The organism is Streptomyces sp. NPDC018019, from assembly GCF_044327805.1.
Lineage (GTDB): Bacteria > Actinomycetota > Actinomycetes > Streptomycetales > Streptomycetaceae > Streptomyces.
In genome coordinates this window covers 1-113471 of sequence record NZ_JBIRGD010000018.1, presented here as the reverse complement: position 1 = coordinate 113471, position 113471 = coordinate 1, and the positions used below count along the sequence as shown (strand labels likewise).

105 protein-coding genes and 1 riboswitch (1 of these 106 running past the window's edge) are annotated in these 113471 nt (G+C 72.5%); of the genes, 84 read left to right on the top strand and 21 right to left on the bottom strand.

Going from position 1 to position 113471, the window contains the following annotated elements:
* The 4 genes from thrS to ACH4FX_RS27495 form a co-directional block, all read left to right on the top strand.
* On the top strand, positions 1–1546 hold the 3' portion of the coding sequence (thrS, locus tag ACH4FX_RS27510; RefSeq protein ID WP_398483323.1) for a threonine--tRNA ligase. It extends 437 nt beyond the left edge of the window; the window shows 1546 of its 1983 coding nt (coding positions 438–1983); its start codon lies off the left edge, out of view; the stop codon is at positions 1544–1546.
* 84 nt (positions 1547–1630) lie between these two features.
* Positions 1631–2188, top strand: a complete 558-nt coding sequence (locus ACH4FX_RS27505) for an HIT family protein (protein ID WP_398483321.1) — start codon at positions 1631–1633, stop codon at positions 2186–2188.
* A gap of 111 nt (positions 2189–2299) precedes the next feature.
* The gene (locus ACH4FX_RS27500) at positions 2300–3079 is read left to right on the top strand and encodes a polysaccharide deacetylase family protein (RefSeq protein WP_398483475.1); all 780 of its coding nucleotides are present in this window, start codon (positions 2300–2302) and stop codon (positions 3077–3079) included.
* Positions 3079–4284, top strand: coding sequence for a YncE family protein (locus ACH4FX_RS27495; protein ID WP_398483319.1), 1206 nt, complete (start codon positions 3079–3081; stop codon positions 4282–4284). Before ACH4FX_RS27500 ends, ACH4FX_RS27495 begins: the two co-directional genes overlap by 1 nt.
* A gap of 58 nt (positions 4285–4342) precedes the next feature.
* Here the strand turns inward: ACH4FX_RS27495 and ACH4FX_RS27490 are convergent, their stop codons facing one another.
* Both ACH4FX_RS27490 and ACH4FX_RS27485 read right to left on the bottom strand, forming a co-directional pair.
* Entirely contained in the window at positions 4343–6013 is a 1671-nt protein-coding gene (locus tag ACH4FX_RS27490) for a hypothetical protein (protein WP_398483317.1), read from the bottom strand.
* A 130-nt stretch (positions 6014–6143) separates the two neighbouring features.
* Positions 6144–8342: an elongation factor G-like protein EF-G2 gene (locus ACH4FX_RS27485; protein ID WP_398483315.1), complete on the bottom strand. Its 2199-nt coding sequence runs from the start codon at positions 8340–8342 to the stop codon at positions 6144–6146.
* Positions 8343–8617: 275 nt separating this feature from the next.
* Between ACH4FX_RS27485 and pgsA the strand changes: the two genes are divergently transcribed.
* The 16 genes from pgsA to ACH4FX_RS27405 all read left to right on the top strand — a co-directional run bounded on the left by pgsA (position 8618) and on the right by ACH4FX_RS27405 (position 25082).
* Positions 8618–9274, top strand: a complete 657-nt coding sequence (pgsA, locus tag ACH4FX_RS27480) for a phosphatidylinositol phosphate synthase (protein WP_398483313.1) — start codon at positions 8618–8620, stop codon at positions 9272–9274.
* A gap of 14 nt (positions 9275–9288) precedes the next feature.
* Complete coding sequence (locus ACH4FX_RS27475; protein WP_398483473.1) at positions 9289–10290, top strand: phosphatidylinositol mannoside acyltransferase; 1002 nt, start codon at positions 9289–9291, stop codon at positions 10288–10290.
* Positions 10287–11447, top strand: coding sequence for a glycosyltransferase family 4 protein (locus ACH4FX_RS27470; RefSeq protein WP_398483311.1), 1161 nt, complete (start codon positions 10287–10289; stop codon positions 11445–11447). The genes ACH4FX_RS27475 and ACH4FX_RS27470 overlap by 4 nt, the downstream gene beginning before the upstream one ends.
* A gap of 809 nt (positions 11448–12256) precedes the next feature.
* Positions 12257–12802 carry a hypothetical protein gene (locus ACH4FX_RS27465; protein WP_398483309.1) on the top strand — a complete coding sequence of 182 codons (546 nt, stop codon included), beginning with the start codon at positions 12257–12259 and terminating at the stop codon, positions 12800–12802.
* A gap of 181 nt (positions 12803–12983) precedes the next feature.
* A complete protein-coding gene (pdxS, locus tag ACH4FX_RS27460; RefSeq protein WP_398483307.1) occupies positions 12984–13913 on the top strand; it encodes a pyridoxal 5'-phosphate synthase lyase subunit PdxS in 930 nt (309 codons plus the stop codon).
* Positions 13914–13959: 46 nt separating this feature from the next.
* Complete coding sequence (gene pdxT / locus ACH4FX_RS27455; protein WP_398483306.1) at positions 13960–14547, top strand: pyridoxal 5'-phosphate synthase glutaminase subunit PdxT; 588 nt, start codon at positions 13960–13962, stop codon at positions 14545–14547.
* A 101-nt stretch (positions 14548–14648) separates the two neighbouring features.
* On the top strand, positions 14649–15401 hold the full coding sequence (locus ACH4FX_RS27450) for a YebC/PmpR family DNA-binding transcriptional regulator (protein ID WP_398483304.1): 753 nt from the start codon (positions 14649–14651) through the stop codon (positions 15399–15401).
* 145 nt (positions 15402–15546) lie between these two features.
* Positions 15547–16170, top strand: a complete 624-nt coding sequence (gene ruvC, locus ACH4FX_RS27445) for a crossover junction endodeoxyribonuclease RuvC (RefSeq protein WP_398483302.1) — start codon at positions 15547–15549, stop codon at positions 16168–16170.
* Complete coding sequence (gene ruvA, locus ACH4FX_RS27440) at positions 16167–16787, top strand: Holliday junction branch migration protein RuvA (RefSeq protein ID WP_398483300.1); 621 nt, start codon at positions 16167–16169, stop codon at positions 16785–16787. Before ruvC ends, ruvA begins: the two co-directional genes overlap by 4 nt.
* The gene (locus ACH4FX_RS27435) at positions 16784–16918 is read left to right on the top strand and encodes a hypothetical protein (protein ID WP_398483298.1); all 135 of its coding nucleotides are present in this window, start codon (positions 16784–16786) and stop codon (positions 16916–16918) included. The genes ruvA and ACH4FX_RS27435 overlap by 4 nt, the downstream gene beginning before the upstream one ends.
* A gap of 11 nt (positions 16919–16929) precedes the next feature.
* A complete protein-coding gene (gene ruvB, locus ACH4FX_RS27430) occupies positions 16930–18030 on the top strand; it encodes a Holliday junction branch migration DNA helicase RuvB (protein WP_398483472.1) in 1101 nt (366 codons plus the stop codon).
* A gap of 162 nt (positions 18031–18192) precedes the next feature.
* On the top strand, positions 18193–18735 hold the full coding sequence (gene yajC, locus ACH4FX_RS27425) for a preprotein translocase subunit YajC (RefSeq protein WP_398483297.1): 543 nt from the start codon (positions 18193–18195) through the stop codon (positions 18733–18735).
* Positions 18736–18885: 150 nt separating this feature from the next.
* Positions 18886–20658, top strand: a complete 1773-nt coding sequence (gene secD / locus ACH4FX_RS27420; RefSeq protein WP_398483295.1) for a protein translocase subunit SecD — start codon at positions 18886–18888, stop codon at positions 20656–20658.
* 1 nt (position 20659) lies between these two features.
* Positions 20660–21808 (top strand): protein translocase subunit SecF, encoded by a 1149-nt coding sequence (gene secF / locus ACH4FX_RS27415; RefSeq protein ID WP_398483293.1) that lies wholly within the window; start codon positions 20660–20662, stop codon positions 21806–21808.
* Positions 21805–22353, top strand: coding sequence for an adenine phosphoribosyltransferase (locus tag ACH4FX_RS27410; protein WP_398483291.1), 549 nt, complete (start codon positions 21805–21807; stop codon positions 22351–22353). The genes secF and ACH4FX_RS27410 overlap by 4 nt, the downstream gene beginning before the upstream one ends.
* 218 nt (positions 22354–22571) lie before the next feature.
* On the top strand, positions 22572–25082 hold the full coding sequence (locus ACH4FX_RS27405; protein WP_398483289.1) for a RelA/SpoT family protein: 2511 nt from the start codon (positions 22572–22574) through the stop codon (positions 25080–25082).
* 58 nt (positions 25083–25140) lie between these two features.
* On the opposite strand, the gene ACH4FX_RS27400 is transcribed toward ACH4FX_RS27405, so the two are convergent.
* Complete coding sequence (locus tag ACH4FX_RS27400) at positions 25141–26370, bottom strand: DUF349 domain-containing protein (RefSeq protein ID WP_398483287.1); 1230 nt, start codon at positions 26368–26370, stop codon at positions 25141–25143.
* A gap of 252 nt (positions 26371–26622) precedes the next feature.
* Positions 26623–27453 (bottom strand): peptidylprolyl isomerase, encoded by an 831-nt coding sequence (locus tag ACH4FX_RS27395; RefSeq protein ID WP_398483285.1) that lies wholly within the window; start codon positions 27451–27453, stop codon positions 26623–26625.
* Positions 27454–27608: 155 nt separating this feature from the next.
* Here ACH4FX_RS27395 and ACH4FX_RS27390 point away from each other — a divergent pair, with 155 nt between their 5' ends.
* From ACH4FX_RS27390 to ACH4FX_RS27375, 4 genes are all read left to right on the top strand, one after another.
* Positions 27609–28328, top strand: a complete 720-nt coding sequence (locus tag ACH4FX_RS27390; protein WP_398483283.1) for an MBL fold metallo-hydrolase — start codon at positions 27609–27611, stop codon at positions 28326–28328.
* 11 nt (positions 28329–28339) lie between these two features.
* A complete protein-coding gene (gene hisS, locus ACH4FX_RS27385) occupies positions 28340–29602 on the top strand; it encodes a histidine--tRNA ligase (RefSeq protein WP_398483281.1) in 1263 nt (420 codons plus the stop codon).
* Positions 29603–29811: 209 nt separating this feature from the next.
* Positions 29812–30456: a vitamin K epoxide reductase family protein gene (locus ACH4FX_RS27380; RefSeq protein ID WP_398483279.1), complete on the top strand. Its 645-nt coding sequence runs from the start codon at positions 29812–29814 to the stop codon at positions 30454–30456.
* 87 nt (positions 30457–30543) lie between these two features.
* A complete protein-coding gene (locus tag ACH4FX_RS27375) occupies positions 30544–31902 on the top strand; it encodes a replication-associated recombination protein A (RefSeq protein ID WP_398483277.1) in 1359 nt (452 codons plus the stop codon).
* A gap of 131 nt (positions 31903–32033) precedes the next feature.
* On the opposite strand, the gene ACH4FX_RS27370 is transcribed toward ACH4FX_RS27375, so the two are convergent.
* Positions 32034–32792 (bottom strand): DUF2470 domain-containing protein, encoded by a 759-nt coding sequence (locus ACH4FX_RS27370; protein ID WP_398483470.1) that lies wholly within the window; start codon positions 32790–32792, stop codon positions 32034–32036.
* 185 nt (positions 32793–32977) lie between these two features.
* On the opposite strand from ACH4FX_RS27370, the gene rpsD reads away from it, so the two are divergent.
* On the top strand, positions 32978–33589 hold the full coding sequence (rpsD, locus tag ACH4FX_RS27365) for a 30S ribosomal protein S4 (RefSeq protein WP_398483275.1): 612 nt from the start codon (positions 32978–32980) through the stop codon (positions 33587–33589).
* Between the two features lie 55 nt (positions 33590–33644).
* Here the strand turns inward: rpsD and ACH4FX_RS27360 are convergent, their stop codons facing one another.
* Positions 33645–35876, bottom strand: a complete 2232-nt coding sequence (locus ACH4FX_RS27360; RefSeq protein ID WP_398483273.1) for an ATP-binding protein — start codon at positions 35874–35876, stop codon at positions 33645–33647.
* Between the two features lie 168 nt (positions 35877–36044).
* Between ACH4FX_RS27360 and ACH4FX_RS27355 the strand changes: the two genes are divergently transcribed.
* The 14 genes from ACH4FX_RS27355 (at position 36045) to nusB (ending at position 49896) form a co-directional block, all read left to right on the top strand.
* Positions 36045–36479, top strand: a complete 435-nt coding sequence (locus tag ACH4FX_RS27355; protein WP_398483271.1) for a DUF948 domain-containing protein — start codon at positions 36045–36047, stop codon at positions 36477–36479.
* An 8-nt stretch (positions 36480–36487) separates the two neighbouring features.
* Positions 36488–36841, top strand: a complete 354-nt coding sequence (locus ACH4FX_RS27350) for a DUF6167 family protein (protein ID WP_398483269.1) — start codon at positions 36488–36490, stop codon at positions 36839–36841.
* Positions 36841–39510, top strand: coding sequence for an alanine--tRNA ligase (alaS, locus tag ACH4FX_RS27345; RefSeq protein WP_398483267.1), 2670 nt, complete (start codon positions 36841–36843; stop codon positions 39508–39510). Before ACH4FX_RS27350 ends, alaS begins: the two co-directional genes overlap by 1 nt.
* An 11-nt stretch (positions 39511–39521) precedes the next feature.
* Positions 39522–39986, top strand: coding sequence for a Holliday junction resolvase RuvX (gene ruvX / locus ACH4FX_RS27340; RefSeq protein WP_398483468.1), 465 nt, complete (start codon positions 39522–39524; stop codon positions 39984–39986).
* Positions 39987–40110: 124 nt separating this feature from the next.
* Complete coding sequence (gene mltG, locus ACH4FX_RS27335; RefSeq protein ID WP_398483266.1) at positions 40111–41916, top strand: endolytic transglycosylase MltG; 1806 nt, start codon at positions 40111–40113, stop codon at positions 41914–41916.
* A 105-nt stretch (positions 41917–42021) separates the two neighbouring features.
* Entirely contained in the window at positions 42022–42861 is an 840-nt protein-coding gene (locus tag ACH4FX_RS27330; protein WP_398483264.1) for a shikimate dehydrogenase, read from the top strand.
* A 106-nt stretch (positions 42862–42967) separates the two neighbouring features.
* Positions 42968–44152 (top strand): chorismate synthase, encoded by a 1185-nt coding sequence (gene aroC, locus ACH4FX_RS27325; RefSeq protein ID WP_398483262.1) that lies wholly within the window; start codon positions 42968–42970, stop codon positions 44150–44152.
* Entirely contained in the window at positions 44149–44730 is a 582-nt protein-coding gene (locus ACH4FX_RS27320; protein WP_398483260.1) for a shikimate kinase, read from the top strand. The genes aroC and ACH4FX_RS27320 overlap by 4 nt, the downstream gene beginning before the upstream one ends.
* Positions 44727–45818: a 3-dehydroquinate synthase gene (gene aroB / locus ACH4FX_RS27315; protein ID WP_398483258.1), complete on the top strand. Its 1092-nt coding sequence runs from the start codon at positions 44727–44729 to the stop codon at positions 45816–45818. Before ACH4FX_RS27320 ends, aroB begins: the two co-directional genes overlap by 4 nt.
* On the top strand, positions 45815–46252 hold the full coding sequence (gene aroQ / locus ACH4FX_RS27310; protein ID WP_398483256.1) for a type II 3-dehydroquinate dehydratase: 438 nt from the start codon (positions 45815–45817) through the stop codon (positions 46250–46252). Before aroB ends, aroQ begins: the two co-directional genes overlap by 4 nt.
* 264 nt (positions 46253–46516) lie before the next feature.
* On the top strand, positions 46517–47341 hold the full coding sequence (locus ACH4FX_RS27305) for a Pro-rich N-terminal domain-containing protein (protein ID WP_398483254.1): 825 nt from the start codon (positions 46517–46519) through the stop codon (positions 47339–47341).
* Positions 47342–47718: 377 nt separating this feature from the next.
* Entirely contained in the window at positions 47719–48825 is a 1107-nt protein-coding gene (locus tag ACH4FX_RS27300; RefSeq protein WP_398483252.1) for an aminopeptidase P family protein, read from the top strand.
* Between the two features lie 67 nt (positions 48826–48892).
* Complete coding sequence (gene efp / locus ACH4FX_RS27295; RefSeq protein WP_398483250.1) at positions 48893–49459, top strand: elongation factor P; 567 nt, start codon at positions 48893–48895, stop codon at positions 49457–49459.
* Positions 49460–49461: 2 nt separating this feature from the next.
* Positions 49462–49896, top strand: a complete 435-nt coding sequence (gene nusB, locus ACH4FX_RS27290) for a transcription antitermination factor NusB (RefSeq protein ID WP_398483248.1) — start codon at positions 49462–49464, stop codon at positions 49894–49896.
* 252 nt (positions 49897–50148) lie between these two features.
* Here the strand turns inward: nusB and bldD are convergent, their stop codons facing one another.
* The gene (gene bldD, locus ACH4FX_RS27285) at positions 50149–50649 is read right to left on the bottom strand and encodes a transcriptional regulator BldD (protein WP_003982726.1); all 501 of its coding nucleotides are present in this window, start codon (positions 50647–50649) and stop codon (positions 50149–50151) included.
* Positions 50650–50869: 220 nt separating this feature from the next.
* Here bldD and pyrR point away from each other — a divergent pair, with 220 nt between their 5' ends.
* From pyrR to metK, 13 genes are all read left to right on the top strand, one after another.
* Complete coding sequence (gene pyrR / locus ACH4FX_RS27280) at positions 50870–51445, top strand: bifunctional pyr operon transcriptional regulator/uracil phosphoribosyltransferase PyrR (protein WP_398483245.1); 576 nt, start codon at positions 50870–50872, stop codon at positions 51443–51445.
* A 94-nt stretch (positions 51446–51539) separates the two neighbouring features.
* Positions 51540–52529: an aspartate carbamoyltransferase catalytic subunit gene (locus tag ACH4FX_RS27275; protein ID WP_398483243.1), complete on the top strand. Its 990-nt coding sequence runs from the start codon at positions 51540–51542 to the stop codon at positions 52527–52529.
* Complete coding sequence (locus tag ACH4FX_RS27270) at positions 52529–53818, top strand: dihydroorotase (protein ID WP_398483241.1); 1290 nt, start codon at positions 52529–52531, stop codon at positions 53816–53818. Before ACH4FX_RS27275 ends, ACH4FX_RS27270 begins: the two co-directional genes overlap by 1 nt.
* Positions 53815–54396: a hypothetical protein gene (locus ACH4FX_RS27265; RefSeq protein ID WP_398483240.1), complete on the top strand. Its 582-nt coding sequence runs from the start codon at positions 53815–53817 to the stop codon at positions 54394–54396. The genes ACH4FX_RS27270 and ACH4FX_RS27265 overlap by 4 nt, the downstream gene beginning before the upstream one ends.
* Positions 54393–55559: a glutamine-hydrolyzing carbamoyl-phosphate synthase small subunit gene (carA, locus tag ACH4FX_RS27260; RefSeq protein ID WP_398483238.1), complete on the top strand. Its 1167-nt coding sequence runs from the start codon at positions 54393–54395 to the stop codon at positions 55557–55559. The genes ACH4FX_RS27265 and carA overlap by 4 nt, the downstream gene beginning before the upstream one ends.
* Complete coding sequence (gene carB, locus ACH4FX_RS27255) at positions 55552–58863, top strand: carbamoyl-phosphate synthase large subunit (RefSeq protein WP_398483236.1); 3312 nt, start codon at positions 55552–55554, stop codon at positions 58861–58863. The genes carA and carB overlap by 8 nt, the downstream gene beginning before the upstream one ends.
* 96 nt (positions 58864–58959) lie before the next feature.
* Positions 58960–60069, top strand: coding sequence for a quinone-dependent dihydroorotate dehydrogenase (locus tag ACH4FX_RS27250; RefSeq protein WP_398483234.1), 1110 nt, complete (start codon positions 58960–58962; stop codon positions 60067–60069).
* Positions 60069–60938 (top strand): orotidine-5'-phosphate decarboxylase, encoded by an 870-nt coding sequence (gene pyrF / locus ACH4FX_RS27245; protein WP_398483232.1) that lies wholly within the window; start codon positions 60069–60071, stop codon positions 60936–60938. The genes ACH4FX_RS27250 and pyrF overlap by 1 nt, the downstream gene beginning before the upstream one ends.
* 192 nt (positions 60939–61130) lie before the next feature.
* The gene (locus tag ACH4FX_RS27240) at positions 61131–61454 is read left to right on the top strand and encodes an integration host factor (RefSeq protein WP_398483230.1); all 324 of its coding nucleotides are present in this window, start codon (positions 61131–61133) and stop codon (positions 61452–61454) included.
* A gap of 38 nt (positions 61455–61492) precedes the next feature.
* On the top strand, positions 61493–62086 hold the full coding sequence (gmk, locus tag ACH4FX_RS27235; protein WP_398483228.1) for a guanylate kinase: 594 nt from the start codon (positions 61493–61495) through the stop codon (positions 62084–62086).
* A gap of 39 nt (positions 62087–62125) precedes the next feature.
* Positions 62126–62398, top strand: a complete 273-nt coding sequence (rpoZ, locus tag ACH4FX_RS27230) for a DNA-directed RNA polymerase subunit omega (protein WP_003982715.1) — start codon at positions 62126–62128, stop codon at positions 62396–62398.
* 156 nt (positions 62399–62554) lie between these two features.
* Entirely contained in the window at positions 62555–63853 is a 1299-nt protein-coding gene (coaBC, locus tag ACH4FX_RS27225) for a bifunctional phosphopantothenoylcysteine decarboxylase/phosphopantothenate--cysteine ligase CoaBC (RefSeq protein ID WP_398483227.1), read from the top strand.
* 203 nt (positions 63854–64056) lie between these two features.
* Complete coding sequence (gene metK, locus ACH4FX_RS27220; RefSeq protein WP_398483225.1) at positions 64057–65265, top strand: methionine adenosyltransferase; 1209 nt, start codon at positions 64057–64059, stop codon at positions 65263–65265.
* A 72-nt stretch (positions 65266–65337) separates the two neighbouring features.
* On the opposite strand, the gene ACH4FX_RS27215 is transcribed toward metK, so the two are convergent.
* The 4 genes from ACH4FX_RS27215 to ACH4FX_RS27200 form a co-directional block, all read right to left on the bottom strand.
* Entirely contained in the window at positions 65338–66510 is a 1173-nt protein-coding gene (locus ACH4FX_RS27215) for a hypothetical protein (protein ID WP_398483223.1), read from the bottom strand.
* A gap of 17 nt (positions 66511–66527) precedes the next feature.
* Positions 66528–68303: a hypothetical protein gene (locus ACH4FX_RS27210; RefSeq protein ID WP_398483221.1), complete on the bottom strand. Its 1776-nt coding sequence runs from the start codon at positions 68301–68303 to the stop codon at positions 66528–66530.
* Between the two features lie 170 nt (positions 68304–68473).
* The gene (locus ACH4FX_RS27205; RefSeq protein WP_398483219.1) at positions 68474–69217 is read right to left on the bottom strand and encodes a toll/interleukin-1 receptor domain-containing protein; all 744 of its coding nucleotides are present in this window, start codon (positions 69215–69217) and stop codon (positions 68474–68476) included.
* A gap of 74 nt (positions 69218–69291) precedes the next feature.
* Positions 69292–70599 carry a multiprotein-bridging factor 1 family protein gene (locus tag ACH4FX_RS27200; RefSeq protein WP_398483217.1) on the bottom strand — a complete coding sequence of 436 codons (1308 nt, stop codon included), beginning with the start codon at positions 70597–70599 and terminating at the stop codon, positions 69292–69294.
* Between the two features lie 220 nt (positions 70600–70819).
* Between ACH4FX_RS27200 and ACH4FX_RS27195 the strand changes: the two genes are divergently transcribed.
* Positions 70820–72943: a primosomal protein N' gene (locus ACH4FX_RS27195; RefSeq protein ID WP_398483215.1), complete on the top strand. Its 2124-nt coding sequence runs from the start codon at positions 70820–70822 to the stop codon at positions 72941–72943.
* A 126-nt stretch (positions 72944–73069) separates the two neighbouring features.
* On the opposite strand, the gene ACH4FX_RS27190 is transcribed toward ACH4FX_RS27195, so the two are convergent.
* On the bottom strand, positions 73070–73612 hold the full coding sequence (locus ACH4FX_RS27190) for a hypothetical protein (RefSeq protein ID WP_398483213.1): 543 nt from the start codon (positions 73610–73612) through the stop codon (positions 73070–73072).
* 247 nt (positions 73613–73859) lie between these two features.
* Here ACH4FX_RS27190 and fmt point away from each other — a divergent pair, with 247 nt between their 5' ends.
* From fmt to ACH4FX_RS27140, 10 genes are all read left to right on the top strand, one after another.
* Positions 73860–74792, top strand: coding sequence for a methionyl-tRNA formyltransferase (gene fmt, locus ACH4FX_RS27185; RefSeq protein ID WP_398483212.1), 933 nt, complete (start codon positions 73860–73862; stop codon positions 74790–74792).
* A 282-nt stretch (positions 74793–75074) separates the two neighbouring features.
* Positions 75075–76505: an RsmB/NOP family class I SAM-dependent RNA methyltransferase gene (locus tag ACH4FX_RS27180; protein ID WP_398483210.1), complete on the top strand. Its 1431-nt coding sequence runs from the start codon at positions 75075–75077 to the stop codon at positions 76503–76505.
* Between the two features lie 293 nt (positions 76506–76798).
* On the top strand, positions 76799–77179 hold the full coding sequence (locus ACH4FX_RS27175) for a hypothetical protein (protein ID WP_398483208.1): 381 nt from the start codon (positions 76799–76801) through the stop codon (positions 77177–77179).
* Positions 77180–77345: 166 nt separating this feature from the next.
* Positions 77346–78029: a ribulose-phosphate 3-epimerase gene (gene rpe / locus ACH4FX_RS27170; protein WP_398483206.1), complete on the top strand. Its 684-nt coding sequence runs from the start codon at positions 77346–77348 to the stop codon at positions 78027–78029.
* A 234-nt stretch (positions 78030–78263) separates the two neighbouring features.
* Positions 78264–79253 carry a sugar-binding transcriptional regulator gene (locus tag ACH4FX_RS27165; RefSeq protein ID WP_398483466.1) on the top strand — a complete coding sequence of 330 codons (990 nt, stop codon included), beginning with the start codon at positions 78264–78266 and terminating at the stop codon, positions 79251–79253.
* A gap of 43 nt (positions 79254–79296) precedes the next feature.
* On the top strand, positions 79297–79740 hold the full coding sequence (locus tag ACH4FX_RS27160; RefSeq protein ID WP_398483204.1) for a ribonuclease domain-containing protein: 444 nt from the start codon (positions 79297–79299) through the stop codon (positions 79738–79740).
* Positions 79737–80186 (top strand): barstar family protein, encoded by a 450-nt coding sequence (locus tag ACH4FX_RS27155; protein ID WP_398483202.1) that lies wholly within the window; start codon positions 79737–79739, stop codon positions 80184–80186. The genes ACH4FX_RS27160 and ACH4FX_RS27155 overlap by 4 nt, the downstream gene beginning before the upstream one ends.
* Positions 80183–80614, top strand: a complete 432-nt coding sequence (locus tag ACH4FX_RS27150) for a DUF2809 domain-containing protein (protein WP_398483200.1) — start codon at positions 80183–80185, stop codon at positions 80612–80614. Before ACH4FX_RS27155 ends, ACH4FX_RS27150 begins: the two co-directional genes overlap by 4 nt.
* Positions 80615–80914: 300 nt before the next feature.
* Positions 80915–82255: a hemolysin family protein gene (locus tag ACH4FX_RS27145; protein WP_398483198.1), complete on the top strand. Its 1341-nt coding sequence runs from the start codon at positions 80915–80917 to the stop codon at positions 82253–82255.
* On the top strand, positions 82252–83316 hold the full coding sequence (locus ACH4FX_RS27140) for a hemolysin family protein (protein ID WP_398483197.1): 1065 nt from the start codon (positions 82252–82254) through the stop codon (positions 83314–83316). Before ACH4FX_RS27145 ends, ACH4FX_RS27140 begins: the two co-directional genes overlap by 4 nt.
* Before the next feature lie 24 nt (positions 83317–83340).
* Here ACH4FX_RS27140 and ACH4FX_RS27135 read toward each other — a convergent pair whose 3' ends face one another.
* Entirely contained in the window at positions 83341–84480 is a 1140-nt protein-coding gene (locus tag ACH4FX_RS27135) for a PP2C family protein-serine/threonine phosphatase (RefSeq protein ID WP_398483195.1), read from the bottom strand.
* Positions 84481–84964: 484 nt separating this feature from the next.
* Here ACH4FX_RS27135 and ACH4FX_RS27130 point away from each other — a divergent pair, with 484 nt between their 5' ends.
* From ACH4FX_RS27130 to ACH4FX_RS27115, 4 genes are all read left to right on the top strand, one after another.
* Positions 84965–86404: a GuaB1 family IMP dehydrogenase-related protein gene (locus ACH4FX_RS27130; RefSeq protein WP_398483193.1), complete on the top strand. Its 1440-nt coding sequence runs from the start codon at positions 84965–84967 to the stop codon at positions 86402–86404.
* Between the two features lie 453 nt (positions 86405–86857).
* Positions 86858–88249 carry an amino acid permease gene (locus tag ACH4FX_RS27125; protein ID WP_398483464.1) on the top strand — a complete coding sequence of 464 codons (1392 nt, stop codon included), beginning with the start codon at positions 86858–86860 and terminating at the stop codon, positions 88247–88249.
* 19 nt (positions 88250–88268) lie between these two features.
* Entirely contained in the window at positions 88269–88718 is a 450-nt protein-coding gene (locus tag ACH4FX_RS27120; protein WP_398483191.1) for an Lrp/AsnC family transcriptional regulator, read from the top strand.
* A gap of 85 nt (positions 88719–88803) precedes the next feature.
* Positions 88804–89259 carry a VOC family protein gene (locus ACH4FX_RS27115; protein ID WP_398483189.1) on the top strand — a complete coding sequence of 152 codons (456 nt, stop codon included), beginning with the start codon at positions 88804–88806 and terminating at the stop codon, positions 89257–89259.
* 19 nt (positions 89260–89278) lie between these two features.
* On the opposite strand, the gene ACH4FX_RS27110 is transcribed toward ACH4FX_RS27115, so the two are convergent.
* On the bottom strand, positions 89279–90283 hold the full coding sequence (locus ACH4FX_RS27110) for a YdcF family protein (protein ID WP_398483187.1): 1005 nt from the start codon (positions 90281–90283) through the stop codon (positions 89279–89281).
* A 78-nt stretch (positions 90284–90361) separates the two neighbouring features.
* Between ACH4FX_RS27110 and ACH4FX_RS27105 the strand changes: the two genes are divergently transcribed.
* On the top strand, positions 90362–91303 hold the full coding sequence (locus ACH4FX_RS27105) for a LysR family transcriptional regulator (protein WP_398483185.1): 942 nt from the start codon (positions 90362–90364) through the stop codon (positions 91301–91303).
* On the opposite strand, the gene ACH4FX_RS27100 is transcribed toward ACH4FX_RS27105, so the two are convergent.
* Positions 91269–91733: a hypothetical protein gene (locus tag ACH4FX_RS27100; RefSeq protein ID WP_398483183.1), complete on the bottom strand. Its 465-nt coding sequence runs from the start codon at positions 91731–91733 to the stop codon at positions 91269–91271. The two genes, ACH4FX_RS27105 and ACH4FX_RS27100, sit on opposite strands and share 35 nt — an antisense overlap.
* A 398-nt stretch (positions 91734–92131) precedes the next feature.
* Between ACH4FX_RS27100 and ACH4FX_RS27095 the strand changes: the two genes are divergently transcribed.
* Both ACH4FX_RS27095 and ACH4FX_RS27090 read left to right on the top strand, forming a co-directional pair.
* Complete coding sequence (locus tag ACH4FX_RS27095; protein WP_398483181.1) at positions 92132–92929, top strand: carbon-nitrogen hydrolase family protein; 798 nt, start codon at positions 92132–92134, stop codon at positions 92927–92929.
* A gap of 128 nt (positions 92930–93057) precedes the next feature.
* Positions 93058–94743 (top strand): flavin monoamine oxidase family protein, encoded by a 1686-nt coding sequence (locus ACH4FX_RS27090; protein ID WP_398483180.1) that lies wholly within the window; start codon positions 93058–93060, stop codon positions 94741–94743.
* Positions 94744–94824: 81 nt separating this feature from the next.
* On the opposite strand, the gene ACH4FX_RS27085 is transcribed toward ACH4FX_RS27090, so the two are convergent.
* The gene (locus tag ACH4FX_RS27085) at positions 94825–95577 is read right to left on the bottom strand and encodes a DUF5995 family protein (RefSeq protein WP_398483178.1); all 753 of its coding nucleotides are present in this window, start codon (positions 95575–95577) and stop codon (positions 94825–94827) included.
* 218 nt (positions 95578–95795) lie between these two features.
* On the opposite strand from ACH4FX_RS27085, the gene ACH4FX_RS27080 reads away from it, so the two are divergent.
* Positions 95796–96248 (top strand): phospholipase, encoded by a 453-nt coding sequence (locus tag ACH4FX_RS27080; RefSeq protein ID WP_398483176.1) that lies wholly within the window; start codon positions 95796–95798, stop codon positions 96246–96248.
* 12 nt (positions 96249–96260) lie between these two features.
* On the opposite strand, the gene ACH4FX_RS27075 is transcribed toward ACH4FX_RS27080, so the two are convergent.
* Complete coding sequence (locus ACH4FX_RS27075) at positions 96261–97682, bottom strand: uracil-xanthine permease family protein (RefSeq protein WP_398483174.1); 1422 nt, start codon at positions 97680–97682, stop codon at positions 96261–96263.
* A gap of 274 nt (positions 97683–97956) precedes the next feature.
* Here ACH4FX_RS27075 and ACH4FX_RS27070 point away from each other — a divergent pair, with 274 nt between their 5' ends.
* The gene (locus ACH4FX_RS27070; protein WP_398483172.1) at positions 97957–98427 is read left to right on the top strand and encodes an acyl-CoA thioesterase; all 471 of its coding nucleotides are present in this window, start codon (positions 97957–97959) and stop codon (positions 98425–98427) included.
* Positions 98428–98470: 43 nt separating this feature from the next.
* Here ACH4FX_RS27070 and ACH4FX_RS27065 read toward each other — a convergent pair whose 3' ends face one another.
* Positions 98471–99739, bottom strand: a complete 1269-nt coding sequence (locus ACH4FX_RS27065; protein WP_398483170.1) for an MFS transporter — start codon at positions 99737–99739, stop codon at positions 98471–98473.
* Positions 99740–99835: 96 nt separating this feature from the next.
* On the opposite strand from ACH4FX_RS27065, the gene ACH4FX_RS27060 reads away from it, so the two are divergent.
* Positions 99836–101113: an ROK family transcriptional regulator gene (locus tag ACH4FX_RS27060; protein ID WP_398483168.1), complete on the top strand. Its 1278-nt coding sequence runs from the start codon at positions 99836–99838 to the stop codon at positions 101111–101113.
* 23 nt (positions 101114–101136) lie between these two features.
* Here the strand turns inward: ACH4FX_RS27060 and ACH4FX_RS27055 are convergent, their stop codons facing one another.
* Positions 101137–101916, bottom strand: coding sequence for an SDR family oxidoreductase (locus tag ACH4FX_RS27055; protein ID WP_398483166.1), 780 nt, complete (start codon positions 101914–101916; stop codon positions 101137–101139).
* Between the two features lie 193 nt (positions 101917–102109).
* Positions 102110–102240, top strand: a riboswitch (FMN riboswitch).
* Positions 102241–102391: 151 nt separating this feature from the next.
* Between ACH4FX_RS27055 and ribD the strand changes: the two genes are divergently transcribed.
* The 10 genes from ribD (at position 102392) to ACH4FX_RS27005 (ending at position 111178) form a co-directional block, all read left to right on the top strand.
* Positions 102392–103546, top strand: coding sequence for a bifunctional diaminohydroxyphosphoribosylaminopyrimidine deaminase/5-amino-6-(5-phosphoribosylamino)uracil reductase RibD (ribD, locus tag ACH4FX_RS27050; protein WP_398483164.1), 1155 nt, complete (start codon positions 102392–102394; stop codon positions 103544–103546).
* Position 103547: 1 nt separating this feature from the next.
* Positions 103548–104180, top strand: a complete 633-nt coding sequence (locus ACH4FX_RS27045) for a riboflavin synthase (protein ID WP_398483162.1) — start codon at positions 103548–103550, stop codon at positions 104178–104180.
* Positions 104177–104830, top strand: a complete 654-nt coding sequence (locus tag ACH4FX_RS27040; protein WP_398483160.1) for a nicotinamide riboside transporter PnuC — start codon at positions 104177–104179, stop codon at positions 104828–104830. The genes ACH4FX_RS27045 and ACH4FX_RS27040 overlap by 4 nt, the downstream gene beginning before the upstream one ends.
* The gene (locus ACH4FX_RS27035) at positions 104827–106167 is read left to right on the top strand and encodes a bifunctional 3,4-dihydroxy-2-butanone-4-phosphate synthase/GTP cyclohydrolase II (protein WP_398483158.1); all 1341 of its coding nucleotides are present in this window, start codon (positions 104827–104829) and stop codon (positions 106165–106167) included. Before ACH4FX_RS27040 ends, ACH4FX_RS27035 begins: the two co-directional genes overlap by 4 nt.
* Positions 106168–106227: 60 nt before the next feature.
* On the top strand, positions 106228–106713 hold the full coding sequence (ribH, locus tag ACH4FX_RS27030) for a 6,7-dimethyl-8-ribityllumazine synthase (RefSeq protein WP_398483156.1): 486 nt from the start codon (positions 106228–106230) through the stop codon (positions 106711–106713).
* 23 nt (positions 106714–106736) lie between these two features.
* Complete coding sequence (locus ACH4FX_RS27025) at positions 106737–107018, top strand: phosphoribosyl-ATP diphosphatase (protein ID WP_208853188.1); 282 nt, start codon at positions 106737–106739, stop codon at positions 107016–107018.
* A 70-nt stretch (positions 107019–107088) separates the two neighbouring features.
* Complete coding sequence (gene hisG, locus ACH4FX_RS27020) at positions 107089–107937, top strand: ATP phosphoribosyltransferase (RefSeq protein ID WP_398483154.1); 849 nt, start codon at positions 107089–107091, stop codon at positions 107935–107937.
* A gap of 85 nt (positions 107938–108022) precedes the next feature.
* Entirely contained in the window at positions 108023–108487 is a 465-nt protein-coding gene (locus ACH4FX_RS27015; RefSeq protein WP_398483152.1) for a PH domain-containing protein, read from the top strand.
* A gap of 193 nt (positions 108488–108680) precedes the next feature.
* Positions 108681–110027 (top strand): hemolysin family protein, encoded by a 1347-nt coding sequence (locus ACH4FX_RS27010; protein WP_398483150.1) that lies wholly within the window; start codon positions 108681–108683, stop codon positions 110025–110027.
* Entirely contained in the window at positions 110024–111178 is a 1155-nt protein-coding gene (locus ACH4FX_RS27005; RefSeq protein ID WP_398483148.1) for a hemolysin family protein, read from the top strand. Before ACH4FX_RS27010 ends, ACH4FX_RS27005 begins: the two co-directional genes overlap by 4 nt.
* 43 nt (positions 111179–111221) lie before the next feature.
* Here the strand turns inward: ACH4FX_RS27005 and ACH4FX_RS27000 are convergent, their stop codons facing one another.
* Positions 111222–111665 (bottom strand): ester cyclase, encoded by a 444-nt coding sequence (locus ACH4FX_RS27000; RefSeq protein ID WP_398483146.1) that lies wholly within the window; start codon positions 111663–111665, stop codon positions 111222–111224.
* Positions 111666–111751: 86 nt separating this feature from the next.
* Between ACH4FX_RS27000 and ACH4FX_RS26995 the strand changes: the two genes are divergently transcribed.
* Entirely contained in the window at positions 111752–112408 is a 657-nt protein-coding gene (locus ACH4FX_RS26995; RefSeq protein ID WP_398483144.1) for a TetR/AcrR family transcriptional regulator C-terminal domain-containing protein, read from the top strand.
* A 106-nt stretch (positions 112409–112514) separates the two neighbouring features.
* On the opposite strand, the gene ACH4FX_RS26990 is transcribed toward ACH4FX_RS26995, so the two are convergent.
* On the bottom strand, positions 112515–113381 hold the full coding sequence (locus tag ACH4FX_RS26990) for an urease accessory protein UreD (protein ID WP_398483142.1): 867 nt from the start codon (positions 113379–113381) through the stop codon (positions 112515–112517).
* Positions 113382–113471 lie beyond the last annotated feature (90 nt).

Sequence of the window (113471 nt, the reverse complement as noted above, 5' to 3'; positions counted from 1 at the left end):
CGAGCTGGCCGGCGAGCCGTACAAGCTGGAGCTGATCGGCCTCAAGGGCTCCGCCGCGGAGGCCGCCGAGGGCGCGTCCGCCGAGGTCGGCGCCGGCGAGCTGACCATCTACGACAACCTCGACGCCAAGAGCGGCGAGCTGTGCTGGAAGGACCTGTGCCGCGGCCCGCACCTGCCGAGCACCCGGGTCATCCCGGCCTTCAAGCTGATGCGCTCGGCCGCCGCCTACTGGCGCGGCAGCGAGAAGAACAAGCAGCTCCAGCGCATCTACGGCACCGCCTGGCCGACCAAGGACGAGCTGAAGGCGTACCTGGAGTTCCTCGCCGAGGCGGAGAAGCGCGACCACCGCAAGCTGGGCGCCGAGCTGGACCTGTTCTCCATCCCGGAGGAGCTGGGCTCCGGCCTGGCCGTCTTCCACCCGAAGGGCGGCATCATCCGCCGGGAGATGGAGACCTACTCCCGCCGCCGCCACGAGGACGCGGACTACGAGTTCGTCAACACCCCGCACATTTCGAAGGAAGGGCTCTTCGAGACCTCGGGGCACCTGCCGAACTACGCCGACGCGATGTTCCCGCCGCTGGAGTTCGACGGGCAGAACTACCGCCTCAAGGCGATGAACTGCCCCATGCACAACCTGATCTTCAAGGCGCGCGGCCGGTCGTACCGTGAGCTGCCGCTGCGCCTGTTCGAGTTCGGCACGGTCTACCGCTACGAGAAGTCCGGCGTGGTGCACGGCCTGACCCGGGCCCGCGGCTTCACCCAGGACGACTCGCACATCTACTGCACCAAGGAGCAGATGGCGGACGAGCTGGACTCGCTGCTGACCTTCGTGCTGGACCTGCTGCGCGACTACGGCCTGGACGACTTCGAGCTGGAGCTGTCCACCCGCGACCCCGAGTCCGACAAGTTCATCGGCGAGGACGCGGAGTGGGAGGAGGCCACCGAGGCGCTGCGCCAGGCGGCCGAGAAGCAGGGGCTGCCGCTGGTCCCGGACCCGGGCGGCGCCGCCTACTACGGACCCAAGATCTCCGTGCAGGCGCGCGACGCGATCGGCCGGTCCTGGCAGATGTCGACCATCCAGGTCGACTTCCAGCAGCCCAAGCGCTTCGGTCTGGAGTACACCGCGGCCGACGGCTCCAAGCAGCAGCCGGTCATGATCCACCGCGCGCTGTTCGGCTCCATCGAGCGGTTCTTCGCGGTGCTGCTGGAGCACTACGCAGGTGCCTTCCCGGTGTGGCTGGCCCCCGTGCAGGCCACCGGCATCCCGATCGGCGACGACCACGTGCCGTACCTCCAGGAGTTCGCGGCCGAGGCCAAGAAGAAGGGCCTGCGCATCGACGTGGACGCCTCCTCGGACCGGATGCAGAAGAAGATCCGCAACGCGCAGCGCAGCAAGGTCCCGTACATGATCATCGCGGGTGACGAGGACGTGGCCAACGGCGCGGTGTCGTTCCGCTACCGGGACGGGTCGCAGAAGAACGGCATCCCGAAGGCCCAGGCCATCGCGGAGATGCTGGACGCGGTGGAGCGCCGTATCCAGGTGTGAGACGGGCCCCGCTCGCGCGGGGCACCCGAGGGGCGGTCCGGGCCCGGGCCGCCCCTCGCCGCATTCGGCTACGGGCCGGGGAATATGCTGGCCCGCATGACGAGTGAGCCGGAGCAGCAGATCGGAGTCGGGACACAGGACGCCTTCCAGCGACTGTGGACGCCCCACCGGATGGCGTACATCCAGGGGGAGAACAAACCGACCGGACCGGGCGCCGAGGACGGCTGCCCCTTCTGCACGATTCCGGCCAAGTCGGACGAGGACGGGCTGGTGATCGCCCGCGGTGAGCACGTCTACGCGGTGCTCAACCTCTATCCGTACAACGGTGGCCACCTCATGTCCGTCCCGTACCGCCACGTGGCCGACTACACCGAGCTGAACCAGGCCGAGACGCTGGAGCTGGCCGAGTTCACCAAGCGGGCGATGACCGCCCTGCGGGCTGCCTCCGGCGCGCACGGCTTCAACATCGGCCTCAACCAGGGCGCCGCCGCCGGTGCCGGGATCGCCGCCCACCTGCACCAGCACGTGGTGCCGCGGTGGGGCGGGGACACCAACTTCATGCCCGTGGTGGGCCGGACCAAGGTGCTGCCGCAGCTGCTCGCCGACACCCGCAAGATGCTGGCGGACGCCTGGCCGCAGTAGCCCGGACGCCGCAGCGCGGCCGAGACACGTACTCCTTTAAATCGGATAAATCGACCACTTTCCGACAGGTTGCCCTCTAATGGTGGGGTGACTTCCCTGCATCGTCGCTCCGTGCTGCGCGCGGCCTCGGCCGTGGCGGCCGGTGCGCTCGCGCCCGGGTGCGCGACGGCCCGTACGGACACCGCTCCCGTGCGGGCCTCCGGCTCCCCGCCGGGCTCCGCGGCGCGCCCGTCGGGGCCGGCCGCCCCGGGCGCCGCCCACGGCGCCCGCCCGCCGACCCGCGCCCCCGGACTGCCCGTACAGATCCGGCACGGCCCCCCGCGCGGCGACGCGGTCGCCCTCACCTTTCACGGACAGGGCGACGCGCGGACGGCCACCGCGCTGCTCGGCGAGGCCGAGCGGGCCGGTGCCCGGCTGACCGTCCTGGCCGTCGGCAGCTGGCTCGACGAGCAGCCGCAGCTCGCCCGCCGGATCCTCGACGGCGGCCATGAGCTGGGCAACCACACCCAGCGCCACCTCGACATCTGTGCCCTGCCGGCGGACGCCGCGTACGCCGAGATCAGCGGCTGCGCGGAGCGGCTGCGGAAGCTGACCGGCACGATCGGCAGCTGGTTCAGGCCCTCCCGCACGCAGTACGCCACCGAACTGGTGACCCGGCTGGCCCGCAGGGCCGGATACCCGCACGTCCTCTCCTACGACGTGGACTCCCGTGACGCGGACGACCCGGGCGCCCCCGCCGTCCGGCGCACCGTGCTGGACCGGGCCCGCCCGGGATCCATCGTGAGCCTCCACCTCGGGCACCCCGGCACGGTTGCCGCGCTGCCCCCGATCCTCGACGGCCTGCACCGGCGCGGACTGCGCGCGGTGACGACAACGGAGCTTGTGACCTGATGGCTGACCGGACCCGTATCCAAGATCCGAAGCGTGCCCGCGGCGGCCTGCGGGCCGCGCTGCTGGCCGCCGCCTGCGCACTGGTGGCGGCGGGCTGCGGCGGCAGCGGGACGACGGCCGCCGACCGCAGCCCCGGGGCCTCGCCCCCGGCCTCGCCCGCGAAGGCCGCCAAGCCGGTGCTGGCGGGCATGCCGCCGCTGCTCGACGAGCACGACGTGTACGCGGCGGACCGCCCCGGCAAGCTGGCGCCGCACGTCAGAAGCTTCCCCTCGCGCGTGTACGTGCCGAACACCGGCTCCAACACGGTGAGCGTCATCGATCCGAAGACGTACAAGGTCATCGAGACCATTCCGGTGGGGGTGCAGCCGCAGCACGTCGTCCCGTCGTGGGACATGAAGACGCTGTGGGTGAACAACAACCGCGGCCACGACCTGACGCCGATCAACCCGGCGAACGGACGGTCCGGCAAGCCGGTGGACGTGCACGACCCGTACAACCTCTACTTCACGCCGAACGGCAAGTACGCGGTCGTGATGGCCTCGATGGACAAGGAACTGGTCTTCCGCGATCCGAAGACCATGGAGGTGCGCAAGACCGTCCCGGTGACCTGCGCGGGCGTCAACCACGCGGACTTCTCGGCGGACGGGAAGTACTTCATCGTCTCCTGCGAGTTCTCCGGCGAGCTGCTGAAGGTCGACACGGAGAAGATGGAGGTCACCGGCCAGCAGAAACTGCCGTTCCGGGGCGCCATGCCGCAGGACGTGAAGGTCTCGCCGGACGGGCGGACCTGGTACGTCGCGGACATGATGGCCGACGGCATGTGGGTGCTGGACGGCGACACGTTCGAGCAGCCCCGGCTGATGCCGACCGGCAAGGGCGCGCACGGGCTCTACGTCAGCCGCGACTCGAAGAAGATGTACATCTCCAACCGGGGCGAGGGCTCGGTGTCCCTGCTCGACTTCAAGAGCGGCAAGCTGACGGACAAGTGGCACATCCCCGGCGGCGGCAGCCCGGACATGGGCGGGGTGTCCGCCGACGGCAAGGTGCTGTGGCTGTCCGGCCGCTACAACTCCGAGGTCTACGCGATGGACACCCGGACGGGGAAGACCCTGGCCAAGATCCCGGTGGGCGAGGGCCCGCACGGCCTCGCGGTCTACCCGCAGCCCGGGCGCTACTCACTGGGGCACACGGGGATCTTCCGGTAGGCGGCCCCGCGTGCGGCGGGCCCGGCCGGGGTTTCCGGCCGGCCGCCGCGCACACCGGCTATGCGTTGTACTCATCCGCCTTCCGCGGCTCCGCGGCCTGCACCTGGCCGCTGAGCACCAGCGAGCGGCTGTCGAAGCGCGCGGTGTCCACGCCGTTCTCCTTGAGCACGCTCAGGGCGGCGGAGTGCACCACGCGCAGCACCGGGGTCGCGGCGCGCAGCGCGTCGTCGGCCATGAAGCGGTGCCGCCAGGGCTTGTCGGCCCAGGCGTGCCGCAGGCCGAACGGCTCCGGCAGGGTCAGCTTCCCGCCCAGGAACTCCAGGAAGCCGGGGAACCAGGTCAGCGGGGCGCGGGCGGCGAGCCGTACCACCTCGCTCGCGTCGACCAGCGGCAGGTTCACGGACTTGGTCTCCCAGAACTTGACCGTCTTGGAGACGCTCTTGGTCTTCGGCGCCGGCTTGGAGGTGAACAGCGGGTTGACCGGGCCCAGGGCGTGGCCGGTCACCTCGACGCGCAGCGTCTCGTGCAGCACGGTGACCGTGATCAGCAGGGTTATCACCAGCTGGCCGTCCCACAGCACGAACTGCACGCCGAGGTAGTGCCGGCTGCCGCTGCCGAACTGCTGCTCGTTGCAGATCCGCTCTATCTCGTGGCCGCGGACCTGGAACGCCTCCACCTCCGTGCCCTCGGGGCGGGCGACCGAGGTGGCCTTCTCGCCGACCGGCACCACGATCCAGTGGCGTACGGAAGGGGGCTGCTTGAAGCCGCCGGTGTGCAGCGGGCTGCGCTCCAGCAGGCGCAGCCGGTCGTGGATGACGCGGATGACGTCGTAGCTGCGGAAGGGGTTGATCTCGCCGCCCTCCACGGCGGGCCGCAGCTCCTCGGCCATCTGCCAGCTGCCCCAGCGGGTGCCCATGCCGAGTATGCCGTTGGGGCCCGCGTAGAAGGCCACGTTGCTCTGCTGTTCGGCGCTGAGCTTGGCCAGGTTCTGACGCATCCGCTCGGCGGCGGTCTCGTTCGGGTCGCGGGGGACCGCCTCGGGGATCTTGGCGCCCACGCCGCCGCCTTCGAGCAGGCCCTTCCACGCCTCCCGCAGGTCCCGGGCGGTGCTCTCGCTGATCCGTTTCGCCCACCACCAGCCGATCACCGGGACCACCACCATGGCCCGCAGGTACACCGACCAGAAGCCGCTGAACGGCAGTTTGACCAGGAACAGCACGGCGAGCCCGGCCATGGCGATCATCAGCGCCACGCCGAGCGCCGAGGTCCCGGTGCCCTGCGCCCTGGCGAGCAGCTTCTTGAGCTGGAAGGCGCCCAGCCACAGCAGGACGCCGGGCAGGAAGAGCAGCCCGAAGACCACCATCAGAACGGTGAGCTTGACGTCGCGGATCTTGCGGATGCGGCTGGCCGCGAGGCAGTGCTCGACGACCGTCTGCGGCTCGGTGCCGAAGGACTGGATGAGCGCGCCGCGCCCGCCGCCGAGCATGCGCAGTTGCAGGGCGCGGGAGAACGCCTCGCCCAGATTCGGTTCGAACAGGGAGAGTTTGGGCGGTTTGATGCCCGACTTCGCGGTGACGGAGTCCGCCTTCGCGATGTCGGAGAGCGGATTGTCCCGGTACGCCGCCGAGGCCAGCGCCTGGGTGGCCGCGGTCTGCCCGGCGCCGCCGGACAGCGGGACCTGCGCCCCGGGACTGAAGTCGAAGCCGTCTGCTGCCACTGCCGCCCCCATCGCCCGCACGCATCCGCTGCTGCGGCCTTCTTCCCAACTACCGCCGGTCGCACACCTTCTGAGCTGCGATCACAGCCTACCGGCCGACGGTCGCCCGGTGCGTGCCGAGGGGCCGCCGGCCGGCCGTGGCTCACGCGCCGCCGTCCTCCTGCTCGCGGAGCCTGGCGGCGAGCTGCGGCGGCATCGGCTCGTGCCGCGCGTAGGACCGGTGGAAGCGTCCGGTGCCGTGCGAGAGGGAGCGCAGGTCCACCGCGTACCGGCTGATCTCGATCTCCGGCACCTCGGCCCGCACCAGGGTGCGGCCGTGGCCGGCCTGCTCGGTGCCCACCACCCGGCCGCGCCGCCCGGACAGATCGCTCATCGCCGCGCCGACGAACTCGTCCGGAACCAGTACGGTCACCTCGGCCACCGGCTCCAGCAGGTGGATACGGGCCTCGGAGGCGGCCTCGCGCAGCGCCAGGGCGCCGGCGGTCTGGAACGCGGCGTCTGAGGAGTCCACCGAGTGGGCCTTGCCGTCCAGCAGCGTCACCCGGACGTCGACCAGCGGGTACCCGGCCGCGACGCCGCGCGCCGCCTGGGCCCGTACGCCCTTCTCCACGGACGGGATGAACTGCCGGGGCACCGCGCCGCCCACGACCTTGTCCACGAACTCGATGCCGCTGCCACCGGGCAGCGGCTCCACCTCGATCTCGCAGATCGCGTACTGGCCGTGCCCGCCGGACTGCTTCACGTGCCGCCCGCGGCCCGCCGCTTTGCCGCCGAAGGTCTCCCGCAGCGAGACCTTGTACGGCACGGTGTCGACCTGCACGCCGTACCGGGACCGCAGCCGCTCCAGCGCCACGTCCACGTGCGCCTCGCCCAGGCACCACAGCACCACCTGGTGGGTGCCCTGGTTGTGCTCCAGGCGCATCGTCGGGTCCTCGGCGACCAGGCGGGACAGGCCCTGCGAGAGCTTGTCCTCGTCCGCCTTGCTGTGCGCCTGGATGGCGACCGGCAGCAGCGGGTCCGGCATGGACCACGGCTCCATCAGCAGCGGTGCGTCCTTGTCGGACAGGGTGTCGCCGGTCTCCGCGCGGGTCAGCTTCGCCACACAGGCCAGGTCGCCGGCGATCGCCTTGGACAGCGAGCGCTGGACCTTGCCGAACGGGGCCGACAGGGCGCCGATCCGTTCGTCCACGTCGTGATCCTCGTGGCCGCGGTCGGCCAGGCCGTGCCCGGAGACGTGCACCGTCTCGTCGGGGCGCAGGGTGCCGGAGAAGACCCGGACCAGCGAGAGCCGGCCGACGTAGGGGTCGGAGGAGGTCTTGACCACCTCGGCGACCAGCGGGCCCGCCGGGTCGCAGGTCAGCGGGGGCCGGGGCTTTCCGTCGGGGGTGGTGACGGCGGGGGCCTCGCGCTCGGCGGGGGTGGGGAAGCCGCGGGCGATCAGATCGAGCAGCTCGATGGTGCCCAGCCCCTGCTTGGCGCCCTCGGCGGCCGGCGCCGCGGCGAGCACCGGGTGGAAGGTGCCGCGCGCGACCGCCGTCTCCAGGTCCCCGATGAGCGTCTTGACGTCGATGTCCTCACCGGCGAGGTAGCGGTCCATGAGGGACTCGTCCTCGCTCTCGGCGATGATGCCCTCGATGAGCCGGTTGCGGGCCTCCTCGATCAGCGGCAGCTCGTCGGCCTCGGGCGCGCGCTCGACGCGCTCGCCGGAGGAGTAGTCGAAGACCCGCTGGGAGAGCAGGCCGATCAGGCCGTGCACGGGAGCGTGGCCGTCGGCGCCCGCCGTGCCGTACAGCGGCAGGTACAGGGGCAGCACGGCGTCGGGGTCGTCGCCGCCGAGCGCGCTGCCGCACAGCCGGGTCATCTGGTCGAAGTCCGCGCGGGCCGCTTCCAGGTGGGTGATGACCAGCGCGCGCGGCATGCCGACCGCGGCGCACTCGTCCCAGACCATGCGGGTCGCACCGTCCACGCCGTCCGCCGCCGAAACGACGAAGAGGGCCGCGTCCGCTGCCCGCAGACCGGCCCTCAGCTCTCCGACGAAGTCGGCGTACCCTGGTGTGTCCAATACGTTGATCTTGATGCCGCCGTAGTCGACGGGAACCAGGGACAGCTGCACCGAGCGCTGCTGCCGGTGCTCGATCTCGTCGTAGTCGGAGAGGCAGCCGCCGTCCTCGACCCGGCCCGCCCGGTTGACCGCGCCGGTCGCCAGCGCGAGCGCCTCCACCAGCGTCGTCTTCCCCGCACCACTGTGGCCGACCAGCACCACATTCCTCAGGGACGTGGGCTGGTCGGCCGATGTGGCCCTGCCGGCGGCTCCCGGATGTGTCCTCGTCTTCTCGCCCATGTGTCTCGCCTCCCGGTCGACACTTCGCGGTGGTTCGAGCTTTCCACCCTGGTCATGGCACGTCCATACATCGCACAAGGGACGATCAGGGATCTTGTGGGACGCGCCGTGCCGGGCGCCGCGGCGGCGTGCCGGCCGCCGCGGGGCCGTCCTGGCCGGTCACGGGTGGTGCCCCGGTCCGTGGTGCGTTCGCGGTACGCGGGGGCCGCCTGGCTACGATGGGCCAGCCGGTGGCCCCTTGACCGCGCGGCCCGTATCGACCTTTCGGGAAGGCCATGCTGAACACGTACGCGCGTGCTTTCTTCACGCGTGTCCTCACGCCATTCGCCGCCCTGCTCATCCGTCTCGGGGTCAGCCCGGACGCGGTCACCCTCGTCGGCACGGGGGGTGTGGTGGCGGGTGCCCTGGTCTTCTTCCCGCTCGGCGAGTTCTTCTGGGGCACGGTCGTCATCACGCTGTTCGTCTTCTCGGACCTGGTGGACGGCAACATGGCACGGCAGCTGGGCCGGTCCAGCCGCTGGGGGGCCTTCCTCGACTCCACCCTCGACCGGGTCGCCGACTCGGCGATCTTCGGCGGGCTGGCGCTCTGGTACGCGGGGGCCGGCGACAGCCTGTGGCTCTGCGCGGTGGCGATCTTCTGCCTGGCCAGCGGGCAGGTGGTCTCGTACACCAAGGCCCGGGGCGAGAGCATCGGACTGCCGGTGAACGTCAACGGGCTGGTGGAGCGGGCCGAGCGGCTCGTCATCACCCTGGTCGCCGCCGGTTTCGCCGGGCTGCACGCCTTCGGGGTGCCCGGTGTGCAGTACCTGCTGCCGGTCGCGCTGTGGGTGGTGGCCGTCGGCAGCGCGGTCACCCTCGCCCAGCGCGTGGTGACCGTACGCCGGGAGTCCGCCGAGGCCGACGCCATCGCACAAGGGGGGAACAGCGCGTGAAGCGCCCGACTCGTATGACCATCGACCGCGAGAAGCTGACCGACGGGGCGTACGCCCTGGGCTGGAGCGCCGTCAAGAGACTGCCCGAACCTGCCGCCAAGGCGCTCGGCCGGCGGATCGCCGACGCGGTGTGGAAGCGGCGCGGCAAGGGGGTCCTGCGCCTGGAATCCAACCTCGCGCGGGTGGTGCCGGACGCCATGCCGCAGCGGCTCGCCCAGCTGTCCCGGGCCGGGATGCGCTCCTACATGCGCTACTGGATGGAATCCTTCCGGCTGCCGGTGTGGAGCAAGGAACGGATCAGGCACGGATTCGCCCCGGCCGACGTGCACCACCTGGAAGAGGGGCTCAAGAGCGGCCGCGGGGTGATCCTCGCCCTGCCGCACATGGGCAACTACGACCTCGCCGGCGCCTGGGTCACCACCAAGCTGGGTGTGCCCTTCGCCACGGTCGCCGAACGCCTCAAGCCCGAGTCGCTCTACGACCGTTTCGTCGCCTACCGCGAGGGGCTGGGCATGGAGGTGCTGCCGCACACCGGCGGCGCCGCGTTCGGCACCCTGGCCCGGCGGCTGCGGGCCGGCGGCCTGGTCTGCCTGGTCGCCGACCGGGATCTGTCCTCCTCCGGCATCGAGGTGAAGTTCTTCGGCGAGGCCGCGAAGATGCCGGCCGGGCCCGCGATGCTCGCGGTGCAGACCGGGGCGATGCTGCTGCCGGTCACGCTGTGGTACGACGAGAGCCCCGTCATGCGCGGGCGGGTGCACCCGGAGATCGAGGTGCCGCAGACCGGTACCCGCGCCGAGAAGGCCGCCACGATGACGCAGGAACTGGCCGACGCCTTCGCCTCCGGCATCGCCGACCATCCGGAGGACTGGCACATGCTGCAACGACTGTGGCTCGGTGACCTGGAGGCGCGCTCGGAGGCGCCGGGGCCCGGTGCGGTGGGCTCGGAGGCGCCGGACAGGGGTGCTTCGGGTGCCGACGGGGCGCCCGCCGGCGCGCGGCGGACGGAGCGGTCTTGAGGATCGGGATCGTCTGTCCGTACTCCTGGGACGTCCCCGGCGGCGTCCAGTTCCACGTGCGGGACCTGGCCGAGCACCTGCTCCGGCTGGGCCACGAGGTGTCCGTACTCGCTCCGGCGGACGACGAGACACCGCTGCCGCCGTACGTGGTCTCCGCCGGACGCGCCGTACCCGTGCCGTACAACGGTTCGGTCGCCCGGCTCAACTTCGGCTTCCTGTCGGCCGCCCGGGTCCGCCGCTGGCTGCACGACGGCGCCTTCGACGTCATCCACATCCACGAACCCGGTACGCCGTCGGTCGGGCTGCTCGCCTGCTGGGCGGCGCAGGGCCCGATCGTGGCGACCTTCCACACCTCCAACCCGCGCTCCCGGGTCATGATCGCGGCGTACCCGATCCTGCAACCCGCGCTGGAGAAGATCAGCGCGCGGATCGCGGTGAGCGAGTACGCCCGGCGCACCCTGGTCGAACACCTCGGCGGGGACGCGGTGGTCATCCCCAACGGCGTCGATGTGGACTTCTTCGCCGAGGCCGCGCCCAAGGAGGAGTGGCAGGGCCGCACGATCGGCTTCATCGGGCGCATCGACGAACCGCGCAAGGGGCTGCCCGTCCTGATGCGCGCGCTGCCGGAGATCCTCGCCGCGGTCCCGGACGCCCGGCTGCTGGTCGCGGGCCGCGGCGACGAGGAGGAGGCGGTCGCCGGACTGCCCGCCGAACTGCGCTCGCGGGTGGAGTTCCTCGGCATGGTCAGCGACGAGGACAAGGCACGGCTGCTGCGCAGCGTGGACCTGTACGTCGCGCCCAACACCGGCGGCGAGTCGTTCGGCATCATCCTCGTCGAGGCGATGTCGGCCGGGGCCCCCGTGCTCGCCAGCGACCTCGACGCGTTCGCACAGGTCCTGGACCAGGGCGAGGCGGGCGAACTGTTCGCCAACGAGGACGCGGACGCGCTGGCCGAGGCGGCGGTGCGCCTCCTCGGTGATCCGGCGCGCCTGGCCGAACTGCGCGAACGCGGCAGCCGCCATGTGCGCCGGTTCGACTGGTCCACGGTCGGGGCGGACATCCTCGCGGTGTACGAGACGGTCACCGCCGGGGCGGCGATGGTCGCGACGGATGAGCGGACGGGGTTTCGGGCTCGGTGGGGGTTGGCTCGGGAGTAGGGGGGCTTGCCGCATGCCGCTGTCGCGGCGGGTGGGGGTGTGGGCCTTGTGCGTGCGCGGTGCGGTGCGGTGTCGCGTGGTTCGCATTCGGTTTCGTTGCGGTGCGGGGGCGTGCAGGGGGCCATCTCTCCCCCAGCCTTCGGCCGGGGGGACCCCCACGGCGCCGTTGAGCCCGCGCGGGGGTATTCGGCAACCTAGTCGCCCGGTCGTCCTGCGGGGATGGCCCCCTGCACGCCCCCTCCGGTCGTTGGGCGTGCTCGGCCCGGTGGGGGTGGAAAAGAACGGTGACCGGGGTGGGCGCCCACCCGGTGGCGAGGCTCGCGTACACGTATGCGCCGGCCGGGGCGTTACTCCGCGCGGCGCGGAGTAGGCGGCCTTGTGGTGTCAGTGCCCAGCCGCGACGGCGGGATAGTCGCCCGACGGCAGGGCTCGGGGACACTCCGGGGTCTCCCCGCAGGACGACCGGGCGACTAGATTGCGATTTCGTCCGCGCGGGCTCAACGGCGCCGTGGGGGTCCCCCGGCCGGAGGCTGGGGGAGAGAGACCCCGGAGGGGCCCCGAGCCCCCCCACCACCGGACCCCTCGCGCACGGCGCGCACCCCACGGGGCGTAAGGCGCCAGCGGCGCCTCCTCGCCGGACAGACCGCGCAGCACATCGCCCCCCACCCGGAGAGCCACCAACCCGCCCCCAGGGCGCCGCCCAGCCGGACGCCGACGTGGTACGTGGACGGCCGGCGCGCTAGGACCCCGTGTCCACCTCCGGCCTCCACCCACGGGTTGACCGCGGACGGCCGGTACTGTGACCCGGCGTGACCACTTTGATCTGGATCGCGGCTGCCCTTGTCGTCATCGGCGTCTATCTGAGCTGGACCGCGGGGCGGCTGGACCGTCTGCATGCCCGTATCGACGCGGCCCGCGCGGCGCTGGACGCGCAGTTGCTGCGCCGCGCCTCGGTGGCGCAGGAGCTGGGGACGTCGGGACTGCTCGATCCGGCCGCGTCCATCGTGCTGTACGAGGCGGCGCACGAGGCGCGGCAGGCGGCCGAGGAACAGCGGGAGGTCGCCGAGAGCGGGCTGAGCCAGGCGCTGCGCGCGGTCTTCGACGCCGAAGGGCAGCTGGAGGCCGTACGGGAAGCACCCGGCGGCGAGCAGACGGTCACCGAGCTGACGGCGGCGGTGCGCCGCGTACCGATGGCGCGGCGGTTCCACAACGACTCCGTACGGGCGGCCCGCGCCGTACGCCGCCACCGGGTGGTGCGCTGGTTCCGCCTCGCGGGTCACGCGCCGTTCCCGATGGCCTTCGAGATGGACGACGAGCCCCCGGCCGTCCTCGGGGACCGCGCGGCCGGCCACTGACCGGACCGGACCGCGGCAGGGCGCCGGGTGGCCCCGGACCCGTACGGCCACCGGGCCCCGAGCGGCCCCCACCCGCGCCCCTGACGAGCCACTGCCTTCCAATTGGCCCTTTTCAGTGGCCCGGCGCGAACGGTTGTGTGGGCGACGGAGTACAACCGCCCGCACTTAGTGAGGTCATACCGTGTCCACCACGCCCAACGCCACGTCTGCCGCCGCTCCCGCCGGCACCCCCGAGACCGGAACCGCCCGCGTCAAGCGCGGCATGGCCGAGCAGCTCAAGGGCGGCGTGATCATGGACGTCGTCACGCCGGAAGAGGCGAAGATCGCCGAGGACGCGGGCGCCGTCGCGGTCATGGCCCTGGAGCGGGTCCCCGCGGACATCCGCAAGGACGGCGGGGTGGCCCGGATGTCCGACCCGGACATGATCGACAGCATCATCGAGGCGGTCTCCATCCCCGTGATGGCCAAGTCCCGGATCGGCCACTTCGTCGAGGCCCAGGTGCTCCAGTCCCTCGGTGTCGACTACATCGACGAGTCCGAGGTCCTCACCCCGGCCGACGAGGTCAACCACTCCGACAAGTGGGCCTTCACCACGCCGTTCGTCTGCGGTGCCACCAACCTGGGCGAGGCCCTGCGCCGCATCGCCGAGGGCGCGGCGATGATCCGCTCCAAGGGCGAGGCCGGCACCGGCAACGTCGTCGAGGCGGTGCGCCACCTGCGCCAGATCAAGGGTGAGATCGCCAAGCTGCGCGGCTGTGACAACAACGAGCTGTACGCTGCCGCCAAGGAGCTGCGCGCCCCGTTCGAGCTGGTCAAGGAGGTCGCCGAGCTGGGCAAGCTGCCGGTGGTGCTGTTCTCCGCGGGCGGTGTGGCCACCCCGGCCGACGCCGCGCTGATGCGCCAGCTCGGTGCCGAGGGTGTCTTCGTCGGCTCCGGCATCTTCAAGTCCGGCGACCCGGCCAAGCGCGCCGCCGCCATCGTGAAGGCCACCACCTTCTACGACGACCCGAAGGTCGTCGCGGACGTCTCCCGCAACCTGGGCGAGGCCATGGTCGGCATCAACTGCGACACGCTCCCCGAGGCGGAGCGCTACGCGAACCGCGGCTGGTGAGCGGGCGGCGGAACGCGGGAACGGCGAGCGGGAGAGCGACGGACGCATGAGCAACCCCACCATCGGCGTGCTGGCCCTCCAGGGCGACGTGCGCGAGCATCTGACGGCGCTCGCCACCGCGGACGCCCTGGCCAGGCCGGTGCGCCGGCCCGAGGAGCTGGACGGTGTCGACGGCCTGGTCATACCGGGCGGCGAGTCCACGACCATGTCGAAGCTCGCGGTCGTCTTCGGCATGCTGGAGCCGCTGCGCGCGTTCGTACGCTCCGGCAAGCCGGTCTACGGCACCTGCGCCGGCATGATCATGCTGGCCGACAAGCTGCTGGACGGGCGCGCGGACCAGGAGACCCTGGGCGGCATCGACATGATCGTGCGCCGTAACGCCTTCGGGCGGCAGAACGAGTCCTTCGAGGCGGCCGTCGAGGTGGCCGGGATCGGGGGCGGGCCGGTGCAGGGCGTCTTCATCCGCGCGCCCTGGGTCGAGTCGACGGGCGCCGCCGTCGAGGTGCTGGCGACGTACGACGGGCACACGGTGGCGGTCCGGCAGGGTAACGTCCTCGCCACGTCCTTCCATCCGGAACTCACCGGCGACCACCGGGTGCACGCGTCCTTCGTGGACATGGTGCGCCGCGCCTGACGGTCCCCGGGCCCGCCGCCGTGTGTGCGGCGGGCCGATCCCGTCCCGGTAGGATCTGTGGCGTTCGTTTCTCAACCTGGTTACGCGAAGGAGACAGGCGGATGTCCGGCCACTCTAAATGGGCTACGACGAAGCACAAGAAGGCCGTGATCGACGCCAAGCGCGGCAAGCTCTTCGCGAAGCTGATCAAGAACATCGAGGTCGCGGCCCGCACCGGCGGCGCCGACCCCGATGGCAACCCGACCCTCTTCGACGCCATCCAGAAGGCGAAGAAGCAGTCGGTGCCGAACAAGAACATCGACAGCGCGGTCAAGCGCGGCGCGGGCCTGGAGGCCGGCGGCGCCGAGTACGAGACGATCATGTACGAGGGCTACGGCCCCAACGGTGTCGCGGTGCTCATCGAGTGCCTCACCGACAACCGCAACCGCGCCGCCTCGGACGTCCGCGTGGCCATGACCCGCAACGGCGGTTCGATGGCCGACCCGGGCTCGGTCTCGTACCTGTTCAACCGCAAGGGCGTGGTGATCGTCCCCAAGGGTGAGCTGACCGAGGACGACGTGCTGGGCGCGGTCCTGGACGCGGGCGCCGAGGAGGTCAACGACCTCGGCGAGTCCTTCGAGGTGCTCAGCGAGGCCACCGACCTGGTCGCGGTCCGCACCGCGCTCCAGAAGGAGGGCATCGACTACGACTCGGCCGACACCAACTTCGTGCCGACCATGCAGGTCGAGCTGGACGAAGAGGGCGCGCGCAAGATCTTCAAGCTGATCGACGCGCTGGAGGACAGCGACGACGTGCAGAACGTCTTCGCCAACTTCGACGTCTCGGACGAGGTCATGGCCAAGGTCGACGCCTGACGGGCGGTCGACTGCGCACGCGGCGGCGGGCCGGCGGGGACACACCCCGCCGGCCCGCCCTGCGTTGTCAGTGGCAGCCGATACTGTGCAGGTCAGGGGTAACGGCGAACAGTTGGTCCATGGGGAGAAGTGGGGGCGCGGCCCGATGAAGGTGCTGGGGGTGGACCCGGGGCTGACCCGCTGCGGTGTCGGCGTGGTCGACGGCGTCGCGGGCCGCCCGCTCACGATGGCGGCGGTCGGCGTCGTACGGACACCGGCCGACGCGGACATCGCGCGGCGCCTGGTCCTCATCGAGCGCGGCATCGAGGAGTGGCTCGACGAGCAGCGGCCCGACTGCGTCGCCGTCGAGCGCGTCTTCAGCCAGCACAACGTCCGTACGGTCATGGGCACCGCCCAGGCCAGCGCGGTCGCCATGCTGTGCGCCGCGCGCCGCGGGCTGCCCGTCGCACTGCACACCCCCAGTGAGGTCAAGGCCGCCGTGACCGGCTCGGGGCGGGCCGACAAGGCGCAGGTCGGCGCGATGGTCACCCGGCTGCTGCGGCTGGACGCCCCGCCCAAGCCGGCCGACGCCGCGGACGCGCTGGCGCTGGCCATCTGCCACATCTGGCGCGCCCCCGCCGTCAACCGCCTCCAGCAGGCCCACGCGGCCAACCGCCTCCAGCAGGCGCAGGCCGCCGCCCGGGCCCGCCCGGCGCCCGCCCCCACCCGACGCACTCCCGCACGCGCACTCGGACCGCGCTCCGAGGCACCCCAGAAGGGCACCCGATGATCGCCTTCGTCTCCGGCCCGGTCGCGGCCCTGGCACCGGACACCGCCGTCGTGGAGGTCGGCGGCGTCGGCATGGCCGTGCAGTGCACCCCGGGCACCCTGTCCGGGCTGCGCGTCGGCCAGCAGGCCAAGCTGGCCACCTCCCTGGTCGTCAGGGAGGACTCGCTCACCCTGTACGGCTTCGCCGACGAGGACGAGCGGCAGACGTTCGAACTCCTCCAGACCGCCAGCGGCGTCGGGCCGCGCCTGGCCCAGGCCATGCTCGCGGTGCACTCCCCGGACACGCTGCGGCGTGCCGTCGCCAACGGCGACGAGAAGACGCTCACGGCCGTGCCCGGCATCGGCAAGAAGGGCGCCCAGAAGCTGCTGCTGGAGCTGAAGGACCGGCTCGGCGCCCCCGTCGGCGCCGGCGCCGCGGGCGTCGGCAGCGCCGTGACGGCCGGGTGGAGCGACCAGCTGCACGCCGCGCTGATCGGCCTCGGGTACGCCACCCGCGAGGCCGACGAGGCGGTGGCCGCCGTCGCGCCGCAGGCCGAGGCGGCGGCTGCCGAGGGCGCGGCGCCGCAGGTGTCGCAGCTGCTCAAGGCCGCCCTCCAGTCGCTGAACCGGGCGCGGTGAGCGCCGTGCACCGTACGGCACCGGCCCCCGGCCCGGTCCGTCCGGGCCGCACGGCCCACGGCCGGGGCAGCGGCCACGACCGCAAGAAGCACGACGCGAAGCCGGCCGCCGCGGCCGGTACGACCACGTGAGGCAGGACGCAGTGAACTGGGACGAGCCCACCGAGACCGCGGCCGCCCCGCTCCAGGACGGTACGGCCGAGCGGCCCGACCGGCTGGTGGGGCCGGACGCGGACGGCGAGGACACCGCGGTCGAGGCCGCCCTGCGCCCCAAGGACCTTCAGGAGTTCGTGGGCCAGGAGCGGGTGCGCGAACAGCTCGACCTGGTCCTGCGCGCGGCCCGCGCCCGCGGCGCCACCGCCGACCACGTGCTGCTCTCCGGCGCCCCCGGCCTCGGCAAGACCACCCTCTCCATGATCATCGCCGCCGAGATGGGCGCCCCGATCCGCATCACCTCGGGCCCCGCCATCCAGCACGCCGGCGACCTGGCCGCGATCCTGTCCTCCCTCCAGGAGGGCGAGGTGCTCTTCCTCGACGAGATCCACCGGATGTCCCGGCCCGCCGAGGAAATGCTCTACATGGCCATGGAGGACTTCCGCGTCGACGTGATCGTCGGCAAGGGCCCGGGAGCCACCGCCATTCCCCTGGAGCTGCCGCCCTTCACCCTGGTCGGCGCCACCACCCGGGCCGGCCTGCTGCCCCCGCCGCTGCGCGACCGCTTCGGCTTCACCGGCCACATGGAGTTCTACGCCCCCGGCGAACTGGAACGTGTCATCCACCGCTCCGCCGGGCTGCTCGACGTCCACATAGAAGCGGACGGCGCCACGGAGATCGCCGGCCGCTCCCGCGGCACCCCGCGCATCGCCAACCGGCTGCTGCGCCGCGTACGCGACTACGCGCAGGTCAAGGCGGACGGCGTGATCACCAGGGAGACCGCGGCACAGGCCCTGGACGTCTACGAGGTCGACGGCCGCGGCCTGGACCGCCTGGACCGGGCGGTGCTCACCGCGCTCCTCAAGCTGTTCGGCGGCGGCCCGGTGGGCCTGTCCACCCTGGCGGTGGCGGTGGGGGAGGAGCGTGAGACGGTCGAGGAGGTCGCCGAACCGTTCCTGGTACGGGAGGGCCTGCTCGCCCGTACGCCCCGCGGCCGGATCGCCACCCCCGCCGCCTGGGCCCACCTGGGCCTGACGCCGCCCCATCAGCAGGCGGGCGGGGCCGGACAGCAAGGGCTCTTCGGGGCGTGACGGCGCGGGGACTCGCCGGGTCAGGAACCGCGGTGCCATGCTGGGCGTTGTTCCACTGGTGCGGACTCGCTTAGACTCCGCCGATGCCGACCGTATGGTCCGGCATTTCCACCCCCGTATATCAGACCGCCGAGTTGCGGTCGTGCGAAGGATTTCCGTCCCGTGAGTATCGTGACTCTCCTCCCCTTCATCGTCCTCATCGGGGCCATGTTCCTGATGACCCGGTCTGCCAAGAAGAAGCAGCAGCAGGCGCAGCAGATGCGCGAGGAAATGCAGCCCGGCACCGGCGTCCGGACGATTGGGGGCATGTACGCCACCGTCAAGGAGATCCACGACGACACCGTCCTCCTTGAGGTGGCCCCCGGCGTGCACGCCCTCTACGCCAAGAACGCGGTCGGCGCGGTCCTCGCGGACGAGGAGTACAACCGCATCCTCGACGGCGCCGAGGGCAAGACCGAGCCGGTCGTCCCGGACGACGCCTCCTCGCTGACCGAGGGCGCCGCGGACGAGCAGGCCGGTGCCGACAAGCCCGCGAACCTGGACAAGTCGCCGAAGACCGACCTCGCCAAGTCCGAGGCCGCCGCCGACGCGAAGGACGCCGGGAAGGCCGAGGGCGCGACCGGCGCCGAGGCCGCCGACGGCGCCAAGAGCGGCGCCCAGGCCGACAAGGCCGACAAGAAGGACGGCGGCGCCGACGCGAAGTAGCCTCGCCCCGACGGAACCGCGGAGCACCCTTCGAGCGGTGCACCGCGGTTCCGGGACGGTCTAGGCTCCGGCGGGGGCACGTCCCCACTACACTTCGTGGCCGCCCGGCACGGTACCGGGCCGGGCGGTTGGACAGGGAGATACGAGAAGGTGGCAGCACCGAAAAAGGGCCGCAGGTCTCCTGGGGGCCAGGGAAGGCCGGGGCGCACCCTGGTCCTCATTCTGATCGCCATGGTGGCGCTGGTCGGCGGCATGTTCGTCTCCGGGACCTCGACGCCCCGGCTGGGCATCGACCTCGCGGGCGGTACGAGCTTCACGCTGCAGGCCCGTAACCAGCCCGGCAAGCCCAACGCGATCAACGAGACCAACATGAACACCGCCGCGGGCATCATGGAGCGGCGGGTCAACGGTCTCGGTGTGTCCGAGGCCGAGGTCCAGACCCAGGGCACCAACCACATCGTCGTGAACATCCCCAAGGGGACGGACGCGAAACAGGCCCGCCAGCAGGTCGGTACCACCGCTCAGCTCGGCTTCCGTCCGGTGCTGACCACCACCGCCGGCACGAAGACACCGCCGGCCAGCCCGAGCCCCAGCCCCTCCGCGAGCAGCGGCAAGAAGGACGACGGCAAGAACGGCGACGACAAGAAGGACGGAAAGTCCTCCGCGTCGCCGTCCGCGAGCGCCACCACCCAGGGCCGCGCCGTGACCAGCGCCCTCAAGAAGGGCCCGTCCGACCCGCCGAGCGCCTCCGGCAGCAGCTCTCCCAAGCCGAGCGGCTCCGCCACGCCGCAGCCCTCCACCGGCGCCGACGAGATCCCGGCCGCACTGCAGAAGCAGCTCGCCGACCTGGACTGCTCCACCAAGCAGTCGCGGGCCGAGGCGGGCGAGAAGGCCGCCGGTACCAAGCCCACCGATCCGGTCGTGGCCTGCAAGGACGACGGTTCGCAGAAGTACGTGCTGGGCCCGGTCGCCGTCGAGGGCACCGACGTCAAGGACGCCTCCGCGGTCTTCGACAGCCAGCAGGGCCAGGGCTGGATCGTCCAGATGGACTTCACCGGCGCCGGCGGCAAGAAGTTCGCCGACATCACCGGCAAGCTGGCCGCCAAGACCCAGCCGCAGAACCAGTTCGCCATCGTGCTGGACGGCGCGGTCGTCTCCGACCCGCGGGTCAGCCAGCAGCTCAACGGCGGCAGCGCCACCATCTCCGGCGGCTTCACCCAGCAGAGCGCCGAGGACCTGGCGAACATGCTGTCCTACGGTGCCCTGCCGCTCTCCTTCAAGATCGCCGACGAGACCACGGTCACCGCGGCGCTGGGCGGCGAGCAGCTCCAGGCCGGCCTGATCGCGGGCGCCATCGGCCTCGCGCTGGTCATCGTCTACCTGGTCGCCTACTACCGGGGCCTGGCGCTGGTCGCGCTGGCGAGCCTCGGGGTCTCCGCGGTCCTGACGTACACGATCATGACGTTGCTGGGCCCGGCCATCGGCTTCGCGCTGAACCTGCCGGCCGTCTGCGGCGCCATCGTCGCCATCGGCATCACGGCCGACTCCTTCATCGTCTACTTCGAACGCATCCGGGACGAGATCCGCGAGGGCCGCACCCTGCGCCCGGCCGTCGAACGCGGCTGGCCGCGCGCGCGGCGCACGATCCTGGTCTCCGACTTCGTGTCGTTCCTGGCCGCGTTCGTGCTGTTCATCGTCACCGTCGGCAAGGTGAAGGGCTTCGCGTTCACGCTGGGCCTGACCACCCTCCTGGACGTCGTCGTGGTCTTCTTCTTCACCAAGCCCCTGATGACCTTGCTGGCCCGGCGGAAGTTCTTCGCCAACGGCCACCCGTGGTCCGGACTGGACCCCAAGCGCCTGGGCGCCAAGCCGCCGCTGCGCCGCCGTCGCACCACCGCCCCCACCGAGACGAAGGAGGCGTGAGATGTCGAAGCTCGGCAACATCGGCGCCCGGCTCTACCGCGGTGAGGTCGGTTACGACTTCATCGGCAAGCGGAAGATCTGGTACGGCATCTCGATCCTGATCACCATCACGGCCATCGTGGGCCTGGCGGTGCGCGGCCTGAACATGGGCATCGAGTTCTCCGGCGGCGCGGTCTTCACCACGCCGAAGACCAGCGTGTCCGCCTCCGAGGCGGAGCACCGGGCCGAGGCCGCGGCCGAGGGCCACCAGGCCGTGGTGCAGAAGCTCGGCAACGGCGGCCTGCGCATCCAGATCAGCGAGCTGGACACCCAGCAGTCGGTACCGGTGCAGGAAGCCCTGGCCAAGGACCTGAACGTCCCGGTCAAGGACATCAACACCCAGCTCGTCGGCCCCAGCTGGGGTGAGGAGATCGCCAACAAGGCGTGGATGGGCCTCGGGATCTTCATGATCCTGGTGGTGATCTACCTGGCCATCGCCTTCGAGTGGCGGATGGCGCTGGCGGCCCTGATCGCGCTGATCCACGACCTGACGATCACCGTCGGTGTGTACGCGCTGGTCGGCTTCGAGGTCACCCCGGGCACCGTCATCGGTCTGCTGACGATCCTCGGTTACTCGCTCTACGACACCGTCGTGGTCTTCGACAGCCTGAAGGAGGCGTCGAAGGACATCGGGAAGCAGTCCCGCTTCACCTACAGCGAACTGGCCAACCGCAGCATCAACTCGACCCTGGTGCGGTCCATCAACACCACGGTCGTGGCGCTGCTGCCGGTCGCCGGACTGCTCTTCGTCGGCGGCGGTGTGCTCGGCGCCGGGATGCTCAACGACATCTCGCTGGCGCTGTTCGTCGGCCTGGCGGCCGGTGCGTACTCCTCGATCTTCATCGCGACCCCGCTGGTCGCCGACCTCAAGGAGCGCGACCCGGCGATGAAGGCGCTGGCCAAGCGGGTGCGCGCGAAGCGTGCCGCGGCCGCCGCCAAGGCCGACGCGCCGGAGCAGGGCGAGGGCGCCGCGGCGGACGCCGCGGACGAGGACGCGCCGCAGGACGAGGACGGCGACGCCGCCGCGGCCGGCAGCGGCATGGTGGGCCAGCGCAACCAGCCCTCGTCCCGCAACCGCGGTCGCGGCCGGCCCTCGGGCAAGCGCCGATGAGCGCCCCCGACGGCCTGCGGGAGCTGCTGCTCAGCCGGATCGCGGACGTGCCGGACTACCCGAAGCCCGGCGTGGTGTTCAAGGACATCACGCCGCTGCTGGCGGACCCGGCCGCCTTCGGCGCGCTGACCGACGCGTTCGCCGGGCTGTGCGAGCGGTACGGGGCCGACAAGGTCGTGGGCCTGGAAGCGCGCGGGTTCATCCTCGCCGCTCCGGTGGCCGTACGGGCCGGCATCGGCTTCGTTCCCGTACGCAAGGCGGGCAAGCTGCCCGGGGCGACGCTCCACCAGGCGTACGATCTGGAGTACGGCACGGCCGAGATCGAGATACACGCCGACGCCCTCGCCCCGGGAGACCGGGTGCTGGTGATCGACGACGTGCTGGCCACCGGCGGGACGGCCGAGGCGTCGCTCCAGCTCATCCGCCGGGCCGGGGCCGAGGTCGCGGGCGTCGCGGTCCTGCTGGAGCTGGGCTTCCTGGCCGGCCGGCAGCGGCTGGAGCCGGGCCTGAAGGGCGCTCCGATGGAGGCGCTGATCACGGTCTGAGCGTCCGCGGCCGGACCGTACGGCAGAAACGGTACGGTCGCCGTCCGACCGGAAATTCCGCAAAAAGCGAGTAAAAGGGCATCCGGAACAAAGCCGGATGCCCTTTTGCTGTCATGTACGGACCCGGTGGCCGCGGAAGAGCCGGGGCGCCGAGGTCGATACCATGGCAGCCCGACCCGTTCGTGGTCTTGTGGTCCGGACCCCCTTGAGGAGTGCTCTTGCCAGACGAGGCCCAGCCGCTTTCTCCCGGACTCCGCCCGGGGGCGTCGCAGTCCGCCCGCCCGGACCGGCCCGGCCCCGCGGACGCGGCTGCCTCGGGAGCGCAGAAGAAGAGCGACGGCACCGGTGTGCCCAAGACCCAGCCGCCCGCCGTCCGGCCGGCCGCGTCGCCCGTACCGGCCGCCAAGCCCACCCCGCCCGTCTACACCGGCCGCACCGGTTCCTCGAACCGCGTACGGGCCCGCCTGGCCCGCCTCGGCGTGCAGCGGCAGAGCCCGTACAACCCGGTTCTGGAACCGCTGCTGCGGATCGTGCGCAGCAACGACCCGAAGATCGAGGCCGCCACCCTGCGGCAGGTCGAGCGCGCCTACCAGGTCGCCGAGCGCTGGCACCGCGGCCAGAAGCGCAAGAGCGGCGACCCGTACATCACCCACCCCCTCGCGGTCACCACGATCCTCGCCGAGCTGGGCATGGACCCGGCGACGCTGATGGCGGGCCTGCTGCACGACACGGTCGAGGACACCGAGTACGGCCTGGACACCCTGCGCCGCGACTTCGGCGACCAGGTCGCGCTGCTCGTGGACGGCGTGACCAAGCTGGACAAGGTCAAGTTCGGCGAGGCGGCACAGGCCGAGACGGTGCGCAAGATGGTCGTGGCGATGGCCAAGGACCCGCGCGTCCTGGTCATCAAGCTCGCCGACCGGCTGCACAACATGCGCACGATGCGCTACCTCAAGCGGGAGAAGCAGGAGAAGAAGGCCCGCGAGACGCTGGAGATCTACGCTCCGCTGGCGCACCGCCTGGGCATGAACACCATCAAGTGGGAGCTGGAGGACCTCGCCTTCGCGATCCTCTACCCCAAGATGTACGACGAGATCGTGCGGCTCGTCGCCGAGCGCGCCCCCAAGCGGGACGAGTACCTGGCCATAGTGACCGACGAGGTCCAGGCCGACCTGCGCGCCGCACGCATCAAGGCCACCGTCACCGGCCGGCCGAAGCACTACTACAGCGTCTACCAGAAGATGATCGTGCGGGGCCGCGATTTCGCCGAGATCTACGACCTGGTGGGCATCCGCGTCCTCGTCGACACCGTCCGCGACTGCTACGCGGCGCTCGGCACCGTCCACGCCCGGTGGAACCCGGTCCCGGGGCGGTTCAAGGACTACATCGCGATGCCCAAGTTCAACATGTACCAGTCGCTGCACACGACCGTGATCGGTCCCAGCGGCAAGCCCGTCGAGCTCCAGATCCGTACGTTCGACATGCACCGGCGCGCGGAGTACGGCATCGCCGCGCACTGGAAGTACAAGCAGGAAGCCGTGGCCGGCGCCTCCAAGGTGCGCACCGACGTGCCGCGGAGCAAGGCCGACGGCCAGGACACCGTCAACGACATGGCCTGGCTGCGCCAGCTGCTGGACTGGCAGAAGGAGACCGAGGACCCGGGCGAGTTCTTGGAGTCGCTGCGCTTCGACCTGTCCCGCAACGAGGTCTTCGTCTTCACGCCGAAGGGTGACGTGATAGCGCTGCCCGCCGGTGCCACTCCCGTGGACTTCGCCTACGCGGTGCACACCGAGGTCGGGCACCGGACCATAGGCGCCCGCGTCAACGGCCGGCTCGTACCGCTCGAATCGACCCTCGACAACGGCGACCTCGTGGAGGTCTTCACCTCCAAGGCGCCCGGCGCCGGCCCCTCCCGGGACTGGCTGGGCTTCGTGAAGTCGCCGCGCGCCCGCAACAAGATCCGCGCCTGGTTCTCCAAGGAGCGCCGCGACGAGGCCATCGAGCAGGGCAAGGACGCCATCGCCCGGGCGATGCGCAAACAGAACCTGCCGATCCAGCGCATCCTCACCGGGGACTCGCTGGTCACCCTCGCCCATGAGATGCGCTACCCGGACATCTCGTCCCTGTACGCCGCCATCGGCGAGGGCCACGTCACGGCGCAGAGCGTCGTGCAGAAGCTGGTCCAGGCGCTCGGCGGGCAGGACGAGGCGACCGAGGACATCGCCGAGTCCACCCCGATCCGGCCGCGCTCCAAGCGGCGCTCCAGCGCCGACCCGGGCGTGGTCGTCAAGGGCGTCGAGGACGTGTGGGTGAAGCTGGCGCGCTGTTGTACGCCGGTGCCCGGCGACCCGATCATCGGGTTCGTCACCCGCGGCAACGGCGTCTCGGTGCACCGCGCCGACTGCGTCAACGTCGACTCGCTGTCCAAGCAGCCGGAGCGCATCCTCGATGTCGAGTGGGCGCCCACCCAGTCCTCGGTCTTCCTGGTCGCCATCCAGGTCGAGGCGCTGGACCGGTCCCGGCTGCTGTCGGACGTCACCCGCATCCTCTCGGACCAGCACGTCAACATCCTGTCCGCGGCCGTCCAGACGTCCCGCGACCGGGTGGCCACCTCCCGCTTCACCTTCGAGATGGGCGACCCCAAGCACCTGGGGCACGTCCTGAAGGCCGTACGGAGCGTGGAGGGCGTGTACGACGTATACCGGGTGACCTCGGCACGCAGGCCGTAGCGACCACGTACGAGGGCCCCGGTACGGCAATCCGTACCGGGGCCCTCGCGTACGACTCTCAGCCGCCGAACTCCTCAAGGCCCTTGAGCGCCTGGTCCAGCAGCGCCTGCCGGCCCTCCAGCTCGCGCCCGAGCTTGTCCGCCTTGGCGTCGTTGCCCGCCGCGCGCGCCGCGTCGATCTGCTTCTGCAGCTTGTCGACCGCGTCCTGGAGCTGCCCGGTCAGGCCCGCCGCCCGCGCCCGCGCCTCCGGGTTCGTCCGCCGCCACTCGGCTTCCTCGGACTCCTGGATGGCGCGCTCGACCGCGTGCATCCGGCCCTCGATCTTCGGGCGGGCGTCCCGCGGCACGTGCCCGATGGCCTCCCACCGCTCGTTGATCGAACGGAACGCGGCCCGCGCCGCCTTCAGGTCCGAGACGGGGAGCAGCTTCTCGGCCTCGGCGACCAGCTCCTCCTTGCGCGTCAGGTTCTCCCGCTGCTCGGCGTCGCGCTCCGCGAACACCTCGCTGCGCGCCTGGAAGAAGATGTCCTGGGCGCCGCGGAAGCGGTTCCACAGGTCGTCCTCGTGCTCGCGCTGGGCGCGGCCGGCCGCCTTCCAGTCCGCCATCAGCTCCCGGTAGCGGGCCGCGGTCGGCCCCCAGTCCGTCGAGCCGGACAGCGCCTCGGCCTCGGCGACCAGCCGCTCCTTGGTCTTGCGGGCCTCCTCGCGCTGGGCGTCCAGCGAGGCGAAGTGCGCCTTGCGCCGCTTGGAGAACGCCGAGCGGGCGTGCGAGAAGCGGTGCCACAGCTCGTCGTCGGTCTTGCGGTCCAGGCGCGGCAGGCCCTTCCAGGTGTCCACCAGGGCCCGCAGCCGCTCACCGGCCGCCCGCCACTGCTCGCTGGCCGCCAGTTCCTCGGCCTCGGCGACCAGCTTCTCCTTGGCCTGCCGGGCCTCGTCGCTCTGCCGCGCCTTCTGGGCCTTGCGCTCCTCGCGGCGCGCCTCGACATCGGTGACGAGCTGGTCCAGCCGCTTGCGCAGCGCGTCCAGGTCGCCCACCGCGTGGTGCTCGTCGACCTGCTGCCGCAGATGGTCGATGGCGGCCATTGCGTCCTTGGCGGACAGGTCGGTGGTCCGGACCCGTCGTTCGAGGAGGCCGATCTCGACGACCAGGCCCTCATACTTGCGCTCGAAGTAGGCGAGGGCCTCTTCGGGGGATCCCGCCTGCCACGATCCGACGACCTTCTCGCCGTCGGCGGTACGCACGTACACGGTCCCCGTCTCGTCGACGCGGCCCCATGGGTCGCTGCTCACAGCGCCTCCTCCACATGATGCCGACGAGAGCGCGTCGCCCCCCGGCATCGTCCACAGTTTCTGTCCGGCGGGGCAGCGCCCCGGCCGGTCCGACGGGTGTCTTGCGGGTGCGGGTGGCAGCCGTCGGAGCAGGCACCCTACACAACGCCAATCTAGGCGACCGGCGGGCCGGCTGTCCGCATCCAGCGCGACCGAAATTTCGCGGTTCGCACACCGCGACGGCGGCTCCGGCGCGCCCGGGGGCGCGCCGGCTCAGGATTTCGTGACCGTCGCCCGGTTGATCACCACCGTCGCGTTCGGCGCGGTGTTGCCCGTCGACGGATCGGGCGTCGAACCCGCCCCGGCGATCTTCTTCAGGACGTCCATGCCCTCGGTGACGGTGCCGAACGGCGTGTAGTTCGGGGGCAGCTTGCTGTCCTGGTAGACGAGGAAGAACTGGCTGCCGCCACTGTTGCGGGTCTTGTCGCTCTTGCCGTCGTAGCGGTTGGCCATCGCGACCGTGCCCGCCGGGTAGACGTCGCCCTTGAGCCGGGGGTCCTTCAGGTTCTCGTCCGGGATCGTGTAGCCGGGCGTGCCCGCGCCGGTGCCGGTCGGGTCGCCGCACTGGAGGACGTAGATGCCCTGGTCGACGAGCCGGTGGCACTTGCTGTGGTCGAAGAACTTCTCGCCCGCCAGGAAGCTGAACGAGTTGACGGTGTGCGGCGCCTTCGCGGCGTCCAGCTTGATCCCGATGTCGCCGCAGGTCGTCTCCAGCTTCATCGCGTACGACGCGGAGGTGTCCACGGTCATCGCCGGCTCCTTCTTCCAGCGCTCCTTGGACGGCGCGCCCGGGGCCGGCTTGCCGCACGGGTCGGCGGGCTTGCTCGGGCTCGGCGCCGCGGCGTCCGTCGTGGTGCCGTCGCCGCCGCTCGCCAGCCCGACCGAGGCGTACGCGGCCGCGCCCGCGGCCAGCGCGACCGCCACGGCCGACGCGACGATCACGTTGCGGCGCTTGGCCTTGCGCCGGGCCGCTTCCCGCCGCTGCTGCTGGCGCTCGTACTTCTCGCGGGCGAGCTGCCGCCGCCGTTGATCGCTGCTGACCACCGGTCGTCTCCTAGGTGTGCGCTGAGGTCTGCCGTGGGCCGTACCGTATACGGGTTCGCCCGGGTGGGAGTCCCGCCGGTAGGCTCTCCAACAGCCGAAATCTTCCGGATCGCCGCCGGTGATCCGTCCGCCGCTGTCGAATGTTGAGGACGAACGTGCTCATTGCCGGGTTCCCCGCCGGGGCCTGGGGGACCAACTGTTATCTGGTCGCCCCGGCCGCGGGTGAGGAGTGCGTGATCATCGACCCGGGCCACCAGGCCGCACCGGGCGTCGAGGAAGCACTGGAGAAGCATCGGCTCAAGCCCGTCGCCGTCGTCCTCACCCACGGCCACATCGACCACGTCGCCTCGGTCGTCCCGGTGTGCGGCGCGCACGACGTGCCCGCGTGGATCCACCCCGAGGACCGCTACATGATGAGCGACCCGGAGAAGGCCCTCGGCCGCTCCATCGGGCAGCAGCTCATGGGCGAGCTGACCGTGGGCGAGCCGGACGACGTCAAGGAGCTCGGCGACGGCACGAAGCTGGAGCTGGCCGGGCTGGAGTTCTCCGTCGCGCACGCCCCGGGCCATACCAAGGGGTCGGTGACCTTCCGGATGCCCGAGCAGGCCGACATCCCGCCGGTCTTCTTCTCGGGCGACCTGCTGTTCGCCGGCTCCATCGGACGTACCGACCTGCCGGGCGGCGACCACGCCGAGATACTGCGGTCGCTGGAGCGCGTGTGCCTGCCGCTCCAGGACGAGACCGTCGTACTGTCCGGCCACGGCCCCCAGACCACCATCGGCCGCGAGCGCGCCACCAACCCGTTCCTGCGGGAGGTGGCCGCCGGCCTCGGAGACGGCGCACCGCACAGCCCGGCTCCGCGACGAGGAATGTGACGAGAACTTCCGTGAGCACCTTCAAGGCCCCCAAGGGCACCTACGACCTGATCCCGCCGCAGTCCGCGGTCTTCCTCGCGGTGCGCGAGGCCATCTCCGGGCCGCTCAAGCGGTCGGGGTACGGGTACATCGAGACGCCCGGCTTCGAGAACGTCGAGCTGTTCGCGCGCGGTGTCGGTGAGTCCACCGACATCGTGACCAAGGAGATGTACGCCTTCGAGACCAAGGGCGGCGACCAACTGGCGCTGCGCCCCGAGGGCACCGCCTCCGTACTGCGCGCCGCCCTGGAGGCCAACCTCCACAAGGCGGGCAACCTCCCCGTCAAGCTCTGGTACTCCGGTTCGTACTACCGCTACGAGCGCCCGCAGAAGGGCCGCTACCGCCACTTCTCCCAGGTGGGCGCCGAGGCCATCGGCGCCGAGGACCCGGCGCTGGACGCCGAGCTGATCATCCTGGCCGACGACGCCTACCGGTCGCTGGGCCTGAAGAACTTCCGTATCCTGCTCAACTCGCTCGGCGACAAGGAGTGCCGTCCCGTCTACCGGGCGGCCCTCCAGGAGTTCCTCTACGGGCTCGACCTGGACGAGGACACCCGCCGCCGCGCCGAGATCAACCCGCTGCGGGTGCTCGACGACAAGCGCGCGGACGTGCAGAAGCAGCTCGTGGGCGCGCCGCTGCTGCGCGACCACCTGTGCGAGGCGTGCAAGGCGTACCACGAGCAGGTGCGCGAGCTGCTGACCGCGGCGGGCGTCGCCTACGAGGACGACCCGAAGCTGGTCCGCGGGCTGGACTACTACACCCGTACGACCTTCGAGTTCGTCCACGACGGTCTCGGCTCGCAGTCCGCGGTCGGCGGCGGCGGGCGCTACGACGGCCTGTCCGAGATGATCGGCGGCCCCGCGCTGCCCTCGGTGGGCTGGGCGCTCGGCGTGGACCGCACGGTCCTCGCGCTGGAGGCCGAGGGTGTCGAGCCGGCGCTGCCCGCGACCACGGCCGTGTTCGCGGTGCCGCTCGGCGAGGAGGCCCGGCGGACGCTGTTCGGCACGGTCACCGAGCTGCGCCGGGCCGGGGTCGCCACCGACTTCGCGTACGGCGGCAAGGGCCTGAAGAACGCCATGAAGTCGGCGAACCGCTCGGGCGCCCGCTTCGCGGTCGTCGCGGGTGAGCGTGATCTGGCCGAAGGCGTCGTCCAGCTCAAGGACCTGGAGAGCGGCGAGCAGACGCCGGTCGCGCTGGACGCGGTCGTCGAAGAGGTCCGCCGCCGGCTCGGCTGATCCCGTCCGCCTCTGTACGGGGCGCCCGCCGTCGGGTAGGAGGCCCCCTTCCGGCCGTCCACCGCGCTCGCCGCGCGGTGGCTCGGAAGGGGGCCTTTATGCGCATCGAACAGTGGTCCCGTGTCCGGTTGGGGCAGAATGAGGGCCCGGCGCGCGCCAGTTGGCACGCGCTCTCCGCTCACTCCCCACGGCACCGACGGAACGGCGATATGACCACGACAGCGCTTGACGACGTGTCCACCGGCGACGACCACCCCGGCCGGGGCGGCGGCACGGCCGGCTCGGGACGCGGCCTGGCCTGGCTGCTGGTGATCACCAGCGCCCTGGGGCTGCTCGCGTCCTGGGTGATCACCATGGACAAGATCGAGCTGCTGAAGGACCCGAACTTCAAGCCGGCCTGCAGCCTCAGCCCGATCGTCTCCTGCGGCAGCGTCATGCAGAGCCCGCAGGCCGAGGTCTTCGGCTTCCCCAACCCGGTCGCCGGCCTGATCGCGTTCGGCGTGGTCATCGGGATCGGCGTCGGCCTGCTCGCCGGGGCCCGCTACCGCGCCTGGTACTGGATCGGCCTGAACATCGGCACGCTCGCGGGCGCCGTGTTCTGCATGTGGCTGATGTCGCAGTCGCTGTACGTCATCAACTCGCTGTGCCTGTGGTGCACGCTCACCTGGTGCGTCACGATCCTGATGTTCTGGTACACCACCGTGCACAACCTCAAGCACGGGATCATCCCGGCGCCGGCGGGCCTGCGCAAGGTGGTGCTGGAGTTCCACTGGGTCGTGCCGGTGCTCTGGTACGGCGTGATCGCGCTGCTCATCCTCACCAAGTGGTGGTCCTACTGGAGCTCCCTGATCTGAGGCGGGCGACCCCGCGGGGGGCCGGCCGGCGCCGACGCCGACCGGCCCCCGACGGCGTTGTCAGTGGGGTGGCCTAGGCTCTGAAGCGTGGAGCCCGACCTGTTCACCGCCGCTGCCGAAGACCGCCAGGAGAAAGACCCCACGGGGTCGCCCCTCGCCGTACGGATGCGTCCGCGCACCCTCGACGAGGTCGTCGGCCAGCAGCACCTGCTCAAGCCGGGCTCGCCGCTGCGCCGCCTGGTCGGCGAGGGCGACGGCGGGCCCGCCGGACCGTCCTCCGTCTTCCTGTGGGGGCCGCCCGGCATCGGCAAGACGACGCTCGCGTACGTGGTCAGCCAGGCGACGAACAAGCGCTTCGTGGAGCTGTCGGCGATCACGGCCGGCGTCAAGGAGGTGCGCTCCGTCATCGACGGCGCCCGCCGCGCCTCCGGCGGCTACGGCAAGGAGACCGTCCTCTTCCTCGACGAGATCCACCGCTTCAGCAAGGCCCAGCAGGACTCCCTGCTGCCCGCCGTCGAGAACCGCTGGGTGACGCTGATCGCCGCGACGACCGAGAACCCGTACTTCTCGGTGATCTCGCCGCTGCTCTCCCGCTCGCTCCTGCTGACGCTGGAACCGCTCACCGACGACGACCTGCGCGGCCTGCTGCGGCGCGCGCTGACCGACGCGCGGGGGCTGGCGGGCGCGGTCACGCTGCCCGAGGACACCGAGGCGCACCTGCTGCGCATCGCCGGCGGCGACGCCCGCCGCGCGCTGACGGCCCTGGAGGCCGGGGCCGGGTCCGCGATCTCCAAGGGGGAGAAGGAGATCACCCTCCAGACGCTGGAGGAGTCCGTCAACCGGGCGGCCGTGAAGTACGACCGGGCCGGTGACCAGCACTACGACGTCGCCAGCGCCCTGATCAAGTCCATCCGCGGCTCGGACGTGGACGCGGCGCTGCACTACCTGGCCCGGATGATCGAGGCGGGGGAGGACCCGCGGTTCATCGCCCGGCGGCTGATGATTTCGGCGAGCGAGGACATCGGGCTGGCCGACCCGTCCGCCCTGCAGACCGCGGTGGCCGCGGCCCAGGCCGTCGCGATGATCGGCTTCCCGGAGGCCCGGATCACCCTCAGCCAGGCCACGATCGCGCTGGCCCTGGCCCCCAAGTCCAACGCGGCCTACCTGGCGATCGACGCGGCGCTCGCGGACGTACGGGCCGGGCTGGCGGGCCCGGTGCCGCCGCACCTGCGCGACAGCCACTACAAGGGCGCCGAGAAGCTGGGCCACGGCAAGGGCTACCAGTACCCGCACGACCTGCCGGGCGGCATCGCGGCCCAGCAGTACGCACCGGACGCGGTGCACGGGAAGCGGTATTACGAGCCGACGCGGTACGGCGCGGAGGCGCGGTACGCGGACGTGACGGAGCGCGTGCGGGACCGCCTGCGCGGCGAGGAGCCGGGATAGCGGCGGTCGGCTTCGTCGCCGGGTGCGCGTTGCTCCCGGCCGAGGGCCGTCCTCCGCTTCCCCCGGCTACCGCCGGGAGGTGCCCCCGGGCGGGCTCGATCCGGCCCGTCCGGGGGCGACGGCCACGCGGTTCATCCCGACGCCGCCGCGTCGAACAGCGTGTGCATGGCCCGGCGGAGTTCGGCGACGTCGCGGACGGGGTCCGGGAAGTCGAAGCGGGCGTCGAAGCAGCGGTGCTCGGCGTCGGTGAAGCGCACCCGCAGGCCGAAGCGGTCCAGGGCCACCGGCACGGCCCGGTCGCGGAAGCCGCAGACGCGCTGCGCGCGGTCCCCGAGCAGGCTGCACAGACCGCGTACCTGATCGCTGTGGGCCGAGTGCAGGTGCTGGAGCAGCTCCGCCTCGTGGGCCGCCAGCGGGTCCGGCTCGGCCGCGGCGAACTCCTCCGGCTGCACGGCCTGCGCGCCCCACAGATCGTCCACGGCCGCCTCGCCGACCTCCAGGCGCAGCATCATCCAGGCGGGCCGTCCGAACATGCCCGGCGGCGGGTCCGGCTGCAGCGCCTCGCCGATGCCGAGCAGCTCGCCGACCGGGTGCCGCTCGGCGAGCAGCATGGCGGCGCGGGCGCGTTCCCCGTTGCGTACGGGGGTGAGCCAGCCCGCGACCCAGGCCCGGCCGCGGATGCGGTGGGGCATCGAGACGGGTGCCACATCGGTGATCTCCATCACCGCGGTGAGGTCGTCGTCCTGGGCGTGTGCGGCGGCTCTGGCGGCCGCGGAGTCCCCGGGAACCAGCAGGAGCACGTCGCCGGCAGCGGTGACCGTACGGCATACTGGTGCGGAGAGTCCGGCGTCGTCGGGGTCCTCGATTCCGGGGATGCTCAGCGAGGCCATACCATTGGACTCGACGAGGGTTCGTACGCGCTCGGCGGCGGCTGGCTGCTGGGCGTCTTCCACGGGACGCGGCTGACCCATCCCGGTGCTCTGACCTGCACCGGGCAGGGGGATCCCAGGTCGAAACATGCGTTCTCCTCGCAGTAAGGTAAGCCTAACCTAACCTACACGGAGGTCCGTTCCACGTGAACCAGTCGCGTCCCAAGGTCAAGAAGTCGCGCGCGCTCGGCATCGCTCTGACGCCGAAGGCCGTCAAGTACTTCGAGGCCCGTCCTTACCCGCCCGGCGAGCACGGCCGTGGCCGCAAGCAGAACAGTGACTACAAGGTCCGTCTGCTGGAGAAGCAGCGTCTGCGCGCTCAGTACGACATCAGCGAGCGCCAGATGGTGCGCGCCTACGACCGCGCTCGGAAGGTCGAAGGCAAGACAGGCGAAGCCCTGATCATCGAGCTTGAGCGCCGTCTGGACGCGCTCGTCCTGCGTTCGGGCATCGCCCGGACGATCTACCAGGCCCGTCAGATGGTCGTCCACGGCCACATCTCGGTGAACGACCGCAAGGTCGACAAGCCGTCCTTCCGCGTCCGTCCCGACGACGTCGTGATGGTCCGCGAGCGCAGCCGCGAGAAGCATCCCTTCCAGGTCGCGCGTGAGGGTGGCTACGCCCCCGAGGGCGAGACCCCCCGCTACCTGCAGGTCAACCTCAAGGCCCTGGCGTTCCGCCTGGACCGTGACCCGCAGCGCAAGGAGATCCCGGTGATCTGCGACGAGCAGCTCGTCGTCGAGTACTACGCCCGTTGATCCTGGCGTAGTCACCGCACGGCTGCGCGCCCCGCGCGCGCGGCCCGCCGCGTGCTCAGCCCGCCGTCTCCCCGCCGTTCCCGGTGGGGGAGGCGGCGGGTTCGTGCGTTTCCGGGGGCGGTTCCGGGGCCGCGGCGCGCGCTCCCGGTACGGCACCGCCTGTACGGGGCGCCGTGCCGTCGCCGAGGATCCGGGCGACCGCCGCGTCCAGGTCCAGCCCGGCACCGGCCCGCAGGCAGTGCTCGTACCGCTCGGTCCCCAGCAGTTCCCGCGCCTGCTCCTCGCACAGCTGGTGCGGCTGGTTGAAGTAGCGCGAGCCGAACAGCGGCAGCCCCACCGAGGGCCAGATCCGCCCGGCGGTGCCCTGCAACCGCGCCGCCTCGGCCGCGTCCCCCTCGCCGAGTGTGACCAGCGCCAGCAGCTCGATGGCCAGGACCGCGCCCAGCAGATCGTGGAAGGCGTGGTCGATGGCCAGGCACTCCGTCAGCAGGGCACGGGCCCGTGGCATCTCTCCCCGGCTCCAGGCCGCGTAGGCCAGCACGAACAGCGCGTACGCCAGGGTCCATCGCTCCCCGTGGTCGTCGCAGACCTGCTGTACGTCCTCGCACAGCCGTACCGCCTGCGCCAGGTCGCCCTGGAAGGCCACCGCCATCGCCAGTTCGACCTGCCCCATCAGGACGTTGCTGTTCAGTTCGCCGATCTCCCGGTAGCGGCCGAGCGCGTCGCGCAGCAGCCGCTCGGCGCGCGGCATGTCGTCGCGGACCAGCGCCAGGCAGCCGGTGCGGTGCAGGGCGTACGCGGCGGCGGTGGCGTTGCCGGTGCGCTCCGCGCCCTCCTGGCACTCCTGGAGAGCGCTCATCGCGCCGACCGTGTCGCCCTGGAGCACCGCCACGTACCCGGCCACCCACAGCGCCTTCAGCCGGGCGTCGTCGTGGTCGCCCTCCAGTTCCAGGGAGCGGTCGAGCCAGTGCCGCCCCTCGGAGAGCCGGCCGCAGCCGGCCCAGTAGAACCAGAGCGTGCCCGCCAGGTACTGGCCCAGGTGAGCGTCTCCTGAACTGTCCAGGCTGTATTCCAGGGCGACTCGCAGATTCGGCAGTTCGCACTCGATGCGGGCGGCCACCTCGGCCTGCCGCGGGCTGAACCAGTCCAGCTCGCACCAGGTGGCCAGGCCCACGTACCAGTCGCGGTGCCGTCGGCGCAGCCGCTCCAGGTCGCCCGTCGCGGCCAGCCAGCCGGCCCCGTACTCCCGGACGGTGTCCAGCATCCGGTGCCGCAGGCCCGCCGGGGTCTCCTCCCGGACGACCACCGACTGGGCCACCAACTCGCCGAGTACGTCGACCAGTTCGTCCGCCGGCAGGTCCGGGCCCGAGCAGACGTACTCGGCGGCGTCCAGGTCGAACTGCCCGGCGAAGACCGACAGCCGGGCCCACAGCAGGCGCTCGGCGGGCGTGCACAGCTCGTGGCTCCAGCCGATGGCCGTCCGCAGCGTCTGGTGGCGGGACGGGAGGCCCCCTTGGGGGAGCGGGGCCGAGGGGCTCGCGGGGCCGCCGCGGTAGCCGCCGGTCAGCAGCCGGAAGCGGTCGTCGAGCCGGTGCAGCAGCTGTTCGACCGACAGGGCCCGCAGCCGCCCCGCCGCCAGCTCCAGCGCGAGCGGAATGCCGTCCAGCCGGCGGCACAGCTCGGTGACGGCGGCCCCGCCCGACGCGTCCGTCGTGAAGCCGGGCACCACGGCCGTCGCGCGGTCGTGGAACAGGGTCGCCGCGTCCGGGCCGTCCATCGGCGGCAGCGGCAGGTTCTGCTCGCCGGGCAGGCCGAGCGGGCGGCGGCCCGCCGCCAGGACGCGCAGGCCGGGCGCGCGCCGCAGCAGGTCGGCGGCGAGGTCGGCGCAGTCGTCGACCAGGTGCTCGTACCCGTCCAGGACGAGCAGCAGCTCGCGGCCGGCTAGGTGGTCGCGCAGCGCGGCGCGGGGCGGCCGTCCCGTGTGGTCGGCGAGGCCCAGTGCTTCGGCGGCTGCGTGGTCCAGCAGGTGGCCGTGGTGCAACGGGGCCAGTTCGACCAGCCACACGCCGTCGCAGAAGCGATCCTGCAACATCGTGGCGGCCTGGAGGGCGAGCCGGGTCTTCCCGACACCGCCGACCCCGGTGAGCGTCACCAGCCGGGCGGCCTCCAGATGACCGGCCAGCGCGGCGAGTTCACCGGCACGGCCGACGAACCGGGTCAGCTCCGCGGGCAGATTGCCGGGCACCCGCAGGCGCGGGGAGGAAAAGCGGGGCAGGGGGCGTCGCATGGGACACGGAGCGTACTCGCAGGTGTGCGGACCGTACAATCGCCCGGCGGTGGGCCCCGCGCCGCACGGGCAGTGCGGTGCGGGCGGGCGCCCACGGCGCGATAGGCTCGGGATCTGCCGTTCGAGCAGGACGGGACCAGACCAAATCAGTCGGAGAGTGGTGCCAACGTGTCCGGTGGAGAGGTGGCCGGGATCCTCGTGGCCGTCTTCTGGGCGATCCTCGTGTCCTTCCTCGCCCTCGTGCTGGTGAGGCTCGCACAGACACTCAAGGCGACGACCAGAATGGTCGCCGAGGTGTCCGAGCAGGCCGTACCGCTGCTGGCCGACGCGTCCGCGACCGTCCGCTCCGCGCACACCCAGCTCGCCCGGGTCGACGCCATCGCCTCCGACGTCCAGGAGGTCACCGCCAACGCCTCCGCGCTCTCCTCGACCGTCTCCTCCGCGTTCGGCGGACCGCTGGTCAAGGTCGCGGCGTTCGGCTACGGCGTGCGCCGCGCGATCGGCAGGAAGGGCGCACCGCCCGAGCCGAAGCGCACCGTCGTCGGCCGTACCCTGCCCGCCGCCCGCCGTGGCGGGCGCCGCAACCGTCGCTCCAAGGACTGATCGCCGCGATGTTCCGCCGCGCATTCTGGTTCACCACCGGCGCCGCCGCCGGGGTCTGGGCCACCACCAAGGTCAACCGCAAGCTGCGCAAGCTCCAGCCCGACAGCCTCGCGGCGCAGGCCGCCGACAAGGCCGTCGAGGCCGGACACCGGCTGCGCCAATTTGCAGTGGACGTACGCGCCGGAATGGCGGACCGTGAGGACCAGCTCCACGAAGCGCTGGGCCTGACGGACCGGGGCGACGCGCGCGAGCTGCCCCCCGCGCGCTCCCGCGCCGCGCTCGAAACGCCGCAGTACCAGATCACGCAGCACCGAACGAGAACACCCGGACCGACCGGACCGACCGGAAATGAGGACCACTGATGGAGTCGGCTGAAATCCGCCGCCGCTGGCTGCGCTTCTTCGAGGAGCGCGGGCACACCGTCGTGCCGTCGGCGTCGCTCATCGCGGACGACCCGACGCTGCTGCTGGTCCCCGCGGGCATGGTGCCCTTCAAGCCGTACTTCCTCGGCGAGGTCAAGCCGCCGTGGCCGCGCGCCACCAGCGTCCAGAAGTGCGTGCGCACGCCGGACATCGAAGAGGTCGGCAAGACCACCCGGCACGGCACGTTCTTCCAGATGTGCGGCAACTTCTCCTTCGGCGACTACTTCAAGGAAGGCGCCATCACCTACGCCTGGGAGCTGCTGACCGGCTCCCAGGAAGACGGCGGCTACGGCCTGGACCCGGAGAAGCTCTGGATCACCGTCTACCTGGACGACGACGAGGCCGAGCGCATCTGGCACGAGGTCGTCGGGGTGCCCAAGGAGCGCATCCAGCGCCTGGGCAAGAAGGAGAACTACTGGTCGATGGGCGTCCCGGGCCCGTGCGGCCCGTGCTCCGAGATCAACTACGACCGCGGCCCGGAGTTCGGCGTCGAGGGCGGCCCGGCCGTCAACGACGAGCGGTACGTGGAGATCTGGAACCTGGTCTTCATGCAGTACGAGCGCGGCGCGGGCACCTCGAAGGAGGACTTCGAGATCCTCGGCGACCTGCCGAGCCGGAACATCGACACCGGCCTCGGCCTGGAACGCCTGGCGATGATCCTCCAGGGCGTCCGCAACATGTACGAGACCGACACGCTGCGCGTCGTGATCGACAAGGCCGGCGACCTGACCGGGGTGCGCTACGGCGCCGCCGCGGACACCGACGTGTCGCTGCGCGTGGTCGCCGACCACATGCGCACGTCCACGATGCTCATCGGCGACGGCGTCACCCCCGGCAACGAGGGCCGCGGCTATGTGCTCCGCCGCATCATGCGCCGCGCCATCCGCAACATGCGCCTGCTCGGCGCCACCGGCCCGGTCGTCGCCGACCTGCTGGACGTCGTGATCAAGACGATGGGCCAGCAGTACCCGGAGCTGCTGGAGGACCGCAAGCGCATCGAGACGGTCGCGCTCGCCGAGGAGGCCGCCTTCCTCAAGACGCTCAAGGCCGGCACCAACATCCTCGACACCGCCGTCACCGAGACCAAGGCCGCCGGCGGCACGGTGCTCCCCGGCGACAAGGCGTTCCTGCTCCACGACACCTGGGGCTTCCCCATCGACCTCACCCTCGAAATGGCCGCCGAGCAGGGCCTTTCGGTGGACGAGAACGGCTTCCGCCGGCTGATGAAGGAGCAGCGGGAGCGCGCCAAGGCCGACGCCCAGGCCAAGAAGCACGGCCACGCCGACCTGTCCGCCTACCGCGAGGTGGCCGACCGCGCCGGCGCCACCGTCTTCACCGGCTACCGCCACACCGAGGGCGAGTCGTCCGTCGTGGGCCTGCTGGCCAACGGCGTGGCCGCCCCCGCGGCCCAGGAGGGCGACGAGGTCGAGGTCGTCCTGGACCGCACCCCCTTCTACGCCGAGGGCGGCGGCCAGCTCGCCGACACCGGCCGCATCAGGCTGGAGTCGGGCGCCGTCGTCGAGGTGCGCGACGTGCAGCAGCCGGTCCCCGGCGTCACGGTCCACAAGGGCGTCGTGCAGGTCGGCGAGGTCGTGGTCGGCTCGCCCGCGTACGCCAGCATCGACGTCAAGCGCCGCCGGGCCATCGCCCGCGCCCACAGCGCCACCCACCTCACCCACCAGGCGCTGCGCGACGCGCTCGGCCCCACGGCCGCCCAGGCCGGTTCGGAGAACTCCCCGGGCCGCTTCCGCTTCGACTTCGGCTCGCCGACCGCCGTGCCCGGTACGGTCCTGACCGACGTCGAGCAGCGCATCAACGAGGTGCTCTCCCGGGAACTGGACGTCCAGGCCGAGGTCATGAGCATGGACGAGGCCAAGAAGCAGGGCGCCATCGCCGAGTTCGGCGAGAAGTACGGCGACCGGGTGCGCGTGGTGACCATCGGCGACTTCTCCAAGGAGCTGTGCGGTGGCACCCACGTGGCCAACACCGCCCAGCTCGGCCTGGTCAAGCTGCTCGGTGAGTCCTCCATCGGCTCCGGTGTGCGCCGGGTGGAGGCCCTGGTCGGCGTGGACGCGTACCACTTCCTCGCCCGTGAGCACACCGTCGTCTCGCAGCTGACCGAGCTGGTCAAGGGCCGCCCCGAGGAGCTGCCCGAGAAGATCTCCGGCGTGCTGGCCAAGCTCAAGGAGGCCGAGAAGGAGATCGAGCGCTACCGCGCCGAGAAGGTCCTCCAGGCCGCCGCCGGGCTGGCGCAGGAGGCCAAGGACGTACGGGGCGTCGCGCTGGCCGCCGGCCAGGTCGCCGACGGCACCTCCGCCGACGACCTGCGCAAGCTGGTCCTGGACGTGCGCGGCCGCATCCCGGGCGACCGCCCGGCCGTGGTCGCCCTGTTCACCGTGACGGGCGGGCGTCCGGTCACCGTCATCGCCACCAACGAGGCCGCCCGCGAGCGCGGTATCAAGGCCGGTGACCTGGTCCGTACCGCCGCCAAGACGCTCGGCGGCGGCGGTGGCGGCAAGCCGGACGTGGCCCAGGGCGGCGGCCAGAACGCCGCCGCGGTGCCCGAGGCGATCGAGGCCGTCGAGCGCCTCGTGGCCGAGGCGGCCTGAGCGTGGCGGAGATGCGACGCGGCCGGCGCCTCGCGATCGACGTCGGGGACGCCCGGATCGGGGTCGCCTCGTGCGACCCCGACGGGGTCCTCGCGACCCCCGTGGAGACGGTGCCGGGGCGGGACGTCCCGGCGGCGCACCGGCGGCTCAGGGCGATCGTCGAGGAGTACGAGCCCATCGAGGTCGTCGTCGGCCTGCCCCGCTCCCTGAACGGGGGAGAGGGGCCGGCCGCGGCCAAGGTGCGGGCCTTCGCGCAGGAGATGGCGCGCGGGATCGCTCCGGTGGCGGTACGCCTGGTCGATGAACGCATGACAACCGTCACAGCCACGCAGGGCCTGCGGGCCTCCGGGGTCCGCAGCAAGAAGGGCCGCTCCGTGGTGGATCAGGCCGCTGCGGTGGTCATTCTCCAGAGTGCACTGGAGACCGAACGGGTGTCTGGTCACCCACCCGGCGAGAGCGTCGAAGTGGTCATCTGATCGCGGTACGGTAACGTTCCGCGCGACGTCGCGGCGGATCGAACAACCGCACGTGCAGAAAGAGGCGGTCGGTACCGCAGGCGCTGCCACCAGGAGCGCACCGCCTCGCGGCTCTAGGGGATCGATGACTGAGTATGGCCGGGGCTACGGCTCCGAACCGTGGCATCCCGACGACCCTCTCTACGGAGATCAGGGTCGTTACGGAGGTCAGCCGCAACCACCTCAGCAAGGTCCCTACGGAGAGCAGTACGGCGGCCCGCACCAGCAGCAGGCCGCCTACGGAGGGCAGCCGCAGGGCGGCCGGCAGCACGGCTACGCTCAGCAGCCTCAGGGGCCGCACCCCCAGGGCCAGCAGCCCCAGTGGGATGAGCTGTCCGGCCCCTACCAGGCCCAGCAGCAGTACAACGGCGGCTGGGACCCCTCGCAGGGCGGCGCCCCGTACGACCCGTACGGCCAGCAGCCACCGGTCGATCCGTACAGCGGCCAGAGCCCCGACTACTACGGGACCCAGGACGCGTACCCGCCGCCGCAGCCGCAGCACCTGCGGCAGCAGCAGGCCGGGCAGCACGGACAGCCGGGCCAGGGCGAGCAGGGGGAGCAGGTCGCCCAGACCGCGCAGTTCGAGGCGGTGCGCCCGGAGCAGCTGCGCCAGCCGCCGCACCCCTCCCCGCCCGGCGACGACTTCCGGGCCGGCCCCGGACCCGATCAGGACGAGCAGGTCCGGGACCCGGCGCACGCCTTCTTCAAGGACGTCCAGGACGACCGGGACGGCGACGAGGGCTACGACGACGCCGGCACGGACCCGCGCGAGGAGCGCCGGGCCGGCCGGGAGCGCCGCGGCAAGAAGAGCAAACAGCGCAGCCGCGCGGCCTGCCTGATCGTCGCCGGCGTCTTCGTCCTGGGCGGCGGCGCGGTCGCCTACTTCGGCTACGACTTCTGGATGAGCCACTTCGGCCCGGCTCCCGACTTCGAGGGCGAGGGCAGCGGGGAGGTCCAGGTCCAGATCCCGCCGGACACCTCGATCATGGAGATGGGCCTGATCCTCAAGCGCGAGGGCGTCGTCAAGAGCGCCGACGCCTTCACCGAGGCGGCGAGCGAGAACGACCGGGGCAAGCGGCTCCAGGCCGGTGCCTACTCGCTGCGCAAGCAGATGTCGGCGGAGTCCGCGGTCACGCTCATGCTGGACCCCAAGAGCCGCAACGGCCTCACCGTCCGCGAGGGCCTGCGCAACGGCGCCGTCTACGACCTGATCGACAAGAAGCTGCACCTCAAGCCCGGTGCGACCAAGGAGGTCGCGCTCTCCGAGGCCAAGAACCTGGGCCTGCCCTCCTGGGCGAACGGCAACCCGAAGATCAAGGACCCGCTGGAAGGGTTCCTCTACCCCTCCACCTACAGCGTCAGCGGCAAGGCCAAGCCGGCGGACGTCCTCAAGGAGATGGTGGCGCGGGCCAACCGGGAGTACGCCAAGTACGACCTGGAGGAGAACGCGAAGAAGCTCGGCCTGAAGTCGCCGCTGGACCTCGTCACGGTCGCCAGCCTCACCCAGGCCGAGGGCATCACCCACGACGACTTCCGCAAGATGGCCGCGGTCGTCTACAACCGGCTCGCGCCGAGCAACACGGTCACGAACCAGAAGCTCGAATTCGACTCGACGTACAACTACCTGAAGAACCAGAGCAAGATCGACATCGGGACGCGCGAGATCCGCAACTACGACGACCCGTACAACACCTACTTCTACAAGGGCCTGCCGCCGGGGCCGATCGGCAACCCGGGCGCGGACGCGCTCAAGGCGTCGATCGACCCGGACGACAGCGACAAGTGGATGTTCTTCATCTCCATCGACGGGAAGAAGACCGACTTCACGACCAACCTCAAGGACCACGAGAAGCTGGTCCAGGAGTTCAACAAGCGCAAGCACAAGCAGTAGCCCCGGTCGACCGGCCGCCGCACGACGGCGGCGGCCGGTCCGGGGGCGCCTCGGCCGCCGCGCGGTGTTCGTCTATCGTTTCGCGGGTCCGAGCTGAGGAGCACCATGTCCAGTGAAGTCCAGGTCCGCCGCCGGGCGGCGGTCCTCGGGTCGCCCATCGCCCATTCCCTCTCCCCGGTCCTGCACCGGGCCGCCTACGCCGAACTGGGCCTGTCCGGCTGGGAGTACGGCCGCCACGAGATCGACGAGGGGACGCTGCCCGGCTTTCTGGCGGAGCTGGACGGCAGCTGGGCCGGCCTGTCCCTGACCATGCCGCTCAAGCGGGCGGTGATCCCGCTGCTGGACGCGGTCAGCGACACCGCCGCCTCCGTCGAGGCCGTCAACACCGTGGTCTTCACCGAGGACGGGCGGCGTACCGGCGACAACACCGACATCCCCGGCATGCTGGCCGCGCTGCGCGAGCGCGGCGTACACGAGGTCGAAGGCGCGGCCGTGCTCGGCGCGGGCGCCACGGCCTCCTCCGCGCTCGCCGCCCTGTCCCGGATCTGCACGGGCGAGGTGACCGCCTACGTACGCAGCGCGGCGCGGGCCGCGGAGATGCGCGGCTGGGGCGAGCGGCTGGGCGTCACCGTCCGGACCGCCGACTGGTCGGAGGCGGCCGCCGCCTTCGAGGCGCCGCTGGTCGTCGCCACCACCCCGGCCGGGACCACCGACGCGCTGGCCGCCGCCGTGCCCGAGCGGCCCGGCACCCTCTTCGACGTGCTGTACGAGCCGTGGCCGACCGCCCTGGCCGCGCGGTGGGACGCCCGCGGCGGCGCGGTCGTGGGCGGCCTGGACCTCCTCGTCCACCAGGCCGTACTCCAGGTGGAGCAGATGACCGGCCGGTCCCCGGCCCCGCTGGCGGCGATGCGCGCGGCGGGGGAGAAGGCGCTCGCCGGGCGGTGACCCCGCGGGCCCGGTCCGCTTCCTGGACGGGGAGCGGCCCGCCGGGGCGGACGTGGGAGGATCAGGGGAAGACTGTTCGCGCAGTAGCAGGACATGAGGAGCATCGTTGAGCAGGTTGCGCTGGCTGACGGCGGGGGAGTCGCACGGCCCCGCACTCGTGGCGACGCTGGAGGGCCTCCCGGCCGGCGTCCCGATCACCACGGACATGGTGGCGGACGCCCTGGCCCGTCGCCGGCTCGGCTATGGCCGCGGTGCCCGCATGAAGTTCGAGCGCGACGAGGTCACCTTCCTCGGCGGCGTCCGGCACGGGCTCACCCTGGGCTCGCCCGTCGCGATCATGGTGGGCAACACCGAGTGGCCCAAGTGGGAGAAGGTCATGGCGGCCGACCCGGTCGACCCCGCGGAGCTGGCCGAACTGGCCCGTAACGCCCCGCTGACCCGCCCCCGCCCCGGCCACGCGGACCTGGCCGGCATGCAGAAGTACGGTTTCGACGAGGCCCGCCCGGTCCTGGAGCGCGCCTCCGCCCGGGAGACCGCCGCCCGCGTCGCGCTCGGCACGGTCGCCCGCTCCTACCTCAAGGAGACGGCCGGCATCGAGATCGTCTCGCACGTGATCGAGCTGGCCGCCGCGAAGGCCCCGTACGGCGTGCTGCCCGAGCCTTCGGACGTGGAGCGGCTGGACGCCGACCCGGTGCGCTGCCTGGACCCTCAGGCGAGCGCGGCGATGGTCGCCGAGATCGACCAGGCCCACAAGGACGGCGACACCCTCGGCGGCGTCGTCGAGGTGCTGGCGTACGGCGTCCCCGTGGGCCTCGGCTCGCATGTGCACTGGGACCGGCGGCTGGACGCGCGGCTGGCCGGTGCCCTGATGGGCATCCAGGCGATCAAGGGCGTCGAGGTCGGCGACGGCTTCGACCTGGCCCGGGTGCCCGGTTCCCAGGCGCACGACGAGATCGTCTCCACCGACGAGGGCATCCGCCGTTCCTCCGGCCGCTCCGGCGGCACCGAGGGCGGCCTGTCGACCGGCGAGCTGCTGCGCGTCCGGGCCGCGATGAAGCCGATCGCGACCGTGCCGCGCGCGCTGGCCACCGTCGACGTCACCACCGGTGAAGCGACGCAGGCGCACCACCAGCGCTCCGACGTGTGCGCGGTCCCCGCGGCCGGCATCGTCGCCGAGGCGATGGTCGCGCTGGTGCTGGCCGACGCGGTGGCGGAGAAGTTCGGCGGCGACAGCGTGCCGGAGACCCGCCGCAACGTGCGGTCCTTCCTCGACGGCCTGGCGATCAGGTGACGCCGCCGCTCGTGGTGCTGGTGGGCCCCCCGGGCGCGGGGAAGTCCACCGTGGGCGCGCTGCTCGCCGAACGGCTCGGCACCGCGTACCGCGACACCGACGCGGACATCGAGGCGGGCGCGGGCAAGCCGATCCCGGAGATCTTCATCGACCACGGCGAACCGCACTTCCGCGAACTGGAACGGCAGGCCGTACGGGCCGCCGTCGAGAGCCACCCCGGGGTGCTCTCGCTCGGCGGCGGCGCGATCATGGACGAGGGCACCCGTGCCCTGCTGTCCGGCCTGCCGGTCGTCTTCCTGGACGTCCAACTGGCCGACGCCGTACGGCGGGTGGGCCTCGACGCGCCGCGCCCGCTGCTCGCCGTCAACCCGCGGCAGCGCTGGCGCGAGCTGATGGAGGCGCGCCGCCCGCTGTACACGGAGGTCGCGCGCGCCGTGGTCGCCACGGACAGCCGGACGCCCGAAGAGGTCGCCGACGCCGTACTGGACGCATTGCAGCTACAGACATCCCCGGAGGCCGGGGCGCCGGCGGCGGACGCCGCGGCCCCCGGCACGCCCGGGAGAGAGGAACACCCGTGACGGAGCAGCCCATCCGCATCCAGGTCGGCGGCACCGCGGGCACCGACCCGTACGAGGTCCTGGTCGGCCGGCAGCTGCTGGGCGAGCTGGCGGGCCTGATCGGCAAGAACGCCAGGCGCGTCGCCGTCCTGCACCCGGAGGCGCTGGCTGCCACCGGCGAGGCGCTGCGCGAGGACCTGGCGGGCCAGGGGTACGAGGCCATCGCCGTCCAGCTGCCCAACGCGGAGGAGGCCAAGACGGCCGAGGTCGCCGCGTACTGCTGGAAGGCGCTGGGCCAGACCGGCTTCACCCGCACCGACGTGATCGTGGGGGTCGGTGGCGGCGCCACCACCGATGTGGCGGGCTTCGTCGCCGCGACGTGGCTGCGCGGCGTGCGCTGGATCGCCGTACCGACCACCGTGCTCGGCATGGTGGACGCGGCGGTCGGCGGCAAGACCGGCATCAACACCGCCGAGGGCAAGAACCTGGTCGGCGCCTTCCACCCGCCGGCCGGTGTGCTGTGCGACCTGGCCGCGCTGGACTCCCTCCCGGTCCACGACTACGTCTCCGGGCTCGCCGAGGTCATCAAGGCCGGCTTCATCGCCGACCCGGCCATCCTGGAGCTGATCGAGTCCGACCCCGAGGGCGCCAAGCGCCCCGACGGCCCGCACACCACCGAGCTGATCGAGCGGGCCATCCGGGTCAAGGCCGAAGTGGTCTCCGCGGACCTGAAGGAATCCGGGCTGCGGGAGATCCTCAACTACGGCCACACCCTGGGCCACGCCATCGAGAAGAACGAGCGCTACAACTGGCGGCACGGCGCCGCCGTCTCCGTCGGCATGGTCTTCGCCGCCGAACTCGGCCGGATCGCCGGCCGGCTGGACGACGCGACCGCCGACCGGCACCGCTCCGTGCTGGCCTCGGTGGGCCTGCCGCTGACCTACCGGGGCGACCAGTGGCCCAAGCTGCTGGAGACGATGAAGGTGGACAAGAAGTCGCGCGGCGACCGGCTGCGCTTCATCGTCCTGGACGGCCTGGCCAAGCCCACCGTCCTGGAGGGCCCGGACCCGGCGATGCTGCTCGCCGCGCACGCGGAGATCGCCGCATGAGGCGCGTCCTGGTCCTCAACGGGCCCAACCTCGGCCGCCTGGGCTCGCGCGAGCCCGACGTCTACGGCTCCACGTCCTACGCGGGCCTGGTCGAGCGCTGCACCGCGCTCGGCGCGGAGCTGGGCTTCGAGACCGAGGTCCGGGAGACCAACGACGAGGGCGAGATGATCCGCTGGCTGCACGAGGCGGCGGACGGCTCCCTCCCGGTCGTTGTCAACCCCGGCGCGTTCACGCACTATTCGTACGCGATGCGGGACGCCGCCGCCCAGCGCACCGCGCCGCTCATCGAGGTGCACATCTCCAACCCGTACGCCCGCGAGGAGTTCCGCCACACCTCCGTGATCGCGGCGGTCGCCAGCGGTACGGTGGCCGGCTTCGGCATCGGCTCGTACGAACTCGCGCTGCGCGCGCTGGCCGCCGAACTCACCGGCTGACAGCGCGCTCCGGGCACCCTGTGCCGTCCCCCCGGCCGTTGCTCCGCCGACGGCCGGGGGACACCGGCCACCCCCGCCGGGGGAGGACTGCGGCCACCTTCTGCGGGTACCGTTCGCCGGACAACCACATCGGCCCACCCGGGCCGGACGCCCGGCGCGCCGGAACACGCGAGCACCGTACGGACGACAGCCCCGCCCGTACCGCGAGCACCGTGCACCGCGGGCGGCCCACGCAATCGACCGCACGAGACGGAGAGCCACCGGATGCAGCACGCAGTGGGGGCTCCGCTGCCACCGCCTCACGGACCGGTGCCGGGGCCGGCGGCCGCGATGAGCTGGCCCCAGGGCCACCCCATACCGCCGCAGCAGCCCCCGGCCGCGCCGCCCGCGCCGGGCTGGCCCGCCGCCCCGCCGCACGGCGCGCCCACCGCGCCGCCCCCCGCCGAGGCCACCGGACACGTCCAGCTCCCGCCCGGCGCGCCGGTGGCGCTGCCCAGCCCGCCCGCCGGCACCTCCGCGCAGGACGCCGCGCACGCCGCCGTCGCGGTGCTGCTCATCGGCCCGGCCGGGGCCGGCAAGACCAGCGTCGCCCGGCACTGGGCCGACACCCGCCGGGTGCCCACCGCGCACATCAGTCTGGACGACGTGCGGGAATGGGTGCGGTCCGGGTTCGCCGACCCCCAGACGGGCTGGAACGACCACTCCGAGGCGCAGTACCGCCTCGCCCGCCGCACCTGCGGCTTCGCCGCCCGCAACTTCCTCGCCAACGGCATCTCCTGCATCCTCGACGACGCGGTCTTCCCGGACCGCCCGGTCATCGGCCTCGGCGGCTGGAAGCGCCACGTCGGCCCCGGGCTGCTGCCCATCGTGCTGCTTCCCGGCCTGGAGATCGTCCTGGAGCGCAACGCCCGCCGCACGGGCAACCGCCGCCTGTCCGACGAGGAGGTCGCCCGCATCCACGGCCGGATGGCGGGCTGGTACGGCTCCGGCCTGCCGATCATCGACAACTCCCAGCAGGACGTCCCCACCACGGCCCGCCTCCTGGACGAGGTGGTCGCCCGCAGCATCGCGAGCCCGCCCAGCTGGTAGTGGGAGGGTGGGGGCGGATGTGTTCTGAGGCGCGAGGCTTCCCGAAGCCGCGAGTTCCCGGAGGCACGGAGTTCTCGGAAGGCGCAGAGTTCCCGGAAGGCGCAGAGTTCCCGGAAGGGCCGGACTCCGAGGGTTCTCGCCGCCCCCTCCGGGTATCCCCCCGCCGGGGGGACGATCACGTTCGATTCGTCCTGTAGGGCGGCCTCCTGCCCGCCCGGCCAGGAGCCGCCGTCCATCGGCCCGTGCGGACCCGGCCGAGAGCCCCCTTACACGCTCCCGCCCAGGAGGCCCCGGGGCCCCGGCCAGGAGCTCCGTACGGTCCCCCGGCCGGACCCGCCCGACCGGCCGGGCCAGGCCGGGGCCCGTACGCTCGGTGCATGTCCGAGCTGTACTCGGCCCGTCGTACGCGGCTGCGCGACCGCTGCGTCGCCGCCGGAAGCGCCGCGGCGCTGATCTCGCGTCCCGCCAACGTCCGCTACCTCACCGGTTGCGCGCCGCCCGGCGCGGCCCTGCTGCTCGGTCCGGCCGATGACCTCCTGCTGACCGGGGGGCCGCTGAGCGGCGACCCCACGGAGGGGCGCCCGACGGAGGAACTGCGCGTGGCCGAGCTGCCGACCCGGGACGGCGACCCGGTCGTGGCCGCCGCGGACGAGGCCGCGCGGGCCGGGGCCGGGTCGCTCGCCGTCGAGGAGCACCACCTGACCGTCGCCCGGCACCGCGCGCTCGCCCAGGTCGCCCCGCGGCTGCGGCTCGCCGACCTCGCCCGCGCCGTCGAGGCCCAGCGGGTCGTCAAGGACGACGAGGAGATCTCCTGCCTGCGGATCGCCGCCGAGATCACCGACCAGGCGCTCGGCGAACTGCTGGAGTCGATCCTGGTGGGCCGTACGGAACGGCACCTGGCCCTGGAACTGGAGCGCCGCCTGGTGGACCACGGCGCGGACGGCCCGGCCTTCGCCACCTCGGTCGGCACCGGCCCCAATTCCGGCCGTCCCGGACATCTGCCCACCGACCGGCGGGTGGAGGAAGGCGACTTCCTCACCGTCAATCTCGGTGCGAACTACCGGGGTTACCGCTGCGAGATCGGCCGGACGTTCGTCATCGGCACCACGCCGGCGGACTGGCAGATCGAGCTGTACGATCTCGTTTTCGCAGCCCAGCGGGCCGGACGGGAGGCGCTGGCACCGGGTGTGGAGTGCCGCGAGGTGGACCGCGCGGCGCGCCAGGTGCTGGTCGGCGCGGGGCACGGGGAGCGGCTCCGGCCGGGCACCGGACACGGCGTGGGCCTGGAAATCGACGAGGACCCTCGGCTGTCACCTGCGGCCATGGGTAAACTGGACGCTTGCGTGCCGGTCACCGTCGATCCAGGGGTTCACATCCCGGGCCGCGGCGGCGTCCGGATCGACGACACACTCGTCGTCCGCCCCGAGGCGGACGGCGGGCCCGAGCTACTCACGATCACGACCAAGGAGCTGCTCGCCCTCTGAGCCCTGCCGGGCTCGGAGCGTGCGTCTTCCGGGTCCCCACACCTGCAGTCCAGGAGATACCGCAACCGTGGCATCCACGAACGACCTCAAGAACGGCATGGTGCTCAAGCTCGAAGGCGGCCAGCTCTGGTCCGTCGTCGAGTTCCAGCACGTCAAGCCCGGCAAGGGCCCGGCCTTCGTCCGCACCAAGCTCAAGAACGTGCTCTCCGGCAAGGTGGTGGACAAGACCTTCAACGCCGGCGTGAAGGTCGAGACGGCCAACGTCGACAAGCGCGGGATGCAGTTCTCGTACATGGACGGCGAGTACTTCGTCTTCATGGACATGGACACCTACGACCAGCTGCACATCGACCGCAAGACCGTCGGTGACGCCGCCAACTACCTGCTCGAAGGCTTCGAGGCCGTGGTGGCGCAGCACGACGGCTCGGTGCTCTACGTGGAGCTGCCGGCCGCCGTCGAGCTGACCATCCAGGAGACCGAGCCGGGCGTCCAGGGCGACCGCTCCACCGGTGGCACCAAGCCCGCCACGCTGGAGACCGGCTACCAGATCCAGGTGCCGCTCTTCATCACGACCGGCGAGAAGATCAAGGTCGACACCCGTTCCGGTGAGTACCTCGGCCGGGTGAACAGCTAACCGTGGCCGCCCGCAACAAGGCCCGTAAGCGCGCCTTCCAGATCCTCTTCGAGGCCGACCAGCGCGGTGCCGACGTGCAGTCCGTGCTGGCGGACTGGATGCGTCACGCCCGGACCGACCCACGGCAGCCGCCGGTCAACGAGTACACCCTGCAACTGGTCGAGGGGTACGCGCAGCACGTCGAGCGCATCGACGAACTGCTCGGCTCGTACGCCGTCGGCTGGACGCTGGACCGGATGCCGACGGTGGACCGCAACGTCCTGCGGCTCGGTGCCTACGAGCTGATCTGGGAGGACGAGACGCCGGACGCCGTGGCCATCGACGAAGCGGTGCAGCTGGCCAAGGAATTCTCCACGGACGAGTCGCCGGCCTTCGTCAACGGCCTGCTCGCCCGTCTGAAGGAACTGAAGCCGAGCCTGCGGCGCGAGGCGCGGTAAGGCGGCGGTGGATCGTGAAAGGGCCCGGAGCGCGACGCTCCGGGCCCTTCGCATACCGGGCGGGCCCGTGCGGAAGGCGGACGCACGGGAGCGCCCAGGAGGTACGCCCACGGCCCGGCGCGGGCGTACGGTACGAGGCAGGCGTACGGCCGGCGCGGGCCTACGGCGTCGGGCGCGCACGCAGGCGCACAGAAACCGCCGCCCGGGCCATTCCGGGCGGCGGTACGTTTCTGCAGGTGGCGGCGGTGCGGGTCAGATGTCCTCGTGCTGCACCGCGCGGCGCGCGTCGGCATCGAGCACGCCCCAGCTGATGAGCTGCTCGGTCAGCACGGACGGCGACTGGTCGTAGATCACCGCGAGGGTGCGCAGGTCGTCCTGGCGGATCGAGAGCACCTTGCCGTTGTAGTCACCGCGCTGGCTCTGGATCGTGGCGGCGTAGCGCTGCAACGGGCCGGCCTTCTCGGCGGGGACGTGGGCCAGCCGCTCCAGGTCCAGGACCAGCTTCGGCGGCGGCTCGGCGGCACCGCCCGGGGTCGTGCCCGGCAGCAGTTCCTGCACCGGAACACCGTAGAAGTCGGCCAGCTCGGCCAGGCGCTGCACGGTCACGGCACGGTCGCCGCGCTCGTACGAGCCCACCACCACGGCCTTCCAGCGGCCCTGGGACTTCTCCTCGACACCGTGGAGGGAGAGGCCCTGCTGGGTGCGGATGGCGCGGAGCTTGGCCCCGAGCTGTTTGGCGTATTCGCTGGACATAAAGCTCCCCGGACGCTGTGTAGGCGTGCGGCGCGGCCGCGCGCTGGTAACTCACTGTGAGGTTACGCAGCGTAATTCGGCATCGTCAAGCCGAATGAGTCACACGGTGGCCCCGAAGGGGTGCTGTCGGACCACCCCGCGGCTCCTGGTACCGTGAACGACGTAATCCCGACGTCCTTTAAAGTCCGTCCTGTGAGGCGGAGAAGGAGGTCCGTTCGTCATGGACGCCCCCAGCTCCAACGCTGCGCGCCCGGTCCTCGAAGGTCCGGACATCACGCGCATGCTCACCCGCATCGCCCACGAGATCGTCGAACGCGCCAAGGGCGCCGACGACGTGGTGCTCCTCGGCATCCCCACCCGCGGTGTCTTCCTGGCCCGCCGGCTGGCCGCCAAGCTCGAAGAGATCACCGGACGCCCGGCCCCGGTCGGCTCGCTCGACATCACCATGTACCGCGACGACCTGCGGCTCGGCCCGGCCCGCGCCCTGGCGCGCACCGACATCCCCGGTGACGGCATCGAGGGCCGGGTGGTCCTCCTCGTCGACGACGTGCTCTTCTCCGGCCGTACGATCCGCGCCGCCCTCGACGCCCTCAACGACATCGGCCGGCCGCGTGCCGTGCAGCTCGCCGTCCTGGTCGACCGCGGCCACCGCGAGCTGCCGATCCGCGCCGACTACGTGGGCAAGAACCTCCCCACGTCGCTGCGGGAGACGGTCAAGGTCCAGCTCACCGAGGAGGACGGCCGGGACGCCGTGCTGCTCGGCGTCAAGCAGACCGCCCCGGCCGGCGAGCAGTAGCCCCTCCCCGTACGGACCCGGTGCCGCCGGGCCCGCACCCCTGCCTGCTCGACGGACATACCCGTACACCTCCATCACTCACGGAGAAAACCGGATGAAGCGTCACCTCATCTCGGCCGCCGACCTCACCCGCGACGACGCCGTCCTGATCCTCGACACCGCCGAGGAGATGGCCCGGGTGGCGGACCGGCCGATCAAGAAGCTCCCCACGCTGCGCGGACGCACCGTCGTCAACCTCTTCTTCGAGGACTCCACGCGCACCCGCATCTCCTTCGAGGCCGCCGCCAAGCGGCTCTCGGCGGATGTCATCAACTTCTCCGCGAAGGGCTCCTCCGTCTCCAAGGGCGAGTCCCTGAAGGACACCGCGCTCACCCTGGAGGCGATGGGCGCGGACGCCGTCGTCATCCGGCACGGCGACTCCGGCGCCCCGCACCGGCTGGCCACCTCCGGCTGGATCGGCGGCTCGGTCGTCAACGCCGGCGACGGTACGCACGAGCACCCCACCCAGGCCCTGCTGGACGCCTTCACCATGCGCCGGCACCTGACCGACGGCGCCGGCCAGGACCTGTCCGGCCGCCACATCACCATCGTCGGCGACATCCTGCACAGCCGGGTGGCCCGCTCCAACGTCCACCTGCTGACCACGCTGGGCGCCGAGGTGACGCTGGTCGCGCCGCCCACGCTGGTGCCCATCGGCGTCGAGCGGTGGCCCTGTGAGGTCAGCTACGACCTCGACGCGGTGCTGACCAAGTCCGACGCGGTCATGATGCTGCGCGTCCAGCGCGAGCGGATGAACGCCGCCTTCTTCCCCACCGAGCGGGAGTACGCCCGGCGCTACGGCCTGGACGGCGACCGGATGGGCCGGATGCCCGACCACGCGATCGTGATGCACCCCGGCCCGATGAACCGCGGCATGGAGATCACCGCCGAGGTCGCCGACTCGCCGCGCTGCACCGCCGTCGAGCAGGTGACCAACGGTGTCAGCATCCGGATGGCCGTCCTGTACCTGCTGCTGGGCGGGAACGAACCCGCCGTCACGACCACCACCCCCGCCGCCCCCGCGCGCACAGAGGAGAGCAAGTAATGAGCAAGACCCTGATCCGCGGGGCGAAGATCCTGGGCGGCGAGGCGCAGGACGTCCTGATCGCCGACGGCACCGTCACCGCCGTCGGCACGGACCTGACCGGCACCGAGGGCGCCACCGTCGTCGAGGCCGCGGGCCAGGTCCTGCTGCCCGGCCTGGTCGACCTCCACACCCATCTGCGCGAGCCAGGCCGCGAGGACTCCGAGACGGTCCTGACCGGCACCAGGGCCGCCGCCGTCGGCGGCTTCACCGCCGTACACGCCATGGCCAACACCTTCCCGGTGGCGGACACCGCCGGTGTCGTCGAGCAGGTCTGGCGTCTGGGCAAGGAGTCCGGCTACTGCGACGTGCAGCCGGTCGGCGCGGTCACCGTGGGCCTGGAGGGCAAGAAACTGGCCGAGCTGGGCGCCATGCACGACTCCGCGGCGGGCGTCCGGGTCTTCTCCGACGACGGCAAGTGCGTGGACGACGCGGTGATCATGCGCCGCGCGCTGGAGTACGTGAAGGCGTTCGACGGCGTGATCGCCCAGCACGCCCAGGAGCCGCGGCTGACCGCGGGCGCCCAGATGAACGAGGGCATCGTCTCCGCCGAGCTGGGCCTGGCCGGCTGGCCCGCGGTGGCCGAGGAGTCGATCATCGCCCGGGACGTGCTGCTCGCCGCGCACGTCGGTTCGCGGGTGCACATCTGCCACCTGTCCACTGCCGGCTCGGTCGAGATCGTCCGCTGGGCCAAGTCCAAGGGCTGGAACGTCACCGCCGAGGTCACCCCGCACCACCTGCTGCTGACCGACGAGCTCGTACGGTCCTACAATCCCGTCTACAAGGTGAACCCGCCGCTGCGCACGGAGGCCGACGTGCTCGCGCTGCGCGAGGCGCTGGCCGACGGCACCATCGACTGTGTCGCCACCGACCACGCACCGCACCCGCACGAGGACAAGGACTGCGAGTGGGGCGCCGCCGCCATGGGCATGGTCGGCCTGGAGACGGCACTGTCCGTCGTCCAGCACACGATGGTCGACAGCGGTCTGCTGGACTGGGCCGGCGTCGCCGACCGGATGTCCTTCCGCCCCGCCGAGATCGGCCGTCTCCAGGGCCACGGCCGCCCCGTCTCGCCTGGCGAGCCCGCCAACCTCACGCTGGTCGATCCGGCATACCGTGGACCCGTGGACCCCGCGGGCTTCGCCTCCCGCAGCCGCAACACGCCCTACCAGGGCCGTGAGCTGCCGGGTCGCGTGACCCACACCTTCCTGCGGGGCCGGGCAACGGTCGTGGACGGGAAACTCGCGTGACACCTTCATTCATCCAACTGGCCGCGGAACAGAAGTCCGCCGAGGTCACCGACTGGGCCGCGCGCATCGGCTGGGTCGTCGGACTGCTCCTGTTCGTCGCGCTCCTCTACTGGCTGATGCGCGAGGGCTGGAAGTGGCGAGGCACCCTCCAGGGCGGCCTGCCGGAGCTGCCCACCGCTCCCGCCGCCCCGGGAGAGCCGAGGCTGACGATGACCGGCCGCTACCACGGCTCGACGACCGCCGGACAGTGGCTGGACCGCATCGTCGCACGCGGCCTGGGCACCCGCAGCCGTGCCGAGCTGACCCTGACGGACGCCGGCGTGGACGTCGTACGGCCCGGCGCGCAGGACTTCTTCGTCCCGGCCGCGGCGCTGCGCGGCGCCCGCCTGGACAAGGGCATCGCCGGCAAGGTCCTGCCCGAGGGCGGCCTGCTGGTGATCACCTGGGCGCACGGCGACCAGGAGCTCGACTCCGGCTTCCGGTCCGACCGGGCCGCCGAGCACACCGACTGGGTCGCCGCCCTGACCGACCTGATCAGCAAGAACAGCAAGACCACCGAAACGGAAGGCGCACGATGACGACCTCCACCGGGGCAGCCGTGAAGGCTCCCGCCATACTCGTCCTGGAGGACGGCCGCACCTTCCGCGGCCGTGCTTACGGGGCCGTGGGGGAGACCTTCGGCGAAGCGGTGTTCTCCACCGGCATGACCGGCTACCAGGAGACCCTGACCGATCCCTCGTACCACCGCCAGGTGGTCGTCATGACCGCCCCGCACATCGGCAACACGGGCGTCAACGACGAAGACCCGGAGTCCGCCCGCATCTGGGTCTCCGGCTTCGTCGTCCGCGACCCCGCCCGCACCCCGTCCAACTGGCGCTCGGCCCGTACCCTCGACGACGAGCTGGCCGCCCAGGGCGTCGTCGGCATCAGCGGCATCGACACCCGCGCGCTCACCCGCCACCTGCGCGAGCGCGGCGCGATGCGGGTCGGCATCTTCTCCGGCCCGGCGCTCGACGGCCCCGCCGGCACCGGTCTCGCCGACGAGGCGGCGCTGCTGGCCAAGGTGCAGTCGGCTCCGCAGATGAAGGGCGCCGACCTGTCCGCCGAGGTCGCCACCAAGGAGGCGTACGTGGTTCCCGCGCAGGGCACCAAGCGCTTCACGGTCGCCGCGGTCGACCTGGGCATCAAGGGCATGACCCCGTACCGCATGGCCGAGCGCGGCATCGAGGTGCACGTGCTGCCCGCCACCGCCACCGTCGAGGACGTGTACGCGGTGCGGCCGGACGGCGTGTTCTTCTCCAACGGCCCCGGCGACCCGGCCACCGCCGACCACCCCGTCTCCGTGATGCGGGGCGTGCTGGAGCGCGGTACGCCGCTGTTCGGCATCTGCTTCGGCAACCAGATCCTCGGCCGCGCGCTGGGCTTCGGCACGTACAAGCTCAAGTACGGGCACCGCGGGATCAACCAGCCGGTGCAGGACCGCACGACCGGCAAGGTCGAGGTCACCGCGCACAACCACGGTTTCGCCGTGGACGCGCCGCTCGACCGGGTCTCCGACACCCCCTACGGCCGCGCCGAGGTCTCCCACGTCTGCCTGAACGACAACGTGGTGGAGGGGCTCCAGCTCCTCGACCGGCCGGCCTTCAGCGTCCAGTACCACCCCGAGGCCGCCGCGGGTCCGCACGACGCGGCCTACCTGTTCGACCGCTTCGTCCAGCTCATGGAGGGCCAGCGTGCCTAAGCGCACCGATATCCAGTCCGTCCTGGTCATCGGCTCCGGCCCGATCGTCATCGGCCAGGCAGCCGAGTTCGACTACTCCGGTACGCAGGCGTGCCGGGTCCTGAAGGCCGAGGGCCTGCGGGTCATCCTGGTCAACTCCAACCCGGCCACGATCATGACCGACCCGGAGATCGCCGACGCCACCTACGTCGAGCCGATCACCCCGGAATTCGTCGAGAAGATCATCGCCAAGGAGCGCCCGGACGCCCTGCTGCCCACCCTGGGCGGCCAGACCGCGCTGAACACCGCGATCTCGCTGCACGAGGCGGGCACCCTGGAGCAGTACGGCGTCGAGCTGATCGGCGCCAACGTCGAGGCGATCAACAAGGGCGAGGACCGCGACCTGTTCAAGGAGGTCGTCGAGGCGGTCCGCCGCAAGATCGGCCACGGCGAGTCGGCCCGCTCCTACATCTGCCACTCCATGGACGACGTGCTCAAGGGCGTCGAGGAGCTGGGCGGCTACCCGGTCGTCGTGCGCCCCTCCTTCACCATGGGCGGCGCCGGCTCCGGCTTCGCCCACGACGAGGAGGAGCTGCGCCGCATCGCCGGCCAGGGCCTGGCCCTGTCGCCGACCACCGAGGTGCTCCTGGAGGAGTCCATCCTCGGCTGGAAGGAGTACGAGCTGGAGCTGATGCGCGACAAGAACGACAACGTCGTGGTCGTCTGCTCCATCGAGAACTTCGACCCGATGGGCGTGCACACCGGCGACTCCATCACCGTCGCGCCGGCCATGACGCTCACCGACCGCGAGTACCAGACGCTGCGCGACATCGGCATCGCGGTGATCCGCGAGGTCGGCGTGGACACCGGCGGCTGCAACATCCAGTTCGCCGTCAACCCCGTCGACGGCCGGGTCATCGTCATCGAGATGAACCCGCGCGTCTCGCGCTCCTCGGCGCTCGCCTCCAAGGCCACCGGCTTCCCGATCGCGAAGATCGCCGCCCGGCTGGCCGTCGGCTACACGCTCGACGAGATCCCCAACGACATCACCGAGCAGACCCCGGCGTCCTTCGAGCCGACCCTCGACTACGTCGTGGTCAAGGTGCCGCGTTTCGCCTTCGAGAAGTTCCCGGCGGCGGACGCCCGGCTGACCACCACCATGAAGTCGGTCGGCGAGGCGATGGCCATCGGCCGCAACTTCACCGAGGCGCTCAACAAGGCGCTGCGTTCGCTGGAGAAGAAGGGCAGCCAGTTCGACTTCACCGGCGACCCGGGCGACAAGGCGGCGCTGCTGGAGAAGGCCGGGATCCCCACGGACGGCCGGATCAACACCGTCATGCAGGCCATCCGGGCCGGTGCCACCCCCGCGGAGGTCTTCGACGCCACGAAGATCGACCCGTGGTTCGTCGACCAGCTCTTCCTGGTCAAGGAGATCGCCGACGAGATCGCCGCCGCCGACCAGCTCGGGCCCGAGGTCCTGGCGTACGCCAAGCGCCACGGCTTCTCCGACACCCAGATCGCCGCGATCCGCGGTCTGACGGAGGAGGTCGTCCGCGAGGTCCGGCACGCGCTGGGCGTCCGCCCGGTCTACAAGACGGTGGACACCTGCGCCGCCGAGTTCGCCGCGAAGACCCCGTACTTCTACTCCTCCTACGACGAGGAGAGCGAGGTCGCGCCGCGCGAGAAGCCCGCGGTGATCATCCTGGGCTCCGGCCCGAACCGCATCGGCCAGGGCATCGAGTTCGACTACTCCTGTGTGCACGCCTCCTTCGCGCTGTCCGAGGCGGGCTACGAGACCGTCATGGTCAACTGCAACCCGGAGACCGTCTCCACCGACTACGACACCTCCGACCGGCTCTACTTCGAGCCGCTCACCCTGGAGGACGTCCTGGAGGTCGTGCACGCCGAGCAGCAGGCGGGCCCGGTCGCCGGCGTCGTCGTCCAGCTCGGCGGCCAGACCCCGCTGGGCCTGGCGCAGGCCCTGAAGGACAACGGCGTGCCGATCGTCGGCACCTCGCCGGAGGCCATCGACCTGGCCGAGGAGCGCGGCGCGTTCGGCCGGGTGCTGACCGAGGCGGGCCTGCCCGCCCCCAAGTACGGCACCGCTTACTCCTTCGCCGAAGCAAAGGGCATCGCCGCGGAGATCGGCTACCCGGTCATGGTCCGGCCGTCCTACGTCCTCGGCGGCCGCGGCATGGAGATCGTCTACGACGAGCCGTCGCTGGGCGAGTACCTGGAGCGGCACGCCGGCCTGATCGACCAGCACCCGGTCCTCATCGACCGCTTCCTGGACGACGCCATCGAGATCGACGTGGACGCCCTCTACGACGGCCACGAGCTCTACCTCGGCGGCGTCATGGAGCACATCGAGGAAGCCGGCATCCACTCCGGCGACTCCGCCTGCGCGCTGCCGCCCATCACGCTCGGCGGCTACGACATCAAGCGGCTGCGCGCCTCCACCGAGGCCATCGCCGAGGGCGTCGGCGTGCGCGGCCTGATCAACATCCAGTTCGCGATGGCGGGCGACATCCTGTACGTCCTGGAGGCCAACCCGCGCGCCTCCCGCACCGTCCCCTTCACCTCGAAGGCGACCGCGGTACCGCTGGCCAAGGCCGCCGCCCGCATCTCGCTGGGCGCCACCATCGCCGAGCTGCGCGCCGAGGGCATGCTGCCGAAGAGCGGCGACGGCGGCACGCTGCCGCTGGACTCGCCGATCTCCGTCAAGGAGGCCGTCATGCCCTGGTCGCGGTTCCGGGACGTCTCCGGGCAGGGCGTGGACACCGTGCTGGGCCCGGAGATGCGCTCCACCGGTGAGGTCATGGGCATCGACTCGGTCTTCGGCACGGCGTACGCCAAGTCGCAGTCCGGGGCGTACGGCGCGCTGCCCACCAAGGGCCGCGCGTTCGTCTCCGTCGCCAACCGCGACAAGCGCGCGATGATCTTCCCGGCGCGGGAGCTGGTCGCCCACGGCTTCGAGCTGCTGGCCACCTCCGGCACCGCCGAGGTGCTGCGCCGCAACGGCATCAACGCCACCGTCGTCCGCAAGAAGAGCGAGGGCGAGGGCCCCAACGGCGAGAAGACCATCGTCCAGCTCATCCACGACGGCGAGGTCGACCTGATCGTCAACACGCCGTACGGCACCGGCGGCCGGCTCGACGGCTACGACATCCGCACCGCGGCCGTCGCCCGCGCCGTCCCGTGCCTGACCACGGTCCAGGCGCTGGCCGCCGCCGTCCAGGGCATCGAGGCGATGTCCCGCGGCGACGTGGGTGTGCGTTCCCTCCAGGAACACGCGCGGCAGCTGACCGCGGCCCGCGAGGAGTAAGGGCCCCGAGGGGGACACCGGCCGCGGTGTCCCCCTCTTCATGCGCCCCGTCCCCTCGTCCCGTCCCCTGCGACCCCGCGGAAGGCCCGCCTGCTCGTGTACTCCCTCTTCTTCAACCTGTTCTTCCGGCGCATGGACCCCGAGAAGGCCCACCACCTGGCCTTCCGCTGGATCCGGCTGGCCGCCCGGGTCCCGGTGCTGCGCACCTTCGTCGCGGCCGTGCTGGCCCCCCGCTACCGGGAGCTGCGCGTGGAGGCCCTGGGCCGCCGCATGCACGGCCCCTTCGGGCTGGCCGCCGGCTTCGACAAGAACGCCGTCGCCATCGACGGCATGGCCATGCTGGGCTTCGACCATGTCGAGATCGGCACGGTCACCGCCGAGCCGCAGCCCGGCAACCCCAAGAAGCGCCTGTTCCGCCTCGTACCGGACCGCGCGCTCATCAACCGCATGGGCTTCAACAACGACGGCTCCGCGGCCGTGGCGGCCCGGCTGGCGGCCCGCAAGCCGGTCTTCCGCACGACGCTGGGCGTCAACATCGGCAAGACCAAGGCCGTCCCCGAGGAGCAGGCGATCGCCGACTACGTGACCTCCACGGAGCGCCTCGCCGCCCACGCCGACTACCTGGTCGTCAACGTCTCCTCGCCGAACACCCCCGGCCTGCGCGACCTCCAGGCCGTCGACCACCTGCGCCCGCTGCTCAGCGCGGTCCGCGAGGCGGCCGACCGCACCGTCCCCGGACGGCGCGTCCCGCTGCTGGTCAAGATCGCTCCCGACCTCGCCGACGAGGACGTGGACGCGGTCGCCGACCTCGCCGTGGAACTGGGCCTGGACGGCATCATCGCCACCAACACCACCATCGCCCGCGACAGCCTCGGCCTGGCCTCCGACCCGGCCCTGGTCCGGGAGACCGGCGGGCTGTCCGGCGCCCCGGTCAAGGAGCGCTCCCTGGAGGTGCTGCGGCGCCTGTACGCCCGCGTCGGCGACCGCGTCACCCTCATCGGCGTCGGCGGCATCGAGAACGCCGAGGACGCCTGGCAGCGCATCCTCGCCGGTGCCACGCTCGTACAGGGCTACAGCGCCTTCGTCTACGAGGGCCCGTGCTACGCCCGCGCCATCCACAAGGGCCTCGCCGCCCGCCTGCGCAACAGCCCGTACGCCACCCTCGCCGACGCGGTCGGCGCCGAGCACAGGAAGGCCGCCTCCTGATGAGCCCCCTCGTGAGCCCCGAACCCTTCGGCGCCCGCCTGCGGGCCGCCATGGACGCCCGCGGCCCGCTCTGCGTCGGCATCGACCCGCACGCCTCGCTGCTGGCCGACTGGGGCCTGAGCGACGATGTGGCGGGCCTGGCGGCCTTCTCGCGGACCGTCGTCGAGGCGCTGGCCGACCGCGTCGCCGTCCTCAAGCCGCAGTCCGCCTTCTTCGAGCGCTTCGGCTCGCGCGGCATCGCCGTCCTGGAGGAGACCGTCGCGGCGGCCCGGGCGGCCGGTGCCCTCGTGCTGATGGACGCCAAGCGCGGCGACATCGGTTCCACCATGGCCGCGTACGCCGCCACCTACCTGGACCCGGCCTCGCCGCTGTTCTCGGACGCGGTCACGGTCAGCCCGTACCTGGGCTTCGGGTCGCTCGCCCCGGCCGTCGACCTGGCGCGGGAGCACGGCTGCGGCCTGTTCGCGCTCGCGCTGACCTCGAACCCGGAGGGGCAGGAGGTCCAGCACGCGGTACGGGCCGACGGCCGCAGCGTCGCCGCGACCGTACTCGGCCATCTGAAGGCGGCGAACGCCGAGGCCGCCGCCCGGGGCGAGCTGGGCTCGTACGGGGCCGTGGTCGGCGCGACGCTCGGCGACCTGTCCGCGTACGACCTGGCCATCGGCGGACCGCTGCTCGCGCCCGGCATCGGGGCCCAGGGGGCGACCCCCGCGGACCTCCCGCGGGTCTTCGGTGACGCGGTCCGCAACGTCGTGCCGAGCGTCAGCCGGGGGGTGCTGCGGCACGGTCCGGACGTCGCCGCACTTCGCGAGGCCGCCCTCCGATGTGCCGACGAGGTGCGGACAGCGGTCGAACGGCGGGGACTTTAGTCCCGTTATGTCCCGGTCAGCAGAGTCTGACCAGGACTTTTCGTCTGTTCTCGCTGACTCCGAGCGCCGTGGCCGCTAGTCTCCGACGAGAGCAGTGCACGTAAGCGCGTTGCTCGTTGCTCCGCAGGTGCGGGGCGACTAGGTTCCACACCGGTCCGTATCCGACAGTTCTACATCCGAGGTGACGTAGGCGTGGCTCTTCCGCCCCTTACCCCTGAACAGCGCGCAGCCGCGCTCGAAAAGGCCGCCGCGGCTCGCCGGGAGCGCGCCGAGGTCAAGAATCGGCTCAAAAACTCCGGCGCCTCCCTCCACGAGGTCATCAAGCAGGGCCAGGAGAACGACGTCATCGGCAAGATGAAGGTCTCCGCCCTCCTGGAGTCCCTGCCCGGCGTGGGCAAGGTCCGGGCCAAGCAGATCATGGAGCGGCTGGGCATCTCCGAGAGCCGCCGGGTGCGCGGTCTGGGCACCAACCAGATCGCCGCTTTGGAGCGCGAGTTCGGCGAGAAGGCCGGCTGAGTTTCCTGGCACCGCCGGGGAACTGGAATAATCGCCCCATGGCTGCAACACCCCGGGGGACGTCCCCCGTATCCCCGGACGCCCGTCCGCGGCTGACCGTGCTCTCCGGCCCTTCCGGGGTCGGCAAGAGCACGGTCGTCGCCCATCTGCGCAAGGTCCACCCCGAGATCTGGCTCTCGGTGTCGGCCACCACGCGCAAGCCGCGCCCCGGGGAACGGCACGGCGTCCAGTACTTCTTCGTGGACGACGAGGAATTCGACAAGCTCGTCGCCAACGGCGAACTGCTGGAATGGGCCGAATTCGCGGGCAACCGCTACGGCACGCCGCGCAAGGCCGTCCAGGACCGCCTGGAGGCCGGCGAACCGGTGCTGCTGGAGATCGACCTCCAGGGCGCGCGGCAGGTCCGCGAGTCCATGAAGGAGGCCCAGCTGGTCTTCCTGGCCCCGCCGAGCTGGGAGGAACTGGTCCGCCGGCTCACCGGCCGGGGCACCGAGGCGCCCGAGGTCATCGAGCGCCGCCTGGAGGCCGCCAAGGTCGAGCTGGCCGCCGAGACCGAGTTCGACGAGACCCTGGTCAACACCTCCGTCGAGGACGTCAGCCGTGAGCTGCTAGCCTTGATGAAGGTTCTTTGATCTTTACACCTGTTTACACCCCCCTTCGGAAGGCAGAGAGTGTCCTCTTCCATCACCGCGCCCGAGGGCATCATCAACCCGCCGATTGATGAGCTTCTCGAGGCCACCGACTCGAAGTACAGCCTCGTGATCTACGCCGCCAAGCGCGCCCGTCAGATCAACGCGTACTACTCGCAGCTCGGCGAGGGCCTGCTGGAGTACGTCGGCCCGCTGGTCGACACCCACGTCCACGAGAAGCCCCTGTCCATCGCGCTCCGCGAGATCAACGCGGGTCTGCTGACCTCCGAGGCCGTCGAGGGCCCGGCTCAGTGAGCGATCGGGCGTCCCGGTGTCGCACGGACCCCGGCACGACGCCCTGACCAAGGGCCCGGCAGCGCCGCTGCCGGGCCCTTGGTGTGTCATGGGGGAGTAACCGACCGGGTCCGCACCCCGCGGGGGGCGGAACCCACGGCGTGGGGAGAGAACGCGATGGACCAGCCGACACAGCCGCAGCGGGCCACCGGGCCGGCGGACGGGAGCGCTCCGGCGCGCCGCCCCCGGGTCGTCCTGGGGGTCAGCGGCGGCATCGCCGCGTACAAGGCGTGCGAGCTGCTGCGCCGGCTCACCGAGTCCGGGCACGACGTCCGGGTCGTGCCGACCGCGGCGTCCCTGCACTTCGTCGGCGAGGCCACCTGGGCCGCGCTCTCCGGCAACCCGGCCGCCACCGAGGTGTGGGAGACGGTCCACGAGGTCCCGCACGTCCGCATCGGCCAGTCCGCCGACCTGGTCGTGGTGGCCCCCTGTACGGCCGACATGCTCGCCAAGGCCGCCCACGGCCTGGCCGACGACCTGCTGACCAACACCCTCCTCACCGCGCGCTGCCCGGTGGTCTTCGCCCCGGCGATGCACACCGAGATGTGGGAGCACCCGGCCACCCAGGAGAACGTCGCCACGCTGCGCCGCCGCGGCGCCGTCGTGATCGAGCCCGCCGTCGGCCGGCTGACCGGCGTGGACACCGGCAAGGGACGCTTCCCCGACCCGGCCGAGATCTACGAGATCTGTCGCCGGGTCCTGGCCCGCGGCCCGCGGGGACTCGTCCAGGACCTCGCGGGGCGGCACGTCGTGATCAGCGCCGGTGGCACCCGGGAGCCGCTGGACCCGGTCCGCTTCCTGGGCAACCGCTCCTCCGGCAAGCAGGGCTACGCGCTCGCCCGTACGGCCGTGGCCCGCGGCGCCCGCGTCACCCTCGTCGCCGGCAACAGCGAGCTGCCCGACCCGGCCGGGGTGGACGTGGTCCACATCGGTACGGCCGTCCAACTGCGCGAGGCCGTGCTGAAGGCCGCCGCGGACGCCGACGCGGTGGTCATGGCGGCGGCGGTGGCCGATTTCCGGCCCGCCGTGTACGCCACCGGGAAGATCAAGAAGAAGGACGGCCAGGAGCCCGAGCCGGTGGCCCTGGTCCGCAACCCGGACATCCTCGCCGAAATCTCCGCGGACCGGCCCCGCCCCGGCCAGGTGATCGTGGGCTTCGCCGCCGAAACCGACGACGTCCTCACCAACGGGCGCGCCAAACTCACCCGAAAGGGTTGTGACCTGCTGGTCGTCAACGAGGTCGGCGACCACAAGGCGTTCGGTTCGGCCCAGAACGAGGCGGTGATCCTGGCCGCGGACGGCGCCGAGACGCCCGTACCGTACGGCCCGAAGGAAGCGCTTTCCGACAAAATCTGGGACCTCGTGGCCCCGCGCCTGACCGCCCCGCCCGCCCCTGCCGCCCCAGCCTCCCCCTGATGGAGAGCGTTCGTCCGGGCCCGCGCCGGAACGAGATCTTCCTCTCTCCGGCACGGTGTCCCAGGTCACGGCGGTCCATAAATCGAGACTGCGTGCCCGAACGCCTCTCATGACCGATAAACTGGCCGCGGATCGTGCCGAGCGCAGCTCTCGGCCTTTCCGCCAATGATCAGCCAGCAGCCGCTGCAACCCCAGGGAGCGATGTGTCCCGCCGCCTCTTCACCTCGGAGTCCGTCACCGAGGGTCACCCCGACAAGATCGCTGACCAGATCAGCGACACCATCCTCGACGCCCTCCTGAAGGAGGACCCGGCCTCCCGGGTCGCCGTCGAGACGTTGATCACCACCGGCCTGGTCCACGTGGCCGGCGAGGTGACGACGAAGGCGTACGCCGACATCCCCAACCTCGTGCGCAACAAGATCCTCGAAATCGGCTACGACTCGTCGAAGAAGGGCTTCGACGGCGCCTCCTGCGGCGTCTCCGTCTCCATCGGCGCGCAGTCCCCGGACATCGCCCAGGGTGTCGACACCGCCTACGAGAAGCGCGTCGAGGGCGACGAGGACGAGCTGGACAAGCAGGGCGCGGGCGACCAGGGCCTGATGTTCGGCTACGCCTGCGACGAGACCCCGGAGCTGATGCCGCTCCCGATCAACCTCGCGCACCGCCTGTCCAAGCGCCTGTCCGAGGTCCGCAAGAACGGCACCATCCCGTACCTGCGCCCCGACGGCAAGACCCAGGTCACCATCGAGTACGACGGCCACAAGGCGGTCCGCCTCGACACGGTCGTCGTCTCCTCCCAGCACGCGAGCGACATCGACCTGGACTCCCTCCTCGCCCCCGACATCCGCGAGTTCGTGGTCGAGCACGTCCTCGACCAGCTCGTCGAGGACGGCATCAAGCTGGACACCGAGGGCTACCGCCTGCTGGTCAACCCCACCGGCCGCTTCGAGATCGGCGGCCCGATGGGCGACGCCGGCCTCACCGGCCGCAAGATCATCATCGACACCTACGGCGGCATGTCCCGCCACGGCGGCGGCGCCTTCTCCGGCAAGGACCCGTCCAAGGTCGACCGCTCGGCCGCCTACGCCATGCGCTGGGTCGCCAAGAACGTCGTGGCGGCCGGGCTGGCCGCCCGCTGCGAGGTCCAGGTCGCCTACGCCATCGGCAAGGCCGAGCCGGTCGGCCTGTTCGTCGAGACCTTCGGCACCGCCGCCGTCGACGTCGAAAAGATCGAGAACGCCATCGCCGAGGTCTTCGACCTCCGCCCGGCCGCCATCATCCGCGACCTCGACCTCCTCCGCCCCATCTACTCCCAGACCGCCGCCTACGGCCACTTCGGCCGCGAGCTGGAGGACTTCACCTGGGAGCGCACGGACCGGGTGGAGGCGCTGAAGAAGGCTGCGGGGCTGTAAAGGCCACTTACGCAACAGTGGAAGGCCCGCCCTCGCACGGGGGCGGGCCTTCGGTGTGCGGCCGCAGGACTCTCAGTCCTGGCTGCTCGGCAGCGGTGGCTCCGCTGGTGGCGGCCGGTGCCCGTTCTCCGGGAAGCGCAGACCACGGGTGTCCTTGTCGGCGGAATCCGGTGCCTCGTGCGGGTCGTCGGCTCCGGCGGCCGGCATGGTGGGCGTCGCGAACCGGTCGAGCACCGCTGACGCGGCCTCGGCGGCTGCCGGGGCGTAGCAAAGGGCGACGCCTTCCGCGATTCGGCGGGCCAGCATCGCGCTGTGCGGAGATCCGAGGGGCAGCCCCAGCGCTTTCAGCATTCCGCCCACGTGGTGCACGGTGTCGGATGCCGGGTCCGGTTCATCGCCGTCCGGCTGCTCCGGGCCGCCCGGGACCGGACCAGCCGCACCGTCGCCGCCGGACGGGGGAGGTACCTCCGGGGCTTGCGGGAAGTCCCGGGTATTGGCAGCGCTCGCCAGGCGGGTCAGCGTGTCGATGAGGCCGACGGTGTGCTCGATGCGGTCCTCGTTCTTGGCAAGGTGCCAGACGACCGCGCTCCCGGGGTCCTTGAGTACGTCGTCGCCCAGGTAGCTGCGCTTACTCTGTTCGTACTTGCGCTCGTGCTCCCAGAGCGCTTCGTCCTTGCGGACGGTGGACAGCTTGCTCAGCCGTTCGCGGTCGGCGTCGGCCAAGGTCAGCGACACGTTCTCGGCCAGGGCCAGCACGCGTCCGGTGCGGTCGGGGGCCATCGTGCCCAGTTCACCGCCGAGCTGGTGCTGCGCCAGCGAACAGCGGTGGGGCGGCTGCCGGGACGTGACGGCGCGGGCCCTTTCCAGGACGGCGCTCACGGCCAGCTCGCCGGGGCTCACCGGGTAGCCGGACTCCGGATCCTCCAGAAGCGCCCAGCGGATACGGGCGGAGAACCGGAAGTCGTAGTCGGGCAGGCAACTGGGCAGCGCCACGTCGACGATGTGACGTTCCTGCGGTTCGCGGGGCGGTATCGGCAGATCGGGTTCGACGAGCGCTTCCCGTGGGATGAGCGGCCGTCTGCGCTCTTCAAGGCGGCAGGTCACTGCTCCGGCGGCCGGCAGTGCCACGGCCAGCAGGGGCCAGAGCCAGGGGTGCCGCCAGTCCAGCGACAGACCGGCAATGGCGATCAGGAGCTCGCCGATGACGACGATGAAGAGCGTGAAAATCTTGTGGCCGGAGCTCATTGTTCCGTTCCCCCGGGTCAAGCGCCCAGCCCTTGGGCGGCATTGATCTTGTTCCAAAGCAGTTCCGAAACCTGTGCCGCGGACTCGCCGTCCTCGCCGGAACGGGCCAGGTGCCAGTCCGTCGTATAGAGATGCCCGAGCAGATCGCCGTCCGCGACGCACGAGGCCACCAGGACATCCAGCAGGGCGTCGCGCGGACTGGCTTCCTCACGGGCGGTGCGCAGCCAGTCCGCCACACGAGAGCCGCACTCGGCGAACGGGCGCAGCGCGAAGGTGGCGCGCCAGCCGGCCGTCAACTGGGCCTGTACGGCCGTCTCGGCGATGAGCGGCCGGGCCCGGCCGGAGGCGTCACAGAAGTGCCCCGGATCGGCGAGGTGGAGGAACAGCTCGGACACCCGTATCCGCTGCCACCGTGACAGAGGACTGGCCCATGCGCGGTGGACGCGGTCCAGCAACCGTCGTGTGAGGCGGCGTTCGGAGAAGGCGAGCCGGAACAGTGCGTCGCGGGCGGCGCATTCCGTCGTCCGGGGCTCCCGGCGGGCGAGATGCAGGAGGCGGACGAGGGCGCTGTCCGGGTGCTGGACCGCCATGACGTCGGCGCAGACTCCGACCAGAACGCGCACGAGGCCGGGGCTGAGCTGCCGGTTGGTGGACCATTCGTAAACTCTCGCCCGGAAGTGCCCGCCATGCTGCTCATGGGAGAGGCCGTCACTGAGTGCTGTGTACGCCGCCCGGTTCAACCAGTTGGGTGTGTCCTGTGCCATCCAGGCGACAGCGGCGTCGGAAAGCTCGCCGGGACGGTCCGTCCGCAGACATTGGCGGGCATAGCGGTGGACGAGATCAGCGCGTTCCCGGTCTTCCAGGTCCGGCGCGCGTACGAGGCCGTCCACCCACGGGGACAGCGCCGGCAGCAGGTCGGGGAAGTCGTCCCAGAGACTGTCGCCGACCGCTTCGTCGTAGCGCAGGGCGCGGAAGGTGACGCGGCCGTCGGTCGTCATCTCCGCCCCCACCTCCTTCAGTCGCACGGACAGTGCCGCACGGCTGAGTGGGGCCTGCACCGCGTGCGTCTCGGCCGCGACCCGTAGGAGTTCCGCCGCGGCTCGGTGCACCACATGCCCGCGGCTTCCGTGCAGCAGGGCGCAGGCGAAGAGGAGCGCACGTTTGGCGGCCGGCAGCCGGGCGACGGCCTTGCGCACTTCGTCGCGGCGTTCCGTGGTGACGGACAGCGCGCGACGCAGCCACTCGTGAAAGTGTCCGGGGCCGCGGTCGCGGTATTGGTGGATCAGATCCGCGAATTGTGCGACCTCCCGCATATGGGCCTGGGCGAGGAATTCCGCCAGGTCTGGAGTGGCCAGCTCCGCCGTCTCGACGATGATGCCCCCGGCCCGCAGGTGCTTCCGTAGAACTCGGAAGGCCGGTGGCCGCTCGATGGACGTGTGCAGGTCGTTCATCTCGGCTTGTAGCGCAGTGTCAGGAGGTAGCGCGACGGTGAGGTAGGCGTTGTGTTTCTGTACCGCCGCGCGGAATTCGGGCATCTCTCGCTGGACCTGATTGACCACACCCTGGTCGGCGGCGGTGAGATCCAGCAGCATCAGATCGGCATTCTGTACGTCGTCCGGGTGGAGGACCCGGCTGCCGCCTTCCTCGGGGCGGTCGGAGAGCCGGACGAACCGCCCACCCGTGCCGCGCTGTTCGTACAGGAGTTGCTTGGCCGTGGCGGAACGGCCGCTGCCGGGAGGGCCGGTGACCAGTGTGGTGCGGTAGTCACGCAAGGTGGCGCGGGCCCGATCCATGCCGATCGGGTGGACGAATCTCGTCGCCAGACGCAGGAATTCGTCTTGTGCGGCATCTCGGGGACGCTGTCGGGAGGGGCCCGGCGGAGGTCCGAAGTGAATGTGTTGGTCGCCCGGGCCCGAGTGTGTCGGTCCGTAGGCGTTGCCGAATGCCGTGCCGATCGCGTCGGTCATCGGTCCTCGTTACCCTCCGGGCGTGTGGGGACGCCAACGGTGAATCCACCGTTGTTGGTGCCGTTGACCTGAACCGAACCGGCGCCGGACTGGTGCGGGGAATTCACATACTGGTTTCCCGAACCGCTGTGGACGGGACTGTGTGCCTCATGGAATACGGTTCCGATGGTGCCCGCTTGGTAAGCTGTACCGTGATTGTTGTCCGCCGAATTGCTTACCCTGGCTGGTGTTGCGCCGTCCTTGGTCCGCTGTGTCTGGACGTCGGTGCCACCCAGGCGAGGAGCGAGTTCGGCGAGTTCGTCCCCGAGGACTCTCAGGTCGTGGTGCGAAGTGGCGGGGGCGACGCGGCGGTACTGGAGCAGCGCCAGCCCGCGCAGTTCGGAGGGAAGCCGGTGTGCCGGGAGCGGCTCGGTGCGTGCCCCGGCGAGTACGGGAACGATGTGTGTCTCGTACTCCAGCGCCTCGGCTATCTCGATGCGGGTCCAGTCGTCTTGGCCGTCCACGAGCCGCGCGTCGAGGCCGTCCAGCCAACGCGGGCCGATGACGGCCAGGAGCACTCCGCAGTGTCGTACAGCCGCTCGCAGAGCCGCGGGGTAAGGACTGCCCAGCTTGATCGACTTCTGGTCTCGGAAGATCAGGTCCGAACCGAAGCGCTGGGAGAGGTAGTTTTCGATCATCGCTGCAGCGGTCGGGTCGTCAGCTGTCCGGTAGTTGATGAAAACCTCGGGATGGTCGGGCATCCGCTTCTCTCTTTCGGGAGGGGAATGGAAGTGCCGCAGACGAGCACGCTTATCAAGGCCGTGTCTGCGGGTGTTCAGGCCGACGGGCGCAGTGCTGTGATGAGCTGTGGCGACAGTTCACGTACCGCGCGGTGAGATCGGTGACGGGACAGCAGACGCGCCAATCGCCGTACGTCGGCGCGGATGGTCGCGGAACCGACCAGGGATGCCGGGCCGAGCAGCTCCCCGGCCAGGTGGCAGGCGTGCTCGATCTCCCCGGCAGCGGCATGGCTGAGGGCGCGGCGCATCCCGTAGCGGGCCTGGTTCCGAACCGAGTAATCGGGCAGGCGGGCGACTTCTTGGTCCAGGATGTCAGCAGCGTGGCGCGGCCGCCCCAGATCGTAAAGACACCACCCGGTCGCCATGGACACCGGGTCGGAGAGATTGCTGGTACCGATCACCGGGAGCGACGGGTCGGAGGAATCGGTGGCGAGCAACGCTCGTGCCCTGTCCAGACGGCGCATGCAGGAGTCGTGGTCACCGGCGAGCGCATGACCCTGGGCCGCTTGCTGGGCGGCCAGTCCCCGTATGCGGGGTGGTGCGGCCGTCGTACCGGCCGCCCGTTCCGCCAAGGCGACGGTGGTGCGTGCGTCACCGGCGTAGAAGGAGATCAGGGCCTGCCGGGCGAGGGCGTAGGTCGCCAGGTGCTGATCGCCGCCGGCATCGGCGAGTTCCACGGCGCGGTTGGTCAGCCACTTCGCGGCCTCGTCGTTGCCGGCCTCCTGCGCCATCCAGCCCGCGAACTCCGCATATCGCGAGGCGAGGATGAGGAAGCCGTGGCGCGCCCCGGCGCGGGACCGGGCAGCGAGGTCGCGCAGCGCCTGTGTCTGGGCGATGAGAGGAGGCACGAGAGCGCCGGGAGCCGAGGTCTGGCCGAGTTTGCGGTACTGGTCGAACAGGGTCCGCGAGGCGTCGAGCAGCCCCGGATCCGCCGGTGCGGCGGCTGCCTGGACCTCGCCCGCGGCTACGGCGAGCAGGCAGGAGGCGCCCAGTGCCAACGCCTTGCGGCGGTCCACGGCCGCGAAACGGACCGAACCATCTGTGTCCCATTGCATGATCCACACATCTCCGTCCGTGCGGGGTTCGCGGGGTGCCGCCGCCTCAGGAGCCGGAGGCCGGGGTACCAAGGCCGTCAGTGCTCCATCGGCGCGCAGCGCGCTGTCGCAGAGCCGGGCGAGATCGGGGCTGGGGCGCTTGTGGCCCGTCTCGACCTTGCTCAAGTGGCCCTTGCTGTAGTGCACCGCCATGGCCAGCTGGATGAGGGACCAGCCCGCGGCCGTGCGGCGTCTGCGGAGTTCGGATCCGAACGAGATCGGCTGCTCCAGCACGTGAACCTCCGGCATGTCGACCGTGCGGCCGCTCGGGCGGTCCCGACTCCGGACGTCAGCCTGCTGCCGTCGAGCCGGTGCCGACAAGGCAGCCGGACGGTTTCCCGTTTCCTCTTCGTAGTCCCGGGCGTGGCCCGGAGGGGAAGCGAACCGAAAGGGCCGGCCGCTGTCGAGACGGCCGGGGCCCCGGCGGAGGCGCGGTTCGTTGTCGGTGCCGTCTGCTAAGACTGGTGCCGTGAGCAGGAAAGACGATGAGCAGGGTGCGGGGGTGGAGCAGCTTGCGTTGATTCGGGAGGCGGTGCGGGGGAAGAAGGCGGAGCGGGCGAAGCCGCGGACGTGGCGGGGGGCCGAGCTGGCGGAGCGGCTGCCGGTGGCGCGGGTGCTGGTGGACAAGGGGCTGGTGCACCTCGACCGGTATTTCGACTATGCGGTGCCGGCGGCGATGGACGCCGAGGCGCAGCCCGGGGTGCGGGTGCGGGTGCGGTTCGGGGCCGGGGAGAAGGGGGGTCGGCGGGAAGGGGGGAAGCTGGTCAACGGGTTTGTGGTGGAGCGGGTGGCGGAGAGTGAGTTCCGTGGGGTGCTCGCGCCGATCGCGCAGGTGCTGTCGCCCGAGCGGGTGCTGACGCCGGAGCTGCTGGGGCTGTGCCGGGCCGTGGCCGACCGGTACGCGGGGACGCTCGCGGACGTGGTGCAGCTGGCGGTGCCGCCGCGGCGGGCGAAGGTGGAGGGGCGGGATTCGGGGAAGCCGCTGCCGCCCAACGCGCCGCCGGATGCGGGGAGTTGGAGCAGGTATCCGGCCGGGCCGGGGTTCCTGGAGGCGTTGGGGCGGGGGGAGTCGCCGCGGGCCGTGTGGACGGCGCTGCCGGGACCGCACTGGCCGCAGGAGCTGGCGCGGGCGATGGCCGCCGCGCTGGCGTCCGGGCGCGGGGCGCTCGCCGTCCTGCCGGACGGGCGGGCCGCGGCGCGGGTGGACGCGGCGCTGGGGGAGCTGATCGGAGCGGGGCGGCACGTGGTGCTCACCGCCGAGGCCGGGCCCGAGGAGCGGTACCGGCGGTGGCTGGCCGTCAGCCGCGGCGCGGTGCGGGCGGTGATCGGGACCCGGGCGGCGATGTTCGCGCCGGTACGGGACGTGGGCCTGGTCGCGGTGTGGGACGACGGGGACAGCAGCCACAGTGATCCGCATGCGCCGCAGCCGCACGCGCGGGAAGTGCTGTTGCAGCGGTCGGTGACGGAGCGGGCCGGTTTCCTGCTGGGCGGGCTGAGCTGCACGGTCGAGGCGGCGCAGCTGGTGGAGACGGGCTGGGCGCGCCCGCTGACGGCCGGGCGTGAACAGGTACGGGCCGCCGCGCCCCTGGTCCGTACGGTCGGCGACGCCGACGAGGCGCGGGACGCGGCGGCGCGGGCCGCCCGGCTGCCGACGCTGGCGTGGCAGGTGGTGCGCGAGGGGCTCAAGCACGGGCCGGTGCTGGTGCAGGTGCCGCGGCGGGGCTACGTACCGCGGCTGGCGTGTGAGCGGTGCCGGGAGCCCGCGCGCTGCCGGGCCTGCGCGGGGCCGCTGGAAGCGCAGGACGCGGGTGAGCTGCGCTGCGGCTGGTGCGGGCGCGAGGAGGGCGACTGGCGCTGCGGGGAGTGCGGGGGCATGCGGCTGCGGGCCCAGATCGTGGGGGCGCGGCGGACGGCGGAGGAGCTGGGACGGGCCTTCCCGGCCGTGCCGGTGCGGACGTCCGGTCGTGATCATGTGCTGGACACGGTGCCCGGCGTGCCGTCCCTGGTGGTGAGCACGCCGGGGGCGGAGCCGGTCGCCGAGGGCGGCTACGCCGCCGCGTTGCTGCTGGACGGCTGGGCGCTGCTGAGCCGGCCCGACCTGCGGGCCGGGGAGGAGGCGCTGCGGCGCTGGCTCCACGCCGCGTCGCTGGTACGGGGCGCTGCCGAGGGCGGCACGGTCGCGGTCATCGCGGAGGCGACGCTGCGTCCCGTGCAGGCGCTGGTGCGGTGGGACCCGGCCGGGCACGCGGTGCGCGAGCTGGCGGAGCGGGCCGAGCTGGGCTTCCCGCCGGTGTCCCGGATGGCGTCGGTGACCGGCCGTCCCGAGGACGTGGCGGAGATGCTGGCGACGGCCGGGCTGCCGGAGGGCGCCGAGGTGCTGGGGCCCGTACCCGTACCGGCTCCCGACGCGGGACGGCCGCGCCGGCCGGGGGACCCGCCGCCCGGGGAGGAATGGGACCGGGCGCTGGTGCGGGTACGCCCCGGCCAGGGCGCTGCGCTGGCGGCGGCACTGAAGACGGCGCAGGCGGCGCGGCTGGTCAAACGGGAGGGGGAAGCGGTGCGGGTACGGATCGATCCGCCCGACCTCGGCTGAGGCGGCCGGCGGTCGGCTGCGGGCGTCGCGGCTGGGAAGGCGGGGCCGGGAGGAAGAGCTGGGGAGGAAGCTGGGAGGAAGGGAAGCGGGCCGCCCCGGGGAGGGGCCGGGGCGGGGTGCGGCGGGTCAGCCGTTGCGGGGGCCGGGGAAGGCGCCGGGGCGGGCCTCTTCCCGGGACGGCATCGGGGACTGGCCCGGCAGGGTACGCGCGGCGGGCACCGCCGGCGCGCTCGGCAGACCGGGGGAGACGGCCAGGCTGCGGGCCCCGGACGGTTCGGCCGTACGGACGCCCTCGCCGCTCTCAGAACCGGGCTGGGCGGTGGAGCGGCGGGCGCCGTAACGGCGGTGCACGGCCTGTTTCGTGACGCCCAGGGCCGACCCCACCGCATCCCAGGAGAAGCCCAGCGAGCGGTCGAAGTCCACCGCCGCCGTGACGAGGGTTTCGACGCTGTCGCGCAGTTCCTGGGCGAGACGTACGGTCGGGGCGGGGGCGCGCCCGTAGACGACGAAGCCGGCGGACGGGCCGGTGCGCCGCGGCCGGTAGACGTTGCCGAGCTGAGCTGTCAGGGTGCGCAGGGCGTCCACCTGCCGGCGGACCCGCTCGATGTCCCGTACCAGTAGGTGCAGGCTGGCGCGAGCCTGGGCGTCGTGGGTTGCGTGGTCGGCCATGAACAAGCCTCTCGAACCGGCGTCGGATGTGCATAAGAACGTGACAAGCAGGTGAAAACGAGCGGGCCGCGAGGGCGGCCCGGCTCGGTCAATGCTGCTTGACCAACGCAACAGCAGCGGCTCTGGTCACGGTATGGGGGCGTACAGGTTCCAATGAGGGGCGCGCGTCTGTTCGCGCGCCCCCTCGCGGGGGCGGCCCATAGACTGGTGCGCCGTTCCGCAGCGTGTGAGAGGTAGTACGCCACCCATGAGGCTCGTCTTCGCCGGCACCCCCGAGGTCGCCGTACCCGCCCTGGATGCCCTGATCGCCTCGGACCGGCACGAGGTCGTCGCCGTCGTCACCCGGCCCGACGCTCCGGCCGGCCGCGGCCGCCGGCTGGTCGCCAGCCCGGTCGCCGAGCGCGCGGCGGAGGCCGGCATCGAGGTGCTCAAGCCCGCCAAGCCGCGCGACGCGGACTTCCTCGCCCGGCTGCGGGAGATCGCCCCGGACTGCTGTCCGGTCGTCGCCTACGGGGCGCTGCTGCCGAAGGCGGCCCTGGACATCCCGGCGCACGGCTGGGTGAACCTGCACTTCTCGCTGCTGCCGGCGTGGCGCGGCGCGGCACCGGTGCAGCACGCGGTGCTGGCCGGTGACGAGATGACCGGCGCCTCCACCTTCCTCATCGAGGAAGGGCTGGACTCCGGGCCGGTGTTCGGAGTGATCACGGAGGCGGTACGGCCGGCCGACACCAGCGGCGACCTGCTGACCCGGCTGGCCCTCGCCGGGGCGGGGCTGCTGGCCGCCACCATGGACGGCATCGAGGACGGCACGCTGCGGCCGGTGCCGCAGCCCGCCGAGGGCGTCACCCTCGCGCCGAAGATCGAGGTCGAGGACGCGAAGGTGGACTGGTCGGCGCCCGCCCTGCGGGTGGACCGGGTCGTACGGGGGTGCGCCCCTGCGCCGGGCGCGTGGACGCTGTTCCGTGACGAGCGGCTGAAGCTGATGTCGGTCGGCCTGGTCACCGACCGTACGGACCTGGCGCCCGGCGAACTCGCCGTCACCAAGAAGGCGGTGTACGCCGGTACGGGCAGCCACGCGGTGGAACTGCTGTGGGTCCAGCCGCAGGGCAAGAAGCCGATGCGCGGCGCGGACTGGGCGCGCGGGGTACGGATCGGGGACGCGGAGCGGCTGGGGGACTGACGGGGGGAAGGGGAGACCGATGGGGGGCGGAGGACCGGGCCGGGGGATGACTGAGGGCTGACGGGCGGTCGGGGGACCGGCGGGCTGCCGGGGTCTGACGGGCGGTCGGCGGCGGTCGGCGACGGCGGGCCGCGGCGGCGGGCCGCGGCGGCGGCCGGGCGCGGCCCCGGTGCCCTCCGGGAGCCCGGTGTCCCCGCGGCCCCGGTGCCCTCCGCGGCCCGTCGCCCCGCCACGTAGGCTGGGGGCGAACTTCTTCCCGTACAGCAGCGGAGCACCTTTCTCGTGAGTGGCCAGTCGCGTCGTCCCAGCAAGCCCTACCGCCGTCCGCGCAAGGACCCGGTGCGGATACTCGCCTTCGAGGCGCTGCGGGCGGTCGACGAGCGGGACGCGTACGCGAACCTGGTGCTGCCGCCGATGCTGCGCAAGGCGCGGGAGAACGGGGACTTCGACGGGCGCGACGCGGCGCTGGCGACCGAGCTGGTCTACGGCACGCTGCGGCGCCAGGGCACCTACGACGCGATCATCGCGCGGTGCGTGGACCGGCCGCTGCGGGAGGTGGACCCGCCGGTCCTGGATGTGCTCTCGCTCGGCGCGCACCAGCTGCTCGGTACGCGCATCCCGACGCACGCCGCGGTGAGCGCGACCGTCGAGCTGGCCCGCGTCGTGCTGGGCGACGGGCGCGCGAAGTTCGTCAACGCCGTCCTGCGGAAGATCGCCGCGCACGACCTGGACGGATGGCTGGAGCGGGTCGCGCCGGAGTACGACGAGGACCCCGAGGAGCACCTGGGGATCGTGCACGCGCACCCCCGGTGGATCGTCTCGGCGCTGTGGGACGCCCTCGGCGGCGGGCGCGCCGGCCTGGAGGACCTGCTGGAGGCCGACAACGACCGGCCGGAGGTCACGCTTGTGGCGCGGCCCGGGCGGTCCACCACCGCGGAGCTGATGGAGGCCGTGGGGGAGGAGAGCGCCCTGCCGGGCCGCTGGTCCCCGTACGCGGTACGGCTCGCCGAGGGCGGCGAGCCCGGCGCCCTGGACGCGGTCCGCGAGGGCCGGGCCGGTGTCCAGGACGAGGGCAGCCAGCTCGTCGCGGCGGCCCTGGCGAACGCGCCCCTCGACGGGCCCGACCGCACCTGGCTCGACGGCTGTGCCGGACCGGGGGGCAAGGCCGCGCTGCTGGGCGCGCTCGCCGCGCAGCGCGGTGCCCGGCTGCTCGCCTCGGAGAAGCAGCCGCACCGTGCCCGCCTGGTGGCGCGGTCGCTGGCGGGCAACCCCGGCCCGTACGAGGTCATCGCGGCCGACGGCACCCGCCCGCCGTGGCGGCCCGGCTCCTTCGACCGGGTCCTGATGGACGTCCCGTGCACCGGTCTCGGCGCGCTGCGGCGGCGGCCGGAGGCGCGCTGGCGCCGCCGTCCGGAGGACCTGGACGGCTTCGCGCCGCTCCAGCGGGAGCTGCTGCGCCAGGCTCTGGTCTCGGTCCGGGTCGGCGGCGTGGTCGGCTACGCGACCTGCTCGCCGCACCTGGCCGAGACGCGCGCCGTGGTGGAGGACGTCCTCAAGGCCCGGGGCGGCGCGGAGATGACGGCGGAGTGGATCGACGCCCGCCCGCTGCTGCCGGGCGTACCCGCGCTGGGCGACGGCCCGGATGTCCAGTTGTGGCCGCACCTGCACGGTACGGACGCGATGTACCTGGCGCTGCTGCGGCGAACGGCGTAGGACGCCGGGCCCGTCGCCGTCCGTGATGCGGCAGCGACGCCGACGTGCGGCGGCAATGCAGGTGTGCGGCAGCAATGCAGCCGTGCACGGCAATTCGGCGGCCGGGAATCGGCAGGCGGGGAAAGGGCTGAGGGGTAATCGGCAGCCCGGGCAATCGCCTGGCCGGGATTCGACGGGCAGAGGTCAGGAACAGGAAAGAAATTGCGCTGAACGGGGCGGAAACGCCGCCGGAAATCCGCATTCGGACGCGGTGAATATGCGTTACCTGTTTCCCGCGGCGTCGTTCGCTGGTCATGACCGTTCGCAGGATCGTCACGGCGCTCGCCGTCGCCGCAGCAGCCATCGGGATCACGTTCGCGACAGAGACCCCCGCGGCAGCGGGCGGAATCATCGTCATCGGGTCGCCGTCCCACAACAACACCTGCAAGAACGGCCCGAGCATCGCCGCACACGGGTCCGCCACCGATGGCACCGGTGGCGCCGCCGGACTGCTCGGCCAAATTCCTTTCGGGAGTCCGCTCAATCACTGCGGCAGTGCCGATCTGCCCGGCAACAAGCAGGGGAACGAGGCCCCGGACGACGACCCCGGCCTTGAGCACACGTCGTCCGAGCCCGCTGTGGACAACAGGTATCCCGGGACGGGCCAAGCGGATTTCCTCAAATTGCTGAGGTAGCCGAAGACCGCTCCGTTCGGAGAATGCGGGGATTCCCGCGGAAAGCCGGCGGTCCTGGACCCCGCGGCCCGATCGCCGGCCGCGGGGTGGGCCGGCGGGGCGGGGTGCGGCCCGCGCCCCGCCCACCCGCTTCGGCTCGCCAGGGGCGGCAGGACATACTGGAGGCATGGCCTTGATCAACCCCAGCATCCTGTCCGCAGACTTCGCCCGGCTCGCCGAGGAGGCGAAGGCCGTCGAGGGCGCCGACTGGCTGCATGTCGATGTGATGGACAACCACTTCGTGCCCAACCTGACGCTGGGTGCTCCGGTCGTCGAGGCGCTGAGCAAGGCGACGGACACCCCGCTCGACCTCCATCTGATGATCGAGGACCCGGACCGCTGGGCGCCGCAGTACATCGAGGCGGGCGCCGGTTCGGTGACCTTCCACGCGGAGGCGGCGGCCGCGCCCGTACGGCTGGCGCGGGAGATCCGGGCCAAGGGCGCACGGGCGTCGATGGCGCTCAAGCCGGCCACGCCCATCGAGCCGTACGAGGACCTGCTGCCCGAGCTGGACATGCTGCTGATCATGACCGTGGAGCCCGGCTTCGGCGGGCAGGCGTTCCTGGACATCATGCTGCCGAAGATCCGCCGGACCCGGGAGCTGATCTCCAAGCACGGCCTGCAGATGTGGCTCCAGGTGGACGGCGGTGTCTCGGCGGCCACGATCGAGCGGTGCGCGGAGGCCGGCGCGGACGTCTTCGTGGCGGGCTCGGCGGTGTACGGCGCGGACGACCCGGCGAAGGCGGTGCGCGAACTGCGCGCGCAGGCCGAGTCCGCGACGGCCGGGGCCGACTGGGCCTGCGCCCACTGACGCAGGGGCGCCCGCGGGACCGGCCGTGGGCGCCGGCGCCGCACATGGTGTGCCCGGGGCGCGCGCACGGACCCCGCACGCCGGTGTTTCTTGGTGTCACCGCCATCGAGCGTTCACGATGGCCGGGGCGGTGATGGTCCCCGACCACCTCGGGTTTCTGCAAGGATGAGCAAAGACTCGATCAGGTGCGCACAAGGGGAGAATCTCGTGGTTGCCAGCCGCCCACAGTCCGCAATGGGCCCCGCCGAGCTGGTGCAGGCCGCGGCCATGGCCCGCCGCTTCTACCTAGAGGGCAAGTCCAAGATCCAGATCGCCGAGGAGTTCGGCGTCAGCCGCTTCAAGGTCGCCCGGGTGCTGGAAACGGCGCTGGAGCGCGACCTCGTACGGATCGAGATCCGCGTCCCGGCGGAGCTGGACGCCGAACGGTCCGACGCGCTGCGGGCCCGCTACGGCCTGCGGCACGCGGTCGTGGTGGAGTCGCCCGCCGACGCCTCCGACGACGCCCCGGACCCGGAGAACCTCGGCGAGGTCGCGGCCGACCTCCTCGGCGAGCTGGTCACCGAGGGCGATGTGCTGGGCCTGGCCTGGGGCCGCTCCACGATCCACATGGCGGCCGCGCTGCACCGCCTCCCGCCGTGCACGGTCGTGCAGCTGACCGGTGTGTACGACGCGGGCACCGCGGACCGCGGCTCGGTCGAGGCCGTGCGCCGGGCGGCCGACGTCTCCGGCGGCGAGGCACACCCCATCTATGCGCCGATGCTGCTGCCCGACCCGGCGACCGCCGCCGCGCTGCGCGGCCAGACCGGCATCGCCCGCGCGTTCGAGTACTTCGACAAGGTGACCGTCGCCTGTGTCTCCATCGGCTCCTGGGCGCCGGGCATCTCCACCGTCTACGACATGCTCACGGAGCAGGAGCGGGAGCACTACGCCTCGCTGGGCGCCGCCGCCGAGATGTCCGCGCACCTCTTCGACGCCGAGGGCCGCCGTATCGGGCGGGACCTGGGCGAGCGGTGCATCACCGTCGAGGCGGACCGGCTGCGCCGCATCCCCGAGGTGGTGGCCATCGCGGGCGGCCGGCGCAAGGCGGCGGCGATCGGCGCGGTGCTGCGCTCCGGCCTGGTGACGAGCCTGGTGACGGACACGGCCGCCGCCGACCACCTGCTGCTGGAGACCGGCCCGGGCCCGCGCCCGGCGCTGGAGCGGGCGGACCCGGACGGGGCGTGAGGCACCACGCGCACCCCGTGCCGCGCTGTGACAGCATCGGCGCATGGTGATCCGCTCCGCTCCGCGCACGGTCATCGGCGTCTTCGCCGCGCTGCTGACCTGCTTCTTGCTGTTCCTGACCGGCTGCTCCCCGGACGGTGGTGAGGGGAGCGCGAAGCCCACGCACGGAGCGCCCTCGGCGAGCGCCTCCGCGCCGGAGTGGGCGCGGGGCATGGCGACCGTACCGGCCGCCCGGCTGCCCGGCCCGGCCCGTGAGACGCTGCGGCTGATCGACGCGCACGGCCCGTTCCCGTACCCGAAGGACGGCACGGTCTTCGGCAACCACGAGCGGCGGCTGCCCCGGCAGAAGCGCGGCTACTACCACGAGTACACGGTTCCCACCCCGGGATCGAAGGACCGCGGCGCGCGGCGGATCGTCACCGGCGACCACCACGAGACGTACTACACCGACGACCACTACCGGACCTTCAAGGCGGTGCTCCGATGACGGCTCCCGTGCCCCGGCCGCTCGCGGCGGTGCTCGACGGCAGTACCCCTCCCGGGGTCGTGCCCTGGCCGCACGACCGGCCCGCACACGAAGCGCTGGACGCGGCGCGCGCGGCCGGCCGGCAGAGCGCGCTGCTCGACCTCGAAGGGGTCACGGACAAGGCGGAGTTCATGGACCGCTGCGCGCGGGCGCTGCGGCTGCCCGACTGGTTCGGCCGGAACTGGGACGCGCTCGCGGACTGTCTGACCGACCTGTCGTGGTGCCCGGCGGACCGCGGCCGGGTGCTGGTGGTGTGCGGCTGGCAGCGGTACGCGGCCGCCGCGCCGGACGACTGGGGTGTCGTCGAGGAGATCATCGCGGACGCGGTGGCCTTCTGGCGCGACACGGGCACCGGGCTGGTGGTCGTGATGGCGCGGGGCCGGGAGCCGGGGGCGCCGGAACGGTGACGTCCGGGGGAGCGGAGCGGTACGGCGGGGCGCGGACGCGCCTGGCAGCGGGTGCGGTGGCGCTGCTGACGGTCGCTGCGGGGCTCGGCGTGCGGGCGGGCGCGGCCCGTGCGGGCCTGGGTCCGGAGGCCGCCAAGTACGCCGGCGACGCGCTGTACACCGTGCTCGTCCAGACGCTGGTCGTGCTGGCCGTGCCGCGCGTCCGGCCGCCGACCGCGGCCGGTGTGGCGCTGGCCGTCAGCTGGGCCGTGGAGTTCGCGCAGCTCAGCGACGTACCGGCGGAGCTGTCCCGGCGCAGCGCGGTGGCGCGCCTGGTGCTCGGCTCGACCTTCAACGCGCCGGACCTGTTCTGGTACGCGGTGGGCGCCGCGTGCGCCTGGGCCGTGCACGGGCGGCTGCGGGCCCGGCGCCGGGCGGCCCGGGCCTGATCCGGTACGGCGCGGCTCGGGCCTGTACTGACACGGCGTGGGCTGGGCCTGACCTGGTACGGCGCGGTCCGGGCGTGAGCAGGTTCGGCGCGGGTTGGGCCTGACCTGGTGCAGCGCGGTCCGGCCGTACACGACCCGCCGTCAGGGCGCAGCGCCCCGGGCCCGGCAGACGCCCGCACCCCCGTCCGGTCCGCCGCGCGGCCCGCCCGACGGCCGGTCCCGCAGCCGCGTCCGGCCCAATCCCGCCCGATGTTTCACCCGCCCGCCTCCGGGCACCGAGGTGCGGCGGGAGGTGACGCGGTGGCCGAGGTGCTGCTCCTACTGGTGGCGTTGGCGCTCACGCTGGCCTGCGCGGTGTTCGTGGCGGCGGAGTTCTCCCTGACCACGGTCGAGCGCAGCGCGGTGGAGCGCGCGGCGGAGGCGGGGGAGCGGGGCGCCGAGGGGGTGCTGAGCGCGGTGCGCGCGCTCGCGTTCCAGCTGTCCGGCGCCCAGCTGGGCATCACCGTGACCTCGCTGGTCATCGGCATGCTCGCGGAACCGTCGCTGGCGGCGCTGCTGCGCGGCCCGCTCGCGGCGGCCGGGCTGCCGGGCGCGGTGGTCCCCGGCGTCGCCTCCGCGCTCGGGGTGGGCGTCTCCACGGTGACGCTGATGGTCGTCGGCGAACTGGTGCCCAAGAACTGGGCGATCTCCCGGCCGCTGGCCGTGGCCCGGCTCGTGACCGCCCCGCAGCGTGCCTTCAGCGCCGTCTTCGCGCCGTTCATCCGCCACCTGAACCGGTCCGCCAACCGCATCGTCCGGCGCTTCGGACTGGAGCCCACCGAGGAACTGGCGTCCTCCCGCAGCCCGGCGGAGCTGGTGGCGCTGGCCCGGTACTCGGCGCAGGAGGGTGCCCTGCCGGCCGACTCGGCGGAACTGTTCGTACGGACCCTGCACCTGGGCGAGCTGACCGCGCAGAACGTCATGACGCCGCGGGTCGAGGTGCGGGCCCTGGAGGCCGGGGCCACCGCGGCCGACGCGGCCACGCTGACCCTGGCCACCGGCCTGTCCCGCTTCCCCGTGTACCGCGGAAGCCTGGACGAGGTGGTCGGCACCGTGCACATCCGCGACGTCCTCGCCCTGGACCCCGCGGAGCGGACCGCCACCACCGTCGCGGAACTGGCCGCCGGCCCCGACCTGGTGCCCGAGTCGCTGCCCGTCGACCGGCTGCTGGACCGGCTGCGCGCGGTCCGCACCATGGCCGTGGTGATCGACGAGTACGGCGGTACGGCCGGGATCGTCACCCTGGAGGACATCGTCGAGGAGATGGTCGGTGACCTGCGGGACGAGCACGACCCGGTCGAGGGACCGGACCTGCGGCGGACCGGGGCGCGGTCCTGGGAGGCGGACGGCGGGGTGCGCCTGGACGGGCTGGCCGGGATCGGCCTGGAGGCGCCCGAAGGGCCGTACGAGACGCTGGCCGGGCTGCTCGCGACCCGGCTGGGGCGGATCCCGGAACCCGGCGACGAGGTGTGCGCCGGGGGCTGGCGGCTGACGGTGCTGGACGTACGGCGGCACCGCGCCGAGCGGGTACGGCTGGTCGCGCCCGCCGGTGCGTCCTCGCCGGCGGCCCGGCCCGGCGACGGGGGGAGGGGACGGGCGTGACCGCGGTCCAGCTGGCCGTCGCCGCGCTGACCCTGGTCTCCAACGCCTTCTTCGTCGGCGGCGAATTCGCGATGATCTCGGTGCGGCGCAGCCAGATCGAACCGCGCGCCAAGGACGGGGACCGGCGGGCCGGGCGGGTGCTGTGGGGCCTGGAACACCTCTCCGAGTTGCTCGCCACCGCCCAGTTGGGCGTCACCGCCTCCTCGCTGGTGCTCGGCGCGATGGCCGAACCCGCCATCGCGCACCTCGCCGAGCCGGTCTTCACGGCAGTGCACGTGCCGCACGGGCTCGTGCACCCGATCGCGTTCGTGCTGGCGCTGGCCCTGGCCACGTATCTGCACATGCTCGTCGGGGAGATGGTCCCCAAGAACATCGCGCTGGCCGCGCCGGAGCGCTCCGCGCTGCTGCTGGGGCCGCCGCTGGTGGCCCTCACCCGCGCGCTGCGCCCCGTCGTCGTGGGCATCAACGCACTCGCCAACGTGCTGCTGCGGCTCGCCCGGATCGAGCCGCGGAACGAGGTCGCCGCCGCCTTCACGGACGAGGAACTCGCCCGCGTCGTGCAGGACTCGCGCCACGCCGGGCTGCTCTCCGACACCGGCGGCGAGCGGCTGCGGGACGCTCTGGAGCTGGGGCAGCGGCCCGTCGGCGGTCTGCTCGTCCCGCTGTCGGACATGGTCACCGTCGACCGGCACGTCACCCCCGACGAGCTGGAACGCACCGCGGCCCGCGCCGGGTTCTCCCGGCTGCCGGTCACCGGTCCGGCCGGGACGGTCCTCGGCTACCTGCACATCAAGGACACCCTCGGCGTCGCCGAGCGCGACCGGCCGTTCCCCCGGGAGGCGCTGCGGCCGGTGCCCCGGGTCCACCGCGACACCCCGCTGGACGACACCCTGACCACGATGCGGGCGGCCGGCACCCAACTGGCCGCCGTCGGCGACGAGCAGGGCGTGGTGCTCGGCTTCGTCACCATGACCGACGTACTGGACGAGCTGGTGGGCCCGCCCGCGCCGGACCGGGCCCGGGGCACGGACCAGGAGACGGCCCCCGGCACCGCGCCGTGAGCCGGACCGGGCCGCCGCCGCGGGTCAGTCGGACACCGCCGCGGAAGACGAAGGACAGGCCGGTTCGCGGGGCCCGCCGGGCCGCTCGGCGCTGGTGGCCGTGACCGCGGGCGGGGTGTGGGTGCGGTGCGGCCGGGGCAGGCTCGGCTCCAGCTCGACCAGGACGAGGGCGACGTCGTCGTCCTGGGCGCCGTGGGTGTGCCGGCACATCGTCGACAGCACCGCCTCGATCGCGTCGTTCAGATCGGGCAGCGAGCAGGCCGGCAGCAGGCCGGCCAGGTCGATCATCGCGCCGTCCGGGTCCCGGGCCTCGGCGAGACCGTCGGTGTAGAGCAGCAGGCGGTCGCCGGGGGACAGCTCCACCTCCTGGACGCGGGGCATCGGGTGCAGGCCGATGGGCGTGGTCGGCTCGGCCGGGGTGAGTAAGACGGGCGGGCCGGCGGCGGGCAGGTGCAGGGGCGGGTGGTGGCCGCAGTTGACCAGCCGGAGCCGGCCCGGGGATATCTCGGCGATCACGGCGGTGATGAAGTCCTCGGGCCCCAGGTCGTCGATCAGCCGCCGGTCGGCCTCCTCGACCACCTCGGCGAGGTCGTCACGGGTGTAGGCGCAGTCGCGGAAGTGCCCTATGGCCGCCGCGGACAGGCGGACCGCCTCCAGGCCCTTGCCGCGGACGTCGCCGATCAGCACCCGCAGACCGCTCGGGGTGTCGGCGAAGGCGTACAGATCGCCGCCGATGACGGCGCGCGGCGCGGCGGAGCGGTAGCGGGCGCACACCGAGGCGCCGCTGACCCGGAACGAGGTCGGCCGCAGGATGGCGCGCTGCGCGGCGGCCGCGACCCCCGCCAGCTGGCTGTCCAGCGCGGCCTGCCGGTCGGAGGCCCAGGTGGCGTAGGCCGCCGCGGCGGCGAGCACGGTCAGGGACAGCAGCTGGTCGGTGCGGCCCAGGGTGTGTTCGTGTCCGGCGACGGCCACGCCCAGGAGCAGGGCGGCGAAGGAGACCGCGGCCGTGCACGCCCCTTCCAGTCTCGTGGCGGCCACCAGCGGGCCGATCAGCAGCAGCCCGGCCAGGCTGACGTCCGGTCCCAATGCCAGGTCGCAGACCGCGACGGCGGCTCCGGCCAGGGCCGTGAGCAGCAGCAGGGCGCCCTGTCGGACTTCGCGCATGTCCTCCCCTTCCCCCACGGCCGAGGCGGACCCGCCCGGTCCGGCCGGGGGCCACCGCGTGTCGCGGTTACTGTACGTACTCATCTGCGAAGTGATCGCCCAGGCTCCCGTCGGCCCGGCGGTCGCCGCGGATCGACACCCGAAGCGGCCTGTACACGGTTCTACCCACCTGCTGGCCAGCGAGAACCTCCAGATCCGTCATATGGTCGGATCGGTGTCGAACCGCAGGTGACCGGCTGCCCGGGCCATGGAAGACCGGCAATCTCCCTTACGGAGAGTAACGAAAACGCGGGGCGTGACGGTTCCCGTCGCGGGCTCCGGAACCGCTCCGGAGGGGCGTTACGGGCGGCCCAGGGGAACACCGGTTCGCCCCGGACCGCACTCATCAGGGATGATGTCCTAGGAGCCGCATCCTGACCGGTGCCGGTTCGGAAGCTGACTCCCCACCCGCCCGAGCAGTGAACCCGCAGGTGAGAGAGCCAGTATGAAGTTTCTGAACGATGTCAAGCCGCCGTACGACCTGACGTACGACGATGTGTTCATGGTGCCCGGCCGCTCCGCGGTGGGCTCCCGTCAGGGCGTGGACCTGTCCTCGCCGGACGGCACCGGCACGACCATCCCGCTGGTGGTCGCCAACATGACCGCGATCGCCGGACGCCGGATGGCCGAGACCGTCGCCCGCCGCGGCGGCCTGGTCGTCATCCCGCAGGACATCCCGATCGAGGTCGTCGCCGACGTCGTCGGCTGGGTCAAGCGCCGCCACCTGGTCCTGGACACGCCGATCGTGCTGTCCCCGGTCTCCACCGTCGCCGACGCCCTGTCGCTGCTGCCCAAGCGGGCACACGGCGCCGGGATCGTCGTCGAGGGCGGCCGGCCCGTCGGCATCGTCACCGAGCACGACCTGGCCGGCGTGGACCGCTTCACCCAGGTCTCCGAGGTCATGTCCAAGGACCTGCTGGTCCTGGACGCGGACATCGACCCGCGCGAGGCGTTCAACCAGCTCGACGCCGCCAACCGCAAGCTGGCCCCGGCGGTCGACGCGGACGGCATGCTGGCCGGCATCCTGACCCGCAAGGGCGCCCTGCGCGCGACCCTGTACAAGCCCGCCACCGACGCCGACGGCAAGCTGCGCATCGCCGCCGCCGTGGGCATCAACGGCGACGTGGCCGGCAAGGCCAAGGCCCTGCTGGCGGCCGGTGTGGACACGCTCGTCGTGGACACCGCGCACGGCCACCAGGAGTCGATGATCAGCGCGGTCAAGGCCGTCCGGGCGCTGGACCCGCAGGTGCCGATCGTGGCCGGCAACATCGTCGCCGCCGCGGGCGTGCGCGACCTCATCGAGGCCGGCGCGGACATCATCAAGGTCGGTGTGGGCCCCGGCGCCATGTGCACCACCCGCATGATGACCGGCGTGGGCCGCCCGCAGTTCTCCGCCGTCCTGGAGTGCGCCGCCGAGGCGAAGAAGTACGGCAAGCACGTCTGGGCGGACGGCGGCGTGCGCCACCCGCGCGACGTGGCCATGGCGCTGGCCGCCGGCGCGTCCAACGTGATGGTCGGCTCCTGGTTCGCCGGTACGTACGAGTCGCCCGGCGACCTCCAGCACACCGCCGACGGCCGCCCGTACAAGGAGAGCTTCGGCATGGCCTCGGCGCGTGCGGTCCGCAACCGCACGAGCGAGGAATCGGCCTACGACCGGGCGCGCAAGGGCCTCTTCGAGGAGGGCATCTCCACCTCGAAGATGTTCGTCGACCCGGCCCGCCCCGGCGTCGAGGACCTGATCGACTCGATCATCGCGGGCGTCCGCAGCTCCTGCACCTACGCGGGCGCTGCCTCCCTGGAGGAGTTCGCCGAGAAGGCCGTCGTCGGCGTGCAGAGCGCCGCGGGCTACGCGGAGGGCAAGCCGCTGCACGCCAGCTGGAGCTGATCGCACCCGGCCCCGGATCCGGGGCCGCACGGCCGTCCGGCCCCGCACCGATCGTCCCGGTGCGGGGCCGGACGCGTTTGTGCGGCGGGTCGGGCGGGAAGGCCCAACCGGTGAGATTTGTCGTTTGTGCGCAACGAACGACTGCCCGCGGACCAGGTGCGCAACAAAAGTTCACGGTTGCGCAAGGAACCTGCATTACGGCAGCTCACACCCGACCCGTACAGTCATGCGCTGTACGTGGAGTGGCGGGGACCGCCTGCTCGGCGGTCCCCCCTTCTTTCTCGCGGGTTGTTTCGTCGTACCCGCGCCCGGGGCCGCTGTGCGCCGTCCGCCACCTCGACCGGCAGCGATGAAGGAGCCACCCCTGTGTTGGAGCACGGCGCAGCAGCCCCGCCCCCGGCGGGCAGCGACCCCCGGCCCCCCTCCCCCTCCGGGGGCCTCGGCGCCCGGCTGATGCGGCGCAAGCCCGTCGAGCGGCTGGTGGCCGAGGGCGGCCAGGGCGAGGGCGGTACCCTCCGCCGCTCGCTGGGCATGTGGCAGCTGACCATGATCAGCATCGGTGCGACGCTGGGCACCGGCATCTTCGTCGTCCTCGGCGAGGCGGTGCCCAAGGCCGGCCCGGCCGTCATCGTCTCGTTCGTCATCGCCGGCATCACCGCCCTGTTCTCCGCGCTGTCCTACGCGGAGCTGGCCGGCTCCATCCCGGTCTCCGGCTCGTCGTACTCCTACGCCTACGCGACCCTCGGCGAGCTGGTCGCCTGGGTGTGCGGCTGGTGCCTGATCCTGGAGTACGGCGTCTCGGTCGCGGCCGTCGCGGTCGGCTGGGGCGAGTACCTGAACGAACTGCTGTCCGGCACGATCGGCGTGACACTCCCCGAGGCGCTGTCCGCGCCGCCCGGCGACGGCGGGATCTTCAACCTGCCGGCGCTGATCGTCGTGCTGCTCGCCATGGTCTTCCTGCTCGGCGGCGCCAAGGAGAGCGCCCGCGCCAACACGATCATGGTGGCCGTCAAGATCGTCGCGCTGCTGCTGTTCTGCGGCGTCGCCGCCCAGGGGATCAGCTCCGGCAACTACGCCAACTTCATGCCGCTGGGCATCGCCGGCGTCAGCGGCGCCGGGGCCACCCTCTTCTTCTCGTACATCGGCTTCGACGCCGCCTCCACCGCCGGTGAGGAGGCCAGGAACCCGCAGCGCGACCTGCCCCGCGCGATCATGCTGTCGCTGATCATCGTCACCACGCTCTACTGCCTGGTCGCGGCCGTCGCCGTGGGCGCCCGGCCCTGGCAGGGCTTCGAGGGCTCGGAGGCCGCGCTCGCCGGCATCCTGAAGGAGGTCACCGGCCAGGGCTTCTGGTCCGTGCTGCTGGCCGCCGGCGCCGTCATCGCCATCGCCAGCGTCGTGCTGACGGTGCTGTACGGACAGACCCGCATCCTGTTCGCGATGTCCCGCGACGGCCTGGTCCCCAAGGTGTTCGCCAAGGTCCACCCGAAGACCGGCGCCCCGCGCGCCAACACCGTGATCGTCTCGCTGTTCTGCGGCGTCCTGGCCGCCGCCGTCCCGCTCGGCCAGCTCGCCGACGCCACCAGCATCGGCACCCTCTTCGCCTTCGCGCTGGTCAACATCGCGGTGATCGTGCTGCGCTTCACCAAGCCGGACATGCCGCGCACCTTCCGCACCCCGCTGGCGCCGGTCTTCCCGGCGATCGGCTTCCTGCTGTGCCTGTACATGATGGGCAGCCTCGGCCCGGTCACCTGGGTGGTCTTCGGTGTCTGGATGGCCGTCGGGCTCGTGGTCTACTTCGTCTACGGCATGCGCCGTTCCCGATTGGCCACCGCAGAGAAGTGATCCACCCGCAGTGCGACAGATGAACGAACTCGACCAGCGCATCGTGCACGCCCTGGCGGCGGACGCCCGCCGCTCCTACGCCGACATCGGGACGGAGGTCGGGCTCTCCGCCCCGGCGGTCAAACGCCGGGTGGACCGGCTGCGGGCCGAGGGCGCCATCACCGGGTTCACCGTCCGGGTGGACCCGGCGGCGCTGGGCTGGGAGACCGAGGGGTTCATCGAGCTGTTCTGCCGCCGCAACACCTCGCCGGACGCCATCCACCGGGGTCTGTCGCGCTATCCGGAAGTGGCGTCCGCCTCCACCGTCACCGGTGAGGCGGACGCCATCGTGCAGGTCTTCGCCTCCGACATGCGGCACTTCGAACGGGTGCTGGAGCGCATCGCGGGCGAGCCGTTCGTGGAACGCACCAAGTCGGTCCTGGTGCTGTCGCCACTGCTGCGGCGCTTCAGCTCGGGATCGCCGGGCTGAGGCCGGCCGGGCACCCGCCACCGGGTCCGGCCCTTTCATGCCCCGGGCTCTGGGCTCCCGGGCCGGTGTGTCCGATCATGGCCGCATGACCGCCTTCTACCACGTCTGCTTCGTGGTCCCGGACATCGAGCGGGCGATGCGGGACTTCCGCCGCGCGGCCGGGACCGAGTGGGGCGACCCGCTGTCCGACCGGATCGGCGAGTGGGACTTCCGCATCGTCTTCACCACCGGCGGACCGCCTTTCATCGAACTCATCGAAGGGCCTCCGGGCAGCCCCTGGGACGCGTCCGCGGGCGCCCGGTTCGACCACATCGGCTTCTGGACCGGTGACGTACGGGCCGGTTCCCGGCGGCTGGCGGAGGAGGGCATGCCCGTGGACTTCTCCGGCTGCCCCTACGGCCGGCCGTTCGCCTATCACCGCATGGACAGCGTCGGAGCACGCGTCGAACTCGTCGACGTCTCCCGGCAGGCCCGGTTCCTCGACGCGTGGCACCCCGGCGGTGCCCCGATGCCCGCCATCGACGAGCCGCCCGGCGGCTGACTCCGCCCCGCCCGGCCGGTCAGCCGCTCCACCAGGCCAGTGCCCCGCCCAGGACGAGCAGGGCGCAGATGCCCAGGTTGACGAGCTTGTACGAGAGGAAGACCGCGGCGAATTCGCGGAGGGTGGCGCTCGGCCAGAAGTAGGCGGCGGTGGGGGCGCCGACGACCTGGCCGTTGAGGCCGGCGCGACGGGCCAGGATGGCGGCGCGCAGCACGTGGTAGTTGTTCGTGACGATCACGCAGCGGTGGTCCGGCACCGTCCGGTCCATGATCCGCTTGCTGAACGCCAGGTTTTCCTCCGTCGTACGGGACTCCTCCTCGCACAGCACGCGGTCCTCCGGGAAGCCGCGCTCGACCAGGTAGGCCGCCATCGCCCGGGCCTCCGGGAGCTGTTCGTCCGGGCCCTGGCCGCCGGAGGCGAGCAGCAGCGGCGGCCGGCCGCGCCGCGCCTGGCGCTCGTACACCGCGCGGGCCCGCTCCAGCCGGCCGGCCAGCAGCGGCGGTACGCGCGTGCCGCCGATCAGCCCGGAGCCCAGGACCACCACGAAGTCGGCGTCGCGGCGCACCCGCAGCCGTCCGTAGAGGAACGCGTAGCCGACGAAGCACAGGAAGAGGAAGGAGACATAGCCGAGGACGAGCACGGTCGTGCCGGCGACCACGGCCAGGGTCCGTGATCCGCTCCCTACCGCCGTGATCAGCAGGGCGACGACCGCGAAGATCCCCAGCCCGGCCAGCAGCGACAGCAGGTTCGCCGGACTGCGGCCTTCCTTGCGGACCATCGTCACGCCGTTGAGGATCAGGAAGACGCCGAGGACCAGGACGCCGAGCGTGGGCAGCAGCAGGATGAGCACGGTGGCCGCCACGGCCAGTGCCGTGGGCATCCGGTGCAGTTGTATGAGCAGGGCCGGGACGAGGAAGACGACGGTGAGGCCGAGATGAACGGCGTTGCTGAAGCGGCGCCGGTCGCGCAGCACACCGATGGCGAACAGGAAGAAGAACAGCCCCGGCAGGGCGTACGCGAGCATGGGCACATCGTAGGCGGGACGATCATGTGTCCGGCGCCGCCTGCGGCGTGGAGCGACCGACCGCCGAGGGGGACACCTGTGACCGCACGAGACACCGCCGTCGACCTGAACCTGCTGACCGCCCTGGACGCGCTGCTGGAGGAGGAGAGCGTGACGGCGGCCGCCGACCGCCTCGGCCTGTCCGGGCCCGCGATGAGCCGGGCCCTCGGCCGCATCCGGCGCACGATCGGCGACCCGGTCCTCGTACGGGCCGGGCGGCGCATGGTCCCCACCCCGCGCGCTCTGGAGCTGCGTGCCGCCGTACGCAGAACGGTTCAGGAAGCCCGGGACCTCCTCGCGCCCGCCCCGCCCGCCGATCCGGCCGAGCTGCGGCGGGTGTTCACCCTCCACGCCAACGACCTGTTCACCACCGTGGTCGGCCCCGGGCTGCTGGCCCGCGCCGCCCGGCAGGCGCCCGGGGTGACGCTGCGCTTCCTCGGCGAGGGCCACGTGGACGTGCCGGTGCTCCGCGAGGGGGTCGCCGACCTGGAGATCGGTGTGATCGACGGCCGGGAGCCGGAGGTGCGCGTCGAGCGGCTGTACGCCGACCGGGCCGCGGCCGTGGTGCGGGCGGACCACCCGCTGACCCGCGGCACGCTGACCCCGCGGCGCCTCGCGGACGCGCCGCACGTCAACTTCTCCCGCCGCGGCCGGCTGACCGGCCCGATCGATGCCGCCCTCGCCGAACGGGGCCTGCGGCGCAAGGTGGTCGCGACCGTTCCCACCTTCGCCGCCGCCCTGCTGATGGTCGCGGACACCGACGCCGTCGGCATCGGGCCGGAACGGGTCGGCGCGCGCTCCGTACACCTCCTCGGCCTGCGCACGCTGCCCCTCCCGCTGGACCTGCCCCCGGTGACCGTCGGCATGGCCTGGCACCCGCGGCAGGACGCGGACGCCGGGCACGCCTGGCTGCGCGGCCTGGTGCGCGAGGTGGTGGCGGACGCGGTCAGCGGACCGGCCGGGGCCACGGCACGACCGTGAAGCCGCCCCGCTCCACCGCCTCGCACGGCGCCGAACCGACGCACTTGCGGAGATCGCCGGTGGCCGCCGTGCCGACGTGCCGGAACGCGAACGTGCCGTGTGCCGTGTCGGGCGTCTCGTCCTCGCGGAAACGCGCGTCGAAGGAGAAGCGGACGTCGCCGTCGGTGCGGCGGAGCTTCGCGGCCCCGGTCAGCCGCGGGTCGTCCGGCTGCCGGCCGGCGTTCTGCGCGGCGGTGGCACGCGGCGCCGGGTGGGAGATGTCGGACGGGGGCGCGGCGAGCGCGGGACCGGCCGCCCCCGCGGCCAGCAGGACGGCCGCCCACACGGCGAGGAGACGGAGGCGTCTGCGGGCGGTCGTCCGGGCAGGGCGGATGCCGCTGTTGCCGGTGTCGCTGCCACCGGTTCCGCGATGGCGGACAGAACGGTTCATGACGGACCTTCCTCCGACGGAAATCACGTGTGCTCACCCGGCGTTTCCGGGCGCCTCACACGATGCCGTCCGGCCGCGGGCGTCACATCGCACCCGGGAACGATCCCCGCTCCGCCGCACGGGGGGCCGCCGTGCGACCGGAGGCGTACCGGAGGTGCGGACACCGTCCCGGCCGCGGCTCTACAGGACCCGCAGCACGCGCCGGAAGGCCCGGCGCAACGAATCGCCGTCCCAGCCGTACAACACGCAACGAAACATCCATCGGCACGCAATGGTGACGCCTTGTACGGGCGGTTCGGCGGACCGTACCGTCTAGGCGTCCAGCCGATCGCCGGGCCGTCGCCGTGCCGGAGCCGGGCCGGCCGCCGATCGTCCGCACGTGTCCTCCGAGGGGTCCCATGTCGTCGCTGCGCACCGCCCTGCTCCAGAGTTCGGGACGGCCCGGCGACGTCGCGCACAACCTGGCGGCGATCGAGGACGCGGCGCGCGAGGCGGCGGCGGGCGGCGCCGGGCTGCTGGTCTGCCCGGAGCTGTTCCTGACCGGCTACGCTATTGGTGTGGACCTGCACCGGCTCGCCGAGCCCGCCGGCGGTCCGGCGGCCCGGGCGGTGGCCCGAATAGCCGCCGAGCACGGCATCGCGGTGCTCTACGGCTACCCGGAGCGCGACGGCGCGGCGGTCTACAACTCCGCCCAGTTGACCGGCCCCGACGGGCAGCCGCTCGCCAACTACCGCAAGACCCACCTCTTCGGCTGTTTCGAGCGCGAGTGGTTCACACCGGGGGACGAACCGGTCGTCCAGGCCGAGCTGGGCGGTCTGCGCATCGGCCTGATGATCTGCTACGACGTGGAGTTCCCGGAGAACGTCCGCGCCCACGCGCTGGCCGGCACCGACCTGCTGCTGGTGCCCACCGCCCAGCTGCACCCCTTCCAGTTCGTCGCCGAGTCGCTGGTGCCGGTACGGGCCTTCGAGAACCAGCTCTACATCGCCTACGTCAACCGGACCGGCCCGGAGGGCGAGTTCGAGTTCGTCGGGCTGAGCTGCCTGGCCGGGCCGGACGGTACGGTGCGCGCCCGCGCCGGACGCGGCACGGAGCTGGTCTTCGGCGAGGCCGACCCCGTGCTGCTCAAGCGGTCGCGCGAGGACAACCCGTACCTCGCCGACCGGCGCCCCGGCCTCTACGGCTCGCTCGCCTGACACGGCCCTGACAGCGCCGCCGGCCTGAAGAAACCCCCACAGCGGCGCCACCGCGCCGCCCCCACGCCTGCCCGCGCGCCCGCGCGCGCCCTCCCCCCTCAGCACCCGCCTGCAAGGAGCCCGTACCGATGACCGTGCCCACCGCCGCCCACCACGCGGACGCCCAGCCGCCCATCACCATGTTCGGGCCGGACTTCCCGTACGCGTACGACGACTTCCTCGCCCACCCGGCGGGCCTCGGCCAGGTGCCCGCGACGGAGCACGGCAAGGAGGTCGCCGTCATCGGCGGCGGCCTGTCCGGGATCATCACCGCCTACGAGCTGATGAAGATGGGCCTCAAGCCCGTCGTCTACGAGGCGGACCGGATAGGCGGCCGGCTGCGCACCGTCGGCTTCGAGGGCTGCGACCCGGGGCTGACCGCGGAGATGGGCGCGATGCGCTTCCCGCCGTCCTCCACCGCGCTCCAGCACTACATCGACCTGGTGGGCCTGGAGACCAAGCCGTTCCCCAACCCGCTCGCGCCCGACACCCCCTCGACCGTCGTCGACCTCAAGGGCGAGACGCACTACGCCCGCACCGTCGAGGACCTGCCCGAGGTCTACACCCAGGTCATGGACGCCTGGAACGCCTGCCTGGAGGAGGGCGCGGACTTCTCCGACATGAACCGCGCCATCCGCGAGCGCGACGTCCCGCGCATCCGGGAGATCTGGGCGCGGCTCGTCGAGAAGCTCGACAACCAGACCTTCTACGGCTATCTCTGCGACTCCACCGCCTTCAAGTCCTTCCGGCACCGCGAGATCTTCGGCCAGGTCGGCTTCGGCACCGGCGGCTGGGACACCGACTTCCCCAACTCCATCCTGGAGATCCTGCGCGTCGTCTACACCGAGGCCGACGACCACCACCGCGGCATCGTCGGCGGCAGCCAGCAGCTGCCGCTGCGCCTGTGGGAGCGCGCGCCGGAGAAGACCGTCCACTGGGCGCCCGGCACCTCGCTGGCCTCCCTGCACGACGGCGCGCCGCGCCCGGCGGTCACCCGGCTGAACCGGACGGCCGGCAACCGCATCACCGTCACCGACGCGAGCGGCGACATCCGTACGTACGAGGCGGCCGTGTTCACCGCGCAGTCCTGGATGCTGCTGTCGAAGATCGCCTGCGACGACGCGCTGTTCCCCATCGACCACTGGACGGCGATGGAGCGCACCCACTACATGGAGTCCTCCAAGCTGTTCGTCCCGGTCGACCGGCCGTTCTGGCTGGACAAGGACGAGGAGACCGGCCGGGACGTGATGAGCATGACGCTCACCGACCGGATGACCCGCGGCACCTACCTGCTCGACGACGGGCCCGACAAGCCGGCCGTCATCTGCCTCTCCTACACCTGGTGCGACGACAGCCTCAAGTGGCTGCCGCTGAACGCCAACGACCGCATGGAGGTCATGCTCAAGTCGCTCTCGGAGATCTACCCGAAGGTCGACATCAGGAAGCACATCATCGGCAACCCGGTGACCGTCTCCTGGGAGAACGAGCCGTACTTCATGGGCGCGTTCAAGGCCAACCTGCCGGGCCACTACCGCTACCAGCGGCGGCTGTTCACCCACTTCATGCAGGACCGGCTCCCCGAGGACAAGCGCGGCCTCTTCCTCGCGGGCGACGACATCTCCTGGACGGCGGGCTGGGCCGAGGGCGCGGTGCAGACCGCGCTGAACGCGGTGTGGGGCGTGATGACCCACTTCGGCGGCAGCACGGACCCGGCCAACCCGGGCCCCGGCGACGTGTACGACGAGATCGCGCCGGTCGAGCTGCCGGAGGACTGACCGAAACGGGACCGCAACCGGGCCGCACGGGGGCGGCACCCGGGCCGCAACCGGGCCGCGTACGCAGCCGTACGCGGCCCCTCAGCCCAGCGGCGTCAGCAGGCAGCGGCCCACCAGGCCCACGCCCGAACCGAGCCGCTCGGCGAACTCCTGGGCCGTCTCGGGCAGGCCGCGCAGGCTCCACAGCACCCGCGCCGCCGCCCAGGCGCCGTCCCGGGCCATCTCCAGGCTCCAGGAACCGGCGAGGTGGGTGAGCGGGTCGGCGACGTCCAGCAGGTCCGGGCCGGGCATCAGGCTCTCCCGGATGCGCTCCTCCAGGCCCGTCAGAAGATCGCCGACGCGGTCGAAGTCGGTGGCCAGCGCGGCCGGTTCGCACCCCAGGGTGCGGCAGGTGTCCACCACGGCGAGCGCCAGGTCGTGCCCGATGTGGGCGTTGATCCCCGCCAGTGCGAACTGCAGCGGCCGGACGCCCGGGTGGCGGCGCAGCTGGAAGAGCGGACGCCAGCAGGCCGGGACGGTCAGGCCGGCGCCGGCCGCGTCCACCGCGGCGAGGTAGCGCCGGGCGAACACCGCGTCCAGCTCGCCCGCCGCCGTCGGGTCCTGGAAGCCGCCCGTGCCCAGGCGCCGGGCGATCTCCTCGGTGACCGAGAGGTACACCCGGTTGAACACCGCGATGCCGTCGGCGGGCGGCAGTGTGGCGTCCAGGACGCGCATCCGCGCCAGGACCGCGGCCACCGGGGCCGGGGGCGCGGGGGCCCGTTCGGCGGCCGTACCCGGCCGGGCCGCGGCCGCCCGTACCGCCGGGCCGCCCGGGCCCTGGTGAGTCGTCGTCATCCGCACAGCGTGACACCCGGGCCCGCGCCGCAGCGGCGGCCCGGCGGGGGATGACCGGAACGGGGTAACCCGCGGCGCGCCCCCTTGTCCGTACGCCGCCCGGCCATTGATCACTGTTCGGCCAAAACTCCACCGCCGGTCGTCCGGATTGATTATTTTCAGCTTCCACGTGGTGGCCCGTTCCTGCCGAAGGGCCGCCGGTTATCCGGAGGTTGAAGATGTCCCGAAGACTTGCCGCCGCCCTGTCCGCCTCGGCCATGACCGTGACCGCGCTGGTGGCGGCCACCGCGCCGGCCCAGGCCGCCCCCGCCGACAAGGCGAAGGTGCTGGCCGGCTGGACGCAGACCGACGCCGGCAGCTACAGCAACTGGCTGGCGGCCCGCGGCAACCAGGCGAAGTGGGCGGCGTACGGGTTCGACTGGAGCACCGACTACTGCTCCAAGTCGCCCGACAACCCCTTCGGGTTCCCCTTCGAGACCTCCTGCGCACGCCACGACTTCGGCTACCGCAACTACAAGAAGGCCGGCAGCTTCCCGGCGAACAAGCCACGCCTGGACAGCGCGCTGTACGAAGACCTCAAGCGGGTCTGCGCCCAGTACAGCGGCGCGAAGAAGACCTCGTGCAACGCGCTCGCGTGGACCTACTACCAGGCGGTCAAGAAGCTCGGCTGAGCCGGGGCCGCCTCACGCCGTCGGGCCGGGCTTCTCCGGACCCGGCGGCGTGCGGGGCGCCGCCTCCTCGTCGTACGCGCTGGTCCCCTCGTCGAGCAGCGGTTCCTGCTGCTTGAGGTGCGCGGGGGCCAGCGCGCGCAGGACGTGATAGCCGGAGAGCACCACGATCGTGCCCAGCGCGATGCCGCCCAGCTCGAAGTTGTCGCTGATCTTCAGGCTGACGCCGCCGATGCCGATGATGACGCCCGCGGCGACCGGCACCAGGTTCAGCGGATTGCGCAGGTCCACCTTGTTGTGCACCCAGATCTGCGCGCCCAGCAGGCCGATCATGCCGTACAGGATGACGGTGATGCCGCCCAGCACCCCGCCGGGGATCGCGGCCACCACCGCGCCGAACTTCGGGCACAGGCCGAAGAGCAGCGCGAAACCGGCCGCCGCCCAGTAGGCCGCGGTGGAGTAGACGCGGGTCGCCGCCATCACGCCGATGTTCTCCGAGTACGTGGTGTTCGGCGGGCCGCCGAGCGCGGTGGAGAGCATCGAGCCCGCGCCGTCGGCGGAGATCGCGGTGCCCAGCTTGTCGTCGAGCGGATCGCCGGTCATCTCGCCGACCGCCTTGACGTGCCCGGCGTTCTCGGCGACCAGCGCGATCACCACCGGCAGCGCGACCAGCACCGCGGACCACTGGAAGGACGGCGCGTGGAAGGAGGGCAGGCCGATCCACTCGGCCCGCCCGACGCCCGACAGGTCCAGGCGCCAGTGGTCGGTGATCTGTCCGGCGCCGTTCGCCGCGTGGATCCGGCCGAAGACCAGGTCGAAGAGCCAGGAGATGCCGTATCCGAAGACCAGCCCCAGGAAGATCGCGACGCGCGACCAGAAGCCGCGCAGGCAGACCACGGCCAGGCCGGTGAAGAGCATGGTCAGCAGCGCCACCCACTGGTCCTGCGGCCAGTACGTACTGGCCGTCACCGGCGCCAGGTTGAAGCCGATGAGCATCACCACCGCGCCGGTGACCACCGGCGGCATCGCCGCGTGGATGATCCGCGCGCCGAACCGCTGGACCGCCAGGCCCACCAGGAAGAGCGCCGCGCCGACCACGAAGACCGCGCCGGTGACGGTGGCGCTGCTGCCGCCCTGCGCGCGGATGACGGCCGCGACACCGACGAAGGACAGTGAACAGCCGAGATAGGACGGCACCCGGCCGCGCGTCGCCAGCAGGAAGATGACGGTCGAGACGCCCGACATCATGATCGCGAGGTTGGGGTCCAGGCCCATCAGGACCGGCGCCACGAAGCTGGCGCCGAACATGGCCACCACGTGCTGCGCGCCCAGGCCGGCGGTGCGCGGCCAGGACAGCCGTTCGTCCGGGCGGACGACGGCTCCGGGGGCGGGGGTGCGCCCGTCGCCGTGCACGGTCCAGCGCACACCGAGGCCCATGAGTGCTCCACTTCTTCACGTATGTCACAGGGGGGGGTGGCCGGGCGAGGTGCCGGCCGGGCCATGTTAAGTCGGCATAAGACCGTCCGCGGTACGCGGACCGGGCCGGCGCCGGTGCTGCCCGCCCCGGCGGCCGGAGCGTTTCCGGCAGCCGCTTACGATGGCCGGGTTCACTTCTTGAACAGTCAACAGCATCGGGCGGTGTGCGCCGTACCCGCGCCCGGCGCACCCCGTACCCGCGCCGCCGCCCGCCACAGAACCAGGAGCACCACCCGTGAGCGTCGAAGCCCTTGAGGCCGCCCCCGCCGTCCCGTACGGACAGCTGGTCCCCGTCACCGTGCACTTCGACGACCTCGACGCGCTCGGCATGCTCCACAACTCCCGCTACCCGCTGCTCGCCGAGCGGGCCTGGGCCGAGTTCTGGCACGCCCGCGGCTTCGGGTTCGACGGGGACTGGGCGGCGGCCGGCGACATGTGCAACGTCATCAAGGAGATGCGGGTCTCCTACGAGCAGCCGGTCACCCGGCCCGGGTACTACGCCGCCCACCTGTGGGTCGAGAAGCTGGGCCGCACCTCCCTGACCTACGGCTTCCGGCTCTGCTCCGCCGACGGTGCGCAGACCTACGCGCACGGCCACCGCGTCCTGGTGCGCGTCGACCCGCAGGCGCTGCGGCCCGCTCCCTGGTCGGACCGCGCCCGCGCCATAGCCGGAGAACTGCTGCGCCCGGAGGCGCGGGCCGTCTGAACGGGCCGATCCCGGGCGCCGTACGGACGGACCGGCGCCCGGGTCAGGACCGCTTCAGCTCGCCGGCCGGTACCGCGTCGCGTCCGGCGGCGGCGTCCCGGCCCGGCACCCGCAGCACCCGGGCGCCCAGGACCAGGCCGCAGGCCAGCGCCGTGACCAGCAGGAACGAGCCGGTCAGCGAGGTGGCCTGGGCGATCGAGCCGATGGCGGACGGGGCGATCAGCCCCGAGGTGTACGTGATCGTGGCGACGCCCGCGATGGCCTGGCTGGGCGCCGGGCCGCTGCGTCCCGCCGCCGCGAACGCCAGCGGCACCACCACCGCGATGCCCAGCCCGATCAGCGCGAACCCGGTCACCGCCATCGCCGGGTGCCGGGCGAGCACGATCAGCAGGCCGCCGGCCGTGGCCAGCGCGCCACCGGCCCGTACGGTGCGCACCGGACCGAAGCGGGCGACCACCACGTCGCCCACCAGCCGGACCGCCGCCATGGTGCAGGTGAAAGCGGTGGTCGAGGCCGCCGCCAGGCCCGCGTCGGTGTCCAGCACGTCGCGCAGGTAGACCGCCGACCAGTCCAGGCTGGCGCCCTCCGCGAACACCGCGCAGAACCCGACCGCGCCGATGATCAGCGCGGACTTCGGGGGCAGCGCGAAGCGCGGCGGCGGGTGCTCGCCGGCGGCGCTGCGCAGGTCCAGCACGCCCTGGCAGGCGAGGGCGCCCAGGGCGGTGGAGACCACCGCGGCAACCGCCAGGTGCAGCCGGGCGTCGATGGCGGCGTGCGCCGCGGCGGTGCCGGCCGCCGAGCCGAGCAGCGCGCCCACGCTCCACATACCGTGCAGCCCCGACATGATCGGCTTGCCGAGCCGGTCCTCGGTCTCCACCCCCAGCGCGTTCATCGCCACGTCCGCCATGCCCGCGGTCGCGCCGTACACCAGCAGGGCGCCGCACAGCCCGTACAGGTCGGGGGAGAGGGCGGGCAGGGCGAGTGAGAGCGTCCACAGGGCGAGCAGCAGGCGCAGTGCGGCGCGGGCGCCGAGGCGGTGGCTGATCCGGCCGGCCAGCGGCATGGCGAGGGACGCGCCGACCGCGGGGAAGGCGAGGGCCAGCCCGAGCTGGCCGGCGCCGAGCTGGGCGTGGTCCTGGATCCAGGGGACACGGGTGGCGAAGCCGCCGGTCACCGAGCCGTGCACGAGGAAGACCACGGCCACGGACCAGCGGGCGCGGCGCAGCCGGGCCGGGGAGAAGTGCGGCGCGGAGGTGGGTGCGGGGGGTGGGGGAGCCGGGGGAGCCGCGTCGGGGACGCCTGAGCCATCCATGGGCGGTAAATTATCAGGAACCCTGCCTGATAAAAAGAAGATTCCCCCGGCCGTACCACCGCACGGCCGCCGGGAGGGGTCTGGAAGGATCCGGCCATGGACGAGACGCGCGGAGCCGCCACCGGCCGTAACCCCGCACCGGCCGCCGTACGCCCCACTCCGCGCACCGCCTCACCGAGCACCGCGCGGGCCATCAACGACCGCCTGGCCCTCGACCTCCTCCAGCGAGAGGGACCGCTGACCGCGGGGGAGCTGAAGGCGGGCACCGGACTGTCCCGGCCCACCGTCGCCGACCTCGTCGAGCGCCTCCGCGCCGCCGGACTGATCGCGGTGGTCGGCGAGTCGGGCGCGCGGCGGCGCGGCCCCAACGCCCGGCTGTACGGAATCGTCGCCGACCGGGCCCACCTGGCCGCGGTGGACCTCCGTACGGACAGCGTCACGGTCGCGGTCGCCGACCTGCTCGGCCGGGTGCAGGCCGAGACCGCCGTACCGGTCGCCCCGGACGCCGACCCCGCACGGGCGGCGGCGGACGGCGTCGCCGCCCTGGAGAAACTGCTGGGCGCGGCCGGGGCGGCCCGGCCGCACGCCGTCGCGGTCGGCGCGCCCGGCCTGGTGGACCCGGCCACCGGACGGTTCCGCGGCACCGCATGGGTGCCCGCCTGGCACACCGCGCTGGTCACGGCGCTCGCCGCGTGGCCCGCCGCACCCGTTCTGCTGGAGAACGAGGTCAACCTCGCCGCCATCGCGGAGCAGCGCGACGGCGCCGCGCGCGACCGCGACACCTATGTGCTGCTCTGGCTCGGCCACGGCACCGGCGCCGCCGTCGTGCTGGACGGACGGCTGCGGCGCGGCGCCTCGGGCGGCACCGGCGAGATCGGCTTCCTGCCCGTACCGGGCACCGGCGCGCTGCCCACGGCCGCGGGCTGCGACGGCGGTTTCCACTCCCTGGCGGGCTCAGCGGCGGTGTGCGAACTCGCCGCCGAGTACGGCATCGTGGCGGGCCGGGAGGCGGACCCGCCGGACCCCGCCGACACACCCGATCCGGGCGCCCCCGCCGCCGAGGCGGTGGTGCGCACCGCCGTCCGGGCGGGCGCGGACGGCGCCGCCTTCCTCGACGTGCTGGCCGCCCGCGTCGCCCTCGGGGCCGCGGCCGTCTGCGCCGTGCTGGACCCCGGCTGCGTCGTCCTGGGCGGCGAGGTCGGCCGCGCGGGCGGCGATGCGCTGGCCGCCCGGGTCGCCGGGCACCTCGCCCGGATGTGCCCGCTGCGGACCGAGGTGCGCGCGGGCACGGTCGGCGGCCGGGCAGTGCTGCGGGGCGCGGTGCTCGCCGCGATGGACGCCGCGCAGGACGATCTGTTCGGCCCCGCGGGCTGAGCGGCCGGCCGCCGGGCCACGGGCTACCGCCCGGCGGTCACCTTCCCGCCGCGCTCCGCCAGGAAATCCCGGTACCGCACCGTGCCGTCCGCGTGGTCCGGCGTCAGGTTCTCGCCCCGCCGCAGGGCCGCGAACAGCTTTCCCGGCAGCCACAGCGGTACGACCACACGCCGCCGCCCGCCGGCCCGCAGCGTGTCCCGTACGAGCGCGCGGGCGCTGTGTGCCTCCGGGCCGCCCATGTCCGCCACCCGGCCCGCCGGTTCCCCGCAGGCCAGCGCGACCAGCCGGTCCGCGACCTCGCGCACGTCCACCGGCTGGAGCCGGACACCGGCCGGCACCGGGAACGCCGGCAGCCGCGCCCCGGCCTTGACCATCCGCAGCACCAGATCGTGGAACTGGGTGGTGCGCAGCACGGTCCAGCCCAGCCCGGAGTCCGCGACCAGCCGCTCCACGTCGTGCTTCGCGCGGTAGTAGCCCAGCGGGATACGGTCCACGCCGACGATGGAGATGTAGACCAGATGCCGTACCCCGGCCGCCCGCGCCGCCTCGACGAGCCGGCCCGCCGCCTCGGTGTCGCCGCTCGGCGACGACGCGCAGTGGATCACGGTTTCCACGCCCGCCAGCGCCGCGGCCAGTCCGGAGCCGTCGCGCAGGTCCACCGCGTACGAGCCGAGCCCGGGCCGTCCGGCACCGGTGCGGGGGCGGCGGCTGAGGCTGCGCACGTCGTGGCCGGCGTCGAGCAGCCGCCCGACCACGGCCCGGCCGAGTGTGCCGGTGCCGCCGGTCACCAGAATCGTCGTCATCGCGATCGGTCCTCACAGATCTCGCAGGGAGGGGAGAAGGGTCGTCGGGGCCGGTGGCCCGTCATGGACGGGACGGTGCGGCGGGCCGTGGGTGTGACACGCGCACCGCGTCCTGTGAGGCACCCCACAGCTCGCCGTTCGCATGGCCGACGATCAGACGTGGCAGACTGAAGCCGTACTGAATTGACATACGCAGCGCACTCCGGGGTCGGTGAAAGTCCGAACCGGCGGTAACAGTCCGCGACCCGGCCGCATCCAGTGGCCGGTTGAGCAGGTGGAATTCCTGCACCGACGGTTAAAGTCCGGATGGGAGGCAGTGCGCGGCGGGCGAGCAGCGGTACGCCGCCGCCGGCGGTCGTCTTGGTGCACACGAAGACGACCCCCTTTCCGGCCTCGGTGTCCCCGTTGTCCCGTTCCGTTTTCCTGTCCTTCGTGACAGCCCCGGAGTCCGTGCCTTCACAGGCAGGAGGACCCGGTGGCCACCCCAGCACCCGCGCAGACCGCGGCGATGCGCCGAGCCATCCAGCTTGCCGCGCACGGCCTCGGGCACACCAGCCCCAATCCCGTCGTCGGCTGTGTCGTCCTGGACGCGGCCGGACACACCGTGGGGGAGGGCTGGCACGAGCGGGCCGGCGGCCCGCACGCCGAGGTCAACGCCCTGCGCCAGGCGGGTGAGCGGGCCCGCGGCGGCACCGCCTTCGTCACCCTGGAGCCCTGTAACCACACCGGCCGCACCGGCCCCTGTGCGCAGGCGCTCATCGACGCCGGCGTCGCCCGGGTGCACTACGCCGTCCCGGACCCGACCCCCACCGCCACCGGCGGCTCCGCCACCCTCGCCGCGGCCGGCGTCGAGGTCGAGGGCGGGCTGCTCGCCGACGAGGCGGCGGCCGGCAACGAGGCGTGGCTGACCGCCGTACTGCGCCGCCGCCCCTTCGTCCTGTGGAAGTACGCCGCCACCCTCGACGGCCGGATCGCCGCCGCCGACGGCACCAGCCGCTGGATCAGCTCGGCCGAGTCCCGCGCCGACGTGCACCGGCTGCGCGCCCAGGCCGACGCGGTGATCGTCGGCTCCGGCACCGCCCGCGCCGACGACCCGCACCTGGGCGCCCGGCTCGCGGGCCTGACCGACGCCGAGGTCAGCCAGCCGCTGCGGGTCGTGGTCGACACCGGCGCCGCCGCCGTCAAACCCGGCGCCCGGGTCCTGGACGGCACCGCGCCCACCCTGATCGCGGTCGCCGAGGACGCCGACGCGGCCCACCTCGAAGGACTCGCCCCCATCGTCCGGCTGCCGCGCACCGCCGACGGCACCGGCCTGCACATCCCCGCCCTGCTCGACGCCCTGTACGCACGCGACGTGCGGTCCGTGCTCCTGGAAGGCGGCCCGACGCTGGCCGGGTCCTTCCTGGCCGCGCACGCCGTGGACAAGGTCGTCGGCTATCTCGCGCCCGTCCTGCTCGGCGCCGGCCCCACCGCCCTCGGCGACGCCGGAATCGGCACGATCGACCAGGCGTTGCGCCTCGATGTGACCGCCACCGACCGGCTGGGCCCCGATCTGCGCGTCACCGCCACCCTCCACCAGCCACCGCTGGGGGCGCCCCCAGCCCGCCACGCCCGGAACGAGGAGAACTGACGTGTTCACCGGAATCGTCGAAGAACTGGGTGAGGTCGCCGCCGTCGAGCACCTCGGCGACAGCTCCCGGTTCACCCTGCGCGGCCCGCTCGTCACCCAGGACGCGAAGCACGGCGACTCGATCGCCGTCAACGGCGTCTGCCTGACCGTGGTGGACACCGGCGAGGGCACCTTCACCGCCGATGTGATGGCCGAGACGCTGCACCGCTCCAGCCTCGGCGCCCTGGCCGTCGGCTCCCGCGTCAACCTCGAACGCCCGATGGCCCTCGGCGGCCGGCTGGGCGGCCACCTCGTCCAGGGCCATGTGGACGGCACCGGCACGATCGTCTCCCGTACCCCCGGCGAGCGGTGGGAGATCGTCAAGATCGCGCTGCCCGCCGGGCTGGCCCGCTACGTCGTGGAGAAGGGCTCCATCACCGTCGACGGCGTCAGCCTCACCGTGGTCGACGCGGCCGACGACTTCTTCACCATCAGCCTCATCCCCACCACGCTCGACCTGACCACCCTCGGCGTCAAGCAGCCCGGCGACCCGGTCAACCTGGAGGTCGACGTGCTGGCGAAGTACGTGGAACGGCTGCTGGGGGCGGACCGGGACACGGCGGCGGCCGCGGCCGTGGAAGAGAGCCTGCGGTGAACGCGCTCGGCTGGCTGAACAGCCCGGCGTTCACCGCCTTCGGACAGCAGGTCATCTGGTCCGACATGATCGGCAACAGCATCGGCCTGGCCGCCCTCGCCTTCGGCTGGCGGCGCTCCATATGGACCTGGCCCGCCCAGTTCCTCTCCGGCCTGATCCTGGTCTCCGCGTACGCCTACGCCCACCTCAGCGGCGGCGTCGGCAAGCAGCTGCTGGTCATCGGCGTGGCGCTGTGGGGCTGGCGGCAGTGGCGGCGCGGCCGGCAGCAGGCCCAGGACGGCTCCATCGCCGTCCGCTTCGCCACCTGGCGCGAGCGGATCCTGCTCCTCGCGGGCACGGCCGCCGGCACCGTCGCCGTCGGCTCGCTGTTCACCCTCGCGCCGCAGCTGTCCTGGAACCCCTGGCCCGACGCGTACATCTTCGTCGGCACCCTGGCGGCGATGGTCGCCCAGGCCCGCGGCCTGGTCGAGTTCTGGTTCGCCTGGCTGCTGGTCGACCTCGTGGGCGTCCCCCTGGCCTTCAGCAGCGGCCTGGCCTTCTCCGGCCTGGTCTACGTCGTCTATCTCGGCCTCGTCCTGTGGGGCATGCGCGACTGGTGGCTGCGTTCCCGTACGAATCCGCAGCCCGTCCTGGAAGGAGCGGCGGCATGACCGCACTGCAGAGCTGGTACGACCCCGAGGGCGCGGTGGCACGCGACGCGTCCCTGGCCCTCGACCCCGTCGAGCAGGCCGTCGCCGACATCGCCGCCGGCCGCCCGGTCGTGGTCGTGGACGACGAGAACCGGGAGAACGAGGGCGACCTCGTCGTCGCCGCCGAACGGGTCACCCCGGAGATCCTCGCCTTCATGATGAGCGAGTGCCGCGGCCTGATCTGCGCCCCCATGGAGGGCGCCGAGCTGGACCGCCTGGGGCTGCCGCAGATGGTCGAGCACAACACCGAGTCGATGCGCACCGCGTTCACCGTCTCGGTCGACGCCACCGCGGCGCACGGCGTCAGCACCGGCATCTCCGCCGCCGACCGCGCCACCACGCTGCGCCTGCTCGCCTCCGGCGAGGCCGGGCCCGCCGACTTCGTGCGCCCCGGCCACATCTTCCCGCTGCGCGCCCGGGAGGGCGGCGTACTGGTGCGCAACGGCCACACCGAGGCCGGTGTGGACCTGGCCCGGCTGGCCGGGCTGCGGCCCGCCGCCGCGATCGTGGAGATCGCCGGCGAGGACGGCGCGATGCTGCGGCTGCCCGAGCTGGTGCCGTTCGCCCGCAAGCACGGACTGTCGATCATCTCCATCGAGGACCTGATCGCCTACCGCCGTTCCCCCGCGCTCTCGGCCCCCTTCGAGCCGGAGGCGCCCCCGGTGGAGCCGGCCGTCCACCGGGAGGCGACGACCCGGCTGCCCACCCGCCACGGCGAGTTCACCGCGTACGGCTACCGCTCCACCGTCGACGGCGTCGAGCACATCGCGCTGGTCGCGGGCGAGATCGGCGACGGCGCCGACGTCCTGGTGCGGGTCCACTCCGAGTGCCTGACCGGCGACATCTTCCACTCGCTGCGCTGCGACTGCGGCCCCCAGCTGGAGGAGTCGCTGCGACGGATCTCGGAGGCCGGCCGCGGCGTGGTGATCTACCTGCGCGGACACGAGGGCCGCGGCATCGGGCTGCTGTCCAAGCTGCGCGCGTACGAGCTCCAGGAGCGCGGCCGGGACACCCTCGACGCCAACCTGGAGCTGGGCCTGCCCGCCGACGCCCGGGACTACGGCGCCGGCGCCCAGATGCTGGCCGACCTCGGGGTGCGGTCGCTGCGCCTGATGACCAACAACCCGGAGAAGACCGACGCGCTGGTCCGGCACGGGCTCAAGGTCACCGGCCGCGAGCCGATGCCCGTACAGGCGGGCGAACACAACCTGCGGTACCTGCGCACCAAGCGGGACCGGATGGGACACGACCTGCCCTGGCTCGACGCGGAGCGCGCGTCGGCCTGCGGCAACCAGTAGCACCGCGGCCGGACCGCCGGCCGTCCCACCCGTACGTACACGAACACCACGAGGAGAACCGTGAGCGGCAAGGGCGCACCTGAACTGTCCGTGAAGAACTGTGGCGACCTGCGGGTGGCCGTCATCGCCGCCCAGTGGCACGAGAAGGTGATGGACGGCCTGGTGGACGGCGCCCTGCGCGCCCTGTCCGAGCTGGGCATCGACGAGCCGACGCTGCTGCGCGTGCCCGGCAGCTTCGAGCTGCCGGTGGTCGCCAAGGTGCTGGCCGGCCGGGGCTACGACGCGATCGTGGCGCTCGGCGTCGTCATCCGGGGCGGTACCCCGCACTTCGACTACGTGTGCCAGGGCGTCACCCAGGGCCTGACCCAGGTCAGCGTGGACACCGGGGTGCCGATCGGCTTCGGCGTGCTGACCTGCGACACCGAGGAGCAGGCGGTGGACCGGGCCGGTCTCTTCGGGTCCACCGAGGACAAGGGCCACGAGGCGGTGACCGCCGCCGTCGCCACCGCCGCGACGCTGCGCACCGTCGCCGAGCCCTGGCGCTGAGCGGCGCTCCGCGACCGCGTAGGGTGGGGCCCATCATGTCCAAGAAGACGTTCGAGGAGCTGTTCACCGAGCTCCAGCAGAAGGCCTCCGGCGACCCCGCCACCTCCCGCACCGCCGAACTGGTCCAGTCCGGTGTCCATGCGATCGGCAAGAAGGTCGTCGAGGAGGCCGCCGAGGTCTGGATGGCCGCGGAGTACGAATCCGACGAGGCCGCCGCCGAGGAGATCTCCCAGCTCCTGTACCACCTTCAGGTGATGATGGTCGCCAAGGGCCTGACCCTCGACGACGTCTACGCCCACCTCTGAGCCGTCCCGGCTCACCACGCACCACCCACCCCTTGCCCTGTCACCCCCTCGCACGAAGGAAGTCCCTCTCATGCTGCGCATCGCCGTCCCGAACAAGGGTTCACTGTCCGAGCCTGCGTCGGCGATGCTGCATGAGGCCGGCTACCGCCAGCGCAAGGACCGCAGGGAACTGGTCCTGGTCGACGCGGAGAACGAGGTCGAGTTCTTCTTCCTGCGCCCGCGCGACATCGCGGTGTACGTCGGCTCCGGCAAGCTGGACATCGGCATCACCGGCCGGGACCTGCTGCTCGACTCCGGCGCCAAGGCCGAGGAGATCATGCAGCTCGGCTTCGCCGGCTCGACCTTCCGCTACGCCACCCGTCCGGGCACCGCCGAGGAGGTCACCGACTTCACCGGCATGACGGTCGCCACCTCCTTCTCCGGCCTGGTCACCCAGCACCTCGCCGACCACGGCGTGGACGCCTCCGTCGTCCACCTCGACGGCGCGGTGGAGACCGCCATCCAGCTCGGCGTCGCCGAGATCATCGCCGATGTCGTGGAGACCGGCACCACGCTGCGCAACGCCGGTCTGGAGATCATCGGCGAGCCGATCCTGAAGTCCGAGGCGGTCGTCATCCGCGGTACGGGCGCCCCCGAGGACGACCCGAAGGTCCGCCAGTTCCTCCGCCGCATGCAGGGCGTCCTGGTCGCCCGGCGCTACGTGATGATGGACTACGACATCCGCGTCGAGCACGTCGAGAAGGCCGTGGCGCTCACCCCGGGCCTGGAGTCGCCGACCGTCTCCCCGCTGCACCACGAGGGCTGGGTCGCGGTCCGCTCGATGGTCCCCGCCAAGGAGGCCCAGCGCATCATGGACGAGCTGTACGAGCTGGGCGCCCGCGCCATCCTGACCACCGGCATCCACGCCTGCCGCCTCTGAGAGAGCGGTCCGGCCGCCGCCGACGGGCGGCGGCCACGTCCGCCGCCGGCCGGTGCCGGCGGCCCGTACGAAAGAGCCCAGCGACGTGTCCGCGCCCGCTTCCGCGCCCCTGCCCGACCTCCCGGTGACGTTCCGGCCGTCCCGCACCCGGGCCGTGCTGTACGCCGTCGGCCTCGCCCAGCTCGCCGTGCTGACGGTGATCGCCGTGCTGCTGCCGAAGCTGGGCCCCGGCGAGCGGATCAGCTTCGTGTGCACCGGACTGATCGTGCTCGGCGTGCTCCTGCTGCTCGCCCGCCCCAAGGTGGTCGCCCACCAGCAGGGCGTCACGGTCGTCAACCTGACCACCAAGCGGGAGCTGGCCTGGGCCGAGGTGCTGCGCGTCAACCTGCGCCAGGGCGACCCGTGGGTGCACCTCGACCTGGCCGACGGCACCAGCCTGCCCGCCATGGGCATCCAGCCCGGCATCGCCCGCGACCAGGCCATCCGGGACGCCCGTACGCTGCGGGCGCTCGCCGACGGCCACGGCACCGGCAGCCGGCCGGACCGGTGACCTGCCCGCACCGGGGCCCTGCTGATTACCCTGGTGCCCAGGGCGCGCCCGCGCCCCGCCCCGACGAGGGGCCCCAGCGACCTGAGGAGTGACTCCCTCCAGCAATGGACGGATCGTCCGGTAGTACCTGCGCCGCCCCTCCACCGGAACCCCCGCGTCCGCGGGGCTTCCCCTTCGCCACGGAGACGGCGGCATGACCGCCAGTCTGCTGCTGCTCGCGGCGGCACTCGTCCTGATCCTCGCCAACGGGTTCTTCGTCGCCGCCGAATTCGGCCTGGTGACCGTGGAGAAGGCGGAGGCCGAACGGGCCGCCTCCGAAGGCGACCGGCGCGCCCGCACCGTCGTCTCCGCGCTGCGTGAACTCTCCTTCCAGCTCTCCGGCACCCAGCTCGGCATCACCATCACCTCCCTGGTGGTCGGCATGCTCGCCGAGCCCGCCCTCGCCCACCTGCTGTCCGCGCCGCTGACCGGCACCGGGCTGCCGGCCGGCGCCGTACCGGGCGTCGCCGTCGTCATCGGGATGCTGCTGGCCTCCGCCGTGCAGATGGTCCTCGGCGAACTGGTGCCCAAGAACTGGGCGGTGTCCAAGCCGCTCCAGGTGGCCCGCTTCGTGGCCGCCCCGCAGGGCGCCTTCTCGCGGTTCTTCCGCCCGGTGATCACCCTGCTCAACACGGTCGCCAACCGGCTCGTGCGGGCCCTGGGCGTGGAACCGACCGAGGAGCTGGCCTCCGCCCGCACCCCCGGCGAACTGGTCTCGCTCGCCCACCACTCGGCCCGCGCCGGGGTGATCGAGCAGGACACCGCCGACCTGTTCGTGCGCACCCTCTCGCTCGGCGGGCTGACCGCCGAGAACGTGATGACCCCGCGGGTGCGGGTCAGCGCCCTGCAGGCGTCCGCGACCGCCGAGGACGTCCTCAACCTCACCCGCGCCACCGGTCTGTCCCGCTTCCCCGTCTACCACACCCGGCTCGACGAGGTCGTCGGCATGGTGCACCTCAAGGACGCCCTCGCGGTGCCCGAGCACGAGCGGCTGCGCATCCCGGCCGCGCGGATCGCCGTACCGCCGCTGCTGGTGCCCGCCACGCTGCCGGTCCAGCCGCTGCTGGAGCAGCTGCGCAGCGAACAGCCGATAGCCGTGGTGGTCGACGAGTACGGCGGCACGGCCGGCGTGGTCACCCTGGAGGACATCGTCGAGGAACTGGTCGGCGAGGTCCGGGACGAGCACGACCGGATCGACCTGCCCGAACTGGCCCAGGCACCGCCCGAGGACGGCCGCCCGGCCTGGGACGCGGACGGCGGCTGCCGGGTGGACACCCTGCGCCGGATCGGCCTGGAGGCGCCCGACGGCCCGTACGAGACCGTGGCCGGCCTGGTGGCGCACATACTCGGCCGGGTGCCCGCCCCCGGCGACACCGCCGAACTGGACGGCTGGCGGCTCCGGGTGCGGCTGGTCTCCCACCACCGCGCCGAACGGGTCCGGATCATACGGACCGCGAGCGCCGCCGCCCCCGCACCGCTGCTCGTGGAGGTGGCCCGGTGAGTTTCCTCCAGCTCCTGTTCGCCGCCTTCCTGGTCCTGGTCAACGGCTTCTTCGTGGGCGCGGAGTTCGCCCTCGTCTCGGTGCGCCGCAGCCAGATCGAGCCGCTGGCCACCGCCGGCTCCAAACGGGCCCGCCGGGTCCTGCACGGCCTGGAGAACCTGCCGCAGATGATGGCGGCGGCCCAGTTCGGCATCACCGTCTGCTCCCTGACGCTCGGCGCGGTCGCCGAACCGACCGTCGCCCGCCTCCTGGAGCCCCTCTTCCACGCGGCCCACCTGCCCGGGCCGCTGATCCACCCGCTCGGTTACGTCATAGCCCTGGCCGTGGTGGTCTTCCTCCACCTCGTCATCGGCGAGATGGTCCCGAAGAACCTGGCGATGGCCGCGCCGGAGAAGACCGCCCTGTGGTTCAGCCCCGGCCTGGTCGCCTTCGCCCGGCTGTGCCGCCCGGTCACCGCCCTGCTCGGGGCGTGCGCCCGCGGCGTGCTGCGGCTGTTCCGCGTCGAGCCGAAGGACGAGGTCGAGGCGGTCTTCACGAGCGAGCAGCTCACCCACCTCGTGGAGGACTCCGAGCAGGCCGGGCTGCTGGCCCCGGGCGAGCAGGAGCGCCTGTCCGACGCGCTGGAGCTGGGCAGCCGCCCGGTCACCGATGTGCTCCTGGACCCGGCCGGACTGGTCACGGTCGGCCCGGCGGCCACCCCGCGCCAGGTCGAGGAGCTGACCGTCAAGACCGGTTACTCCCGCTTCCCGGTGTCCGCGCCCGGCGGCGCGTACATGGGCTATCTGCACGTCAAGGACGTACTGGACCTGGAGGAGGGCGACCGCGCGGTGCCGCAGCACATCTGGCACCCGATGACGACGCTGCGCGCCGAACTGCCCCTGGACGACGCGCTGACCGCCATGCGCCGGTCCGCCTCCCACCTGGCCGCCGTCGCCGACGCGAGCGGGCGGGTGCTCGGCCTGGTCGCGCTGGAGGACGTACTGGAGAAGCTGGTGGGGGAGGTGCGCGACCCGGCGCACCGTCAGGAGCCGGTGCCCGTGGCGGCGTTCGGCTCGCAGGGCACGCGGATCGCCGAGGCGCCGGTCGACCGCCTGTCCGGCCCGCGCGCCGAGCCGGGCCCGGCCCGGGAGGACCGCGCGCTGGCGGGGTGAGCCGCCCGTACCGGAACGAGTGAGCCCGCGGCGGTCCGCGGGCTCACGCCGTTTCCGGCTCCGGCCAGTCCCAGCCGAGCTGCGCGAACATGCCCAGCCGGTCGCTGACCGCCCGGATCTCCGCGATCCTCCCGGCCCGTACGGTGAAGATCCATATCTGCTCCACCGCGAACCGCCGGCGGGTGGGCCGGGGCATCCGCGGATGCGGGCCGGTGTGCACCCCGCTGACGAGCAGCCGGGCCACCACGCGGTCGCCTTCGGCGATGAGTTCGCGCGGTTCCATGCGGGCCTCGGAGAAGGCGTCGAGCTGCTGCCGGAAGCCGTCGAAGGCGGCCCCCGGCGCGTCCGGCTCCCCATAGATGATCTTGTTGTGGTCGATCACGTCCGGTGCCAGATACCTCGGCAGGTCCGCCGTCCGCCGGGCGTTGAGCGCCGCGAACAGGCCGGTGACGAGCTGCTTGGGGTGGTCGGTGCGGGCCGTGTCCATCGCGTCGTTCCTCTTTCTTACGTTGTAAGTCCGGAGTTGCCGGGTAGCATTGCCTTACGTCGTAAGAAAGTCAAGGAGGGGTGAACGTGGCCAAGAAGCAGAAGCGGGCACGTGGCGAGCGGGCCGGCCTGTCCCGGCAGCGGGTGCTGGACGCGGCGCTCGCGCTGGTCGACCGCGACGGGCTCGCCGCCCTCTCGATGCGCCGGCTCGGCGCCGACCTCGGCGTCGAGGCCATGACGCTGTATCACTACGTCCCGAACAAGGACGCGTTGCTGGACGGCCTGGTGGAGCGGGTGTTCGAGCGGGCGGCGCCGCTCACCGCCGACGGCGGGCGCTGGCGGTCCGCGCTGGCGGAGTACGCCGGGTCCCTCCGGCGTACGCTGCTGTGCCACCCCGGCGTACTGCCACTGGCGATGAGCCGCCCCGCGGTGACACCCCAGACGCTCGGCGCCGTGGAGAGCGGTCTGCGGATGCTGCGGGACGCGGGCTTCCCGCTCGGCCGGGCGCTGGACGTGCTGAACGCGCTCACCGTGTTCGTCGTCGGGCACACCGCCGTCGAGGCCGCCACCGCCCGCGTCAACGAGGAGGGCGGGCCCGGTTCAACGGCGTATCTTGCGCAGTTGGACGCGGACCGCTTCCCGCTGCTCGTGGCGGCCGGGCGGGGCGGCCACGGCGCCGACGACGCGGCGCGCTTCGAGTACGCCGTGCAGGCGCTGCTGGCAGGCTTCGAAGCCGGGGCGTAGGACCTGTTCGACAGGTCGGGAGTACGCGGTACAGGGCGGGCGCTGGACGGAGCGTCGCCTGATCGTCAACGGCATGCTCTTCCGGCAAGCCTGCTCACGTTGTCCATCACGGGGTGCTCCTGGCCGTGATCCGGCTCCCCTCGTCACCCGCGGGAGGGATCGTGATCGCAGCGGGGCGGTGCGCGACGGCTTGCGCGGTATCGAGGAGGCGGCGCAGGCGCAGGCCGTCGGGGGCCGTGGCGGTGCTGAGCGTGGCGGGCCCGGCCAGTGGGGCGAGCAGGCCGTGCCCGTCTTCCGGCGTGGTGCCGAACAGGCGGACTTCGGGGCGGGTGTTCTCGAAGGCCGGGTCGACGACGAGGACCTGCCCGGTGGCGCGGTGGCCGGCGAGGACGGCCGGGCCGTCCCAGCCGGGTGCGCCCGGACCGTAGGCGGCTTCCTGGGCGAGCAGTGTACGCCCGTCCTGCCGGACGGTGAGGCGCGTGGTCACCTGGCCGGGCGTTTCGCCGGTGCGCCCGAGGAGTTGTTCTTCACGCAGGATCAGCCGTGCGGTGGGTGCGAGGTCGATGGTCCAGGTCTGCCGCAGGTTGCTGCCGGCCGCGCAGATCAGAGGCTTGGGCAGCCAGCGGATTTCCGCGTGTTCCGCGACGGTCAGGTGGACGTCGTAGGTGGCGGGTTCGGGAGTGGGGCCCCGGAGCGCGAGGGTCGCCGCGGCAGAGGTGACGTGCAGGACGGCGCCCTGCCGGGCGGTGGCTTCGATGCGCAGCCGGTCGCCGCCGAGCGGCGCGCTCATGGCGCCGATGATGCACACGCGCGTCCCAGTTCCCCGGGAGCGCAGGCGTCGCAGTTCGAAGGGCCCGTCGCCGTCCAGGACGGGCAGGACGGTGCTGTTGCCCTCGATGGCCGCGCAGATGCGTGCGGTTGCGTGGACGCCGGCGGCGGTGGCCTCCCGGGCGGTCGGGGTCGTCGGCGTCATGCGGGGCTCGTGGTCCAGTGGGTGAGGCGGGTGCGGACCCAGTCGGAGACGGGCCGGACGCCGTGTTCGGCTTTGAGGCAGGTGAAGACG

What these genes read in the sequence shown, in the direction of transcription:
- ACH4FX_RS27505 (WP_398483321.1), top strand. Translation starts at nt 1,631, where the DNA reads ATGCTGGCCCGCATGACGAGTGAGCCGGAGCAGCAGATCGGAGTCGGG.
- ACH4FX_RS27495 (WP_398483319.1), top strand. Translation starts at nt 3,079, where the DNA reads ATGGCTGACCGGACCCGTATCCAAGATCCGAAGCGTGCCCGCGGCGGC.
- ACH4FX_RS27490 (WP_398483317.1), bottom strand. Translation starts at nt 6,013, where the DNA reads ATGGGGGCGGCAGTGGCAGCAGACGGCTTCGACTTCAGTCCCGGGGCG.
- ACH4FX_RS27485 (WP_398483315.1), bottom strand. Translation starts at nt 8,342, where the DNA reads ATGGGCGAGAAGACGAGGACACATCCGGGAGCCGCCGGCAGGGCCACA.
- pgsA (WP_398483313.1), top strand. Translation starts at nt 8,618, where the DNA reads ATGCTGAACACGTACGCGCGTGCTTTCTTCACGCGTGTCCTCACGCCA.
- ACH4FX_RS27475 (WP_398483473.1), top strand. Translation starts at nt 9,289, where the DNA reads ATGACCATCGACCGCGAGAAGCTGACCGACGGGGCGTACGCCCTGGGC.
- pdxT (WP_398483306.1), top strand. Translation starts at nt 13,960, where the DNA reads ATGAGCAACCCCACCATCGGCGTGCTGGCCCTCCAGGGCGACGTGCGC.
- ACH4FX_RS27450 (WP_398483304.1), top strand. Translation starts at nt 14,649, where the DNA reads ATGTCCGGCCACTCTAAATGGGCTACGACGAAGCACAAGAAGGCCGTG.
- ruvC (WP_398483302.1), top strand. Translation starts at nt 15,547, where the DNA reads ATGAAGGTGCTGGGGGTGGACCCGGGGCTGACCCGCTGCGGTGTCGGC.
- ruvA (WP_398483300.1), top strand. Translation starts at nt 16,167, where the DNA reads ATGATCGCCTTCGTCTCCGGCCCGGTCGCGGCCCTGGCACCGGACACC.
- secF (WP_398483293.1), top strand. Translation starts at nt 20,660, where the DNA reads ATGTCGAAGCTCGGCAACATCGGCGCCCGGCTCTACCGCGGTGAGGTC.
- ACH4FX_RS27410 (WP_398483291.1), top strand. Translation starts at nt 21,805, where the DNA reads ATGAGCGCCCCCGACGGCCTGCGGGAGCTGCTGCTCAGCCGGATCGCG.
- ACH4FX_RS27380 (WP_398483279.1), top strand. Translation starts at nt 29,812, where the DNA reads ATGACCACGACAGCGCTTGACGACGTGTCCACCGGCGACGACCACCCC.
- ACH4FX_RS27370 (WP_398483470.1), bottom strand. Translation starts at nt 32,792, where the DNA reads ATGGCCTCGCTGAGCATCCCCGGAATCGAGGACCCCGACGACGCCGGA.
- ACH4FX_RS27360 (WP_398483273.1), bottom strand. Translation starts at nt 35,876, where the DNA reads ATGCGACGCCCCCTGCCCCGCTTTTCCTCCCCGCGCCTGCGGGTGCCC.
- ACH4FX_RS27350 (WP_398483269.1), top strand. Translation starts at nt 36,488, where the DNA reads ATGTTCCGCCGCGCATTCTGGTTCACCACCGGCGCCGCCGCCGGGGTC.
- alaS (WP_398483267.1), top strand. Translation starts at nt 36,841, where the DNA reads ATGGAGTCGGCTGAAATCCGCCGCCGCTGGCTGCGCTTCTTCGAGGAG.
- ruvX (WP_398483468.1), top strand. Translation starts at nt 39,522, where the DNA reads ATGCGACGCGGCCGGCGCCTCGCGATCGACGTCGGGGACGCCCGGATC.
- mltG (WP_398483266.1), top strand. Translation starts at nt 40,111, where the DNA reads ATGACTGAGTATGGCCGGGGCTACGGCTCCGAACCGTGGCATCCCGAC.
- ACH4FX_RS27330 (WP_398483264.1), top strand. Translation starts at nt 42,022, where the DNA reads ATGTCCAGTGAAGTCCAGGTCCGCCGCCGGGCGGCGGTCCTCGGGTCG.
- aroQ (WP_398483256.1), top strand. Translation starts at nt 45,815, where the DNA reads ATGAGGCGCGTCCTGGTCCTCAACGGGCCCAACCTCGGCCGCCTGGGC.
- ACH4FX_RS27305 (WP_398483254.1), top strand. Translation starts at nt 46,517, where the DNA reads ATGCAGCACGCAGTGGGGGCTCCGCTGCCACCGCCTCACGGACCGGTG.
- ACH4FX_RS27300 (WP_398483252.1), top strand. Translation starts at nt 47,719, where the DNA reads ATGTCCGAGCTGTACTCGGCCCGTCGTACGCGGCTGCGCGACCGCTGC.
- bldD (WP_003982726.1), bottom strand. Translation starts at nt 50,649, where the DNA reads ATGTCCAGCGAATACGCCAAACAGCTCGGGGCCAAGCTCCGCGCCATC.
- pyrR (WP_398483245.1), top strand. Translation starts at nt 50,870, where the DNA reads ATGGACGCCCCCAGCTCCAACGCTGCGCGCCCGGTCCTCGAAGGTCCG.
- ACH4FX_RS27275 (WP_398483243.1), top strand. Translation starts at nt 51,540, where the DNA reads ATGAAGCGTCACCTCATCTCGGCCGCCGACCTCACCCGCGACGACGCC.
- ACH4FX_RS27270 (WP_398483241.1), top strand. Translation starts at nt 52,529, where the DNA reads ATGAGCAAGACCCTGATCCGCGGGGCGAAGATCCTGGGCGGCGAGGCG.
- carA (WP_398483238.1), top strand. Translation starts at nt 54,393, where the DNA reads ATGACGACCTCCACCGGGGCAGCCGTGAAGGCTCCCGCCATACTCGTC.
- pyrF (WP_398483232.1), top strand. Translation starts at nt 60,069, where the DNA reads ATGAGCCCCCTCGTGAGCCCCGAACCCTTCGGCGCCCGCCTGCGGGCC.
- gmk (WP_398483228.1), top strand. Translation starts at nt 61,493, where the DNA reads ATGGCTGCAACACCCCGGGGGACGTCCCCCGTATCCCCGGACGCCCGT.
- coaBC (WP_398483227.1), top strand. Translation starts at nt 62,555, where the DNA reads ATGGACCAGCCGACACAGCCGCAGCGGGCCACCGGGCCGGCGGACGGG.
- ACH4FX_RS27215 (WP_398483223.1), bottom strand. Translation starts at nt 66,510, where the DNA reads ATGAGCTCCGGCCACAAGATTTTCACGCTCTTCATCGTCGTCATCGGC.
- ACH4FX_RS27210 (WP_398483221.1), bottom strand. Translation starts at nt 68,303, where the DNA reads ATGGATCGGGCCCGCGCCACCTTGCGTGACTACCGCACCACACTGGTC.
- ACH4FX_RS27205 (WP_398483219.1), bottom strand. Translation starts at nt 69,217, where the DNA reads ATGCCCGACCATCCCGAGGTTTTCATCAACTACCGGACAGCTGACGAC.
- ACH4FX_RS27200 (WP_398483217.1), bottom strand. Translation starts at nt 70,599, where the DNA reads ATGCCGGAGGTTCACGTGCTGGAGCAGCCGATCTCGTTCGGATCCGAA.
- ACH4FX_RS27190 (WP_398483213.1), bottom strand. Translation starts at nt 73,612, where the DNA reads ATGGCCGACCACGCAACCCACGACGCCCAGGCTCGCGCCAGCCTGCAC.
- fmt (WP_398483212.1), top strand. Translation starts at nt 73,860, where the DNA reads ATGAGGCTCGTCTTCGCCGGCACCCCCGAGGTCGCCGTACCCGCCCTG.
- ACH4FX_RS27175 (WP_398483208.1), top strand. Translation starts at nt 76,799, where the DNA reads ATGACCGTTCGCAGGATCGTCACGGCGCTCGCCGTCGCCGCAGCAGCC.
- rpe (WP_398483206.1), top strand. Translation starts at nt 77,346, where the DNA reads ATGGCCTTGATCAACCCCAGCATCCTGTCCGCAGACTTCGCCCGGCTC.
- ACH4FX_RS27165 (WP_398483466.1), top strand. Translation starts at nt 78,264, where the DNA reads ATGGGCCCCGCCGAGCTGGTGCAGGCCGCGGCCATGGCCCGCCGCTTC.
- ACH4FX_RS27160 (WP_398483204.1), top strand. Translation starts at nt 79,297, where the DNA reads ATGGTGATCCGCTCCGCTCCGCGCACGGTCATCGGCGTCTTCGCCGCG.
- ACH4FX_RS27155 (WP_398483202.1), top strand. Translation starts at nt 79,737, where the DNA reads ATGACGGCTCCCGTGCCCCGGCCGCTCGCGGCGGTGCTCGACGGCAGT.
- ACH4FX_RS27135 (WP_398483195.1), bottom strand. Translation starts at nt 84,480, where the DNA reads ATGCGCGAAGTCCGACAGGGCGCCCTGCTGCTGCTCACGGCCCTGGCC.
- ACH4FX_RS27130 (WP_398483193.1), top strand. Translation starts at nt 84,965, where the DNA reads ATGAAGTTTCTGAACGATGTCAAGCCGCCGTACGACCTGACGTACGAC.
- ACH4FX_RS27125 (WP_398483464.1), top strand. Translation starts at nt 86,858, where the DNA reads ATGCGGCGCAAGCCCGTCGAGCGGCTGGTGGCCGAGGGCGGCCAGGGC.
- ACH4FX_RS27120 (WP_398483191.1), top strand. Translation starts at nt 88,269, where the DNA reads ATGAACGAACTCGACCAGCGCATCGTGCACGCCCTGGCGGCGGACGCC.
- ACH4FX_RS27115 (WP_398483189.1), top strand. Translation starts at nt 88,804, where the DNA reads ATGACCGCCTTCTACCACGTCTGCTTCGTGGTCCCGGACATCGAGCGG.
- ACH4FX_RS27110 (WP_398483187.1), bottom strand. Translation starts at nt 90,283, where the DNA reads ATGCTCGCGTACGCCCTGCCGGGGCTGTTCTTCTTCCTGTTCGCCATC.
- ACH4FX_RS27100 (WP_398483183.1), bottom strand. Translation starts at nt 91,733, where the DNA reads ATGAACCGTTCTGTCCGCCATCGCGGAACCGGTGGCAGCGACACCGGC.
- ACH4FX_RS27095 (WP_398483181.1), top strand. Translation starts at nt 92,132, where the DNA reads ATGTCGTCGCTGCGCACCGCCCTGCTCCAGAGTTCGGGACGGCCCGGC.
- ACH4FX_RS27090 (WP_398483180.1), top strand. Translation starts at nt 93,058, where the DNA reads ATGACCGTGCCCACCGCCGCCCACCACGCGGACGCCCAGCCGCCCATC.
- ACH4FX_RS27085 (WP_398483178.1), bottom strand. Translation starts at nt 95,577, where the DNA reads ATGACGACGACTCACCAGGGCCCGGGCGGCCCGGCGGTACGGGCGGCC.
- ACH4FX_RS27080 (WP_398483176.1), top strand. Translation starts at nt 95,796, where the DNA reads ATGTCCCGAAGACTTGCCGCCGCCCTGTCCGCCTCGGCCATGACCGTG.
- ACH4FX_RS27075 (WP_398483174.1), bottom strand. Translation starts at nt 97,682, where the DNA reads ATGGGCCTCGGTGTGCGCTGGACCGTGCACGGCGACGGGCGCACCCCC.
- ACH4FX_RS27065 (WP_398483170.1), bottom strand. Translation starts at nt 99,739, where the DNA reads ATGGATGGCTCAGGCGTCCCCGACGCGGCTCCCCCGGCTCCCCCACCC.
- ACH4FX_RS27060 (WP_398483168.1), top strand. Translation starts at nt 99,836, where the DNA reads ATGGACGAGACGCGCGGAGCCGCCACCGGCCGTAACCCCGCACCGGCC.
- ACH4FX_RS27055 (WP_398483166.1), bottom strand. Translation starts at nt 101,916, where the DNA reads ATGACGACGATTCTGGTGACCGGCGGCACCGGCACACTCGGCCGGGCC.
- ACH4FX_RS27035 (WP_398483158.1), top strand. Translation starts at nt 104,827, where the DNA reads ATGACCGCACTGCAGAGCTGGTACGACCCCGAGGGCGCGGTGGCACGC.
- hisG (WP_398483154.1), top strand. Translation starts at nt 107,089, where the DNA reads ATGCTGCGCATCGCCGTCCCGAACAAGGGTTCACTGTCCGAGCCTGCG.
- ACH4FX_RS27010 (WP_398483150.1), top strand. Translation starts at nt 108,681, where the DNA reads ATGACCGCCAGTCTGCTGCTGCTCGCGGCGGCACTCGTCCTGATCCTC.
- ACH4FX_RS27000 (WP_398483146.1), bottom strand. Translation starts at nt 111,665, where the DNA reads ATGGACACGGCCCGCACCGACCACCCCAAGCAGCTCGTCACCGGCCTG.
- ACH4FX_RS26990 (WP_398483142.1), bottom strand. Translation starts at nt 113,381, where the DNA reads ATGACGCCGACGACCCCGACCGCCCGGGAGGCCACCGCCGCCGGCGTC.